67 protein-coding genes and 1 riboswitch are annotated in these 88,790 nt (G+C 61.6%); of the genes, 35 read left to right on the top strand and 32 right to left on the bottom strand.

Annotated elements, in window-relative coordinates:
* Positions 1-655: 655 nt before the first annotated feature.
* The 3 genes from ACFOTD_RS29085 to ACFOTD_RS29095 all read right to left on the bottom strand — a co-directional run bounded on the left by ACFOTD_RS29085 (position 656) and on the right by ACFOTD_RS29095 (position 2,689).
* On the bottom strand, positions 656-1,957 hold the full coding sequence (locus tag ACFOTD_RS29085; protein WP_378123463.1) for an MFS transporter: 1,302 nt from the start codon (positions 1,955-1,957) through the stop codon (positions 656-658).
* Positions 1,941-2,405, bottom strand: coding sequence for a MarR family winged helix-turn-helix transcriptional regulator (locus ACFOTD_RS29090; protein WP_378123464.1), 465 nt, complete (start codon positions 2,403-2,405; stop codon positions 1,941-1,943). Before ACFOTD_RS29090 ends, ACFOTD_RS29085 begins: the two co-directional genes overlap by 17 nt.
* Before the next feature lie 137 nt (positions 2,406-2,542).
* Complete coding sequence (locus ACFOTD_RS29095; RefSeq protein ID WP_378123465.1) at positions 2,543-2,689, bottom strand: hypothetical protein; 147 nt, start codon at positions 2,687-2,689, stop codon at positions 2,543-2,545.
* A 146-nt stretch (positions 2,690-2,835) separates the two neighbouring features.
* Between ACFOTD_RS29095 and greA the strand changes: the two genes are divergently transcribed.
* The 5 genes from greA to ACFOTD_RS29120 all read left to right on the top strand — a co-directional run bounded on the left by greA (position 2,836) and on the right by ACFOTD_RS29120 (position 5,497).
* Positions 2,836-3,306, top strand: coding sequence for a transcription elongation factor GreA (gene greA, locus ACFOTD_RS29100; RefSeq protein WP_378123466.1), 471 nt, complete (start codon positions 2,836-2,838; stop codon positions 3,304-3,306).
* 135 nt (positions 3,307-3,441) lie between these two features.
* Entirely contained in the window at positions 3,442-3,699 is a 258-nt protein-coding gene (locus ACFOTD_RS29105; RefSeq protein ID WP_378123467.1) for a hypothetical protein, read from the top strand.
* Between the two features lie 115 nt (positions 3,700-3,814).
* Entirely contained in the window at positions 3,815-4,357 is a 543-nt protein-coding gene (locus ACFOTD_RS29110) for a GNAT family N-acetyltransferase (protein ID WP_378123468.1), read from the top strand.
* Positions 4,358-4,554: 197 nt separating this feature from the next.
* A complete protein-coding gene (locus ACFOTD_RS29115; RefSeq protein WP_378123469.1) occupies positions 4,555-4,698 on the top strand; it encodes a paeninodin family lasso peptide in 144 nt (47 codons plus the stop codon).
* A 163-nt stretch (positions 4,699-4,861) separates the two neighbouring features.
* Positions 4,862-5,497, top strand: coding sequence for a hypothetical protein (locus ACFOTD_RS29120; protein ID WP_378123470.1), 636 nt, complete (start codon positions 4,862-4,864; stop codon positions 5,495-5,497).
* 28 nt (positions 5,498-5,525) lie between these two features.
* Here ACFOTD_RS29120 and ACFOTD_RS29125 read toward each other — a convergent pair whose 3' ends face one another.
* Positions 5,526-5,750 carry a hypothetical protein gene (locus ACFOTD_RS29125; RefSeq protein WP_378123471.1) on the bottom strand — a complete coding sequence of 75 codons (225 nt, stop codon included), beginning with the start codon at positions 5,748-5,750 and terminating at the stop codon, positions 5,526-5,528.
* Positions 5,751-5,881: 131 nt separating this feature from the next.
* Between ACFOTD_RS29125 and ACFOTD_RS29130 the strand changes: the two genes are divergently transcribed.
* The gene (locus tag ACFOTD_RS29130; RefSeq protein ID WP_378123472.1) at positions 5,882-6,172 is read left to right on the top strand and encodes a DUF6509 family protein; all 291 of its coding nucleotides are present in this window, start codon (positions 5,882-5,884) and stop codon (positions 6,170-6,172) included.
* Between the two features lie 99 nt (positions 6,173-6,271).
* Here ACFOTD_RS29130 and ACFOTD_RS29135 read toward each other — a convergent pair whose 3' ends face one another.
* Both ACFOTD_RS29135 and ACFOTD_RS29140 read right to left on the bottom strand, forming a co-directional pair.
* Positions 6,272-6,433 (bottom strand): hypothetical protein, encoded by a 162-nt coding sequence (locus ACFOTD_RS29135; protein ID WP_378123473.1) that lies wholly within the window; start codon positions 6,431-6,433, stop codon positions 6,272-6,274.
* 17 nt (positions 6,434-6,450) lie between these two features.
* Positions 6,451-6,627, bottom strand: coding sequence for a hypothetical protein (locus ACFOTD_RS29140; RefSeq protein WP_378123474.1), 177 nt, complete (start codon positions 6,625-6,627; stop codon positions 6,451-6,453).
* A 188-nt stretch (positions 6,628-6,815) separates the two neighbouring features.
* Between ACFOTD_RS29140 and ACFOTD_RS29145 the strand changes: the two genes are divergently transcribed.
* Positions 6,816-7,832 (top strand): HD-GYP domain-containing protein, encoded by a 1,017-nt coding sequence (locus ACFOTD_RS29145; RefSeq protein ID WP_378123475.1) that lies wholly within the window; start codon positions 6,816-6,818, stop codon positions 7,830-7,832.
* Positions 7,833-7,854: 22 nt separating this feature from the next.
* Here ACFOTD_RS29145 and ACFOTD_RS29150 read toward each other — a convergent pair whose 3' ends face one another.
* The 4 genes from ACFOTD_RS29150 to ACFOTD_RS29165 form a co-directional block, all read right to left on the bottom strand.
* On the bottom strand, positions 7,855-8,586 hold the full coding sequence (locus tag ACFOTD_RS29150; protein WP_378123476.1) for an SDR family oxidoreductase: 732 nt from the start codon (positions 8,584-8,586) through the stop codon (positions 7,855-7,857).
* 137 nt (positions 8,587-8,723) lie between these two features.
* Positions 8,724-9,677, bottom strand: a complete 954-nt coding sequence (locus tag ACFOTD_RS29155) for a nucleoside hydrolase (RefSeq protein ID WP_378123477.1) — start codon at positions 9,675-9,677, stop codon at positions 8,724-8,726.
* Positions 9,678-9,808: 131 nt separating this feature from the next.
* Complete coding sequence (locus tag ACFOTD_RS29160) at positions 9,809-10,924, bottom strand: NADH:flavin oxidoreductase (RefSeq protein WP_378123478.1); 1,116 nt, start codon at positions 10,922-10,924, stop codon at positions 9,809-9,811.
* A gap of 95 nt (positions 10,925-11,019) precedes the next feature.
* A complete protein-coding gene (locus ACFOTD_RS29165; protein WP_378123479.1) occupies positions 11,020-11,358 on the bottom strand; it encodes an ArsR/SmtB family transcription factor in 339 nt (112 codons plus the stop codon).
* A gap of 197 nt (positions 11,359-11,555) precedes the next feature.
* On the opposite strand from ACFOTD_RS29165, the gene ACFOTD_RS29170 reads away from it, so the two are divergent.
* The 3 genes from ACFOTD_RS29170 to ACFOTD_RS29180 all read left to right on the top strand — a co-directional run bounded on the left by ACFOTD_RS29170 (position 11,556) and on the right by ACFOTD_RS29180 (position 18,115).
* A complete protein-coding gene (locus tag ACFOTD_RS29170) occupies positions 11,556-13,676 on the top strand; it encodes a catalase (protein WP_378123480.1) in 2,121 nt (706 codons plus the stop codon).
* 903 nt (positions 13,677-14,579) lie between these two features.
* Positions 14,580-16,670 (top strand): carbohydrate-binding protein, encoded by a 2,091-nt coding sequence (locus ACFOTD_RS29175; protein ID WP_378123481.1) that lies wholly within the window; start codon positions 14,580-14,582, stop codon positions 16,668-16,670.
* A 176-nt stretch (positions 16,671-16,846) separates the two neighbouring features.
* The gene (locus ACFOTD_RS29180) at positions 16,847-18,115 is read left to right on the top strand and encodes a family 43 glycosylhydrolase (RefSeq protein ID WP_378123482.1); all 1,269 of its coding nucleotides are present in this window, start codon (positions 16,847-16,849) and stop codon (positions 18,113-18,115) included.
* A gap of 97 nt (positions 18,116-18,212) precedes the next feature.
* Here the strand turns inward: ACFOTD_RS29180 and ACFOTD_RS29185 are convergent, their stop codons facing one another.
* Genes ACFOTD_RS29185 through ACFOTD_RS29200 form a run of 4 tightly spaced genes read right to left on the bottom strand, consistent with a single transcriptional unit; the run spans position 18,213 to position 22,532 of the window.
* Complete coding sequence (locus tag ACFOTD_RS29185) at positions 18,213-19,370, bottom strand: NAD(P)-binding domain-containing protein (RefSeq protein ID WP_378123483.1); 1,158 nt, start codon at positions 19,368-19,370, stop codon at positions 18,213-18,215.
* Between the two features lie 20 nt (positions 19,371-19,390).
* Positions 19,391-20,671, bottom strand: coding sequence for a glycerate kinase family protein (locus tag ACFOTD_RS29190; RefSeq protein ID WP_378123484.1), 1,281 nt, complete (start codon positions 20,669-20,671; stop codon positions 19,391-19,393).
* A 40-nt stretch (positions 20,672-20,711) separates the two neighbouring features.
* Positions 20,712-21,788: a Gfo/Idh/MocA family protein gene (locus ACFOTD_RS29195; protein ID WP_378123485.1), complete on the bottom strand. Its 1,077-nt coding sequence runs from the start codon at positions 21,786-21,788 to the stop codon at positions 20,712-20,714.
* A 6-nt stretch (positions 21,789-21,794) separates the two neighbouring features.
* Positions 21,795-22,532, bottom strand: coding sequence for a ThuA domain-containing protein (locus ACFOTD_RS29200; RefSeq protein ID WP_378123486.1), 738 nt, complete (start codon positions 22,530-22,532; stop codon positions 21,795-21,797).
* Positions 22,533-22,692: 160 nt separating this feature from the next.
* On the opposite strand from ACFOTD_RS29200, the gene ACFOTD_RS29205 reads away from it, so the two are divergent.
* From ACFOTD_RS29205 to ACFOTD_RS29215, 3 genes are all read left to right on the top strand, one after another.
* Positions 22,693-23,607 carry a helix-turn-helix transcriptional regulator gene (locus ACFOTD_RS29205; RefSeq protein WP_378123487.1) on the top strand — a complete coding sequence of 305 codons (915 nt, stop codon included), beginning with the start codon at positions 22,693-22,695 and terminating at the stop codon, positions 23,605-23,607.
* A 221-nt stretch (positions 23,608-23,828) separates the two neighbouring features.
* Positions 23,829-25,397, top strand: a complete 1,569-nt coding sequence (locus ACFOTD_RS29210) for a type 2 periplasmic-binding domain-containing protein (protein WP_378123488.1) — start codon at positions 23,829-23,831, stop codon at positions 25,395-25,397.
* A gap of 102 nt (positions 25,398-25,499) precedes the next feature.
* Positions 25,500-27,830: a helix-turn-helix domain-containing protein gene (locus ACFOTD_RS29215; protein WP_378123489.1), complete on the top strand. Its 2,331-nt coding sequence runs from the start codon at positions 25,500-25,502 to the stop codon at positions 27,828-27,830.
* A gap of 489 nt (positions 27,831-28,319) precedes the next feature.
* Here the strand turns inward: ACFOTD_RS29215 and ACFOTD_RS29220 are convergent, their stop codons facing one another.
* The 5 genes from ACFOTD_RS29220 to ACFOTD_RS29240 form a co-directional block, all read right to left on the bottom strand.
* Positions 28,320-30,350, bottom strand: a complete 2,031-nt coding sequence (locus tag ACFOTD_RS29220; RefSeq protein ID WP_378123490.1) for an alpha-amylase family protein — start codon at positions 30,348-30,350, stop codon at positions 28,320-28,322.
* 29 nt (positions 30,351-30,379) lie between these two features.
* Entirely contained in the window at positions 30,380-31,255 is an 876-nt protein-coding gene (locus ACFOTD_RS29225; RefSeq protein WP_378123491.1) for a carbohydrate ABC transporter permease, read from the bottom strand.
* A gap of 21 nt (positions 31,256-31,276) precedes the next feature.
* Complete coding sequence (locus ACFOTD_RS29230) at positions 31,277-32,230, bottom strand: ABC transporter permease (RefSeq protein ID WP_378123492.1); 954 nt, start codon at positions 32,228-32,230, stop codon at positions 31,277-31,279.
* Between the two features lie 264 nt (positions 32,231-32,494).
* Positions 32,495-34,111: a response regulator gene (locus ACFOTD_RS29235; RefSeq protein ID WP_378123493.1), complete on the bottom strand. Its 1,617-nt coding sequence runs from the start codon at positions 34,109-34,111 to the stop codon at positions 32,495-32,497.
* On the bottom strand, positions 34,104-35,906 hold the full coding sequence (locus ACFOTD_RS29240; RefSeq protein ID WP_378123494.1) for a cache domain-containing sensor histidine kinase: 1,803 nt from the start codon (positions 35,904-35,906) through the stop codon (positions 34,104-34,106). The genes ACFOTD_RS29235 and ACFOTD_RS29240 overlap by 8 nt, the downstream gene beginning before the upstream one ends.
* A 158-nt stretch (positions 35,907-36,064) precedes the next feature.
* On the opposite strand from ACFOTD_RS29240, the gene ACFOTD_RS29245 reads away from it, so the two are divergent.
* From ACFOTD_RS29245 to ACFOTD_RS29275, 7 genes are all read left to right on the top strand, one after another.
* Positions 36,065-37,471 carry an ABC transporter substrate-binding protein gene (locus ACFOTD_RS29245; RefSeq protein ID WP_378123495.1) on the top strand — a complete coding sequence of 469 codons (1,407 nt, stop codon included), beginning with the start codon at positions 36,065-36,067 and terminating at the stop codon, positions 37,469-37,471.
* 66 nt (positions 37,472-37,537) lie between these two features.
* Positions 37,538-38,419: a carbohydrate ABC transporter permease gene (locus tag ACFOTD_RS29250; protein WP_378123496.1), complete on the top strand. Its 882-nt coding sequence runs from the start codon at positions 37,538-37,540 to the stop codon at positions 38,417-38,419.
* Positions 38,416-39,234, top strand: a complete 819-nt coding sequence (locus ACFOTD_RS29255) for a carbohydrate ABC transporter permease (protein ID WP_378123497.1) — start codon at positions 38,416-38,418, stop codon at positions 39,232-39,234. Before ACFOTD_RS29250 ends, ACFOTD_RS29255 begins: the two co-directional genes overlap by 4 nt.
* Before the next feature lie 15 nt (positions 39,235-39,249).
* A complete protein-coding gene (locus ACFOTD_RS29260; RefSeq protein WP_378123498.1) occupies positions 39,250-41,286 on the top strand; it encodes an alpha-galactosidase in 2,037 nt (678 codons plus the stop codon).
* A gap of 16 nt (positions 41,287-41,302) precedes the next feature.
* Positions 41,303-42,199 (top strand): glycoside hydrolase family 43 protein, encoded by an 897-nt coding sequence (locus ACFOTD_RS29265; protein WP_378123499.1) that lies wholly within the window; start codon positions 41,303-41,305, stop codon positions 42,197-42,199.
* A 164-nt stretch (positions 42,200-42,363) separates the two neighbouring features.
* Positions 42,364-44,793, top strand: coding sequence for a glycosyl hydrolase family 28 protein (locus ACFOTD_RS29270; RefSeq protein WP_378123500.1), 2,430 nt, complete (start codon positions 42,364-42,366; stop codon positions 44,791-44,793).
* 181 nt (positions 44,794-44,974) lie between these two features.
* The gene (locus tag ACFOTD_RS29275; protein WP_378123501.1) at positions 44,975-46,324 is read left to right on the top strand and encodes a hemolysin family protein; all 1,350 of its coding nucleotides are present in this window, start codon (positions 44,975-44,977) and stop codon (positions 46,322-46,324) included.
* Positions 46,325-47,717: 1,393 nt separating this feature from the next.
* On the opposite strand, the gene ACFOTD_RS29280 is transcribed toward ACFOTD_RS29275, so the two are convergent.
* From ACFOTD_RS29280 to ACFOTD_RS29305, 6 genes are all read right to left on the bottom strand, one after another.
* Positions 47,718-48,428, bottom strand: a complete 711-nt coding sequence (locus ACFOTD_RS29280; RefSeq protein ID WP_378123502.1) for an ECF transporter S component — start codon at positions 48,426-48,428, stop codon at positions 47,718-47,720.
* A complete protein-coding gene (locus ACFOTD_RS29285) occupies positions 48,401-50,200 on the bottom strand; it encodes an ABC transporter ATP-binding protein (RefSeq protein WP_378123503.1) in 1,800 nt (599 codons plus the stop codon). The genes ACFOTD_RS29280 and ACFOTD_RS29285 overlap by 28 nt, the downstream gene beginning before the upstream one ends.
* Entirely contained in the window at positions 50,173-51,063 is an 891-nt protein-coding gene (locus ACFOTD_RS29290; RefSeq protein WP_378123504.1) for an energy-coupling factor transporter transmembrane component T, read from the bottom strand. Before ACFOTD_RS29290 ends, ACFOTD_RS29285 begins: the two co-directional genes overlap by 28 nt.
* The gene (locus ACFOTD_RS29295) at positions 51,060-51,932 is read right to left on the bottom strand and encodes a DUF4430 domain-containing protein (RefSeq protein ID WP_378123505.1); all 873 of its coding nucleotides are present in this window, start codon (positions 51,930-51,932) and stop codon (positions 51,060-51,062) included. The genes ACFOTD_RS29290 and ACFOTD_RS29295 overlap by 4 nt, the downstream gene beginning before the upstream one ends.
* Positions 51,933-51,969: 37 nt before the next feature.
* Positions 51,970-53,976 (bottom strand): S-layer homology domain-containing protein, encoded by a 2,007-nt coding sequence (locus ACFOTD_RS29300; protein WP_378123506.1) that lies wholly within the window; start codon positions 53,974-53,976, stop codon positions 51,970-51,972.
* 741 nt (positions 53,977-54,717) lie between these two features.
* A riboswitch (cobalamin riboswitch) is annotated at positions 54,718-54,913 on the bottom strand.
* A 12-nt stretch (positions 54,914-54,925) separates the two neighbouring features.
* Entirely contained in the window at positions 54,926-56,071 is a 1,146-nt protein-coding gene (locus ACFOTD_RS29305) for a LysR family transcriptional regulator (RefSeq protein WP_378123507.1), read from the bottom strand.
* A 128-nt stretch (positions 56,072-56,199) separates the two neighbouring features.
* On the opposite strand from ACFOTD_RS29305, the gene ACFOTD_RS29310 reads away from it, so the two are divergent.
* The 3 genes from ACFOTD_RS29310 to ACFOTD_RS29320 all read left to right on the top strand — a co-directional run bounded on the left by ACFOTD_RS29310 (position 56,200) and on the right by ACFOTD_RS29320 (position 59,572).
* A complete protein-coding gene (locus ACFOTD_RS29310) occupies positions 56,200-57,453 on the top strand; it encodes a branched-chain amino acid aminotransferase (protein WP_378123508.1) in 1,254 nt (417 codons plus the stop codon).
* A gap of 97 nt (positions 57,454-57,550) precedes the next feature.
* Positions 57,551-58,660 carry an MBL fold metallo-hydrolase gene (locus ACFOTD_RS29315; RefSeq protein ID WP_378123509.1) on the top strand — a complete coding sequence of 370 codons (1,110 nt, stop codon included), beginning with the start codon at positions 57,551-57,553 and terminating at the stop codon, positions 58,658-58,660.
* 9 nt (positions 58,661-58,669) lie between these two features.
* Positions 58,670-59,572: a DMT family transporter gene (locus ACFOTD_RS29320; protein ID WP_378123510.1), complete on the top strand. Its 903-nt coding sequence runs from the start codon at positions 58,670-58,672 to the stop codon at positions 59,570-59,572.
* A gap of 119 nt (positions 59,573-59,691) precedes the next feature.
* On the opposite strand, the gene ACFOTD_RS29325 is transcribed toward ACFOTD_RS29320, so the two are convergent.
* Entirely contained in the window at positions 59,692-61,059 is a 1,368-nt protein-coding gene (locus ACFOTD_RS29325) for a glycosyltransferase (protein WP_378123511.1), read from the bottom strand.
* A gap of 122 nt (positions 61,060-61,181) precedes the next feature.
* On the opposite strand from ACFOTD_RS29325, the gene ACFOTD_RS29330 reads away from it, so the two are divergent.
* Entirely contained in the window at positions 61,182-63,749 is a 2,568-nt protein-coding gene (locus tag ACFOTD_RS29330; RefSeq protein WP_378123512.1) for a choice-of-anchor A family protein, read from the top strand.
* A 29-nt stretch (positions 63,750-63,778) separates the two neighbouring features.
* On the opposite strand, the gene ACFOTD_RS29335 is transcribed toward ACFOTD_RS29330, so the two are convergent.
* The 4 genes from ACFOTD_RS29335 to ACFOTD_RS29350 are packed head-to-tail and all read right to left on the bottom strand — an operon-like array spanning position 63,779 to position 69,331.
* Positions 63,779-64,660, bottom strand: coding sequence for an ATP-binding cassette domain-containing protein (locus ACFOTD_RS29335; protein ID WP_378123513.1), 882 nt, complete (start codon positions 64,658-64,660; stop codon positions 63,779-63,781).
* Between the two features lie 3 nt (positions 64,661-64,663).
* On the bottom strand, positions 64,664-67,567 hold the full coding sequence (locus tag ACFOTD_RS29340) for an ABC transporter permease (protein WP_378123514.1): 2,904 nt from the start codon (positions 67,565-67,567) through the stop codon (positions 64,664-64,666).
* Positions 67,568-67,593: 26 nt separating this feature from the next.
* Positions 67,594-68,652: an efflux RND transporter periplasmic adaptor subunit gene (locus ACFOTD_RS29345; RefSeq protein WP_378123515.1), complete on the bottom strand. Its 1,059-nt coding sequence runs from the start codon at positions 68,650-68,652 to the stop codon at positions 67,594-67,596.
* Positions 68,636-69,331 (bottom strand): ABC transporter ATP-binding protein, encoded by a 696-nt coding sequence (locus ACFOTD_RS29350; protein ID WP_378123516.1) that lies wholly within the window; start codon positions 69,329-69,331, stop codon positions 68,636-68,638. The genes ACFOTD_RS29345 and ACFOTD_RS29350 overlap by 17 nt, the downstream gene beginning before the upstream one ends.
* A gap of 392 nt (positions 69,332-69,723) precedes the next feature.
* On the opposite strand from ACFOTD_RS29350, the gene ACFOTD_RS29355 reads away from it, so the two are divergent.
* The 6 genes from ACFOTD_RS29355 (at position 69,724) to ACFOTD_RS29380 (ending at position 77,397) form a co-directional block, all read left to right on the top strand.
* Positions 69,724-70,668: an ABC transporter permease gene (locus tag ACFOTD_RS29355; protein ID WP_378123517.1), complete on the top strand. Its 945-nt coding sequence runs from the start codon at positions 69,724-69,726 to the stop codon at positions 70,666-70,668.
* Positions 70,669-70,684: 16 nt separating this feature from the next.
* Complete coding sequence (locus tag ACFOTD_RS29360) at positions 70,685-71,614, top strand: carbohydrate ABC transporter permease (protein ID WP_378123518.1); 930 nt, start codon at positions 70,685-70,687, stop codon at positions 71,612-71,614.
* Positions 71,615-71,705: 91 nt separating this feature from the next.
* Positions 71,706-73,232 (top strand): ABC transporter substrate-binding protein, encoded by a 1,527-nt coding sequence (locus tag ACFOTD_RS29365; RefSeq protein WP_378123519.1) that lies wholly within the window; start codon positions 71,706-71,708, stop codon positions 73,230-73,232.
* A 151-nt stretch (positions 73,233-73,383) separates the two neighbouring features.
* On the top strand, positions 73,384-75,114 hold the full coding sequence (locus tag ACFOTD_RS29370) for a sensor histidine kinase (protein ID WP_378123520.1): 1,731 nt from the start codon (positions 73,384-73,386) through the stop codon (positions 75,112-75,114).
* A gap of 3 nt (positions 75,115-75,117) precedes the next feature.
* Positions 75,118-75,879: a response regulator transcription factor gene (locus ACFOTD_RS29375; protein WP_378123521.1), complete on the top strand. Its 762-nt coding sequence runs from the start codon at positions 75,118-75,120 to the stop codon at positions 75,877-75,879.
* 6 nt (positions 75,880-75,885) lie between these two features.
* Positions 75,886-77,397, top strand: a complete 1,512-nt coding sequence (locus ACFOTD_RS29380) for an ABC transporter substrate-binding protein (RefSeq protein WP_378123522.1) — start codon at positions 75,886-75,888, stop codon at positions 77,395-77,397.
* Between the two features lie 85 nt (positions 77,398-77,482).
* Here ACFOTD_RS29380 and ACFOTD_RS29385 read toward each other — a convergent pair whose 3' ends face one another.
* The gene (locus ACFOTD_RS29385; protein WP_090117166.1) at positions 77,483-78,316 is read right to left on the bottom strand and encodes a carbohydrate ABC transporter permease; all 834 of its coding nucleotides are present in this window, start codon (positions 78,314-78,316) and stop codon (positions 77,483-77,485) included.
* Entirely contained in the window at positions 78,316-79,203 is an 888-nt protein-coding gene (locus ACFOTD_RS29390) for a carbohydrate ABC transporter permease (protein WP_378123523.1), read from the bottom strand. Before ACFOTD_RS29390 ends, ACFOTD_RS29385 begins: the two co-directional genes overlap by 1 nt.
* A 132-nt stretch (positions 79,204-79,335) precedes the next feature.
* Between ACFOTD_RS29390 and ACFOTD_RS29395 the strand changes: the two genes are divergently transcribed.
* The 5 genes from ACFOTD_RS29395 to ACFOTD_RS29415 all read left to right on the top strand — a co-directional run bounded on the left by ACFOTD_RS29395 (position 79,336) and on the right by ACFOTD_RS29415 (position 88,385).
* The gene (locus ACFOTD_RS29395) at positions 79,336-81,171 is read left to right on the top strand and encodes a sensor histidine kinase (RefSeq protein ID WP_378123524.1); all 1,836 of its coding nucleotides are present in this window, start codon (positions 79,336-79,338) and stop codon (positions 81,169-81,171) included.
* A complete protein-coding gene (locus ACFOTD_RS29400) occupies positions 81,164-82,852 on the top strand; it encodes a response regulator transcription factor (protein ID WP_483862640.1) in 1,689 nt (562 codons plus the stop codon). The genes ACFOTD_RS29395 and ACFOTD_RS29400 overlap by 8 nt, the downstream gene beginning before the upstream one ends.
* 1,156 nt (positions 82,853-84,008) lie before the next feature.
* A complete protein-coding gene (locus tag ACFOTD_RS29405; RefSeq protein WP_378123525.1) occupies positions 84,009-85,355 on the top strand; it encodes an extracellular solute-binding protein in 1,347 nt (448 codons plus the stop codon).
* Between the two features lie 129 nt (positions 85,356-85,484).
* Entirely contained in the window at positions 85,485-87,653 is a 2,169-nt protein-coding gene (locus ACFOTD_RS29410; RefSeq protein ID WP_378123526.1) for an alpha-galactosidase, read from the top strand.
* Positions 87,654-87,893: 240 nt separating this feature from the next.
* Entirely contained in the window at positions 87,894-88,385 is a 492-nt protein-coding gene (locus ACFOTD_RS29415; RefSeq protein ID WP_378123527.1) for a hypothetical protein, read from the top strand.
* Positions 88,386-88,790: the final 405 nt, after the last annotated feature.

The raw sequence follows: 88,790 nt of genomic DNA on the forward strand, positions 1-88,790 counted from the left end.
TGGTTTACCTTGGCCATGTTGCAACAAAATGGACCACCACTTTCAGCATAATATTATCTATTATACCAAATTAACGCGGTGACGTATTAATTGAATAATGCAGGGGACTTTCTCAACAGCCTGAAATATGCAGGCATTTCAACAGAATTGTCTTCAAAAGCCGGCTCACCGCCGGAAAGCCTGTATATATGCAGGTATTGGCGCAGCCACGGATGCTGGCCGATAAAAAGATGCATATCTGCAGGAATATCGCTTGAGTCGCGTCAAGGTAAAAGGCCTTTGCGGCACGCAACTTCCGGAAGATCCGGCATGCGGGCTGCAAAGGCCTTATGTTTTGTGCCACGGCACCGTGGAATGTCGGGACCGGGGAGGGCACGGCCGCCGTTCGGGCGCATAGCCACACAGGCTTAGCGATGCGAAGCGCCGCAGCCACTCGCTGCTTTACGCAGCTCCACGCGCGCCGCAGATAGCCGCACCGCCCGCAGTCGCCCTCCGGCCGCCGCACCACGCCCGCTCGTGCGCTGCTTCGCGCTACGCGCGCCGCACCACGCCCGCTCGTGCGCTGCTTCGCGCTACGCGCGCCGCAGCGCTCGGCCCGCAGTCGCCCTTCGGCCGCCGCACCGCCCTTCGGCCGCCGCACCGCCCGTAGCCTTCCTCAGGCTGCCGCACCGCGCACGTTCGCGCGCTGCTTCGCGATGCGCAGCGCCATCAAGGCCGCGATCAGGCAGACGAAGCCTGCCGCGAAAAACGGCACCTCATAGCTGCCGAGCCACTCCCGGACGGTGCCTGCCGCATAGGCGGCGACGGAGGCGCCGAGCTGATGGGTGACGACGACCCAGCCGAAGATCATGCCCGCCCGCTCCTTGCCGAAGGCATCCTGCGACAGCTTGACGGTCGGAGGGACGGTCGCGATCCAGTCGAGCCCGTAGAAGACGGTGAACAGCGTAAGCTGCGGTTGGCCCGCGCCCAAGGCGTAGGGCAGGAAGAGCAAGGACAAGCCGCGCAGGCCGTAGTACCAGAACAGCAGCTTGCGGCTGTCGAAGCGGTCGGACAGCCAGCCGGAGAGCGTCGTGCCGACGAGGTCGAACAGGCCCATCAGTGCGAGCATGCTCGCGGCGGTCACTTCCGGGATGCCGAAGTCGCCGCAGGCGGGAATCAGGTGTGCGCCGATCAGGCCGTTCGTCGAGAAGCCGCAAAAGAAAAACGTGCCGCTAAGCAGCCAGAACGTCTTCGTGCGCGCGCCCTCTCTCAGGGCCGCGAGCGGCGCGAGGAACAGGTTGCCGCGAAACGGCGCCGGCTTCGCGATCAGCGTCTCGCCGTACGGCGCGGCGCCCACGTCGTAAGGGTGGTTGCGCATCCAGATCGCGACGGCGGCCAGCACGACAAGCGTCGCGCCGACGGACGCGTAAACGGCGTACCGCCAGCCCGCCTCCTCCGTGATGCGCGCGAGCAGCGGCAGGAACAGCAGCTGTCCGGTCGCGGCGCTGGCCGTCAGAATGCCGACGACAAGCCCGCGGCGATGCGCGAACCACTGGCCCGCGACCGTGACGCCGAGCACGTTGGCCATCATGCCGGTCGCGAGGCCCGACACGACGCCCCACAGCAGCTCGAACTGCCACAGCGCCGTCATGTGCGGCGTGACCAGCAGACCGGCTGCGAGCACGGCCAGCGAGAGCACGGTCATGCGGCGGATGCCGAAGCGCAGGAGCAGCGCCGCGGAGAAAGGGCCCATCAGGCCGTACAGCAGGATGCCGACGGAGATCACGCTCGAGATGCCGCCGCGGCTCCAGCCGTATTCCTGCTCGAAGGGCAGCATGAAGATGCTGGGCATCGAACGGACCCCGGCCGACAAGATCAGCGTGGCAAAGGTTAAGGCAAGCACGACCCAGCCGTAGTGGAATCTCCGGCCGCTCGTTTCACCCCCGCCTGCTTCCTGCTTGTCAGGCTTCGCGCTCATCGGCGGCTACCCCCTTCTCCAGCCGCGTGCCGGCCGTCAAGATGCCGTCGGACAGCGCATCGGCTGCCGCATCGCCCAGAATCTCCTTGTACCTTGCCTTCAAGCGCTTCGAGGCAAGCCGGATCTCGCCCTCCAGCGCCTCCCCCTTGGGCGTCGGATAGAGCAGCACCGTCTTGCCCTGCACGCTGCGGCGGACGAGCTGCTTGGTCTCGAGCTTGTCGATGAACCGCGTCAGCGTGGAGGGCGCAATGCTCAGCTTTTCCGCCAGCTCCTTCTGGGTGACGCCGGGTCTTCCGTTGACGAGCCTGATCGCATAGCCGTACATCGGCGTCAAGCCGGTGGGCGCGAACTCCTCCTCGGCAATCCGCGTGATCGCCCGGCCGAGCCGGTTCGCGGTGAAAAACAAGCAGCTCTGCAAAAAGCCTTCGTCGGGCAAGACGTCCGTCATCGCGTACCCCTCACTTCATTTGTATGTACAACGAAGATAAAGCAACTCGGTCCGTTTGTCAACGGTCGGATGCGGCGGCTTCGGCTTGCACGCGGAAACGAGGATTAGGCTATGCTATAATGAGTTGTTCGAACGACTCATGGACTCCCTCTAAGCGAGGAGGAAGACACCTGCCGCTCGGGAGGGCCGTTCCAGAAGGCTTCGTTCACGAGGTGCCAGGCGACGGCTAGCGCAAGCGCGCCGCAGAGGCCGATGAGCAGCAATTTTTTGAAGGTTCGGTACATAAGGGGTTCTCCTTTGAACGGCTTCGCACTCCATTATCGCCGATGCGGGCAGGTCAATTCTGTAACCATGCTTACAAAAACCGAACTTTTTTTGCCGATCATGGCGGCGTTACGCAATTAAAATCAAAATTAATGGGGGCAGACCAATGGTATCCGATGAAGTTATCTTGACCGCGGAAGGCTTAGCGCAGCTGGAGCAGGAGCTGGAAGAACTGAAGACGGTGAAGCGCAGGGAGCTGGCGGCGCGGATCAAGACGGCGATCAGCTACGGGGACTTGAAGGAAAACAGCGAGTACCATTCCGCAAAGGAAGAGCAAGCCTTCATGGAGACGCGCATACTGACGATCGATCGCATGCTGAAAAAGGCGCGCGTCGTCAAGAGCGCAGGAGCGGACGCCGTATCCATCGGCTCGACCGTCGTGCTCAAGGACAAGGAATTCGACGAGATTATCGAATACCGCATCGTAGGGCCCGCCGAAGCCGACGTCTTGGCTTCCAAAATCTCGTATGAGAGTCCGCTCGGCAAGGCATTGATGGGCAAGGCCGTAGGCGACGCGGTCAGCGTCGAAGCGCCGGTAGGCACGATTCAGTACGAGCTGCTGGAGATTAAAGCTTAAGGACGGACATCGCACGCGGATACAGTCGTTTTTACGCAGCTTACGCGGATCTTCGGCCGGCAGGTGGTATGCGAGACGGATTTCTGGATAAATAATGAGCAGTACCGGAAATCCGATTAGCGAGGAGTGACGGCGATGAGCTGGTCATTGGAGCAAGCGTACGCCTACGTGAACCAAATCAAAAAGCGCGCGGCGGAGGACGAGGCTTTCCGGCTGCTCGCGCTGAACGATCCGGAGATGGCCTGCCGGCTGCTGACCGGCGAGCCGCTGCCGGACGGCATCCGAATGTCCGCTCAGGAGCACGGCTCGGAAGGTCTGGAGATCGTCGTGCATGGCCTTCAAGAGACTTGGCCGACCGGCGAGCTTGGGCCGGACGAAGCGACGTTGGATTAAAGCGACGGGCGGAATGCCCGCACGGCTTCGCCTTTCTTCGGAGAGGCGAAGCTTTTATTTTCGCTTTTCCGGGACATGAGAACGGATGAAAGACGGAGAGAAGGTGGGAATAGCGATGTCAAACGTATACATACGCAGGCTGAAAGCGGGGGATGCGACTGCGCTGCTTGAGCTGCGGGGCCGGAATCGCGCGTTCTTCGAGCCGTTCGAGCCGATCCGCGCCGAGCGGGATTTCACGTCGGCGGGAATCCGCGACATGCTCGACCAGGACGAGCTGCATTGGGAACGCGGGAGCGGATACGGCTTCGGGATCTTCCTCCGGGATCGGGAAAAGCTGGTCGGTCGCGTAAATCTGAGCAATGTCGTGCGAGGCGCATGGGAGAGCTGCACGGTGGGCTACTATCTGGACGAGGCGGAGGGCGGCCGCGGTCTCATGACGGAAGCGCTCGGGCAAGCAGTAGGCTTCGCGTTCGGCGAGGCGGGGCTGCATCGCGTCCAGGCGGCGGTCATGCCACGCAACCTGGCATCGATCCGCGTCATCGAAAAAAACGGATTCAAATACGAGGGACTTGCCGAATACTACTTAAAAATCAATGGCGTTTGGGAACATCATCGCATCTACAGCCTGACGCGGGAGCACCTGGTCCGATCGACGTAATCCCGCTGGGCGCGAGGACATAACACCTTCCGAACGAGCCGTCAAAATAGGAAATGAATCGCCAAGTACCGATTCGCTAGAATCGGTATTTTCTATTGACAGTCTCATAGAGCGGTGCTAATCTGAATTTGCCCATGATGATACAATTTGTATCTGAATAGGAAGACCTACAATCTAGCTTGAAGGGAGTTGTTTCTATGAAAAAGGATTGGGCGAGTCCGGTGCTTGAGGTGCTGGAAGTCAGGATGACGATGAAGTTCTTCCCGCCGGTACATCCTCCGGGCGGCGGCGGCCCTGGCGGCGGAGGCGGCGAAGATTGCCCGCCGGATCTGGACAGCTAGACGACCGACAGCGATCTGCGCCACGGCTGTCAGGGCTTATGCTCTAGCAGCCGCGGCGCGGACTCGTTAAGAACGCCGGAAAAGAATTACAGGATCGGACCAGATCGAAGCGGACCCGGATGGGCTCCGTACTCGGCGTTGCCTGACCTAAGGGGGAGTCGCGATGTACGCGCTTGTCGGAAGCAGGCGTCAGGACCGGTCGTTCCGCCGGACCTGGGCGTTTTTCTGCAGCAAATACGGATGGGGCAACGATCCTTGCGCCATCGAAGGGATACGATACGTACTGTTGCGCGGAGGGCGCATGCCCTTTGTCCGCCGGCGTACGATCGGGACGATCGAATTCATTCCCTATCGACCCGGCAACCCGCGCAGCACGGTCGAAGGGCCGTACAAGCATCCCTTCTCGTCTGAGCCGGAGATTCGGGCGTCCCCGTACCGCATCTGGGAGATCGACAAGCTGTGCATCGCCGAAGCCTATCAGCGTCAGGGACGCTTCGGCACATTCCTCGAGATTTTCTACGATCACGCGGAGCGCTTTGCTCCCCGTTATTATATCGCGCTTATCGAGCGCAGGCTGTACCGCATGCTTCGGATCGTCTTCGGACTGGGCATCGAGCAGCGGGGACCGGTCATGCAGGGGCCGACGTCCGCGCTGATCCCCGTCTTGTTCGACATTGAACGGATCATGCAGGACAAGGCCAGGGTCGCGCGCCTGCTCGACGAAGCGCAGCGCCGGCAGGCAGGGACGGTCGAACATGCGTCGCCGTCCAGCCGCTATCCGGTCAACAAGAGAGTCTGACGGTCGCCCGTCAGACTCTCTTGCCGCGTCATGCCCTTCGTCCCGGCCGCAGCCGGGCAATCGCTTCATCGTAGCGCGCATAGCTGACGCCGCTTCCGAAGCCGCTGTCGAACGCCCAGTTCGCCAGACTCTCGGCCTGCGTCGCCTGCAGGTCCGTGAAGCCGAACCGCGTCTTCATATCGGCAATATAATTGCGTTTTACTTCCTCGAAAAACCGCTCGTTCTCCTGCCGCTGATCGTTGGCATCTCCCATGGCGCCGCTCAGCCTCCCTCTGACGGTCAGTATTGACGGATCCCGCCGGTAATAGACGCCGTCGCGGCCGGTTGTATTCGCGTCCCGGCATTGTATACTGTTAACACGGTCAATTCAAGGGAGGACATCGCATGAACATTACGGCATATTCGGTCGAGCTGGTCAAAGACCCGTTCGGCATCCTGAGCGGGCGGAGATACGAGTTCAAGCTGGAGGTCGAGGTAGACGAGGAGGACGAGCTCTATTCGGAGCACGGCGTATACGCGCGTATCGTCTACAAGGTCGAGGGCGAGACGTCGGGCATCATGACGTGCGACTGGACGGAAAAGACGACGAACCGCTACCTGCCGCTGGACGCGGAGCCCGAAGAGCTCGCCGAGCTGGCCGCTTTTTGCGCGTCGCACCTGCCGGAAGACGAGTAATGCCCGAGGTACGGCAAGCAGGCAAGGCCAAGCGTCCCTGACAGTTAAGGGGCGTTCGGCCTTGCCTGCTTTTTTACGGCGCCAATCATCGATCCTAACTCAGAACTTCGGAATGATATAGCGGGCCAGGAAGTACAGAACGCCAAAGAAAATGAGGACGTACGCGGCATACTTGATGAAGGTCGAGGCGACGAGGCTCGAATCGTACTTTTTTTCTACGTTATGTTGCTCGTATTCAATGTTGCGCTGTTCGATGGACATAGTCGAACCCTCCTAGTCTAATATTGAAAACTCGGAAGCACGTATTGGGCAAGGAAGTAAAGCAAACCAAGCAGTATCGCGAAGTAAGCGGAATACTCGATGAACGAGACGGCGACGGGTTCGCTGCCGCGCGAACGCTCGTAGTCCTCCTCCAGCAGCTCCGATTGACCCAGATAACGCTCAGGCATGGACATCGATACACCCTCCTTCCGGCTCATGCATCGCTTTGATATCCTCCATTACCCGCGGTCCGTGCCGGCCAATCAACCCCCGGGCATCCGTCGTTAACTGGTATCATTTTGTTCTCTTTAAGTAAGAGGCCGAATTGTTTAAACTGGAAGAGGCGTCCAAAAAATCAAATGGGCGACAGGAGGAAAGCCCGATGAGACATGCGGAGCTCCTAGGCAAAATGGTCAAGCACGACATCGTCCACAATGGCTTGGTGCTCGTGCCGGCAGGAGTTGCACTTGAGAAGGCACATATCGATTTACTGGAAAACTACCGGGTGGATCCCGATGAGGTTCGCCTGGCCGAGCGGACGGACAGACCGTCGCAGGACGCGGATTCGGCCGCGATGATGTCGCAGGCCGTGCAGTTCACGAAGGAAATGTTCGAGCGGGTACGGGAGGCCGGCCATCTCGATCCGGAGGAGATCGAGCACACGCTGACGCCGATGGTCATGCAGATCTCGGAGAACAAGGACATGTTCAGCCTGTTCCATACGGTCAAAGCGAAGGATGAATATACGCATCAGCACAACATCGGCGTCAGCGTGCTCTCCACGCTGATCGGACGCTGGCTGGGGTGGGGGGATGAAGAAGTCTCGCTGCTGTCGCTCGCCGCGTCGCTGCACGACGTGGGGAAGGTGCGGATTCCCGACGAGATTCTGCTCAAGCCGGGCAGGCTGACGGCGGACGAGTACGCGGAGATGAAGCTGCATACCGTTTACGGCTACGAGATTTTGAAGGCGAACCGGAAAATCAACCCGCGCGTGGCGCTGGTCGCCCTGCAGCATCACGAACGCGACGACGGACGCGGCTATCCCTATGGCATCCGGAACAAGGAGATGGATCCGATGAGCCGGGTCGTTGCGGTCGCCGACATTTTCCACGCGATGTCCTCCAGACGTCCCTATCACGAGCCGATGCCCTTCTACAGGGTTGTCAGCGAGATGCGCAACGGCTCGTTCGGGGAGCTCGATCCATACATCGTGGGCGTGTTCCTCGAGCAGATTATCCGGCATTTGCTAGGCCGCCAGGTCAAGCTCAGCGACGGACGCTGGGGAGAGGTCGTCTACCTTGACCCGCAGGAGGATATGCACCCGCTCGTGAAGGTCGGCAGCAGCTTCATCGATCTGAAGCGGGAGCGGCATCTGAACATCGAGGAGATCATCATTTAAAAAGCGGGGCTGCATCCTGCGTTTACCAAGGGATCGGACCCTCGTCTCCGAAAAAACCGCCGCTCGGACCGTCGTCCGGCAGCAGTGCCAGGCGGACAGGCGCCCGCGCGCCTTCGGAAGCGAACCTGGGGGAGGCATACCCTGTCATGGCGGTGGCGCAATAGCCGGGATCCGCCGCGTTGACCTTGATGCCGGCCTCGGCGAGCTCCTTGGCCCACATGACGGTAAGCGCGTTGACCGCCGTCTTGGACGAATTGTATCCCAGCATCAGGAAGGTCCCCAGCTCGAACGACGGATCGCCGTGCAGCTGCAGCGAAGCGAGCGAGCTCGACATGTTGACGATCCGGCCGCTTTGCGACTTGCGGAGCAAAGGGAGCATGGCCTGCGTAACGCGGACCACGCCAAGTACGTTGGTCTCGTATACTTGCCGGACGAGCTCCGCGCCGGACGCGCTCGGGCGCGACTCGGGCAGGAGCACGCCGGCGTTGTTGACGAGGATGTCCAGCTTCCCGTAACGCTGCTCGACGGCTTCCGCAGCGGCCAGCGCGTGGCCCTCATCGGTGACGTCCAGCCGGATGCTCGCTGCGTCAGAGCCTTCTGCGGCCAGCATGCGGACGGCTTCAGCCCCTCGGCCAAGATCACGCGCGCCAACAAGAACGCGGACGCCCGCTTGGCCGAGCTGGCGGCAGATCTCGAATCCGATGCCTTGATTGCCGCCCGTAACCAGCGCGACTTTTTTATTATTATCATTCATGAAAACGCTCTCCTTTTCAGCTTGCGGCTCTCTCCCCCATTCTAATTGTCATCGTTATCCGCCCGTAAGTGAGACAAGTCACCGAATCTGTCATGGTACAGCCTGACAGGTTCGATGACTTGTGATTGGCGCTTATATCAGATAAAAACCGACAGCAGCTTGCCGACCGCCGTCTTGGCGTCGACGTCTACGCTGACCTGAATCGGCGTGCCGACGCTCGGGCTCGGCCGCAGATCCGCGACCGTCATGCCGGCGCACAGCGCGCTCTCGCACTCGACGGTGACGCGCATCGTGCGGTTGGTCACTAGGCCGGGTTCTTCGGCGGCGAGCACGGTGAGCGGGTCGTGCATCGGCGCCGCGTCGACGAAGTGATTGGCTTGTCGGTAGAACTCGAAGTAATAGGCCATCGAGGTCCGCAGGAACTCGACGATCTCGCGATTCTCCGGCCGGCAGCGCCGTTGCAGGAAATCCAGGTGTTCCTGGGCGAGGTTCGTCTTCATCGTGACGTCGAGTCCGATCATCACGATGTCGAGGCCGGAAGCGAAGACGATGTCGGCGGCCTCGGGGTCGCCCCAGATGTTCGCCTCGGCGACCGGCGTCACGTTGCCGGCGACCTGGACGGCGCCGCCCATCACGTAGACCTGCTTGATCTTGCGCGCCAGACCGGGATCCTTGGCCAGGGCGAGCGCGACGTTCGTCAGCCGTCCGAGCGTGATCAGGACGAGCTCGCCGTCCAGCTCGCCGGCCTTGCGGACGATGAAGTCCTCGGCGCGCTCTGCGAGCGCCCGCTGTCCGGACGGCGGCAGCTCGGCGTCGCCGATGCCGTTATGCCCGTGCACGTGCGCGGAGAAGCCGGTCGGCGGCCGCTTCAGCGGGCGGTCGGCGCCGATCGCGACGGGCACCTCGTAAGCGGGCGAAGCCAGCTTGATGATGCGCAGCGTATTCTCCGTCGCTTGCTGCACGTCTACGTTGCCGAAGACGGTGGTGATGCCCTCGACGCGGAGCGCGGGGGACTTGAGCGCGTATAAAATGGCGAGCGCATCGTCGATGCCGGTGTCGGCGTCGATGATGACTTTGCGGACTTGAGTCAAGGGGATAGGCTCCTTTATTCTTGGATGTTCCGCGGGAAGGGCCGCGCGTCTCCGAATTATAACACGACGATTGTCCCGGAAGCATGCGAGAGGCGCGCGGATCGGTCCGCGCGCCTTCGAGTTACCAAGTATTAGCTGAGCGAGCCGAGCGCTTCCCGCGCGAACGCCTTAAGCTCGTCGGTGCGGCCCTCGCGAATCTTCCTCGCCCATGTCGGATCGTTCAGCAGCGCCCGTCCCACGGCGACGAGATCGAACTCGCCGCGCTCCAGACGCTCGACGAGCGCATCCAGGCCCACGTTGTCGGCGCCTTTGCCTTCGGCAAAGAGGCTCGTGAACTCGGAGTCGAGACCGACGGATCCGACGGTGATGGTCGGCTTGCCGGTCAGCTTCTTGGTCCAGCCTGCCAGGTTCAGGTCCGAACCCTCGAACTCAGGCTCCCAGAAGCGGCGCGTGGAGCAGTGGAAGATATCGACGCCCGCCGCGGACAGCGGGGCGAGGAACCGCTCCAGCTCTTCCGCAGTCGGCGCGAGCTTGGCTGCATAATCCACCGGCTTCCACTGCGAGAAGCGGAAGACGATCGGGAATTCCGGGCCGACGGCGGCGCGAACCGCTTCGATGACTTCGACCGCGAACCGCGTGCGGCCGACCAGATCGCCGCCGTATTCGTCGTCCCGCTTATTCGTATTTTCCCAGAAAAATTGATCGATCAAATAGCCGTGCGCGCCGTGAATCTCCACGCCGTCGAAGCCGATCCGCTTCGCATCGGCCGCTGCCTGCGCGTAGCCTGCGACGAGACCGCGGATTTCCTCCTTCGTCAGCGGCTCCGACACCGGCTGGCCGGTCAGGCTCAGACCGGAAGGTCCGATCGGCGCGGCGTCCGAATCGGGGAACGTCTCGCGCTGACGCGCCGTGCCCACGTGCCAGATCTGCGGGATGATCTTGCCGCCGGCTTCGTGGACCTCGCGAACGACGTTCGCCCAGCCCTCGAGCGCCGCCTCGCCGTAGAAGTGAGGAACGTTGCGATCGGCCGCGGCGGCGGGATGGTTGATCACCGTGCCTTCCGTGATGATCAGGCCGACGTTATTTTCCGCTCTGCGACGGTAGTAACCGGCCACATCGGAACCGGGAACGCCGTTCGGCGAGAAGCCGCGGGTCATCGGCGCCATGACGATCCGGCTGTCGAGCGCCAATTTTCCTTGGGCGAACGGTTCGAACAGAGCTGCTGCGGTGCGGGATGATGCGCTCATGCGTTTCTCTCCTTAGGGGGCCATCATGGTCCTTGTTTTTATATATCTATAAAAATGAATATATAGATAAGGATTGGCGAACGCAAGCGGGAGCTTTATCGCAAGTCCGGCTTCGCCTGCATCTGCTCCGCCAATTCGTTCAGGAATGAGGCGATGCCCTGCTCGTTGCGTCTATAGTATGTCCATTGTCCGTACCGGCGCGACTCAAGCAGACCGGCTTTTTGCATGGAGGCCAGATAGGAGGAGATGACGGACTGCGTCAGCCCTGCCTTTTCCTGGATGCTGCCTACGCAGACGCCGCCTGGAAACGCCGCTTGCACGTCGGCGGGCTGAAGGTTGAACTGACGCTCGGGCTCCCGCAGCCAGCACAGGATATTGAGCCGCGTCTCGTTGGACAGCGCCTTCAGCACCGCGAGCTGATCGTCCTGGGCCATGTGGGTCACCTCCTTGAATGGATGATCTCAGTATAGCAAAATCGGTGTTCCGCGAAAACGAAGCGCCGCTAGCCTTGGATTTGAATTTTTCGGCGAGCTGCTTAATTCGTTATGAACGCGGGTAAAGAGTTCCGGTTAACTGTCGCTACATAGGAAACGCTGGTGAATACGACCATTACCGAGGAGGATGCGAGTTCATGGCGAAGAAGAAAGACGGCAAACCGGGAAAGACAGTTAAGGACGAGCAGCTGGAACAGTTCACGGCAGACGCGACCGGACAGAAGCTGACGACGAATCAGGGCCTGCGCATGGCGGAGGACGAGTTTTCCCTCAAGGCGGGCGAGCGGGGACCGACGCTGCTGGAGGACTTTCATTTTCGCGAGAAAATGACGCACTTCGACCATGAACGAATTCCTGAGCGGGTCGTGCATGCAAGAGGCTTCGGCGCGCACGGCTTCTTCCAGGTGTACGAGCCGCAGGCGGACATTACGAAGGCCGGCTTCCTGCAGGACCCTTCCGTCAAGACGCCCGTCTTCGTCCGCTTCTCCACTGTCGCCGGCTCTCGCGGCTCGGCCGACACGGTGCGCGACGTGCGGGGATTCGCCGTTAAGTTTTATACAGAGGAAGGCAACTACGACCTGGTCGGCAACAACATCCCGGTGTTCTTCATCCAGGATGCGATCAAGTTCCCCGACTTCGTCCACGCGGTGAAGCCGGAGCCGCACAACGAAGTGCCGCAGGCGCAGTCGGCGCACGACACGTTCTGGGACTTCGTCACGATAAACACGGAGGCCGCGCACATGGTCATGTGGGCGATGAGCGACCGCGCGCTGCCGCGCAGCTACCGCATGATGGAGGGCTTCGGCGTCAATACGTACCGCCTGGTCAACGCGGAGGGCGTGGCGCGGTTCGTGAAGTTCCATTGGAAGCCGGTGCTCGGCGTGCACTCGACCGTCTGGGACGAGACGCAGAAGATCGCGGGCAAGGACCCGGATTTCCACCGCCGCGACCTGTGGGACGCGATCGAGCAGGGCAATTTCCCCGAGTGGGAGCTGGGCTTTCAGCTGATCGAGGAGGACGAGGAGTTCAACTTCGACTTCGATATCCTCGATCCGACCAAGCTGTGGCCGGAGGAGCTCGTGCCGGTGCGAATCGTCGGCAAGATGACGCTGAACCGCAATACCGACAACTTTTTCGCGGAAACGGAGCAGGTCGCCTTCCACCCGGGGCATGTCGTGCCGGGCATCGACTTCTCCAACGATCCGCTGCTGCAGGGTCGCTTGTTCTCTTACACCGATACGCAGCTCAAGCGCGTCGGCGGCCCGAACTTCCACGAGCTGCCGATCAACCGTCCGGTCGCGCCGGTCCACAACAACCAGCGCGACGGCATGGCGCGCATGACGATCAATCCGGGGCAGGTTGCGTATCACAAGAACGGCATCGCGGGAAATTCGCCTGCGCCGGCGCCGGAGTCGGAGGGCGGGTACAAGCATTACGCGGAAAAGGTGGAGGGCCGCAAGGTCCGCGCGCGCAGCGACAGCTTCAAGGATCATTTTAGCCAGGCGGCCATGTTCTATCAGAGCCTGTCCGAGGTCGAACAGCTTCATATTATCAAGGCGTTCCAGTTCGAGCTGAGCAAGGTGATGAACAAGGACGTGCGCCAGCGGACGGTCGACGTATTCTCGCAGGTCGATCCGGGGCTCGCCACGCAGCTTGCCGATGCGATCGGGGCGCTGCCGCCCGCCGATACGACGCAGCCGGCAGTAACGATGAAGTCGCCTGCGCTCAGCATTATGAACAAGGCCAAGTCGGCGAAGACTCGCAAGGTCGCCGTGTTGACGGCCAAAACGTTCGCTGACGCCGAACTGCGGGAGGTGCTCGCGCCGCTCGCCGTGGCGGGCGTCACGGCGGAGCTCGTGGGCACGAAGCTCGGTTTTCTGCCGACGGACGCCGACGGGCAGGTCGAGGTCATGCACCACCTGGAGTCGGCGGACTCCGTCCTGTTCGACGCAGTCTATGTCGCGGGCGGCCGCGAGAGCGTCGACGCGCTGCTGGCGCAGCCGCTGGCGGTGGACTTCGTCCGCCAGGCTTACCGTCACTACAAGCCGATCGCCGCGATCGGCGAAGGCGCGGACCTGCTCACCGCGGCCGGCGTCGGCACGCCGACGCCCGTGGGCGCCAAGGCGACGGGCTCGGTGAACCAACCGGCTTGGAATGAGCCTGGCATCGTCGTGGCGGCTGCGCCGGATGCGTCCTTCGCCAAGTCGTTTGTCGAAGCGATCGAAGCGCACCGGCATTGGACGCGGAAGGTGCAGTAACGCGGGGACGGGAAGAGGTATCCCTTGCGGGACAGAATATAGCGGAGACTAGCCGCGTCTGTAAGCGAGGAAGGCGCGAGTGCAGAAGCAGGAGCGCGCTGCGATATGCAAAACGAAAGGACCGTCAGGGCAATCTCCCCCTGACGGTTTTCTTCGTGATTAGACAATCCGCATTTCCTGTGTCTTCTCCGATTAATCGCCCTCGCGCTGTAGCCCAGGAAGTCCCGGCTAGGAACAAACTCGTACTCCCCCATGCCGGGTAGCGGCGGGAGGTCCCGGCTAGAAACAAACTCGTACTCCCGCACGCCGGGTTGTGGCAGGAAGTCCCGGCTAGAAACAAACTCGCACTCCCCCATGCTGGGTAGCGGCAGGAAGTCCCGGCTAGAAACAAATTCGCACTCCCCCATGCCGGGTAGCGGCAGGAAGTCCCGGCTAGGAACAGACTCGCATTCTCGATTGCCTGGTTACGACAGGAAGTCCCGGCTAGAAACAAACTTGCAAACTCGAGCGGGGCGTAGCGGTTAAGTGCCGGCCTGGCGGCTTTTTGGCATGCGCTCTAATCGTCAAAGGCTTGGAATGTCCGCTTAAGTTCAATATCGCCTCCTTACCAACAATCTCTTGGGGTTGTAAGCTTTTTACAGATCGGCGCCCACAAACTTGAAAGCCCTTCGAACAGCCGAACTGCCGATCGCGAGGGAGGTGGGACGAAGCGGATTGTTGCAAGCGGAATGGCCGACGCAAGAGGTTCTGCATGCCAAGGCGGTAAATCGCCAAGTCACCAAGGAGGCAACAGGCAATGAGACAAGGCTTCCCGGCGGCAAAAGAGAGCTTCACGATACGTATACGATGCGCACAGGGCCGGCCAAGTCCGGCAATTTTCTACGAACGAGGAGGTATGCATTAATGAACGTCAACAAACGTTACCGGATGACATGGCCGCGGTTTTGCGCGGCCCTGCTGGCCGCTTCATTGCTGCTCGGCCAATGGGGCTGGTCTCCGTCGATCGCATCCGCCGCATCCGCTTTTGTTCAGACTTCGGCGTCCGGCTATAGCAGTCAGTCCGGCATTCAACTGGAGACATCGAGCGAAGGCGGACAGAACGTCGCCTTTATCGACAACGGCGACTATATCGCTTTTTCGAATGTCGATTTCGGCAGCGGCGCGAGCACGTTTCAGGTCCGCGTCGCCAGCAACGCGAGCGGCGGCGCGGTCGAAGCGAGGCTCGACAGCGTGAACGGGACGCTCATCGCCACGGCGCAAATCCCGGGCACAGGAGGATGGCAAAACTGGACGACGGTGACCTCGAACGCGTCGGGCGCGAGCGGCGTACACACGCTGTATTTGAAGTTTACCGGGGGCAGCGGCAATTTGTTCAACCTGCTATGGTTCAAGTTTGCGTCGGGACTGTCGGCGTTTAATCAGATCGAGGCGGAAGCCTACGGCAGCCAATCAGGCATTCAAACGGAGCCGACGTCCGATGCCGGCGGCGGAACCAACGTGGGCTTCATCGACAACGGCGACTATTTGGTGTTTAACGGCGTCGACTTCGGCAGCGGAGCCGCAAGCGTTCAGGCGCGCGTGGCAAGCGCAGCCGGAGGCGGCGCGATCGAATTCCGGCTGGACAGCTTGACGGGAACGCTGATCGGAACCGTTGCGGTGAGCGGCACGGGCGGCTGGCAGAATTGGACGACCGCAAACGGGCAAATATCGGGCGCGGCGGGCGTCCGCAATCTGTACGTTAAATTCACGGGCGGCGCGGGCAACCTTTTTAACCTCAACTGGTTCAAATTCGGCACGGGAGCGCCGACTTCCGGCGGCGACGTCGTCGGCAAGCTGTTCGCCGGCTACCAAGGCTGGTTCAACGCGCAGGGCGACAACTCGCCCAACGGCGGATGGGTCCACTGGTCCAAGAACAGCAGCGCGCCGACCGCCGGCTCCAACGTTAACTTCGAGCTGTACCCGGACACTCGGGAATATTCGAAGCTGTATCAGACGAACCTGGCGAACCTCGGCAACGGCACGCAGGCGAAGCTCTTCTCCTCCTACGACCAGGAGACGGTCAACAAGCACTTCGAATGGATGCAGACGTACAACATCGACGGCGCCGCGCTTCAGCGCTTCGGGGCCGACGAGAGCGATACGCCGAGCAATTGGAAGACGAACCGCGACAGCGTGGCCGTGAAGGTGAAGAACGCCGCCGAGACGTACGGCCGCAAATTTTACGTCATGTACGACATTACCGGCATGAACGCGAGCAACTGGCTGAATGCGGTCAAGCACGATTGGACGACGAACGTCGTGAACAATATGCATCTGACTTCATCGAGCGCCTACGCGAAGCAGAACGGCAAAGTTGTCGTCTGCATCTGGGGGATCGGATTCACCGACCGTCCGGGCACGGCTGCCGAGCACCAGAATCTGATCAACTGGTTCAAGGCGCAGAACGTCTATGTGATCGGGGGCGTGCCGACGTACTGGCGGTCGGGCAACAACGATTCGAAGACCGACTTCATGAGCGTATACGAGTCGCTAGACATGCTCTCACCGTGGTTCGTCGGGCGCTTCGGCGCTGCAGATGTCGACAACTACGCTACGAACCAATACGGGCCGGACTTCACGTATACGCAGCAGCGCAACATTGCCTATCAGCCCGTTATCTGGCCCGGCTTTGCCTGGTCCAACATGACCGGGGGGCCGACTAATCAAATTCCCCGGCTGCATGGCGACTTCATGTGGCAGCAAGCCTATCGCTTAAAGCAGCTCGGCATTAGCACCGGCTATATCGCCATGTTCGACGAGTACGACGAAGGAACGGCAATTGCCAAGGCTGCGGAGAACAGCGCGATGATACCGACGAACCAGTACTTCTTGACACTCAATGCGGACGGCGTAGCGGTATCGTCCGACTTCTACCTTCGTCTGGCGGGTGACATCAACCGGATGTTCAAGGGGCAGATTCCGGTCACGGCTTCGCATCCGACCACCCATCAATAAGGCTTGCGGCGGCTTTCGGGAGACGCGTCTTCCGAAAGCCGCTTTTTTGCGGCCAATTCGGGCGGCAAAAAGAAGACAAGATCGGCAGATTTCGTTTTCGATCGCCTCATGGGAGCGCCCGGACGCGTGTTTTACAATGAGGGAGAAAACGCGCCGCGCGCGAAGGAGAGTGTGCCATGAACGCTAAAAATCCGATTATCGCCTCGATCTTCACGGCCGACCCGTCGGCCCATGTATGGGAAGACGGCAGAGTCTATATTTACGCCTCGCACGACATGGATCCGCCCCGGGGCTGCGATCTGATGGACCGCTACCACGTTTTCTCGTCGGACGATCTGGTGAATTGGGTGGACGAGGGGGAGATTCTGCGCTCCGACGATGTGTCTTGGGGAAGACCCGAAGGCGGCTTCATGTGGGCGCCCGACTGCGCTCACCGGAACGGCACTTACTATTTCTATTATCCGCATCCAAGCGGCTCGGACTGGAACGGCACGTGGAAGATCGGCGTCGCCACGAGCGACAAGCCCGCAAGCGGGTTCGTCGACCGCGGCTATATCGAAGGGCTCGGCGGCTTCGCGATGATCGATCCGTGCGTCTTTCAGGACGACGACGGGCGAGCGTACATGTACTACGGCGGAGGCGGCGTCTGCCATGGCGGCGAGCTGAACGACGACATGATGTCCATCAAGGGCGAGATGGCCGACATGACCGGCTTGGCAGATTTTCACGAGGCGGCGTGGACGTTCAAGCGCGACGGCGTTTATTATCTAACCTACGCGGACAACCTGCACGACAACAACCGGATGCGCTACGCGACGAGCGAGCATCCGCTCGGCCCTTGGACGTACCGCGGCATTTTCCTCGAGCCGACGGGCTGCTCGACGACGCACGGATCGGTTGCCCGGTACAAGGGGCAATGGTATCTTTTTTACCACAACCAGGCGGTCTCCGGGCAAGGCAACTTGCGCAGCGTATGCATCGACGAGCTGCACTTTGACGAGGACGGCGCCATTCGCATGGTGCAGCAGACGGAAGAAGGGGTTCGTGCCGTCCAAGCCGATTCCGCGGAGGCGTATGCGCGGACTTTTTACGCAGTTAACGACTGCAAAATGAACGGGGATGCGTCGATCGTGGCCACGGAGCGGGGAACCTTCGCCGTCGCGGGGATGCAGGGGGCATCGTCTTCCTGCGAGTTCCGCGAAGTCGACGGAGGGAACGGGGGCCGGGCTACGCTAGCTGTGCATTATACGACACACGAGCGGCTGGCGAAGCTGCGGCTTGTCGTTAACGGCGCCGACTACTCGCTGCTAAACGCGTTGCGGGCAGAAGGCGGACAAACTTCGCTCACCGTGCGCCTTGATCCGGGGGCGGTCAATACGGTTAGTTTTACAGGAGGCTGCGGAGAAATCGTGATCGAAGGCTTGTCCGTTGCACGGATGGAGTAGAAGAGAGGAGACGGCGGCGAAGCCGAAAAAAAGAGTCCCCCTCAGGCGGAACGGTAAAAACCGCCAAGCGAGGAGAACTCCTATACAGCGGGGACGATTACGCCTCGTCCGCCAGGACGATATCCCACTCGTGGATCTCGTAGCCCCGGGCGCCCAGGACGACATACGGATCCTGTTTCACCCAAGATTCCGCTTCCTCCAGGGAACGCGCCTTATAAATGACAAGGCCGCCTGCGCCGTCGACGAACCGGCCGTTGGCATGAAGCTTGCCTTCGGCGCGGCGATCCGCCAGAAATTGCAGGTGCTCCTCGCGGTGCTTCACGCTGAGCTCGGGGTCCTTCATCGGCAGGAAGACGGCGAAGTGCTTGACCGCCGCGCTTGGTTCGTCGCGATGGAGCTGATAATTCAGCATCGCGGCCATGTCCTGCTCGGCGAAGCCTTCTCTTACGGCGCCGTCGAGCAGACCTTTGATCCGGCGTCCCGCGGACAAGCCCACGCCGGACTGCGCGGCGAGCTCGGTTGCGAGCGTCAGGTCCTTGGCGAGCAGCTTGATGGCGAAGCCGGCTTCGAAGCGGGCCGGTCCGATATGGTTATGATAATGCCGGTCGAGAATGCGGCTGCTGGCGAAGCTGGCCAGGAGCACGTTCACCAGCTGCTCCTCGTCCAACCCCGCTTTTCTGCCCAGCGCGAGCGCTTCGCTGACGGCCTGCGTGTGGATGCCGACCATGAGCTGATTGACCAGCTTGACGACGGAGCCGCTGCCGGCGGGGCCGACACGGTCGATCTGATTGCCCATCGCCGCCAGCACCGGCTGCGCAAGACGGAACGTCTCTTCGTCGCCGCCGACCATGATGCTGAGCGTGCCCGCGGCCGCGCCGGTCGTTCCGCCGCTGACCGGCGCGTCGAGGAACCGGAGGCCGCGTTCGGCCGCGGCCGCGCCGACTTTGCGGGACAAGGCAGGCCCGACCGTGCTGCAGTCGACCAGGATCAGGCCTTCTCTGCCGCTGGCGACGAGCCCGTCGGGTCCGAGGTAGACTTCCTCCACGTCGGCGGGCATCGGCAAGCAGGTGACGATCAGGTCCATCTCCGCCGCCAGCTGCGCGAGATCTAAGCCGGTGCGGCCGCCCGACGCGGCCAGACGCTCCTCGGCGGGCTTGCTGCGATTCAAGCCGTATACTTCGTAGCCAGCCTCTATGAGGTTTTTCGTCATCGGCAAGCCCATGTTCCCCAATCCGATGAATCCGATCTTTTTCAAGTCGTTCACGCTCCTCGGCGTTATGTCTTCGTCTTGATCAGTCTTGCGACATTGCGCGCGGTTCGCGCCAGGTTGTCCTCGGCCTCGGCCAGGCATTCGTCCAATGTCGATGGCCGGCCGACGATCGGGAAAACCGCGGCGAACGCCTCATAGAGCGGCTCGATGTCCGGGCCGAGACCGCCGGATACGAGAATCGCGGGGACGCCTTCGGCCGCCGCCCATTCCGCGACGCGGAAGGGCAGCTTGCCGCTCAGCGTCTGCGCGTCGGTGCGCCCCTCGCCGGTCAGCACCCAATCGGCGCCCGCGATGCGCTTCTTGAGCCCTGTCGCGCGGGCCGCGACCTCGGCGCCGGATTCGATCCGGGCGCCGAGCCGCAGCAGCGCGAAGCCGAGCCCGCCCGCGGCGCCGGCGCCGGGCCGCTCCGACAGACGCAGTCCATCCGCGCCGGCATTATCCGCATAGGCATTATCCGCATAGACACCGCTCTGCTCGTTCTCGTCTGCCTCATCCTCCGGGCTCGGCTCGATCTCCCGATCTCCGCCCACGCTCGGCTCGAATGCCCGGGCGCCGCTCATATCTATCCCGCCCGGCTGCTCCAGCAGCGCCGCATAAGCGCCCATAGCCTCGTCCAGCTCCGCCGCTTGCGCCGGCGTCGCGCCCTTTTGCGGCCCGAAGACGCGCGAGGCGCCCGCCGGCCCCGTCAGCGGACTCGTCACGTCGCTGGCCGCCGTGATCGCGCACGCCGCGAGCCGCGGGTCCAGGCCGCTCCAGTCGACAGCGGCCACGCGCAGCAGGTCGCCGCCCCGGCCCTCAAGCAGGCGGCCGTCCCGATCCGCGAAACGCACGCCGAGCGCCGCCAGCATGCCGATGCCGCCGTCGTTCACGGCGCTGCCGCCGAGCCCGACGATCAGGCGCCGGGCGCCGCGGTCGAGCGCGTGCGCGATCGCCTCGCCGAGCCCGCGCGAGGTGGCTGCGTACGGGTCGCGGCGATCCGCGGTTATCATCGGCAGACCGCATATATTCGCCGTCTCGATGACGTAGACCGGCTCGCCGTCTTGCTCGATCAGGCCGATGAGCGCCGCGGCTCCCGGCTCCAGCGGGCCGTGCACGACGACTTCCTCGCTGCGGCCGCCGCAGGCGCCGACGAGCGCCTCGACGGTGCCCTCGCCGCCGTCCGCCATCGGAAAGACGTCGATCTGGGCTTGCGGAATTTCGCGGCGGATCGCCGCCGCCATGACGGCGCCGACCTCCCGCGAGGATAGGCTGCCTTTGTATGAATCCGGGGCAATTACGAAGCGCATTGCAGGTTCTCCTCCCAAAATGGACAGCTAGTATGAGATGCTAAACTCTATCATACGCCTGTCCGGGACCGATGCGTACCTTTTCCCCGCTCCGCGCGCTCTCGATCGCGGCGAATACCATCGCCATGCTTTTCAGATTGTCCGAGCAGTCCGTCTCTGCCGGCCGGTCTTCGGCGAGCGCGGCCAGCATCTCGTCGAAGCAGCCGTCGTGTCCCTCATGCCCGGTCCAGGGCGCGGAAGGCTCGATCCGCCTGTACGCATGCATCCGGGCGCCAGGCCCCAGATCGCCTTCCGCCACGCTGCAGTACGAATCGTTCGTTCCATCCCAGATCAAGGTGCCTTCGGAGCCGACGACGCGCCAATCGCCCTGCCAGGAGGTAGGCTCGCCTTCCGCGCACCAGGAGCCGTTATACGTGAATACCGAGCCGTCGCTCATCTCGAAAATGCAGATGGCCGAAGCGTTGCCCCCATACCAGGAATGGGACGGGTTGAACTCGTGGCAGTACACCGATACGGGATCGGCCTGCAGCAGATAGCGGGCCTGATCGAACGTATGGATCGCCATGTCCAGCAGCAGCGGATGGTCCATCGTCTCCCGGAAGCCGCCGAAATGCGGGCCGAGGAAGAAGTTCGCCGTCGCATGCGCAGGCTTGCCGATCGATCCCTGCGCGATCAGGCCGCGCGCCTCCCGGATCTGTCTGGCGAAGCGCCGGTTCTGCATGACGGCGTAGCGGCGTCCGTGCCGCCGCACGATGTCTTCGATCTCGTAGGCGTCCGCCATCGTCACGGCCATCGGCTTCTCGCCGATGACGTCGCAGCCGAGCCCGACGGCCGTCGTCACGACGGTCTTGTGGACCTGCGGAATCGTCACGTCGAAGACGAGATCGGCGCCGGTCTCGCGGATGGCTGCCCCAAGATCGGTGTAACAGGGGCAGTCGAGGCCGAAGTCCCGGGCCAGCGCTTCGGCAGCCGGCAGATGAATGTCGACGAGCGCGGCCAGCTCGATGTCCGTACGGCCCGTCGCGTACTTGACCCAGCGACGCGCCATATTGCCGCAGCCGACTTGGACCAGGCGGAATTTACGGTCGGTTTTTTGATCCGTGCCCGTGGCAGTCATACGCGCTTACGCCTCCTGCCGCGATTTGAGCGGCTCCAGCGGCTGGCGGTTGCCGAACAGCGGAGCCGGACGTCCGGTCGGCGCGGCCCAATGCACGGCGTTGCGGATAACCCTGCGGATTTCTTCGTTGTAATAGGTCGGATACGTCTCGTGCCCGGGGCGGAAGTAGAAGATCTTGCCCTGTCCCCGCGTGTAGGTGCAGCCGCTGCGGAACACCTCGCCGCCCTCGAACCAGCTCACGAACACGAGCTCGTCGGGCGCGGGGATCTCGAAGCTCTCCCCGTACATCTCTTCCTGCTCCAGCTCGATATATTCGCCGATGCCCTCGGCGATCGGATGGCCCGGCGACACGACCCACAGCCGCTCCTTCTCGTCGGCTTCCCGCCATTTCAGGTTGCAGGTCGTACCCATCAGCTTCTTGAAAATTTTGGAGAAGTGGCCGGAGTGAAGCACGATGAGCCCCATGCCCGCGAGGACGCGCTTGTGCACGCGTTCGACGATCTCGTCGGACACCTCGCGATGGGCTTTGTGCCCCCACCAGACGAGGACGTCCGTGTCCTCCAGCCGCTGTTCGGAGAGGCCGTGCTCTTCTTCGTCGAGCGTCGCGTATCCGATCGCCAGATCGTGCCCGAGTCCTTCTCCGATTGCGCGGTGGATGCCGTCCGGGTAGACGGCCTTCACCTTCTCGTTATTTTTCTCGTGACGGAATTCGTTCCAGATCAACACGCGCAATTCGTCCTTCATGCCGCCATCCTCCTCGTTTTCGTTCAGCCGTGACCCCCACATTATAGGCTTCGCCGCTCAGGCAAGAATAGTTTCAAAGCTGACCGATTATTCTCCAAAAGTGACATATGTGCTATACTGGGGGCTCCAAAACTCCTGTGCCCCAAGCGAGGTGTAAGCGATGACAACGTTGGCGGACGATCTCCGCGAACCGGTCCGCGAGGAGGCCGTGGTCTACGGCCATCCCCTTCTGTACATGAAAATATGGGAGGTCGGCATGAACCCGCCGGCGCCTGCGCAGGAGGCGTACGGGCCCTGGCATCATCATAAAGAGGTCGAGCTGCTAGCGATGGTCGAAGGCGAGATGGGGATGCAGACGCAAGAAGGCTACATGCGCCTCGAACCGGGCGACGTCGCGCTGTTCGGCGCCTCCCAGCTGCACCGCACGCATCGCGCCGGCGCTGCGCCGGTCCGCTTCGTCGTGCTGCAGGTCGACCTCGGCCGGCATATGGCAAGCGCCGCGCTGCCTTATCTATACGGCCTGGGGGACGGCACCGCGCCGCTCGAGCGCCTGAACGGCCTGTTCCGCGACAAGCCCGAGGTCCGGCGCGAGACGCACGCGTTAATCGCGCATATGTACGAGGAGTACCGGGGACGCGAGCGCGGCTACGAGCTGGCGCTGGGCTCCGCGATCCAGCGGCTGCTCTGGCTGTTCGTCCGGAACGGCGACGAAGGCTTGCTTCCTGCCGCGGCGGAGCCGGACCTGCTGCGCCTGAGGCCTGCGCTGGACTATGTCGATTTGCACCTGCAGGATCGGATTACCGTCGAAGAGGTCAGCAGGCTGCTCAATTTCAGCTATCACTATTTCATACGCTACTTCCGTTCGGCGATGGGCTGCTCGTTCGTCGATTATGTCAACCGCAAGCGGATCAAGGCCGCGGAGCGGCTGCTGCTGACGCGGGATATCAGCATCGCGGAGGCCGCGCTTCAAGCTGGCGTACCGAGCATCGCCCAGTTTTACAAGCTGTTCAAGCGCTTCAACCGGTGCTCGCCCAAGGAATTCGTCACTCGGATGAGCGGCCGCGAGACCGTCTGATCGCCTGCCGCGGGACCGGACTTTTCTTACCCGCACGCTGCCGCCGTCGCTCGCAAGCCTTGCCCTGCCTGGGTTTTCGGCGGACATTTCTTTCTCCCGGCCCGATTCAAGTAATGTCCCTACCGTGCCTCGGGCGGCGGTCGTACGATGGGGTTGCAGCGACAGGCCAAGGCGGCAGCGAGCCTGCGCCGAGCATTTCAATCCGGGGAGGACATGACAGGATGAAGCCGACGATAAAGAATGCATGGCTGGCAACCGTACTATTGACAGCGATTACAGGAACCGCGGCATGCGGAGGCAACGGGAACAACAACGCTGCCCCGACCGACAAGAACAGCGCGACGCAGACAAGCGCCCAGCAGACGGACAAGACGGCGAGCAACGCCGAGCCGCTCTCCATTCAGATGTTCGCGGGACTGTACAACGAAGTGCCCGACATGAACGACGCCTTCTGGACGGCGTGGCAGAAAGAGACCAACACCAAGCTGAACGTCGAGTGGGTGCCGTCGGGCGATCTCGACACGAAGCTGGACCTGCTGCTGGCCTCGGCGCAGCTGCCGGAGGTGCTGGCTGCGCCCGACTTCAAGCGGCCGACGCTGATCAACGCGATCAAGGGCGGCGCGTTCTGGGATCTGACGCCGTTCCTCGGGGACTTCAGCAAGTACCCGAACCTGAAGAACAACGTGCCGGAGAATGCTTACAAGTACAGGACGATCGACGGCAAGATTTATTCGCTGCCCGGCTCCCGGTCGCAGATCGATCCGGGCATCAAGATCCGCAAGGATTGGCTCGATAAGCTGAACATCCCGGTGCCGACAACGCTCGACGAATACGCGGACGCGCTGGTGAAGATTACGAAAGGCGATCCGGACGGCAACGGGCGCGCGGACACGCTCGGCCTGATCGGCGGGGGCGTCATCATCAGCGACGGCGACGCGTCCTTCGCCTCGGCGTTCGGCGCGATGGAGCCGACGTACAACGATGAGGGCGGGCTCATCTACACCAACCTGAACCCGGGGTATACGGACGCGATCGCCTACTTCCGCAAGCTGTACGAGACGGGCGCGCTGTCCAAGGAATTTTCCGTCATGAAGCGCACGCAGGCGCAGGACCTGTTCACGACCGGACGCGCAGCCTCCTACACCCGCAGCATCTGGTGGGACAAGGAGTGGGAGGATCTGATCAAGAAAAACGGCCAGCCGGACGCGCAAATTCTCAATCTGACGCTTAAGGGCCCGAAGGCGTACGCGGTCAATCTGACGCTCGGCGGCACCGGCAGCTTCCTGATCTCCAAGAAGGTGCCTGAGGACAAAGTGTGGAAGCTGCTTGACTACTTCGAAAAGACGGCTTCGACGGAGATGACCGATCTGGCGTACTACGGCGTCGAAGGCGTGCACCATACGGTCGAGGGCGGTCAGAAGGTGCTGACCGAGCAGGGCGTGAAGGAAGTCAACACGACGAGCAAAAACGCGGGCGTCCTGGCCACCCAGAAATGGGGCAAGGTTATCAGCGCTTCTGGCGACAAAGCCTACAACGACGCCAAGATCGCAGAGGTGCAGAACTTCGGCGAAATCGGGAGCATCGATCCGTTCGCTTATCTGATCTCCGATACCTGGAACGACGTCTGGGCGAAGTACCAGAACGAGTGGAAGTCCATGGTGACGCAGGCGATCGTCGGACAGATCACGATGGACCAATACAAGCAATTCGTCGACAAGATCAACAATCTGCCGGAAGCCAAAAAAGCGTATAAGGAATTCGCCGAGAATTACAAAGCGATGAACCCGTAAACGCGGCAGACAAGACTCGCAGAAAAGCGGAAGGTGACCGGCCGGGAGCCGGTTGCCTTCCTTGTCTATCGCGCCCCAACCGCCGTTCCGAGGGAGGTCCTCATGAAGCCGCTGCTGAACAAAGTCCGACAAGCCGCCTACCGGGCGTTTCCGCGATCCAATTATTTCAGAAGGCTCGTCTGGTTGGGATGCGTCTCCGTGACGATTCCGATCCTGATCCTGGGTCTCGCCTATTACCGCTACTCCGTGAACAAGATCGAGGCGCAGTTCCAGGCGGACAGCCGCACCTCCTTGACGCTGCTGCAGGAGCGGACGGAGAACCTGATGACGGATATCGAATACCAGTCGATGCAGCTCGCCGCCAACGCCACGATCCGTTCCTGGCTGGGCAGACCGGGCTTTGCCGAGCAATACGTGATTCAATTGAGCCTGCTAGACCTGATGACCGTGCAAAAAAACGCGAGCAGCCTCGTGCAGGATATCGTGTTCTACGCCAGCGCGTCGGATACGGTGCTGTCCAACGCTTACGGCAAGACGACGCTGGCGGATTCGCCCGAGCGCGAGAACATAGCGGCGGTGCTGAAGGGGGCGCGCAGCGAGGGCTGGTCCTACCTGCCGGCTTACGCGAGCAACGGCTATATTTCGTACGTTCGCCAACTGCCGGTCATGCGGACGGGACAGCCGATGGGCGCGCTGATCTACGAGCTCAAGGCGGCGGATCTCGGCCGGCAGCTGTTCCAATCCGGCGGGGGGACGGGCGAAGAGTCGTATGCCGTCGTGAACGCGGACGGCACGATACTGCTGCACTCCTCCGACGCGGCTCTTCTGGGCAAGCAAGCCGACTCGGTCGAGCTGTTCCGGAGCGTGCTGTCCGGCAGCGGCGGCGAGGGACAGTTCGTCATGGGGGAAGCGGACGGCGGCAAGGTGCTGACGGCGACGTACAAGACGGCGCTCGGGCGTACTTATATCTCGATGCTGCCGGAGAGCGCGATCTCCGGCCAGCTGAACTGGATGCGGCTGTTCGTTCTCGGCTCGGTGCTCGTCATTTTGATATTCGGCATCGTGCTGACGGTCGCTTCGTCCAAGTTCGCCTACAGTCCGATCGACAAGCTTATCCTGTACGGCCGGCAGCTGCGGCACGGTCCCGGCGCGTCGGGCAGGGGCAACGAGATCGGCTATATCCGGTCGAGCCTCGCCTATCTTAACGACCAGGCGGAGTCGCTGCGCGCCTATATTGAGCGGATTCAGCCGGATCTGCGCGATCGCTTCGTGCTGAAAATTCTGACGGCGTCCGCGCCGGTCAAGCCGCAGGCGGTCGAGGCGGAGGCGCAGGCGTACGGCATGCCCGCGGCGGGAAGCTTCGCGGTGCTGGTCGTGCGGCCCGAGAACTTGTTCAAGGAAAAGCGGTTTCTGCCCAGCGAGGGGCCGATCATCGTTTTTGCGGTGAAAAACGTCATGCAGGAGCTGCTGGAAGGCGGACCGTTTGCGAGCGGCTGCGTGCTGGGCAAGGAAGATAAGGAGGCCGTCGCCGTGCTTCGCTGGGACGCGCCCGTTCGCGAGGAGGAGGCCGCGGGCATGCTTGATATCTATGCCGAGCGGGTGTGCGAAGCGCTGAAGACGCATCTGTCGTTCACGGTATCGGTAGGCATAGGGGGCGTGCGCCAGGGGCTTCATCTGCTCGCCGAGTCGTACCGTGAGGCCGAGGCCGCGCTGCAGCAGCGCCTTTTCGACGAGCATCGCCGGATCTTCCGTTACGACGCGCTGCCGGTCCCTTCGGGCAAGCTGGCGACGTTCAATTATCCGAAGGAGCTGGAGCTGGAGATTACGGAGCATCTGCTGCAAGGAGAGCTTGGTCTGGCGGAGGCGTCCCTGGGACGTTTTTACGAGCGCATCCGGCAGTCCGAATCGTACAATACGGCGATGCACTGTTATCACATTCTGCTGTCGTCCATCATTCAATCGCTCGAGGAGATGGGCTACGGCGTGCTGGACAATCTCGGGGACAATCTGTTCGAGCAGCTTAAAGCGAGGCAGACGTATCGCGAGGTGCAGGAGTGGTTCGTAGAGTTTCTGTTTCCGATGCACCGGCAGATCACGGAGGAGAGCCGGGCGAACGCGACGCGGATCGCCGTGCAGCGGGTGTGCGCCTATATCGAGACGCATCAGGGCATGCCTTCGCTGATCGAGTGCGCCGAGTACGTGAGCATGAGTCCGTCGTATCTGAGCCGGCTGTTCAAGCAGGAGGCGGGCATGACGTTTATCGAGTACCTAATGAAGTACAAGGTCGATCGCGCGAAAAAGCTGCTGGAGGAGACGAATCACAGCGTGGCGGAGATCGCCGAGCTCATCGGATATTCCGAGCGCAACCTGAACCGCGCGTTCCAGCGGCATCTGTCGATGTCGCCGAAGCAGTACCGCATGTCGCTGCGTTGAGCGCGGTGGAGTAGAAGCCTGCCCAATGGGGGCGGGCTTCTTTGCCGTGGGGGAAGGGCGGAGGAGGCTTATGGGCGGAGTTACCCGGAAAAACGGTGCAACTCGGCAACTAACCTCCGCTCGGGGGCGGAGATACCCGGAGAAACCGTGTAACTCCGCAGCAAACCTCCGCTCAGAGGCGAGTTACCCGGAAAAACCGTGCAACTCGGCAATTAACCTCCGCTTAGGGTTGAGTTATCCAGAAAAACCGTGCAACTCGGCAATTAACCTCCGCTTAGGGTTGAGTTACCCGGAAAAACCGTGCAACTCGGCAATTAACCTTCGCTCAGGAGCGAGTTCCCCGGAAAAACCGTGCAACTCCACGGTCCAACTCCGTTCGAAGGCGAGTTACCCGGAAAAACCGTGCAACTCCGCAACTAACCTCCGCTCAGAGGCGAGTTACCCGGAAAAACCGTGTAACTCCGCGACCCAACTCCGCGCTTCTTAAGCTCAATCGCTTGCCTCCGTCTGGACGAGCAGGCACTCCCACACCTCCAGCTTCGGAATATCGACTATCGCCGCGCCATCCACTCCGCTAAAAGGCAGCGCATCCTCCGCGATGAGCCTTTGCACGCCCGCGACGCGCCTGCCGGGGAGCCGCAGCTTCAGCGCGATGTCGTACAGCGGGAGGTTGGTGGCGAGCGGCCTTCTGCCCGCACCGTTGACCAGATGGACCAGCACGTAGTCGTCCCGCTCGAACAGCGTGACCTGCAGCCCCTGATAGTTCGTGACTTCTACGAGCTTATCCTCGCCCAGGGCCAGGTCGATCGCGTTGCTGAGCAGTTGATAGTGCTCGCCGAGCTTGAATTCATTGAGCATGCCGCTGAGCGAGAACGGGAAGTACAGGAAGCCGCCTTGTCCGCTCCGGCGATGCAGCGCCAGCGGCAGGTCGGTGCGGATCACGGGCAGCGAGGCCCGTTCGGGCGGCGCGCCCACGCACTCGAGCGGGGCGAACGGCGGGACGAGCGTCGCCAGCACCGCGGTGTCCGCCGCCGGCTGCGCATAGTAGACGGCACCGCGCAGCGCGATCAGCTCCGTCTCCGCGAGCCCGGCCTGGAGCGGGTTGTCCGCGCCCTCGAACCGCAGGTAGGCGGCCGACAGCAATTCGCCGGCGGCGCCCTGGTCGCGGACGCCGAGCAGGTCCCGCCATTCGGGCTTGTCGGCGGCATCGCCCTCGGCGATGACATGCCCGCCCGCAGCGGCATAGCCGGCCAGCGTGGCGGCCATGCCTTCGGTCAGCGCCAGGCCCTCCGGCGCGATCAGCGCCTTGTAGCGCGCGAGCCGCTCCGGCGTCGCTTGCTCCTCGAGCAGCACGTCGAACGGGACCTGGCGGTTGATCAGGCCGTCCGCCCAACCCTCGGCCGCCGAATTCGCCGTCCAGAGCAGCGCGACCTGCGCCAACGTCCCGGCGCCGTCCATGTACGCCTCCACCTTGGCGACGTCGCGGTTGAGCGCCGCGACCGTCTCCAGAATCCGCTTGTCGCCGATCGTCTCCGGAATGCCGGTGAGCGAATGCCAGATACTGCCCCCGTGCGCAGGGATCTGCGACAGCCAGAACCGGTATTCCGCCGGCGGCAGGCCGGTATGCCGCCACTCCATCCCCGGACTGGAGTGGACGATGCCGAGCGGAGCGGGGACGCCGGGCGCGGAGCGGCCGAGCTTGATGCTGAGCGCCGGCTTCCAGAACTCCGGAATCTTCCGATGGCCCTCGGACAGCACGTCCTGCGGCTCCGTACACAACAGATCCGTGGTCTCCAGCCTGTCGTACAGATTGTCCTTGTACAGATTGTAGTACAGAATCATCTGAACTTCCGGCCGCTTGCCCTTGATGAAGCGGTACATCTTGTCCATGTTGTCCCGAATGCACGTCGACGGCCAATCCGACGCGAAGGCGGCCGGGTCCGCCGGCAGCGGCACGCCGTACAGCCGCTCGTACTTGCGCTTGCAGATGCCGCACCAGCACGGGAGAAAGTGCGGCGCGTTAAAAAAGACGGCGTCCACGTCGTAGCGCGACAGCACTTCGTCCAGCACGGGGACGGCGACGTCTTCGTTGCGATAGCCCGCATTGAGGCAGGTGCTCACGAGAAGCGACCATGCGCCGGGGCGGTGCGCGCCGATGATCTCGGGCTGTCCGTCCTGCTTGCGCACGAACCATCCCGGCCGCTTCAGGTAGACGATATCGTCCGTCTTGCTGAAGTCGAGCCGGGCGATGAAGCGGATGCCCTCGTCGTGGCAGGCGTCTACGACGCCCTTCAGCAGATCGAAGTCCTGCGGCAAATATTCGTTGACATGGTGGCCTTCGACCTCGGAAGGGTACCAGGCATAGATGCCGCCGACGTTGAAGACGAGCGCGGTCGCCCCCAGCTCTTTCATCTGGCGCGCCAGGCGGCGTGGTTCGATCAGATGCGTGTCCTTCACCTGCAGATTCGTCTGAATAATGCGCTGGGGCTTGTGCCACCAGCCGCGTTCGTTATTTTCCAAAAGAGATCGACCTCCGGTATTCATAAAATTCATCCCTTCACCGAGCCGAGCATGACGCCCTTGGCGAAGTGCTTTTGCAGAAACGGATAGACGAGCAAGATCGGCGCCATCGCCAGCATGATGGAGGCCATGCGGATCGTCTCCTGAGGGACCGAGCGCTCGTCCCCGCCGGCGCCCGCCATGCCGGCGTTGTCCGAGTCGATGACTAGCGTTTTGACGAGCACCTGCAGCGTCCACTTCTTGGCGTCTGAGAGATAGATCAGCGCATTGAAGTACGTATTCCAGTGAGAGACGGCGAAAAACAGCGTGAAGGCGGCCACGGCGGGCATGGACAGCGGCAGCACGACGCGCAGGAAGACGCCGATGTCCGAGCAGCCGTCGATGCGCGCGGCGTCCTCCAGCTCCGAGGGCAGCGACTCCAGAAAGCTTTTGATGATGATCAGGCTCCAGGCGTTGGTCAGAACCGGCCAGATGAGCGACCAGTACGAATTGAGCAGCCCGAGATTTTGCACCAGCAGGTAGTTGGGCACGATGCCCGCGCTGAAGACGAGCGTGAAGATGACGAAGCCCATCATCGGGCCCCGTCCCGGCACGTCTTTCTTGGTCAGCGCGTAGGCGAGGGAGAAGGTGACGACCAGATTCAGAATCGTGCCGACGGCGGTGATGAATACCGTGCTTTTTAACGCATTGGCGAAGCTGTCCGTCGACAAAATGTAGGAATAGGCGGCCAGGGACCATTTTTCCGGGAACAGATAGAAACGAAGCGGCACGTACACCTCAGGGTCGGTAAAAGAAACGCTGAACACGTACAGGAACGGAAATACGCAGACGAGTGATATGAGGGCGAGCAGCGCGTAATTTATCCAATCGAACGCCGTCATTTTTTTGCGGGATACGAAGCTCATGCGAAATGCCCCTTTCTGGCCTTAGTAGATGCCTTCCTGGCCGGTTTTTTTGACGATATAGTTCGAGACCATCACCAGGACGAAGCCGACGACGCCCTTGAACATGCCGACCGTCACGCCCGTGCTGATCTGTCCGCGCAGGATGCCCTGCGTGTAGGAATACGTATCGAACACCTCGGCCACTTGCATGACGAGCGGGTTCATCATCAGGAGCATCTGTTCGAAGCCGACGTCCGCCATCTGGCCGAGGCGCAGTATGAGCAGAATGAGAATCGTAGGGCGGATGGCAGGCAGCGTGATGTGCCAGATCTGACGGAACCGGCTTGCGCCGTCCACGACAGCCGCCTCGTAGCGCTGCGGGTCGACGCCCGCCATGGCGGCCAGGAAGATGATCGTGCCCCAGCCCGCTTCCTTCCACATCGTCTGCGCCGTGATGAGGCCCCAGAAGTATTTCGACTCGGACAGAAAGCTGATGGGCTCGTGCCCGGCCTCGCCTATTAGCTTGTTGACGATGCCGACGTCGGTGGACAAAACGAAAAAGGTCATGCTCGCTACGACGACCCAGGACAGGAAATGGGGCAGGTAGACGATGGATTGGTTGAAGCGCTTGAAGGCGCCGTGCCGCACTTCGTTCAGCATGAGGGCGAGCAGGATGGGCAGCGGGAACATGAAGACGAGCCCGAAGACGTTGATGGCGAACGTGTTGCGCAGCATGACATAGAAGTTGCGGTCGGCGAACAGATCGGCAAAATGCTTGAAGCCCACCCACTCGCTGCCCGAGAAGCCCGAATAGGGATTGTAGTCCTTAAAGGCGAGCAGCAGGCCCCACAGCGGGGTGAGCTTGAACAAAATAAAAAACAGCACGCCCGGCAGCGCGAGCAAATACATCGCCCGATGCTTGACGATGCGCGCGCCGAGCCGGGACCAATAGCCTTTTTCCTTTCGGACCGGCAATGCGGCCAATGCCTTCTCCATGATCCGAAGCACCTCGTTTCCGTCCGCTGGCGGACCTAATCTGATCTGTCTCCAGTGTAGGCGCGCGGCGATCAGCGGAATACGGACATAAATTGAAAAGGACCGGCTGCGGCAGCCGGTCCTGCGTTTATGCAATTGATGTCCGCGCGCCGCAAGGGGCGGCCGGACGGAAGAAGCCCGGCATGGCGCGGGTTGATCCGAGGGGGATCGGCGGCCTGGCGGGCACTGCGAAAGAAATGTCCGGTTAGCGCAGGGCTCGCATTGTCAGGTCGAGCTGCGGCCGCGGGCGAATTCCGACGGCGTCATGCCGGTTTTCTTTTTGAACGTTTTGAAAAAATAGCTGGCACTATTGAAGCCGCACAAGGCGGCGATGTCCTTCATGTCCTCGCGTCCGTCCTCCAAATACGCCTTGGCCCGCTCGAGGCGGGCGTCGGACAAGTACTCGGCGAAGCCGATCTTGACCTCGTTTTTAAATAACGTGCTTAAGTAAGCGCCGCTGATGCCGATCCGCTCCGCTACTTCGGTGAGCGAGATGCTGTCCGCGAGGTGGCTGCGGATATAACGGATCGCCTCCGCGGTATAGCCGGAATAGTTGCCTCCCTCGTCAGCCTGCAGCAAATCGAAGTATCGCGCGAACAGCGAACGGAACCATGCCTTGACCTCCTCCAGCGTCTCGAAGGCGGCGAGCCGCTCGTGCGGCGGAACCGCGTCCGCATAGAGCGCCCCCAGCTCCAGGCCATGCTCGCGGATGGCGCGGTGCAGCAGGCTGAGCAGGTCGTTGAACAGCAGCTGGGAGCCGGCCATGCTGAGCGCCGCCGTCTTGATTCGCGCGAACAGGCCGTCCAGAATCGACAGCAGGCCGGCGGCGTCCCGCGTTTTCAGGCAGGCCAGCATGTCTTTCTCCGTCCCGATCTCCAGCCCGGCCAGCGCCTCGGTTTCTTGCACGATCGACGCATTTCGCAGCACGACGTTTTTTCCCAGGTGAAAGCGGTCCAGCATCTGCTTCTCTGCCTGCTTGTAGCTGTGCGGAATGTGCGCGGGCGTCATGCAGGTCGGCCCGATGCTGAAGCTGGCGGACAGATTCAGGAAAGTCCGCAGACAGCTCGCGATGCGGGATACCGCTTCGCCGACGGCAAGGGCCAATGCGGTCTCGCTGCGGACGTTGGGGAACGAGAACAGGATGACGAACCGGTCGCCGCCGATGTGGCCGACCGCGCCGTTGCCGAGTTCGCCCGCGATCTCTTCGACGATGTTCAGGATGGAGAAGCGTTCCAGCTCGGCCGCTTTGAGCGTCGAGCGGGACTGCCGGGACCGGTAATCGTCGATCGACAGAATGACAGGGATGAGCTGCCTGGTATCCAGCTTCAAATCCAGCGTCCGGATGTGGTGTCCGATCTCCTCCGGGCTGTAATGGAACCCGGCGATCAATTGCGTGATGAACCGGGTGCGCAGCGCCAGCCGCTGGTTCGCGTCGGTGCGTTCGCCGTCCGCGCGCCGCGGCCGGGCTTCGAGCAGCGCCTTGACCCGGGCGAGCGCCGCGGCCAGCTCCGCCGCGTTTAGCCGGTGCTTGAGCAGGTAGTCGACGGCGCCGTTTTGCAGTGTGCCCTTCACGTAGTCGAAGTCGTCGTAGTTGCTGAGCACGATCATTTTGGAACCCGGGTAGCGACGGGCGATCTCGGCCGAGAGCTGCAGGCCGTCCATGACGGGCATGCGCAGATCGGAGACGATCAGATCGGGGCGTTCGCGCTCGATCACTTCCAGCGCTTCGGCGCCGTTCGCCGCTTCGCCGCATAGCGCGAAGCCTTGCTCCCGCCATTCCGGCATCAGCTTCAGATTCGTCCGCACGAGCAATTCATCGTCGACCAGCAGCGCTTTATACATAACGCATCGCCTCCTCCTCGCTCAGAATCGGAAAGGACATCTCCACCGCCGTGAACCGCTGCGCCTCGCTCCAGACGGTTAAGCCGTACGGCTCCCCGAACAAGGTGCGAATCCGGGACCGGACGTTGGCGAGGCCGATATGATCGGCGCCCCGGGCCGAGGCTTCGGGCGCTTCGATCGCTTCAAGCTGCGCGGGGCTTATGCCCACGCCGTTGTCCTGAATGCGAATCCTGAGCTGCGCCTCGCTCGTGAACAGCTTGATCTGAATCGTCCCCTGCGTCTTGAGCGGCGCGATGCCGTGCAGCAGCGCGTTCTCCGCGATCGGCTGCAGCAGCATCTTCGGAATCATCAGCTTGCCGACGCCCTCCTCCAGGCTGAAATGAACCGCGAATTTGTCGCTGTACCGGAACTTCTGAATGCTGAAGTAGCTGCGCAGGCTATCCATCTCCTCGCCCACGCTGACGAACGGCCGCCCGTCCATTTGCGCGTGCATCAAGCCGGACAGCGATTCGGCAACCAGCTTGATGTTGTCCGCGCCCTGCAGGATCGACAGGAACTTGATCGTATTCAGCGTATTGTGCAGGAAATGCGGGTTGATCTGCGCCTGCAGCGCCCGGATCTCCGCCCGGCTGCGCTCGCGCTCGGTCGAGCGGACTTCGGCGACGAGGTGGCTCATGCGACGGGTCATGGAATTGAATTGATGGTACAGTTGTCCGATCTCGTCCTGCGACTTGGTCTCGATCGCGACGTCGAGATTGTTTTTGGCGACCTCCTTAAGGGCCCGGCCCAGCCGCAGCAGATTGCGGGTGAGGAGCGAGGACATGGACAGGATGAGCAGGACGGCAACGGCGGAGAACAGCAGCGAGACGTTCAGCATCTTGTCGCGCGTGGAGGACGAGCCCGCGAGCAGGCTAGCCTTGGGAATCAGCACCATCGTCGTCCAATTCGTGAAGGCGGAGGTGCGATACACCGCGAACGTATTTCCCATGGACAGGCGGGTGTAGAAGCTGCCCCCGGCGGCATCCGTGCGCGAGACGAGGCGTTCAAGATCGGAGGAAGCCAGGCCGAGGTCGGGCTGGTCGAGCACGGGCTGCCCCGTTCGCGTATTAAAGATGAGCATATGGCCGGAATTGCGGATGTTGGTGGCGAACAGGTCTTCGACGATCTCGTAGTCGATGTCCGCGGCGACGAAGCCAATCGTCCGCCCGCCGCTGCGGATCGGCCGCGCGATCGTGATGACCTTGCCCTTCTGCGGGTCCGCGCTGCTGCCGAGGCGCGGATTCAGGTGGGGAGGCAGCAGCAGCGCTTCGTTCTCCATGCCCGTCAGTTCGCCGAACGAAGGCTGCGAACGAAGCACGTCGAGCGGGGTCGTCACGCCGTACTCGATGGTGTGCCCTTCCAGATCCGAGAGGGTGACGCCGGTCAGGTAATGCTTGAACAGCGATACGTTGACCAGATAGTCCTGAATGTCCCGCTCGGCATGGATCAGTTCCACCTTGTCCATTGTGTCGTACTGCGCGATATACTTGCGCACGAGATCGTTCATGTATTCGCCGGTGTCGACGGAGAGCAGCGCGACGATCTTGTCGATGTCGCGCAGCGACGTCTCCAGATTGTCGCTCGAAACGTTGATCATAGCCGCCGCGGCCTGTCCCGCCTGCCGCTCGGCATCGGCCGTCGAGTTGGCGTACCACATGTATACGGTTACGGACATAAACGTGACGAACAGGAGGAGGATCGCGGCGGACAGCTTGAACTTGATGCTGTTCAGTCGGGTGCGAAGCGGCCGGTGCATCGGTGTCATCTCCCCATCGCGTCGCTTCTCTCGCGAGGTGTTGGCGCGGATATTTAATAAAAATAAAGCGTTTTTAAAAAAAATACAATCCTTCCGTCTCCGAATCTTCGCTATATTCAAAGTGCGAAAACAAACAACAGACAAGGGGCGAAACAAAAATGCAACAACGGCGGCTGCATAAAAAAGCACTGTTCCTGTCCGCGATCTCGGCGACGATGGCGTTCTCGCTGGCGGCGTGCGGAGCGAACGAAAAAAACGAAGGCGCATCCCCGGCAACCTCGACGGCGCCGGCATCCTCGGCGGCCTCGCAAACGGCGCAGGCATCGGATTCGGCGGGCAGCAAGCCGCAGGAGGTCAAGACGCTGTCGCTGCTCATGTTCGCCGACTGGTACACGCCGGGCTGGCAAGCGCTTGAGAAGTACATCGCCGATCATGCCTCCGAGCTCGGCTTTAAGCTGGACATTCAGAAGATTGCCGGCGGCAGCCAGGGCGAGCAGCTTCTGAAGACGAAGATCGCCACCAACGATCTGCCGGACCTGCTGCAAAACTACGGGCCGAAATGGATGGATCAAAACGCGGACGCGCTCGACAAGCTCGTCGATCTGACGGGGCTCGCCAGCTACGCGGATTACGACGAGAGCGCGATGGACGGCGTTTACAAGTACAAGGGCAAGTATTATTCCGTGCCGATCGACGCGACGACCTTGATGGGCGTGTTCTACAACAAGAAGGTGTTCGCCGACCTGAATCTGACGGTTCCGAAAACATGGGACGAGTTCCTGGCGGTGTGCGAGAAGATCAAGGAAGCGGGCAAGACGCCGGTCTACTACTCCGGCAAGGATACGTGGACGCTGCAGACGGTTCCGCACTTCGGCTTCTCGCAGGATATCGTGCAGAGCGGCAAGTCGTTCCCGGACTTCTGGCAGGACATGAACACGAACAAGAAGCATTACGCGGATCTGACGAACTTCATCGACACGATCAAAAAGTCCAAGGACCTGATCGACAAGGGCTACGTCAACAAGTCGTACCTGTCCGATACGTACGATTCCGCGCAGCAGGCGATCGCGGACGGCACGGCGGCCATGCACGTGAACGGCACCTGGTTCATCGGGGAGATCATCAAGAAGTTCCCGGACAAGGTGAACGACATCGGCGCGTTCCCGTTCCCGCTCACCGGCGACAACTACGTCAACATCTCGCCGCCGGGCTCCTTGTCGGTGACGACCTCCGCGAAGGACGTCGAGCTGGCCAAGCGCGCGGTCGACTTCATCGCCTCGGCGCAAGCGCAGCAAATTTTCGCCGAAGCGCAGCCGGGTATCTACCTGAACAAAAAAGTGGAAGTGGCGCTGTCGCCGGCGATCGCCGACCTGAACGCGGCGCTGAAGGACGGCAAGGGCATCCTGCACTGGCAGGGCAACGGCGAGCTGTATCCGTACGGTTCGTTCGACAAGTTCATGCAGGATTACTACGCCGGAGGCAAGACTGCGGAGCAGGTGGCGCAGGCGCTCGACCAGGAAACGGCCAAAAACGCGAAGGCCAAAGACGATCCGAACTGGAAATAAAGCCGGTCGCCCCTCTCTCCATTCCCCGGGAGGGGCGATTCCTTACACAAATAGGAGCGGAGCAAGATGAAACCAAGTAAAAACAAGCCTTACACGTATACGCTCATCCTGCCGGGCATGCTGCTGTACGCCGTATTTTTTCTCGTGCCGTCTCTGTTCGGGGGCGTGCTCTCGTTTGCGAGCATCGGCCGCTTCTCGTTCTCGGCCATCCGCTTCACGGGCTGGACCAACTACGTCAACGTGCTCACCGACGACTATCTCAGCGCGGCCATCCGCAACTCGTTCGTCTTCGCGTTCGCCACGACGCTGCTCAAGGTCGGCATCGGCACGGCGCTTGCCGTCTTCCTCAACCGCAAGCTGCGCACGACCAACTATTTGCGCACGGTGGCCTTCCTGCCGGCGGTGCTGAGCACGGTGGCGGTCGGCGTTTTCTTTACCTCGGCGATGCATCCGACGAACGGGATGATCAACCGCTTCTTGCACGCTGTCGGCCTCGGCGCGATCGCGCCGGATTGGCTGACAGATCCGCATCTGGCCATCTATTCGCTCGTCGGCATCGAGACGTGGAAGTGGTCGGGCTTCACGATGGCGATCGTGCTGGCGGGATTGCAGTCGATCTCCAAGGACTACTACGAAAGCGCCGATATCGAGGGCGCCTCCGAATGGCAGCAATTCCGATCGATTACGTTCCCGCTTGTGCTCCCCTACTTCAACAACGCGCTGATCGTCAACCTGATCGGCGGGCTTAAAGTGTTCGACCTCGTGCAGGCCGTGACGCAAGGCGGTCCCGGCTCGGCGACGGAGGTGTTCGGCACGCTGGTGTTCAAGTCGTTCGGCAGCGGCCGGTTAGGCGAAGGCGCGGCCGCGAGCATCCTGCTGTCGCTGATCGTCATCGCGATCACGCTGCCGACGTGGAAGCTGATCGCGCGCAAGGAGGTGGAGCTATGAGCCGCAAGCGGCCACGCTGGGCAGCGGAGTCGGCCGGGCTGCTCCTCAGCCTGCTTGTCGTCGTCCCGCTTTATTTTATCGTCGTCAATTCGTTCAAGGACAAAGCCGGCGCGGCGGCCATGAGCCTCTCGCTGCCGAGGAAGTGGCTGCTCCTCTCCAACTATGCGGAGATGATCGACGCCGGCGGCGTGTTGACCGGGCTGAAAAACAGCGCGATCGTCACGTTCGCCACCGTGGCGCTGCTTATCGTGCTTTGCTCGATGACCGCCTTTACCCTGCAGCGCAAAAATACGCGAATGTCCGGCTTGCTCTATTTGTTCATTTTGCTCGGCCTGATGATCCCGCTGCAGATCATTCCCGCTTATTTCATCACGTACTATCTGCATGTGAAGACGTACCTGGCGGCCGTTGTCATGCTGGCGGTAACGAATTTCTCGTTCGGCACCTTTTTGTACACCGGGTTTTACAAAAGCATTCCGCGCGAGATCGATGAATCGGCCATCGTGGACGGGGTCGGCCCCTACCGGCTGTTCTTCGGCATTATTTTCCCGCTTCTGCGGCCGGTGACCGTCACGCTGATCATCATCTCGTTTATGGGCGTCTGGAACGACTTCGGCATCACGATCTACTTCCTGAACAGTCCCCGCAACTATACGGTGACGCTGACCATCTTCAACTTCCTGGGCACGTACAGCTCGGACTGGAACCTGATCTTCGCCAACGTCGTGCTGGTCTCGGCGCCCGTCGTTATTGTCTATCTGCTGCTGCAACGCTACATCATCGACGGCATGACCGCAGGGTCCGTCAAAGGATAAAGGGGAGACGACGAAGTGTTCGAACAAGAAGGAGCAGGCTATCGAATCAGGCTCGGCGGCGCCGACATCGCGGTCGCAGGCGAAGCGATGACGCTCGCGCTGGGCGGAAAGACGTACGCGGTCTGCTTGAGGCCGGCGCTGGACGGCTTCAAGCTGCCGATCTCGGGATGGACGCAGGAAGGCGGCGCGCTGTTCGGGGAGCTGCCGGACAGCGGCTATCGCGTCAAGCTGACGGCTGGCGCGTCCTGGCTTGAATACACGATCGACGGAACCAGCTCGCTGCACGGCGAGATCCGCTATTTTGCCGGCACGGAGCTGGTCGATTCCGTCGTTCGCGGCTTCCTGCCCGACCATTACAACCGGGTATTCCAGGCGGGCGAATCGGCCGTATTCGCGTTCAGCGCGACGGCCAAGGAGTCGCAGTTCGACCGCGGGCTGGAGCGGATCTGGATGACATGCCCGGCGCCGAAGACGCTGGCGTTTCGGGATAAATGGGCGGAGGCCGGCCCGTGGTGGGGTATCGTCGTGCCTGACCCGCTTCCCGTCCGCGAGACGGTGGCGACGTTCCGGCAGGGCCGCTTCGATATCGCGTTCACCCATTTTTATGGCGCCGCGTACGAGGGGCGGTTTCCCCGCGTGCAGTTTCATTTCGGGCTCGAAACGGAAAACGCGGTGCTGGACCGCTACGTGGCTTATTACAGGGACAACGGATACCTGCGGGAAGGGAGCGAGCGGTTCGATTGGTGGAGCCGGCCGATCTTCTGCACCTGGGGGCAGCAGGAGTATCTGGAGCAGAGCTGCGACTTCGAGCGCAATCCGCTGACGGCGGACACGCTGCCGGATTGGGTCGTACGCCTGGAGGAGAAGACGGGCGGCCATCCGTTTACGTTGATCGTCGATTCGCACTGGTTCGACCATCACGGAGAATACGGCGTGCATCCGCAGCGGTTCGGCGATTCTGCCCGTTTCCGCCGGCTGATCGAATCCATCAAGGCGCGCGGCCACAAGGTCGTACTCTGGTACACGCCGCTATGGGTGTCGAAGACGTCCCGCATCGTGCGCGAGCATCCGGAATGGCTGGTGAAAACCCTCGAGGGGGAACCGGCTCGCGTCACGAACACCGAAATCTACGACTACGTCTACTTGCTCGATTGCTCGCGCCGGGACGTGCGGGCGCATATCCGCAGCACCGTGCATTACCTGCTGTCCGACGAAGCAGGCGGCCTGAATGCCGACGGCTTCAAGATTGACATGAACTACTACGGTCCGGTCGGCGGCAAGCATGCGATCGACAATTACGAGTGGGGCATCGGCGAAAAACTTTGGTACGAGCTCGTTCGTTTCATCGGCACGGAGGCGGCTACGGTCAAGGCGGATGCGTTTCTGACGCTGAGCGGGGCGGAGCCGTACTTGCAGCCGTGGGCGCCGGCGCAGCGGCTGAACGATCTGTTCCCCGTCGTGCCGGAGTCGCCAGATCCGTGGTACCGCCGGGCCGCGCTCGTGAGCAAGATGCTGCCCGGCGTGCTGATCGACGTGGACGGCTGGCCGAGCGCGCGAACCCGGTCCGCCGAGTATTGGATGGTGTCGCCGACCTTCGGCGTGCCGGTCACCTACCATCTGGACGGCTTCGATACGAAGGAGAAGCTTGGCGACGCCGACTTCGCGCGGATGCGGGCGGCCTGGAACGTCTATGCGAACGCGCCGGTCCAGACGGACATGGCGCTGCATATCGATCCGGATCGCCGGGTCTTCTACCGGACGTACGGGTCGGGACCGCTGGCGGGCTTCTACGCGGCGCTGGCGCTGCATAGCTGCTGTCTCGTCACCTACGGCGAGCGCTGTATAATGGCGGCCTCGATCGCGGACATGACGGTGGAGGTGCCGCTGCCGCCGGGCCGTACGGTTAGCGCCGCCTGCAAACGGCTGCCGGGAGGCGATGTGCCGATCGTCTGGGAAGAGGATCGCGAGGCCGGGACCGTGCGGTTCAAGATCGAGGATTGCGGCAAGGGCATCGAAGCGTTCGTGCTGGCATTCGCGCAGGTTGACGGATAAGGAGGGAGTGGCCGATATGCTGCGCAGAAGCGATATTCAAATCCGCGATCCGTTCGTCGTGACGGTGCCGGAAGAGGGCTTGTACTATTTGTACGGCACGACCGACCGCAACGCCTGGTCCGGTCCGGGCACCGGCTTCGACGTCTACCGCAGCCGCGATCTGGAGCAGTGGGAGGGACCGTTCCCTGCGTTCCGGCCAGAGGCCGGGTTCTGGGCGACAGAAAATTTCTGGGCGCCGGAGGTTCATCGACGGGCGGGCAAGTATTATATGTTCGCCAGCTTCAAGGCGCCCGGGCGGCGGCGCGCGACGCAGATTCTGGCCGCGGACGGGCCGCTCGGCCCGTTCAGGCCCTTATCCGACCGGCCGGCGACGCCGCAGGACTGGGAATGCCTGGACGGCACCTTGTACGTAGACCGGCAGGGCGATCCGTGGATCGTATTTTGCCGGGAGTGGCTGCAGGTGACGGACGGCGAGATGTACGCCCTTCGGTTGAGCGCGGACCTGGCCGAGACGGCAGGAGAGCCGATCAGGCTGTTCGCCGCAACGGAGGCGCCGTGGGTGCGGAGCACGGTGTACGAAGCTGCGGGTCGACCGGACGTTCGCGGCTACGTGACGGACGGGCCGTTCCTGTTCCGGACGGCCGAGGGGGAGCTGCGGATGCTCTGGTCGAGCCACGGTGCCGAAGGTTACGCGATGGGCATCGCCAAGTCTGTGTCCGGGGAGATTGAAGGGCCGTGGACGCAGGAGGAGCTGCCGTTCTTCCGCCGGGACGGCGGGCACGGGATGCTGTTCGAGGGCCTGGAGGGACAGCTGACGCTCGCGCTGCATTGCCCGAACCGGACGCCGGACGAGCGCCCCGTATTTTTCCGCGTGAAGACGGCGGGCGGTACGCTTGCGCTGGCGGAGGACTGACGCGCCGCCGGGAGCAAGCGCAGGTTCATGAGGGAGCGGGGCGGCGGTCGCTCCGCCAACCTGCTCCGCCTGAGGGGAGGACAGCGCGAGGCAGCATTTTTTCGAGCAAAAATGAAAGCGTTTTATATGAAGCGTTTTGATTTCATTTCGGGAGGTCAATCGGTATGAAAAACATCGGTTTGCGTTTCGTTCGTCTTCTGATCGCGGCGGCTTTATTCGTGGCGCCCCTGGCCTTCGGCGTGCCGGCCACGCACGCGGCTGGTACGGTCACCGCCTATGCTGCGCCCACCGGCGCTCCCCGCTCCTCCGACTTCACGGTCACAGCGGGCAGCAGCGCCATCGATCTGTACGGAGACAACAATGGCTGGGGCAACAAGGTATCTTACGGTTACTTCGACATGACCGGCTCGATAACCGTGTCGGTGACGGTCAACTTCTCTTTTTCCTCTTATAAACTTGCGCCTGCCTCCCTCGGCCTGGCCTCGACCCGAAGCGGGAATACGATACAGTTCACGCTGAACGGTCCGACCAACGTATCGCTTATTTTAGACGGGAACTATCAGGGACGCACGCTCCACTTGTTCGCCAGCGCGCCTGATACGAGCGTGCCGAGCCCGTCCGATCCGAACGTCATCTATATCGGACCCGGCTATTACGACTACTCCTCCACGCCGACGACGACGATCACGGTCGGTTCGGGCAAGACGCTGTATATCGCCGGCGGCGCGTTCCTGAACGGACATATCGAAGTGCGCGGTGCCTCGAATGTCGCGATCCGGGGCCGGGGCATCGTCAGCATGAACTATACGTCGACTTACCTGAATCAGCCGATCAGCATCTTGTCGAGCACGAACGTGCAGATGAGCGGCATCATCGTGGACCGGCGAATCGGTTCCTGGTCGAGCCTGATGGACAACAGCAGCCAGGTCAGCGTCACCGATTATAAAGTCGTCAGCCCGACTTATGCGAGTACGGACGGGCTCAATCTCGTCAATTCCCACGACGTGACGATCGACCGCTCCTTCTTCCGGACCGCCGACGATTGCATCGCGATCAAAGGCGTCGTCACGCCGGGCTACAACGCAAGCGATAATCCGGCGAGCGGGGCGCCCAACTACAACATCACCATCCAGAACAGTCAATTCTGGAGCGATGCCAACGACGTATGGTCGCTCGGCGCGGAGACGCAAGCCGCCTATTACGAGAACATCAAGTATTTGAACAACGACGTGCTGTACAGCTATGACGACCGCGACAATCACGGGGTCATCCAGGATCGGGCCGTTATGGATATCACCGCCTTGAACGGCACGCAGTTCCGCAACATTTTATACCAGGATATCCGGGTCGAACAGAGCGTCAGGCTCGTTAATCTCTCGTTCGCGGACAGCTTCTGGTTCGGCTCGCTGCCGGGCAACCAGTCCTTCCCGGGGCTCATCAGCGGCGTTACGTTCCGGAACATTACCGCCGTCGGCACCGGCTCGAAGGAGATTCGGCTGTGGGGCTGGGACCTGGGCAAGCCGGTCAGCGACATCCTGTTCGAGGACGTATCGATCGACGGACAATATCTGACCGATCTGGGCGACAAGCCGTTTAACGTTAACAATTACGTGAAAAACGTCGTCGTCAGGCGCTCAACCGCGCCGGTCGATACGTATGTCGGCGGGCTGGACTTTTCCTCCGTGCAGGGGGCGAACCAGTGGTATTACAAGGAATGGAACGGCAGCAACTACGCCAATATGACGTGGAGCGCGATGGATCGCAAATGGAAGGGAACGGGCTCGTACATCGGCATGTGGGGGCCGAACTTCATCCACCCGGAGAGTAACGACGCGGCCAAAGCATGGCTGGCCCCGAGTACGGGCACGGTCCTGATCAAGGGTACGGCGGCCAAGTGGGATACGGGCGGCGGCGACGGCGTGCGGATTAAAATCATGAAGAACGGCACCCAACTGTGGCCGTCCGGCGGATGGCATACGATCGGGGCGACTGATCGGCTCGGCGTGCAGTTCGGCGTCATCGCGAACGTCGCCGCCGGCGATTACGTCTATATCGTCGTCAACAAGAACGGCACCGACAGCTATGACACGACCGTACTGGACGCGATGATCACCTACAAGCCGGTTTTTAACGCATCGACCGACTTCCTGACGTACCAGGGCGGCTGGAACTGGAACTATCTGCAGGGCAATGCCGCTTCCTATACGAGCATGGCCTGGAACGGGACGGACAAGACATGGCGGGGCACAAATGCGTGGAATATCATTCACGACGGCGGCCTGATGCATCCGGACGCGGACGCCACGGTGCGGGCGTGGACCGCCCCGTCAACGGGCACAGTGCGCGTCACGGGCAACGCGCGGAAGCAGGATGCGAACGGCGGGGACGGCGTCCGGGTCAAGATCTTGAAGAACGCCGCGCAGCTATGGCCGGCGAGCGGCTGGCAGGCGATCGCCTACAATGACACGATCGGCTTCAGCCATTCTTTGACCGTCAGCGTGACGGCGGGCGACGTGCTCTACTTCGTCCTGGACAAGAACGGGAACAACAGCTACGACACGACGTACTGGAGTCCGAACATTTTGTATACGTAACTCGACCGCGACACGACCGCCATACGACCGCATCGCGACCGTATCGCGAACGTAATGCAACGACAGTGTGCTCGCAGTCCAGTTCCGGTGCCGACTCCCCTTTCTTTCGATTCGCTTCGTTCCGGGTACAATATACCATCGGAAACGTCGGGATGACGGATGGAAGGGGAGAGACGAGCGGATGATCAATACGATAATCGTGCTGGCGCTCATCGCGTGCACGGCTTTTTTCGTGGCTGCGGAATATGCCGTCATACGGGTGAGGATGAGCCGGATCGAGCAGATGGTCGCCGAGGGCAATAAGAAGGCGGCGGCGGTTAAGCAGATCGTGGCGAGATTGGACGAATACCTGTCGGCATGCCAGCTGGGCAATACGCTGACCAACCTGGCGCTCGGCTGGCTGGGCGAATCGACGGTGGAGCATTTGCTAAGCCCCGTTTTCGGGCTTTTCGCGCTGCCGGAGTCGGTGGAGACGGTCGTATCCTTCGTGATCGCGTTCCTCATCCTGACTTTCCTCGAGGTCGTGGTCGGGGAGCTGCTGCCCAAGATCGTGGCGATCCAGAAGGCTGAGTCGCTGTCGCTGACGCTCGCGCGGCCGCTCATGATTTTTTTCAAAATCACCTATCCGTTCAGTTGGCTGCTCAACCGTTCGGCGCGCCTGCTCACGGGTCTGTTCGGCATGGAGCCTCTCTCCGAGACGGACAACACCCGCACGGAGGCCGAGCTGCGCCTCATTTTGTCGGAAGGCTACAAGAGCGGCATCATCAACTCCTCGGAGTTCCGGTACGTGACGAACATATTCGAGCTGGACGACATGGTCGCCAAAGGGATCATGATCCCGCGGCGGGACGTGGCGTTCATCGACGAGAGCGAGACGGTGCAGGAGGTCGTGGCCCGCACTTCGCTGGATGCCTACGATCTGTATCCGGTCATGGCGGGCGGCGATAAGGATACGATCGTCGGACTGATCGATTACAAGGAGCTGCTGACGGCGTATATTCGCCATCCGGGGGAGCCGGACATGCCCGTCAAGCCTTATATCGAGCCTGTGCTGCAGCTGCTGGACACCGTATCGGTCCAGGAGATTCTGCTGCTCATGCAAAAAAAGGACATCCATATGGCGGTGCTGCTCGACGAGTATGGCGGAACTTCGGGCATCGTCACGATCCGAGATATCATCGCGCGCATCGTCGGAGAGCGGAGGCAGCAGCGCGACGAGGACGGCCGCCCGCTGATCCAGCAGCTGGGGGACGGGCGATACGAGCTGAGCGGCACGCTCATGATCGAGGAGACCAACCGCCTGCTGAAGACGGACATCGAGGACGACGAAGGCGTATATACACTGGGCGGATGGCTCATGTCCGAGCTGGAGGAAGCGAAGCCGGGCGCCGAGGTGTCAGCGGACGATTATACGTTCGTCGTCGCGGAGATGGAAAATCGCCAGATCAAGCGCGTTAACGTACGGCGCTCGCCCGCGGCGGCGGACGATACGCAGGAGGCCGCGGCCTCCTCAGCGGAGTATCATTCTTAAAGCGCCGTTCGGGATTATTGACAGCGCGGCAAGCTTATACGACCGGGAACCGCACAGTGATGTGCGGTTTTTTGAGCGTATTATACAGTATAAATTTGGCGGCGATTACTGGGCAGGACAGGTAGCGCGCTATCCCCGTATCGGCGTCTTCCTCGTGTGGCGTTTTCCTCGAATTGGCGTTTTCGGCGTGCGGTGCCATTCGGTCGTGCTGCGGCTCTTAATGCCTGCATTTGTACAGGTATTTTCTTCGGACCAACGACGCGCGACGGAAAAACTGCAAATATGCAGGTAAATTCAAACCGTAACCCGAAAATCGGGCTGATAGGGTAAAATACCTGCACTTTTGCATCTAACCAGTCTAAAAGGGGCGAGACCGACGAAAAAAGATGTATATTTGCAGGCATTGCGGCGCAAGAACGAAGCGGGCGGGCGAAATTGACGGCGTCGGAGCGTGCGGTAAGCGAGGACAGCGCGGTTACAGGGGAAAGGAGCGGTTCATTTTGCGGAAGCATTGTAAATTTAAATTGAGATTTGTGTAAAAATAAACGAAAAAGCGAGTATTTTAATGGATACGGGAGCATGCGTCGGGCTGGCGCCGCCTCGTGGGCGGAGAGGCTCGTTTATCAATATTCAGAAAATTTGAATAATTGAATCCGCTGTCTTATAATGAGGGCATCCCAAACGAGAGGGGATAGTCCAATGGGCCAGGTAAGCGAAGCATATCCGCAGCGTACGGAAATGTATCGAACGCAACCGCCCGGCAATTGACGTAACGAGGCGGTCCGGATATGCGGGAATCCAACGTTTACGAGCAAGGGACGACTCTTCGGCAAGCAAGGCGCGAGCCGGTCGGTTCAGACGGCAAGCGGATAAGAAAGCGCACGACGATCTAAGGTACGACGATTAAAGGTACGACGATTACAACGAACGACGATTAAACGTACGGTGAATACAACGAACGACGATTAAACGTACGGTGAATACAACGAACGACGAGTAAACGAACGACGAATAATCGAACGACGAGTAAAACGAACAAAAATAAAACGAACGGCTAATAAACGAACGACGAGTAAAGTAAGACGAATAAAAGCGAGTAAAGTAAGACGAATAAAAGAACGAAGTGAGAGGTGTCGCGGCAAACGAGCGCCAAGGGCGCCGGCAAGACCCTTTAAACGCACGAATGCGCGTACGGCCTTGGAGGTCGAAATCACTAAAATGAAGTCTAAGAAGATTACGATCAAGCGCAAGCGAATCTGGATAAATCTTCGGAAACTTAAGATGGGAGCGTACTGAGACAATTGAATAGTAAACCAGAACAGTAGAACACCCGGTTATCAGCTGTTAACCGGGTGTTCTGTTTGTGTTGCGATAAAGTTGTTCGCGGTAAAGGCTAGAGAGGACGGCGTCCGGCGTCGCGGTTTTCGAGCAGCCCGTATTTTTTTCGGATGCGATCGAGCAGCCTTACCCAGCTAAGCCCGAAAAAGCCGAGGAACAGCACATTGGCCGCCGCGTGCGCGAGATCGAAGTAGAAGCTCTGGGCGTAAGTGATCAGGACGAGCTTCCAGCCGAAGGCGTCGGGTAGGCTGAGCAGCGACCACACGTTCATGATCCAGCCGAAAAGGAAGCCCCAGACGAGACCGAAGGCGCACAGGCCGATCCGCGACTTCATGAAGCGCGTATGGCGCAGCCATCCGGCCGTGGCGCCGACCATGCCCCAGGCGAACATTTGCCAGGGCGTCCAGGGGCCTTGGCCGAGGAACAGGTTCGAGGCGAGCGCGGCGACCGCTCCCACGATGAAGCCGGCTTCGCTGCCGAAGACGAGCGCCGCGACGATGACGACAAAGGACGTCGGCTTGAAGCTGGGCAGCGGCGCAAAAGCGATCCTTCCCAGCGCCGCTACGGCCGCCAGCGCGGCCAGCATCGCGATCTCGCGCGGCTCGAGCCGTCGCCGTTCGAAGCGGACGAACAGCGGCGCCATCGCCAGCGTCATCGCGACGGCGGACAGGAGCAGGTAGTGGCCGTCCCAGATCGCGGAAGCGACGGCCAGGCCGGCAGCAAGGATGATGGCGGCGATCAGGATCGCGCGTCTTCGCTTGTCCATCTGCGCATGACCTCCTCCGCCGTGACGGCGTCCGGATAGCGATGCCTGACTGCCCGGTTGACGGCAGTCGTGTAGAAGTAGTTGCCGCCGAAGAAAAGCGGAGGCTCCGCTGCCGCGGCAATCTCTCCGTCGTAGAGCAGCGCGCAGCGGTCTGCGTGGCGGGCGGCGAACTCGGCGTCGTGCGTCACCATGACGATCGTCATGCCTTCCTCGCGCAGCTGCAGCAGCAGTGCCGCGAAGGCTTCCTTGGCATCGGGATCGAGACCCTTGGTCGGCTCGTCGATGCAGAGGATGTCGGGTCGCGGGAGCAGGGCGAGCGCGAGCGCCAGCTTCTGCTGCTGGCCGCCGCTGAGGTCGTGCGGATGCCGGTCCGGGAGCGCGCCGAGGTCGAACGCATCAGTCCAATAAGCGATCTCGACCTCGGCCGCGCCGCCCTTGTATCCGGCGTGCTCGGCCGCCCGAGCGAATTCCTCGCGTACGGTGTCGCTGCTGAAGTAAAGCATCGGGTTCTGCGCGAGGTAGCCGAGCTTGCGTCCCGGCGCGATCGCGATCTTGCCGCGCTGCGGCTTGCGCAGGCCTGCCATGAGCTGCAGCAGCGTGGATTTGCCGGCGCCGTTGCCGCCGAGGACGGCGAGCAGCTCGCCCTCGCGCACTTGAAGGCTCAGCCTGCGCAGGATGTCGGGCTGGTCTCGCTCGAAGCGATACGTAAGCTCGCGGCAGGACAGCACTTCTGCCGGTCCGTCGGCGCCTTGGCGGGCAGACAGGCGAAGCAGGCCGCGCAGCTGGGAGACGCCGGTTGAAGCTGGCGGTATGCGGATTTCTGCGCAGTCGGCGATGGCTCGGTCGTGCGGACCTTCTGCCTTAGCCGCATCATCCCCCCGTCCGTCCGAAGCGGCGCGTTCCCCGGCCAGCCGGTCGATTGCGGCGACAGCTTCGCGTACGGTCAGCGGCAGGGGGGCGTCCGGGGCGGCCTCCGTTTCGGATGGCTCGCACGTGCCGGCATCGTCAAGCGCGGCCAGCAATCTGGCGACGGACGGCACGTACAGCCGCTCGCGCGCATCGCCGGTCGTCCAGATCCGCCTGCAGACGTCGCCTGGCGCGCCGTCATACCGGACGCGGCCGGCCGCCATGACGACCAGCCGGTCTGCGAGCGGCAAAATGTCGTCCAGCCGGTGCTCGCTCGCGATGACCGTCACGCCGAACTCCTCGTTTAGCCGGCGCAGCAGATGCACGAACTCGCGGGCCGCGACGGGATCGAGCTGGGAAGTCGGCTCGTCGAGGAGCAGCAGACGCGGCTGGAGCAGGAGCACGGAAGCCAGATTTACGAGCTGGGTCTGTCCGCCGGACAGCTCGTGCACGGGGCGCTGCATGAGCGGCTCCAGCCCGAAAAAGCTGGACAACTCCGCCAGCCGTTGGCGCATGACGACTTGCGGATACCCCCGATTTTCCATCGCGAACGCCAGCTCGTGCCATACCGTATCCATCACGATCTGACTCTCGGGGTGCTGGAAGACGAAGCCGATCTCCTCGGCTGCGCGCCCGTCCGGCAGCTCCGCTAGCGGATTCCCGTCATAGCGCAAGCTGCCCGACAGTTCGCCGACGGGCGCAAGCTCGCGCTTGAAGTGGCGTAGCAGCGTCGTTTTGCCCGAGCCGGAAGCGCCGCACAGCACGACGAACTCGCCCTTGCATACGGACAAATCCACTGCCGTCAGCGCAGGCTGAGCCGCGTCCGGATAGCGGAAGGTCAGGCGCTTCGCCGCGACGATCTCCATCGGTATCTCTCCCTCGTTTCAAATACGATCGGCAGGCCTACGAACAGCGCGGAAATCGCGAAGTGGACCGACTCCAAGGTCCCGAGCCGAAGTGACTCCATGCGCGGGTACAGCGTCAGCAAGCCCCAGCCTTCCCGCCAACCCGCGAGTGCGAGCAGCAGCAGCAAGCAGAGCATGGAGAGCGTCGCCCGATCGCGGCGATCCATCCGGTACGGGTAATAAGCGGTCCGTTTGGCCGTGCCGTAACCGCGCGCTTTCATTGAATCGCCGGTGCGCATCGCGTCCTCGAGCGACCAGGTCATGAGGATGCGAAGCAGCAGCGCGCCGTTGCGCAGTCTGCGGATCGGACCGCCGGTCCGCATGTCGATGCCGCGCGAGCGCTGGATGAGCTCGATCTGCTTGAACCTGCGGGCGAACAGCGGGATAAACCGCAGCGTCATCCACGCATGCAGGGCGGTCTGGGGCAGAACGGCGGAAAATAAATACATGAACTTATCCGTCGTCATCACGACGCGGTAGGAGACGAACATCAGCAGCACGGCGAGGATCGTCATCATCGTCATGACGCCGTAGAGCGCGGCCTCGAGCGTGATCGGCTGGTCCATCATATAAAACAGAATATGCCGCCCGCGGTGGGACAGCAGCGGATTGACGATCGCGAACAGTCCGCCGACCAGCAAGTAGTAGGGGAGCGAGCGCGCCAGCGTCCGGCCCTGCCGCTGCAGAAGCAGGAGCGCCGTCAGCAGAACGATCGACGCCAATTGGTAGACGGGATGCGCCAGCATTAGTCCGAGCAGGATCACGCCGGCGTAATAGATGAAGCAGACGAGCGGATGGAGGCTGGCAAAACCGCCTGCGTTCACGAGCCGCTCTCCTTGCCGTCCGCGCCTTTTCCGACGTCCTTGCCCATGTCGAGCGTGTACAGCCATTCTACGACGTCGCCGGACTTCAGCTTGTAGGCGCCGGCGCTCTTGCCCGGAAATTCCCCGTTCACGCGGAACAGCCAGCCGCTCTTCGCGCCTTTGTCGAATTCGTATAGGTTATCGATGCCCTCTACATAAGCGGCTGCGCCGCTGCCTTGATACTCCATTTGCATCTTGCGGCTGCGGGTCGCGCGCTTCAGCACGTCCAGCACGCTGTCCCCGGATTTAAGCTCGACCGCGGCGGGGGACAGGATCGTGCCCGTATCGCTGTCGCCGACGATCGACAGGGTGATCTCGGCTTTTTGCGGCGCCTGGGTCGCGGTTGGGGAAGGACTGGGCGTCGCTTGGCCGGCCTGCGGAGGGGACGAAGGCTTGCCGCCGGCGGTCGCATGAGGCGTCGCTGTCGGCGCAGCGACGGGGGCGGAGCCTTCGGGCTGCGCTGAAGCCGAGCCGGTATCGGCAGTCGCCGCCGGCGCCTGGCTGCCGGAAGGCTTGGCAGCGCCGGCGGTAGACGGGGCGCCAGGCGTGGCCGAAGGGTGAGCGCCGTCAGGATCGTCGCCAGTCGTCGTTGCATCGTCCGTCGCCGTTGCGGACGCCTGCGGGCTCGCTTGCGGGCTTGATTGCGGGCTCGCTGAAGCCTCATCGTTTCCCGGCTGTGTCTGTAACGCTGGAGACGATGGGGCCGAGGCGTTCGCCTGGCTGGAAGCCGTCCCGTCATCGGTGCCTGACCCGCTGCAGCCGGATGCCGCGAGCAGCGCGGCCAGCAGAAAGAGCAATGCGGCCAGCCGGCTCTTGCGAATTTGCTTCACTTCCTGTCCCTCCCTGCGTCTGCGCATGCTGTCTATTTTATGAGGCCAAACTTAGATTTTTTAGCCGGATAGCGGTTACGGCAGCCATCTCGCGGGTCACGGTGCCCGACGGATCGAAGGCCCCGGCGGCGCCGAGCAGAATGCCCTTGTCCGCCACCGCATTCACGTAAGGCAGGGCAGCCGTGCGAATGCTGGAGGCATCCCGCCAAGCCGTGCCGCTCTGCGACCCGGAAAGTCCGAAGGCGCGGCCGATCATGACGGCCATCTGCTCGCGCGTGATCGGATCGCCGGGCTTGAAAGCAGCCGCCGATACGCCGTTTACGATGCCGGCGCGGGCTGCTTGCATGACGGCCCCGTAATACCAGGCGGACGGCTGGATGTCGGCGAACGAGACTTCGCCGGTCGCGCCGGCGGTGCCAGGGGCTTGCGCTGCGTTCAGCCTGTCGCCGGCCAGCCTGACGAGCAGGGCGGCGAACTCGGCGCGCGTGATGCCTCGCTTCGGTTCGAAGCGGAGCGGAGAGGCGCTCGTGCCGGATAGCAGCTTGGCCGTATAAGCTTGATGCACGGCATCCGAGGCCCATCCGGCGATCTGCCGTTCGTCCGCGAAACGCTCGGCGGCGATCTTGTACAGCTCGGGAGCTCCAGTTGCATAACGGTCGTACGCGACCAGGGCCAGCATCGCTTGTTCCGTTGCGATGGCGTCGGAAGCGCCGCCCGGCGTGTGCGCGAAGCCGCCATCCGTCGTCCGGTACGCCAACAGCGCGTCCAGCAGGCCTCCGCCGGACTTGACGAAGGCGGAGCCGGCAGGATCGCGTCCCACGGCGGTCAGGCCGATGACGACCTGCGCGGCCGTTTCGCTATTCTCGTCGCGCTCGAGCTTAAAGCCGCCGTCCGGCAGCTGGACGGACGAGAGAAAGGCGACTGCGCGGTCGATCGCCGCCGCTGCAGCGGAGTTTATGCCGCCGATTCCCGCAGCGTTGGCTCCGGCGCCCGCGCCTTCGGCGGCACTCGCGTAAGGCATGAGCGCGGCCAGCGCCATCGCGGTGATGTCCGCGTTGCCGGCTTCGCCGGCGGCCAGCGGGAAGCTGCCGTCGGCGTTCTGCAGCGCGAGCAGCCAATCGACGAGCTTAGCACGCGTCCATACGGCGTCCGCCGGCACGTCGTAACCGCCGCTGTCGAGGGCGAGCAGCGCGAAGATCGGGCCGTTGGCGCCCTGGAGCGTCAGCTTGGCGTGGTTATACACCGCGGCGACGAGATCGTAGCCGGCGAACGCGCGGGGATCGGCTCCGGCCGCCCGAACGGCGAGGACGATGCGCTCCAGATCCGTCGCCTTGCGATACGCGCCGCCGGCCGCCTTCACTTGCGCAGCCAGCTCCACCAAGTAGGCTTCCGGAACGCCGCCGCCAGAGCGGCCGAGCGCGAAGGCCTCCCACTCGGACAGCTCGGCAGCCGGCTTGGCGAGCAGAAGCTTGCGGAGCGAAGCAATATTGGCTTTGTAGGCGATGCCGGATGCCGCGCCATCATTCTGCCCGCCGCCAGCGTCTCCGCCGGAGCCGGAGTTCGGGGCTCCTACGTCGGCGCCCAGATCGAGCGTGTAACGCCAGACGACCGTATCGCCCGGCTTTAGCCGATAAATGCTGGCGCTCCCGGCGGGATACGCGCCGCCAACCTCATACATCCAGCCGCTTTTCGGCCCGAGGTCGAGCTCGGACAGACCGTTGATGCTGCTCACGTACAGCGTTTCGCCCGACCCGGAGGACTTGACCTTCCCCGGGAGCGTGCGGTCGAGCACGGAGTAGGCCGTATCCCCGTTCTGCAGATCCACCTGCGTCGGGGGAAGCAGGGTGCCGCGCTGGGCGTCTCCGACGACCGAGAGCGTGACGGTACCCGTCGAAGCGCCGTCGGGATCGGTGTCCGCAGCCGCGGCGGGCGCTGCCAGGCAGACGGCCATTGCGACGATCAGCATGAGCGCCAGCGGCCAGGCGCGATATTTTCTGAGCGAAAGGGATAAGGTGTGGTGAAATATCGATCGGGCGTTCGGCATGGAGCGGACCTCGTTTCCGGTAAGATGGTGGCAGCGTGGGGGACCTAGTGGCTGACAAGATGGCGAGCAGACCACAAATCCGCTGATCGGGATGGCCGGCGGACCGTGGATTCGTTGTAAAGAATGCCAAGGCGGGCTACAGGGTTGCTGCCGGATGCTCGAGCGGACCACAGATCCGCTATATGGCCGGGATGGGGCCAATAGAACGACATAACGGACCACAGATCCGCTAAAGGCACGATTGGCGGCACGAAAGCATGCGAAAATAGGAAATAAGAGATCTGAAGTCCGTTGAGAAGCAAAAAAAACGGCTGGCAACCGAAATAGCGGATGGTGGGTCCGTTCGAATAAAGCGAGACTGCGCCGGACTGCCAAACACTAACTGAGCACCTATTTAGCAGCACAGAGTAACTATAGAGCAACTACAGAGTAACTACAGAGTAACTACAGAGTAACTACAGAGTAACTACAGAGTAACTACAGAGTAACTACAGAGTAACTACAGAGTAACTACAGAGCAACTACGAGCAATCGACGGACATTTGTCTCGCACTGCCGAGCATCGACCACACGCCAACTATGCAGTTACCTGCGCCGCAGCCCGCGCCCTTCGACACTTCCAAGCGCCGTCAATCTAAAAAAGCCCCTGCCGTAAACAGGGGCTGACATTCAATGACAAGACAAAGTCGAGCCGCGCAAGCGTCGTTCGCAGCGCATTCTCTTCCTCTAGCCCCCGAAGGAAGAAAAACGACGTTCAAGGCAGGTCTCCTGGCTCTTGCCTCATCGCTGACGCGGCGCCTTCCCGTCCGTCCGGACAGTGGCAACAAGCCGCATCGCTCCGCAATTACAGTGGCGGGACCGCGCCGGATTCGCACCGGCTTCCCTATTAAGCCCGCTCGCGCAAATCGCGTCGGGGCACCTTGCCGTCACTCGGCTATTCGATTCCTTCTCATGATAGACCCCCGTCGCCGCTTTGTCCATCGGGAGCGCCGAACAAGGCGATGAAGCGCCGCGCCGCGCGCGAGAGATAGCGGTCCTTGAGCCAGACGAGCCCGACCTCCGACAGCAGATCGGCGTCCCGGATCGCGCGGCGTTCGATGCCGGCCAGCGGGAACGTAGACATAACGGACTTCGGCAGCAGCGCCGCGCCGAAGCCGTGGGCGACCAGCGTGAGCGCGATGGCGACGCTGGCGCATTCGCAGAGGACGCGTGGTCTTAGCCCTGCGTCTGCGAAGGCGCGCATGATCGTCTCGTGCATGACGACCGTACGGTCCGTCTTCAGCGAGACCAGCGGGTATGCGGCCAGCTCCGCGAGGGACAGCGGTTCCGCGTCCGCGCCATACGCCAATCCGTCATGCGCCAATCCGCCCTGGGCCAGTCCGCCTTGCACAAATCCGCCTTGCATCGCCCCGCCTTGCATCACCCCGCCTTGCATCACCCCGCCTTGCATCACCCCGCCTTGCATCACCCCGCCTTGCATCACCCCGCCTTGCGCCATTCCATCCGGGATCAGTCCATCCGGCATCAGTCCGTCATACGCCGGGGCAGCGCCGCCTGACGTTTTCCAAGCGCCTGTCGGCAGCAAGGCGACGATCGGATCGGAAGGGAGCGGCCGGATCTCGTAGCGGTCCTCGCCGCCGGGCGCCTCGAACGGCAGCCGCGCGACGGCGATCTCGATCTCGCGCCGGTCCAGCCGTTCGCCGAGCAGATGGTGGTCGCCTTCGCTCAGCTTGAAGCTCACGTCAGGATACCGTTCCCTGAATCGGCGGAGCGGGCCGGGAAGCAGCGAGGTGCAGGATACGACGGCGCCGACCGACAGCACCCCGCGCATGCCCCCGTCCAGCTCCCGCACCTCCGTCACCGTCTCCTCCAGCTGGCGGAGCAATCCGGCCGAACGCTCGCGGAGACGCTCCCCGGCCGGCGTCAGCCGCAGCCGTCTGCCCGAACGGTCGAAGAGCGCGACGCCGAGCTCCTCCTCGATCAGCCGCATCTGCCGGCTTAGCGGCGGCTGCTCCATATGAAGCTTTTTGGCCGCGGACGTGATCTGGCCTTCCTCGGCCACCGTCAAAAAATAACGTATCTGCCTGAGATCCATAGCCCGCACTCCTCTTGCCCTCTCACTTCAACATACCTCAAAGGTATGTTACATGTATAAACCAGATATTTTAAATATATTTCCGTCCGCGTTATTCTACAAGCAACACTTTGTTGGAGGGAATCGCGATGGAACGGAGCGCGCAGAAAAGCATGCCATTGGATGGAATCAGAGGGCTTCAGAGCAGGGTACCGCCGGTCAGGAAAAAGCGCAAGGGGCGGAAGCCGGCCCGGAACGCGCTAGTTGGAAGCGGAGAGATCGCAGCGAGTGCGACGTTTGACGTCGCTGCGGCCGCGCCCGCCAGCTCTGTTCCTTCGCAAGCCGCCCGCAAGCTTCGCGAGCTGCTGGAGGGGCCGGGCGGGCTCGGCTTCGGGCGTTATTTTACCGATCATATGCTGCTTATGGACTACGAGGAAGGCGCCGGCTGGAGCGAGCCGCGAATCGTGCCCTACGGACCGCTGTCGGTAGACCCGGCGGCAAAAGTGTTCCATTACGGACAGACGGTATTCGAGGGCATGAAGGCGTTCAAGTGGAAGGATGGCCGGGCGAGACTGTTCAGGGCGCTGGATCACGTCCGTCGGCTGAACCGATCCTGCGCGCGCATGTGCGTGCCGAAGGTAGACGAAGGGCGCGTGCTGCGCGCGCTGGAGCGGCTCGTGGCCGTGGACGCGGACTGGATTCCCGACGCGCCGGGCACCTCGCTGTATATCCGTCCATTCGTCATCGCGACCGAGACGCAGCTCGGCGTGGCGCCTTCCCGGTCGTACCGGTTCGTCGCGATCTGCTCGCCGGTCGGCGCCTATTACGCGGAGGGCGTGCGTCCTGTTCCGATTTATGTGGAAACCGAGTATGTGCGCGCTGTCGCCGGCGGCGTGGGAGACGCCAAAACGGCGGGGAACTATGCGGCGGGGCTCAAGGCGCAGGAGACGGCTGCGCGGATGGGCTGCTCTCAGGTGTTGTGGCTGGACGGCGTCAAGCGCGAGTACGTCGAGGAGGTGGGGAGCATGAACGTGTTTTTCCGTTTCGGCGACGAGGTCGTCACGCCGCCGCTCCGCGGCAGCATTCTGGCCGGGGTCACCCGGGATTCGGCGATAACGCTGCTCCAGGACTGGGGCATACCCGTCAGCGAGCGTCCGATCGCGATCGGAGAGGCAGGGGCGGGGTTGCGGGACGGCCTGCTGCGCGAGGCGTTCGGTACGGGCACGGCTGCGGTCGTCTCCCCGATCGGCAGCCTGCATTGGCAGGGGGAGCGGCTGACCGTCGGCGACGGGGAGCCCGGCGAGCTGTCGAAAAGGCTGTACGAGACGCTGTCCGGCATTCAGCGCGGCGAGCTGCCGGATGCGCACGGCTGGATGGCGCTCGTGCCCGCGGCGGCCGAATAGTCCTGCCGTGGCGGGCGAGGGCCGGTGATGATATCATCGGTGTACCGGCCCTCGGGCCGATCGCCCGGCCAACAGCCAGAGAGAAGGTTCTTTTTATATGATAACGCTCATCGTACTGCTCGCCGTCGTCGTTCTGCTGGTCGCGGCCGTCTACGCGGTGCTCGCCTTGGATCCGGTCTTCGGCGCGCAGGCTTACCGGAACCCGGGCCACCGCCTCCACAAGTCTCCGCAATTCAAAGCGGGCAAATTCCGCTACCCGCTGCCGACCTCGATGGCGACGTCGACGGCGGACAAGCTGTCCATGCTCCGCGACTTCGCCAAGCGCCGTCCGGACGCGCGGCCCGCGCCCGGCCGTCTCCCCGTCGTGAAGCTCGACACGGCCGCGATCGGCCGTCCGGGGCCGCTCCGCGTCACCTGGTTCGGCCATTCCGCGTCGCTGCTCGAGCTGGGCGGCCGTACGATTCTCCTCGATCCGATGCTGGGCCGCGCCCCCTCGCCGTTTCCCCGCTTCGGCGGCAGGCGCTACGCCGACGAGATGCCCTTCGCGATCGAGGAGCTGCCGCCCATCGACGCGGTTCTCTTTTCGCACGACCATTACGATCACCTGGACTATGGTACGATACGCCGGCTGCATGCCAAGGTCGGCCGATTTTTCGTACCGCTCGGCGTCGGCGCGCATTTGCGCCGTTGGGGCGTGGACGAGAGCCGCATCGAGGAGCATGACTGGCACGAGACGTTCGAATGGGAAGGGCTGCGGCTGTCTTGCCTGCCGGCCCGGCATTTTTCGGGCAGAGGGCTGACAGGGCGGGACGCGACCCTGTGGTGCGCCTGGGCGATCGAAGGCGGCGGCCAAAAGGTGTTCTTCAGCGGAGACAGCGGCTACGGTCCGCACTTCGCGGAGATCGGCGAGCGCTTCGGTCCGTTCGATCTCACGCTCATGGAATGCGGACAGTACGATCCGCGCTGGGCGGCGATCCATATGTCGCCGGAGGAGACCGTTCAAGCCCATGTCGACGTGCGGGGAGCGACGCTGCTGCCGATTCACTGGGGCGCGTTCACGCTGGCGCTGCACGACTGGAACGATCCGGTCAGGAGGGCTTCCGCCGAAGCGGCCCGCAGAGGCGTGCGGCTCATCGCGCCCCGAATCGGAGAGACCGTCGCAATCGACGGCACGGACGCAGGTCCCGCTGCGGAATGGTGGAGGTAATTCAGCCTCATGCCTAAAATCGTCTATGTCGCGCTTATCGTGCTCAGTCTCATCTGGGGCGGGTCGTTTTACTTTATCAAAGTGCTGGTGGAAGACTTCGGGTCGTGGGGCGTCTCTTTTCTCCGGTCCGCGTTCGGCCTCGTCTCCGTGACGGCGATCATGCTGGCGCTGCGCAAGCCGTTCGGGCTCCGCGGCATCCGTTGGCCCGCGCTGGCCTTCGTCGCGATCGTGAACACGGCCTTGCCGTGGTTCCTTATCGCGCACAGCGAGACCCGGCTCGACAGCAGCGTCGCCTCGATCCTCAACGCGACGACGCCGCTCTGGACGATCATCATCGGCGTAGCTGCGTTTCGCGCGTCCTCGAACCGTTACCAGTGGCTGGGCATCGGGATCGCCTTCGCAGGCGTCGTGCTCCTGCTTGGCATCACGCCGTCCGCCGTTTCCTCGATCGACGTTGCCGGCCTGCTGCTCATGCTGTCCGCGACGCTGTGCTACGGGCTGGGCTCGCAGTTGTCCAAGCGGGTGCTGGCCGGCTATTCCATGTACCAGCTGACCTTCGGCACGCTGCTCTGCAGCACGGTCGCGAGCGGCATCATGACGCTGGTCGCCGAGCCCTTCCCGATCGAGCGGCTCGCGGACGGCACGAACCTGCTGATGCTGCTGGGACTCGGCGTCTTCGGCTCCGGCGTCGGCTACATTCTGTTTTACTACATCATCCTGGCGGCGAGCGCCGAGTTTGCCACGATGGTCACTTACCTCGTGCCCTGCACGGCGCTGGTCTGGGCGTACACGCTGCTCGGCGAGCACATCGGCTGGAACATGCTTGCCGGACTGGTCGTGATCCTCGGGGGCGTCTATCTGGCGGGGAAAAAGAAAAAAACGTTGCCTGTAAGGCCGGCGGCCGGGTCATAGCGGCATACAGGTGCCGCAGCGCGAAAGGACGATCGTCTTCAGCCGTGGGACTGGGGGCGCTCGTTTTTTCGTGCTGAGGCCCGCCGCGGGTGCGGGAGCTGTCCCGGCGCGAGCTTGGTCTATTCCGTACGATGAACAGCGAAGCTGCCTTTCGCGCGGCTGGCCTCGCACTCCGCAAGCAGCGGCCGCAGCCGCTCCTCCCAGATCGCACGCGGACTGTAACGCTGCCGGACCGCGGTCTTGGCGCGCAGCACGGGATTATCCGCGAGCACCTTCGCGATCTCTGTCGCGTGCTCGCGCAGGTACGCTTCCTCCGACGGGGAGTAAGCTTCTGCGGTATCGAAGCCGAAGTTGCGCGCGTCCCAACGCATCATATACGCGCCAAGCGGCCGCCCGAGCTCGGCGAGCGCCGGAACGGCTTCGTTCAGCACCAGCAGATTGCCGCGGCTGGCTGCCTCAAGCACGACGAGGCCGAACGACTCTGAGAAAGACGGGCAGACGAACAGATTGGCGAGCCCGAACAGCTCCATGACGCTGCGATGGGGATAGCCTTCGTTCCAGCCGAGATCCGAGGTGAAAACGACTTCGGCGCTGCCTCTCTCCCGATTCATGGAAGGCTTCTCGCAGAGTGCTGAGAAAACGCGGTCAGCCGCGAGGCGAATCGTCTGTTTGTAGGCGGACGGGTCGGCATCCATCGCGGGAAAGTCGCAGCACACAAGCTTCACGCGCAGGCCCGCGACGGCCGCCGTCGCGCCGGCGAGCGCGGCGGCTTTGTCGAACCGCTTGGCCGGCGTCAGCCTGCCGGGATACACGATCAGCACGTCGGGAGAGAGCAGATCCGTGGCGGCTGCGAGCCGCTTCGTATCCGGCGAAGCATGGGCAAGCGGGTCAAGCCCGTTGGGCATCACCCTGCAGTCCGATTCGGAGACGCCGTATTGACGGGCAAGCGCCGGTATGCCGGACGCCGTCGGGTAGAGATGCAGCGTGTTCGGCATCGGCTTGTAGCGTGCGGAGAACGGCCAGGCCGATCGGAGCGGCCGAGGCGCGGGAGCGGAGTGGACCATCGACAGAAACCGGACGTGCGGCAGCGCCAGTTGGGCTCTGCGGATAGCCACGTTGTGTACGAGATGCCAGCCTTGGTACAGGATGTCGTGCATGATGCAGACGTCCGCGTCTTCCAGCTTGCGGACGAGGTCGGCGGCGATCGTCTCCGTCTCGGCGTCGAACCGGTCGTGCGTACGCCCGGCCGCCTGCGTATAATCCCGCCAGTGAATGATCTCGCCATCAAGCCGGTTGGCGACCGGGACCCAGGCGAGCCGCTCGTCCAGATAGGCGCCGTAGCGCTCGGAGCGGGGGCAATCCTCGGAAACGAGCAGCCGCACGTTCACGCCCGCGTCCAGCAGCATGCGAAGCTGCAGCTCCGCCACCTGGACGAGGGAATAGGTCTGGGACAGGCCGTTGAACATCGTGAGCAGGGCAACCTTCATCCTTCGCGGCCCCCTTATCCTCCGGATCTTTTTCTTCTCTTATGTTAACGGCTCGCTGCGTATGCATAAGGACAGGCAGAGCCGTCGTACAGATGGGAGGAGCGACGGAGTGGAGGGATGAGATGGCTTGCGGCAATCTGGGCATCGCGAACGATTTTAATTTGTTTATTTTCGGGGACCATACGCAATCCAACGTCGACGCGGAGGGAAGAGTCGCCGTTGGCGGCAATGCGACGTACGCGAACTACGGCGTCGGCGATACGCTGCCGGTTTCGACGACCCGGCCCGACCTGATCATACAGGGCAACGTGAACATTACGAACGGTACGAATTTTGCGGGAAACACGGTCGTCTATCCTGGCAGCACGGTATTGACGTATACGATGACCAACAACAACCGCGTACCCGACCAGCCGCTGCGCGGGGCGCCGATCGACTTCGCCTCGGCGGAGCGGGAGCTGACCGAGCTGTCGCTTAATCTGTCGGCGTTGACGCCGAACGGCACGGCGAGCAACAACTTCGGACAGATCGTCCTCGCGGGCACGGATCCGGCGCTGAACGTCTTCACGTTCGGCGGCAACAACGTAGACGGCAACGGCCTGCGCCTCGACACGGCAAACGGCATCAATCTGGCGATTCCGGCGGGATCCACGGCCGTAATCAACGTCGGGGACAACGACGTAGGATTCGGCAGCTACCAGATTTTCATCAACGGCGCGGCTGCCAATCGGGGCAACGTCTGTCCCATTCTCTGGAACTTTTTTCAGGCATCTGTCGCCTTCAATCAAAATATCGCGATCGCGGGCTCCGTGCTGGCGCCTAGCGCGAACTGGCAGGCGAGAGGCTTCGGCAACATCGACGGTACGATGGTGGCGGCATCGCTCGTCAACGTGGGCGGCTCGATCGAAGCGCACAACGTTCCGTTTTGCGGCTGCCTGCCCGTCCAGCCTGGTACGACGACAACCACGACAACTACAACGACCACAACGACCACAACGACAACAACAACCTCGACTGAACTGCCTACTACAACGACAACAACCTCTACTGAACCGCCCACTACAACGACAACCACGACCGCAACCGAGCTGCCGACGACAACCACGACGACCACGACTACACCGGTGCCGCCGACCACGACGACATCCGTGCCGTCGACCACGACGACGATCGTGCCGCCGACGACGGCGAGCACTTCAACGAGCGCGGGCGGCGGCTCAGCGATCGTGCCGCCGATCGCGGGACCGCTGATCACGGCGGTCAAGACGGCGAACGTCCAAGCCGCGTCGCTCGGTGACATCATTCGCTTCACGCTTACCGTGAGCAATGTGGGGACGGCGCCGGGCGAGGCAGTGCTGAACGACGATCTGCCGCAAGGATTGCTGTTCATCCCGGCCAGCGTCGTCATAAACGGCGTACCCGCTAGAGCGCAGGATCTGACGGAGTCGACGCTGCTCGGCGTTATTGTGCCCGGAGAGACGGTCATCGTCGAATTCGAAGCCATCGTGGCCACCTATCCGGCAAGCGGAAGTATCGTGAACAGGGGCTCCGTCATCGCGTTGACGCCGGGAACCGCGCCGCCGCGCTGCAGCCTGGGCGAGGCGGCGATCGACGCGCCGCCCGGCGTGCCGCCGATTCCGAATCAGATGCTCCCGGTCGTCCTCGTATTCAAGCCGGGAATTACGCCGCTGCCGGGTCAAGCGGGAATCGCGGGTCCGTTCGTAATGCCGAACGGGACGTTCGAATTCGCCGAGGCCGTGACCGCGCCGGGAATTACGCTGGCCCCCATTCGCGGCGTCACGCTCGGAGACCCGCTGGGCGTGGCGTCGCCCATCGAGCAGGCGGCGCCGATCCCGGTCGCCTTGCCCGCCTTGAAGCCCGGTTCGAGCCTCATCGTGTTCCAGCGCGCGTTCAACAATGCCTTTTTCGTCGGTCAACGTATCACTTACAGCATCTTCGTAATCAACGACGGGCGTTTGCCGGTCGTCGCGGCCATATTGCGGGATACGCTGCCCCCCGAATCGCAATTTATCGACGGGACGGTACGCGTGAACGACCGGCTTATGCTTCAGGAAGATCCGGACAGGGGCATCCAGATCGGTCCGCTGTCGCCCGCCCAGGGCGCGGTCGTGCGCTACGACCTGCTGATTACGGGCAAACCGGGCAGCGCGTCGGTCGTTAATTCGAGCCAAGTGTCCGCGACCTTCCTTCGGGCCGACAACGGGATCGAATCCGGCCGGTTCGCTTCGCAGCCGATCTCCAATCCGTTGCTGCCGATCAGCCTGGATCCGTTCTTCGGCTTCGTGAAGCAAGCGTCCAAGGCCAACGTTGCCGTCTGGGATACTTACCGTTACGATTTTGTCATTCGCAATACGTCGAGGACCCTGGTCGCGGAGAACGTCACGTTGTTCGATACGTTGGCTGCGCCGCTCCAGTTCGTCTCGGGCAGCCTCAGGCTGGACGGCATCGCCCAGCTCGATCCGCAGGTAGGCTTCGACCTCGGCGGGCTGGCGCCTGGTGCGACGCGTCGCGTCTCGTTCGAAGTGCGCGTCATGTTCCACCCGAACGGCAACAAAATCGTGAACCAGGCGGGTATGTTCTTCGAGTTCCGCTTCGAGGGAGTCTGCTATCGCGGGGGCGTTCTGTCCAACGAATCCATCGTGTTCGTAGCGGAGGACGAGGAGGAGTAGGGGATGCGATGCGCCTGGCCGCCAACCGATCAGGCGCCCTTCTCCGGCGGCGTCAAAATGATCTGCCCGTCGCTCAGCTCCAGCCTGACCTTATTCGTATCTTTAATGCCGATCGCCTGGAGATAGTCCGCAGGCACCTGAAGCCGCCCGGCTTTGTCCAATATTGCATATTCGACATGCGACTCTTCCTGCTCGAGGCCCGCCTCGAGCTCCTTTAATTCCTCGTCGTAAGACTTGCGCCGCAGCATCTCCGAGCTGATCTTGCCGTCCCGGATCGCGACGACGCGGTCGACCTTTCTCGCGAGCAGCGGGTCGTGCGTGACGATGACGATGGTCAGGTTCAGCTGCCGGTTGAGGTCGCGGAACAGATCGAGGATCTGCTCGGCCATGCGGGAGTCGACCGAGCCGGTCGGCTCGTCGGCCAGCAATAGTCTGGGCTGGTTGGCGAGCGCGATGGCGATGGCGACCCGCTGCTGCTCGCCGCCCGACAGCTGATGCAGCTTATTGCGCGCCCGGTGTCCGAGTCCGACCGCCTCCAGCAGCTCCAGCGCCCGCAGCCGCTTGCGCCGGCCGGACAGCAGAATCGGCAGCTCCACGTTTTCCAGCGCGGTCAGATACGGGATGAGGTTGCGGGCGTTGTTCTGCCAGACGAAGCCTACGCTCTCTCGCTTGTAGCGGACGAGCTCCGCTTCCTTCATCTTCAGCATGTCTTTGCCGTCGACGGTGAGGGAGCCTGCCGTCGGCCGATCCAGCCCGCCCAGCATGTTGAGCAGCGTAGATTTGCCGCTCCCGCTGTTGCCGATGATCGCCATGAGCTCCCCGCTTTCGACCGACAGATCGAGCCCTTGCAGGGCGAATACTTCAAGATTCGAGGCTTTGTATATTTTCACCAAGCCGTCGCATTGGATCATCGATTAATCCTCCCCCAGCTTGAGCGCTTGATGAATGCGAATGCGCGTGAGCATAAATCCAAGTATGCCGAGCCCGATCGCCAGCATGAGGAACACCGTCGAATAGAGCCTGATATAGTCCATGCGCGCGAAGATGACTTCGAAGGGCGGGACCAAGGTGCTCGGATTGAAGGCGATCTGGAAATGGGGCACGTAAAGACGCGCGGCCAGATTGCCGACGATGATGCCGATCGCGACAGCGACGCCCGACGTGAGCAGCTGCTCGACGGCCAGCATGCCGGCCATCTGCCGGACGGACAGGCCGAGCGCGCGCATGACGCCGTTCTGCAGCGCGCGGCTGCGGAGCGACAACACCCAGTACAGCATGAAGCCGACGAAGCTGACGAGGATCGATAAAATGAAGCCCAGCGTCAAGATGCCGTTAAGCGCAAGCAGGAACGGATCGTTTTTCGCTTCGATCAGCTCCGTCTGCGCATTGCGCACGGAAGCCGTCGCGATAGGGCTGTCCGCCAGCGCTTGATAAAACTCGGCGGATTTAAAGCCGGGCTTCATCTTCAGCCACACCTCGTAAGGCTCAAGCCCGAGCTGGAATTGGATGCGGGACAGATGGCCGACGATGAGCATCGGGGCGTTCGCCTGCGCGGCCGTTTCGCCGGCGGTCACTGAACCGGTCGGAGGCAGCGGATTAAACGTCGGGAAATAATCGATCGTGCCGTAAACGGTAAACGGCGCCTGCTGCACGTTGTCCCAACCGATCCATATCGTATCGCCCGGCTTCACCTTCATCTGCGCGGCGAGCGAGGCCGAGACGAGCACCGCCTTGGAATCGCCGGCAATTAGATTGAGGTACTCGTAGAATGGATGCGCGAGCAGGCTGTTCTTGAACCAGGCCGTGCGGCCGAAGTCGTCGGTGTCGATGCCGATCAGCGTCGCCTTGCCCGAACTGCTCGCAGCCTCGCCTTCGCCGGCTGCGCTGAAGCCGACCGATTTTCGGAACACTTTGGCGGCTTGTTCTACGCCGGGCAGCTTCGTGTAGGGATCGAAGGACGGCTCCACATAGTGGACGACGCTTGAACCCATCGTTGCCGGCGCTTGCTCGGATGCAGGGCTGCCGGGCGCAGGAGGCGCGGGCTTGTCGTTGGGCCACTGGGCCTTCACGACGATGTCCGAGCCGGCCGAGTAGCGGATGCGGTCGGCCGTGTTCTCATTGATCGTACGGGCGGCGCTGGCGCCGAACAGGCCCGTGGCGATCGTCAGGATGAGGAAGATCATCAGAAACTGATATTGGCTGTTCGAACGGCCGACCTGGATAAGCGTGTAGTAGACGGAAGGGCTCCACCATCTGCGCCCGGCCAAGTAGACGAGCCTCAAAAGATATGGATACAGCCTGAGCAGCAGAAGGCCCCCGCCAAGGATGAACAAGGCCGGAACGATGAATTGCAGCGGGTCGATGCGCAGGTCGTCCGTGTCCAGTCCGAGTCGCTGAAGGTCCTGCAGCCTCGAGCGGAAGGTGTACAGTCCGTAGATGGCCAGCCCCAGCGCGATCAGATCCAGGCACAGCTTGTGCCAGAGCGGCGTCTTGCCTTGGCGGGCCAGCTGCTGCTTGTGGCCGACGATGTTCGCTCGCGTCGCGAGACCGACGGATACCATCAGCATGAGGAAGCAGGCGGCAGCCGCGCACGCGCCGTAGCGATAGGCTTCGGCCGTCAAATGGACGGGTAAGCCGGCGCGCTGAACGAAGGACAGAAATCCGCCGGAAGCGCCGAGCACCTTCGTGAGCAGCAGCCCGAGCGGGGGGCCGGCGGCGAGCGCCAGTCCGCTCAGCAGCAAGCTCTCGGCGGCGAACGAGAGCAGAATCTGCATGCGGGACGCGCCCCGGCTGCGGAGCACGGCAATCTCGTTTTTCTGCCGTCCGGCGATCAGGTTGGACACCATGAACATATAGAAGCCAAGCATGATCAATACGGGCATGTTGAGCGACCATACGAGCTTTTGAACCTGCTTCGCGCGTTCCTGGTAACGCGCGATCGTCTTCTCCGCGGGGAAGCTGAATTCGTTGCGGAAAAGCGCGACCCTGCTGTTGGCCGTCGTCTGGATCCGCTTGGCGGCCGCTTCGAACCGGGCAAGACCGGACACTTCCAGCTTGGCGTAGTCGAGCACGACATACCAGCCGGCCGTAAATACAGGGACGACGCCCGCCTGCACGAACTCGCGATCGAACAGCTTCTCGTCGACGAGAAACGACTGCGAGAGCGATTCGAACGAAGGATCGCGATAGTACGGATCGTCCTCGCGCAGCGGTTCGATGATGCCGACGGGCTTGATCAGAATTTTGCGGTTCAGCTTGGAATCGCCGACTTCGAGCACGACGCCGAGCACGCTTCTGAAGTTGTTCAACGCCGCCTCGGTCACGAGCGCTTCATAGACCCCGTCCTTAACCTCCGACGAAGGCAGGACGCCGTCCTTTAGGCGGATATGCTGCTGCAGCCCTTCAAGGCTCGTGAACCGGCCGCTTCGGCTTGCGTTTTTGCGTTCTTTTTCCGGCAGCCCTTGCCGGTAGACGCTAAATCTCTCCGTATTTGACTCCCTGACGATATCGACGATCGGCAGGCCGAATGCGGGGGCCCCTTCTTTTTTTACGAAGGCGTCGAGCTCGGATATGATCTGGCCGCGCTGCGCGGTCGTCTGCGCGTCGAACGACACGCGCGACCAGACGGCTCCCGAATAGACGCCTGACTTCTGCTGCGCGGTCTGCAGATCCTTGACCAGCATCCGCGAGAGCGTCGCTTCCTTGTAGATCGGCATGCTGCCAACCAGCGCCACCGAGATGAGAATGCCGAGGAAAAGGCTGACCACCAGCCATATGTTCTGTGCCATCTTGCGCAATATCATGACCGACAAAGCCATGGTGCGATCCTCCCGATGCCCGATTTCTATTGCAGTACGACGCTGTCGCCTTCGGACAGACCGGTCACGATCTCGACTTCGGTCGGAGCGGAGATGCCGGGTTCGACGTCGACCTCCCGAAGCTTGCCGTCCTGCAGCACGCGCACGTAGTTGCGCCCCATGCTGGTGCGAAGGCCGCTGCGGGGAATCTTAATGACGCCGTCTTTGTGCTGAAGGATGATCCGGATATTGACGCTTTGGCCAAGCCGGGCGCCTTCGGGCAGTTTAGGGACGCTAAAATACAAGGTCGTCGCGTATTTCTCGGCAAGCTGCTTGTTTTGCGACTGCGGCGCGCTCGCCGGGGTCTGCGACACCTTCGCTTCGAATTTGATCTCCTTGTTGTCCGAATCGTTATAAGTGACTTCGGCTTTAAAGCCGATCTCGGCTTTGCCGGCTTGCTCGGCGGAGGCGCCCGTCGTCACGAGCTGCATTTTGGTCAGATTGGCGACCTTCACGATGGTCTGGTAGGCATCCACGTAATCGCCGGGCTGCAGTTCCTCCACGAAGACGACCTGGCCGTCTATCTTCGAATAGAGCAGCTTGTTATCGAGCTGTTCGCGCAGGCGGTCGTATTTCATTTGCTCGATATCTCTCTGCAGCGTCGCCACGCGAAGCGCGGACTGGCTGTCCTCGTCCTTTTTGTCCCCGTACTGCTTGTCTGCGGACTTCAGCTCCGCCTTTGCCCGCAGGAGCGAGATTTCCTGCTCCTTCACGCGCAGATCCAGGTCGTCCAGCACGAGCTCGGCGAGCAGGTCCCCCTTTTTGACCGTCTGTCCGGAGGTGACCTCGATTTTGGAGATGCGCCCGCCCGTTCCGGTAAATTGGGCGACGTCGGAGACCAGGGATTCGAACGTCCCGCCCAGCTGCAGCGCGTTTTCGATCGGCCCCTTTACCGCTTTGACCGTTTGGTAGTTTTCGGCGGCGGGCTTGACCAGCGGCGGCGCGAGCGCCTCTTCTTCGCGAGGGAGCAGCGAGCAGCCCGCCAGCGCGCCGCCAAGCAGCAAGGCCATTCCAGCGGCGGCAATGCGTCTAGACCTGTGAGACAATTTGACCATCCTCCAGTTCGTAAATGTGGTCGACGATCTCCATGATGGCCGGGTCGTGCGTCGTCATCACGATCGACAGGCCGCTTTGCTCGACGAGATCCCGGAACAGCTTGATAATATGCAGACCGGTCTTCGAATCCAGCTCGGCCGTCGGCTCGTCCGCCAGCAGCAGCCGCGGCTTGTGGGCGATCGCCCTGGCGATGGCCGTGCGCTGCTGCTCGCCGCCCGAGAGCTCGAAGGGCCGGTGGTGCATTCTCGGCTTCAGGCCGACCTGCTCGAGCGCCTGAATAGCCGCTTCTTGCCGATTCTCCTTGGGGCTCGCGCTGATCCGCAGCACGAACTCCACATTCTCGTAAGCGGACATCAGCGGAAACAGGGCGAACGATTGAAAGATAAGGCCGATCTCTTTGCGCCGCAGCGCATCCCGCTCGCCGTCGCTCATCGCCGTGAGGTCCCGGCCGGCGAACGCAATCTTGCCGTCGGTCGGTCGGTCGAGCGCGCCAAGCAGGTTGATCAGCGTCGTCTTGCCAGAGCCCGAACGGCCCTTGAGGACGACAAGCTTGGCGGCCGGGATCGCGAGATCGATTCCCTTTAATACCTCGACGGTCCCTTGTCCGCTGTTGAAGGCGCGCTTCAATCCGGAAACGCTTACAATGGTTGCTGCTTTGGCTGACTGCAAAGAACCTCCACACCTTTCATCTAAAAAAACGTCGCGTAAAAAACAGTCGCGCCGGACGGAAGGGATGGTCCGACAGTATCCGGCTCGCGTTATATCGCTTGTCATGTATGGAAGTATTATACATCCTTAAATGATCCGTCACTATAATCGATCCTCACATGATGAGGCGTTTTTTTATGTTTGTGGGGGAAAGAAGCGTTTATCGCAAAATGAGCAGTACCGGAAAGGACGAGACCGTGCAGTCCAGCCATGTTTATATTTCAAAAAAATCGTTGAAACCTAATGTTTTTTGACTATGGTCTGTTGTTTTTGGTCTAGGAAGCGGCCGGCGATTTTTTTAGAATTACAACTAATCAGGAAATGAAAGCGTTTTACGGGAAGGGATGATGTTCATGGACGCAAGGGTCGAACGCAAACGGAAGCGAACGCGCTGGCGCAAGCATGATACCGAGCTGACGCTGCTCGCGCTCCCGACGACCATCTGGTACATTCTATTTTGCTTTTTGCCGATGTTCGGCGTCATCATTGCCTTCAAAGACTTCAAGATCCACGGGAACTTTGTCAACAATGTCGTAAACAGCGCCTGGGTGGGTTTCAAAAACTTCGAATTTCTCTTCAAATCGAACGACGCCTGGATCGTCATTCGCAACACGATCGGTTATAACATCATCTTTATTATTCTGGGCATCGCGGTTCCCGTCACGCTCGCGCTTATGGTCGGCCAGCTGCACAGCCGCAAGGCGGCCAAGGTTTATCAGACGATGATGTTCCTGCCTTACTTTCTCTCCTGGGTTGTCGTATCCGCAGTCGTTTGGGCGTTTCTGAGCTATGACAAAGGCATCTTCAACCAATTCCTGTCCGACTTCAGCCAGGACCCGAAGAACTGGTACATGGAAGCGTCCTATTGGCCCTACTTTCTCGTTTTCATGAATATGTGGAAGGGCCTCGGCTATGGCATGGTCATCTATCTGGCGACGATCACGAGCATGGATTCGACTTATTACGAGGCGGCCGTCATCGACGGCGCGACCAAGTGGCAGCAGACCCGATACATTACGCTCCCTTTAATGAAGTTCGTTATCGTGCTGATGTTCATCCTGGCAGTAGGTCACATCTTTTCCACGGACTTCGGCCTGTTCTTCCAGGTGCCGCGGGATTCCAACTCTCTGTACAACGTGACCACGACGGTAGACGTGCTCGTATTCAAGCAGCTGAAAACCGCGACGGTCGGCATGGCTTCCGCCTCTTCCTTCCTGCAGTCGGTGCTGGGCTGCGCGATGATTCTTACCGCGAACTGGGTCGTTCGCAGAGTCGATCCCGATAGCGCGATGATCTAGAGAGGAGGCGTCAATCTTGTCAAAACAAGCGGGCTACGATTCCGGTCTCGAAAAATTCAATCGGATCGGCAAAGGGACGAACGTTTTCTTTCACCTCATCTTTATTGCATTGGCGCTGCTGTGCCTCATTCCCGTCGTGGTGGTGCTCTCCATCTCGCTGTCCGACGAGTCGTCCATTCGAGAAAGCGGTTACCACATCCTGCCGACGGCGCTATCCGGGGATGCCTACAACTACATCGTGAAGCAGGGCTCGATGATTACGCGGGCGCTCGGCGTCTCCGTGCTCGTCACGGCAGCGGGTACGCTGATCGGCGTGCTGCTCACCACGTCGATGGGCTATGCGCTGTCGCGTCCGAACTTCAAGCTGAAGGGATTGCTGACGTGGATCGTGTTTATCCCGATGATATTTAACGGCGGGCTTGTGTCTAGCTATTACATCAATTCGTCGCTGCTGGGACTCAAGAACACGGTCTGGGCGCTCATCCTCCCGCTGGCCGTATCCTCCTTTAACGTCATCATCTGCAGAACCTTTTTCAAATCGACGATTCCGGACGGACTGATCGAGTCGGCCGAGATCGACGGCGCCGGCCAGTTCCGCATCTACTTCACGATCGTGCTGCCGATCTCGCTGCCCGTCCTGGCGACGATCGGACTATTCCTTTGCTTCTCGTACTGGAACGACTGGTTCCAGTCGCTGCTCTACATCGACGATCAGAACCTGTATTCGCTGCAGGCGCTGCTGAACAGCCTCATGAGCAACGTCGACGCGCTGGCGAGAAACGCTTCGACGATGGGCGTCAGCTATGCGCAGCTCGTCGCCACGATGCCCAAGGAATCCGCCCGCATGGCGGTCGCGATCATTATCGTACTGCCCGTCGCGCTGGCCTATCCGTTCTTTCAGAAGTACTTCATATCGGGTCTGACGGTGGGCGCCGTCAAGGGATGAGCCTTTAACCAGAACGAAATAAGCCCGGATTTCTCGGGTTTATCATATCTGCCGTACAGGTACACGCTTAAATCATGAGGGAGGAAAAAAGATGAAAGCATTCATGAAATCCCCGCTCTTAATCGGCGCAGCCGCGCTGGCGATGACCGGCCTGGCCGGGTGTTCCAAATCGGACAATAACAACGACGCGAGCAGCGCGGCAGCCAGCTCTCCGGCAGCCTCCGCGTCAACCGCGGCATCCGCGTCCTCGAGCGCTCCCGCCACGAAGTCCGGCGATATCCCCACGCTCGTATGGTGGACGATCGGCGGACAAATCCCGGCCAACTACGATAAGGCCATCGAGAAGATGAACGAATATACGGCGGAGAAGATCGGCGTCAAAATCGATCTCCGCGTCGCTGGGTGGGGCGAATGGGATACCAAGATCAACACGATCGTCAACTCCGGGGAACCCTTCGACATCATGTTTACGAATAACGGCAAGTACAGCCAGCAGGTCAACATGGGCGCGTTCGCCGACATTACCGATCTCGTGAAGAGCGTGACGCCGGAGCTGCAGAGCACGATTCCGCAAATGGTATGGGACGGAACCAAGAACGGCGGCAAAATCTATGCGGTGCCGACGTACAAGGATTCGTCCGCGACCCAGTACTGGGTATTCGACGATGCGCTCGTCAAAAAGTACAATATCGACCTCGGCGGCATCAAGGCGATGCAGGATCTGGATAAGCCGTTCCGTGATATCAAGGCCGGCGAAGGCAAGAGCTACTACCCGCTGTCCTTGACGCAGGGCGAGGGATTCAACGGCTTTTTTAACGCCTACGACGATATGACGCTCGGCTTCGCGCCGATCGGCGTCAAGACCGACGACGGCTCGCGCAAGGTTGTCTCCGTGCTGGAGCAGGCGGATACGATGGCCAACCTGAAGCTCATGCACCAGTGGTACAAAGACGGCATTATCAACCCGGACGCCCCGACCAAGATCGAGGCGGACCCGTACCGCCCGTTCTTCAGCGCGCAGGCATTCCCGGGCGCCGAAGTGAACTGGCAGATCAATGCGGGCATCGAGAAGTACGACATGGTGCAAATATCGGGCCCGATCTATACGACCAGCACGATCCAGGGCTCGATGAACGCAATCTCCGCCAACTCCAAATATAAGGAAGAGGCGCTGAAGTATTTGCAATTGGTCAACACCGACTCCAAGCTTCGTAATATGCTGGCGTTCGGCGAAGAGGGCGTCGACTTCGATTATGTCAGCGATAAGGTTATCGATCGGAAAACCGATTCTTGGCCGTTGGCTGCCTATACGCAAGGTACGTTCTTCAACCTCGCCGTAACCAAGGGCGCGCCGGAAGATCAGTGGGACCAGGTCCGCAAGCTGAACGAAGCGGCTACCTCCTCCACAATTCTCGGATTCGCGCTCGACATCACCGATCTGGCTACGGAAGTCGCCAACGTAAAGTCCGTATGGAGCAAATACAGCTATGAGCTGGTCACCGGCGCTTCCGATCCGGAGAAGCAAGTGCCGAAGATCGCGGAAGAGCTGCGGAAGGCCGGCATGGACAAAATCATCCAAGCCGCGCAGACGCAAATCGACGCCTACTTCAAGGCCTGATCTTAAAACGATTGAGAAAGCCCGAACGCACCTTTCCGGTCGTTCGGGTTTTCAGGTCTTGTAAAAGCCTAATCGAGGATTGCTTTATCCGAAGTCTACGGTTTATGGTTAAACGATGACCGGCAAAAATCCGAATGCAGAGGAGCGCCGCATGTTTTCCTTTTTTCAAATCAAAATTTATCGCGGCAAATTCATCGCTTTTGCGGTTTTTGCCGTGCTCATGGGGCTTGGCTTGAGCGCGCTGGCCACCTATGTCCTGCTGGAGCAATGGCTCGAAAATGCGAAAAGCCAGGCCGCGGACGCCTACGCCAGGGTGGATAGCGCGCTTCAGAACGACTCCGACCGGATCGATGCCTATCTGCAGCGGGTCTACTCCAACAGCGGCCTCGTGGCCGACGTCCGCTATTTTCTAGGCAACAGCGCGGAGGGTTATCTGACGGTCAGGCTCCAGAACAGCCGTTACGACCAGACGCTCGTATCGTTTCCGGAGGACATGAAGGCTTTTCTCGGCAACGGGGGGCAGAACCGCATCGTCCAGGTGAGCCTGCATACTGCGGAACAAGGCAATGTCGTGCGCTTTGGCAGCAGCGGCGGCACGAGCTTCAAGTTTAACGTGCCGAACACGGACGATATCTTCCGGGAGACGATCCAGAGAGGCTTCGTCATCCGCAAGCAGCTGCTCGACCCCAATCAGATCTCGCGGCAGCTCGGCGAATTTCGTTTTCTCGTCAGCAGCGACGCGTTGTTCACGGACCTGCAGAACAACCGGCGGGTCGCCTCCGCCGCCGTCAGCAATGCCGGCGACGTGTATCTCGCCGGCAGTGGCGGACGCGCCGACGAGGCGTCGTTCCGCAAGGCCGCGGCGAACCCGGGCAGCCACGGCTTCATCCGGCTGGGCGAGTTCGGCCGCGCGTTTTACGTGACTTATCCGTCCAAGGAATTCGACTATCAATTCGTCAGTATCATAGACTTATCCGTGCTCATTCGGCAGAAGGCCGGCATTCTGCTTATCGTACTCTTGGTGGTGTGGACGGCCATGGGCAGCGTACTCCTGCTGACCGCGTACAATCTGCGCGAGGCCGCAGGCTTCCTGCGGCGGATCATCCATTCGATCGAACGGGTCAAATCCGCCAACTTCACGCCCGTCAGCCCCGCACGGTACCGCAAAAACGAGTACGGCATGATCGCGGCGGAGCTCGACGATATGACGCTGCAGCTCAACAAGCATATTCAGACGGAATATCTGTTGAAGCTGAAGCAGCAGGAGACAGAAATGAAGGCGCTTCAAAACCAGATCAATCCGCATTTTTTGTATAATACGCTGGAGATTATCCGTTCCTCCGCGCTGTCGGGCCGCACGGACGATACGGCCGAGGCGATCGCGACGCTGGGTGCGCTGTACCGCGAGATCGTTAAAAACGAAAATATCATTCCGCTGGGCAGCGAGCTTGCCTTGCTGCAAAAGTACCTGAAAATCATGGAATTTAAATATCCGGACCGATTTTTTTACCAGCTGAACGTGGACGAAGCGCTGCTGTCGCTGCCCACCGTGAAGTTCTGGATGCAGCCGCTCGCGGAAAACTTTTTCGTCCACGGCTTCGATCCGGACAACGCGTTTAACTTGCTCGTCGTGAACGGTACGGAGCGCGCGGACGCGTACGAGCTGGAGATGGTGGACAACGGGGCCACGATCTCCAAGGAGCGGTTGGCCGAGATCCGCCGGCATCTGTCCCGCAGCGAAGATTCTGCCGCGAAGAGCATCGGCTTGCGAAACGTGCATACGAGGCTTCACTTTTTCCACGGCAAAGGCTTTGCGATGCAAATCGACAATAACGAGGAAGCAGGCGTCAAAATTACCTTGACCTTTGCGAAGGAGGCGTAAGGCATGTATAAGCTTCTGATCGTGGACGACGAGCCGCAGATTCTGGAGGGCGTCAAGCGAACGCTGGACTGGGAGAAGCTCGGCTTCGCACGGATCGAGACCAGCGAGACTTACGAGGGCGCCATCGCCAAAGCCGTGGAATTCGGGCCGGACCTCGCCATCTTCGACGTCTGCATCGGCAAGGAGCGCGGGTATAACGCCATCCGCAAGCTGAAGGAAATTCGGCTGCCGGCTACCTACATTATGATGAGCGGCTACGAGGAATTCGAATACGCCATGCAGGCGATTCAATGCGGGGCCAAGGATTATCTGCTCAAGCCCATCGAGCGCGTCAAGCTGCAAGCGCTGGTACAGCGGATTATCGTCGAGGACTTGAACGGCACGCTTGCGGGGGAGGAGCCGGACGACCGCGACGCGGACCCTATCCTGGGCGTGCGTTACGACAGTCTGTCCAAGCTGACCAACCGCATTCTGCAGATGGTCAAGGCGGAGTACGGGCACAATCTCAACCTCAAGACGGTGGCCGAACGCTTTCGCATGAACGGGACGTATCTCGGACAGCTTTTTTTGAAGGAAACGCAGATGAAATTCTCGGAGTATCTCATGGCCTACCGGATGTTCAGGGCGCGGGAACGTATCCAGACGACGGACGAGAAAATAGCGACGATCGCCCAATCCGTCGGATACGCCAACTTGAACTACTTTTATACGCATTTTAGCGCGTACTTTCACAAGTCGCCTTCCGACCTACGGAGAAAGGAATAGTGCGGCATGCGATACCAACGATTCCGCAGCCCGATCTTCAAGGCGGCCATGCTGGCGGCGCTGCTCGCGCTGCCGCTTACCGGCTGCGTGAGCCGATCGCCCGCGGGCGATCAGGCGGCTCGCGCCGGCGGCGCCGTGAATCTAATTTACTATACCATCGGCAATCCGGACCCCGACCTGAAGCTGGTCAACGATAAAATCAATGAAGTGACGACCCGAAAAATCGGCGTTACGATTACCTACGTCAAAGTCGGCTGGCAGGAATACAGCGATCGGATCAATACGCTGATCTCGACGGGCACGCCCTTCGACATCGCCTATACGACGGATTATTCGAGCTACGTGCAGCGGGGGGCCTGGCTGAAGCTCGACGACTATCTGGCCGGTCTCGGCCGGGAGATGTACAACGCGGTCGACCCCGTGCTGTGGCAGGGCGTCCGTATGGAAGACGGGGGAATCTACGGCGTACCGACGAACAAGGAGCTGGCGGTCCGGATGCAGTGGATGTATCCGGAGGCCCTCGTCCGCAAGTACGGCATTGATATCTCGAAGTACAATACGCTGGAGTCGCTCGCGCCGCTGCTCCAGATGGTCAAGGAAAAGGAGCCCGCCTATCTGCCGATGGAGCTGGACAAGGATTCCCAGAATTTCTTCGCGCTCGACGGCTACGAGTACGTGATCGACAAGCCGCTGCCGTTGATGATTCGTTCGCTGGACCCCGAAGCGCCGGTGATCAACATCTTCGAGACGCAGGAAGCCAGGCATGTGCTGGACACGCTCCGCAGCTATTATCTCAAAGGCTATATTAATGAGGACGCGGCCTTGCGGGAGGGCCAGAATCTGAAGCGGGGAGATCTGGTCTTCTGGAAGCCGGCAGGGGGCGGTCCGCTCGCGGAGAACAGCTGGAGCAAGGATCGCGGCTACAAGGTCGTCGCCCAACCGGTAACGCGGCCGCTGATCACGACGGAATCCGTGCGCGGCGGCATTATGGCGGTCAACGCGAACTCCGCGCATCCGGCCGAGAGCGTCAAGTTTCTGAATCTGCTCAATACGGACCCCGAACTCCGCAATCTGATTAATTACGGCATCGAAGGCGTGCACTACACGCTCGACGAGAACGGGCAAGTGCTGCCGAAGTCTTCCGGCGAGGGCGGCGTTCAGAGCGCGGCGGTCGGCTATGAAGGCGTGCAGTATACGCAGGGCAACTGGTTTATTCTCAAGACGATCGGGGGCGAGTACCCGGATCCGCCGGACAAGTGGGACCAGTACCGGGCGGCCAACGCCGAGTACGTCAAATCCAAGCTGTTCGGATTCACGCCGGATCTGGCCGGCATGTCGATCCAGATCGACAACATCCGAACGGTGTGGGAAAAGTACTACCCGGGCCTGCTGACCGGCAGCGTGGACGTCGACGCCGTGCTGCCCAAGTTCAACGCGGAGCTCAGGCAGGCGGGACTGGACGAAGTGCGGGCGGAAGTGCAGAGGCAGCTGGATGCCTGGCGTGCCGTTCAGCGATAGCCGCACAGCGATAACGATAAGGAAAACAGCGAAGACCGCCGGCACGCGTCCGGCGGTCTTCGTATTGCGATTGCGCAAGTTTTCGTTAACCCTTCACCGCTCCGGCAACGACGCCCTTGACGATGTATTTTTGCAGGAACATGAACACGACGATCGACGGCAGGACGGCCATTACCATGGCGGTCATCGCGTACTGCCAATCAGACGTGTACTGGCCGACGAACGTGTAGGCCGCGAGCGTCAGCGTCTTGGTCGTCGGCGAGCCGTTGACCATGAGGAGCGGGAGCAGGAAGTCGTTCCAGATCCACATGACGTCGATGATGACGATCGTCGCCGTGACGGACTTGAGCAGCGGAAAGATGATCCTGAAGAACAGCCCGAAGCCGGAAGCCCCGTCGATCATCGCGCTCTCGTCGAGCTCCTTCGGTATCCCTTTGACAAACCCGTGATAGATAAAGACGGCCAGCGGAGCGCCGAAGCCCCAGTACAGCAGGCCGAGGCCCCACGTGCTGTCGGACAGATGCAGGAACCGCGCGGTCTTGAGCACGGTGAGCATGATCGACTGGAACGGGATGAGCATCGGCATGATGCAGATGAAGTAGACGATGCCGCTCAGTCTCGACTTCGTGCGCGCCAGCTTGTAGGCGGCGATCGAAGAGACGAGAACGATGCCCGCGAGGCCCAGCACGGTGATAATCGTGTTGTTCAGGAACAAGCGCGGGTAGTTGATGAACTTCCATACGTACGAGTAGTTGGCGAACGTCCAGTGATGCGGCAGCGCGATGACGTCCGACATGACCTCCTGAAAGCTCTTGAACGAGTTGAAGATCGCCAGGAAGAGCGGGTACAGGAACACGAGGGAGAGGAGGATCATGACGATCTCAAGGGCCCAGCGGGTCGCTTTATTCGAAGCGGACATTAGGCTTCAACCTCCCTGCGCTTGAAGATGGTGAGCTGGATGACGGTGATGATCAGGACGGCGACGAACAGAATGAGCGCCTTGGCGGTGCCGTAGCCGTACAAGTTATTCGTGAAAGTGTCGCGGTAAATGTCGTAGGCGACGCTGTACGTCGTCCCGCCGGGGCCGCCGCCGGTAAGGGAGAGAATGACGTCGAACACCTTGATCGAGTTGGTCAGCGCCATGAAGACGGCGATCGTGATCGACGGCGCGAGCAGCGGCAGCGTGACGCTGAAGAAGCGGCGGACAGGGCCGGCGCCGTCCACGACGGCGGCTTCCTTCAGATCGCCCGGCACGGATTGCAGGCCAGCGATGTAGATGACCAGGTAGAAGCCGATCGACTGCCAGATCGAGACGAACAGGACGGAGACGAAAGCCAGTCCCGGCTCCCCGAGCCAGCTCATTTTGAAAATATGCCAGCCCGTGCTGTTGCCGAGCGACTCGAAGCCCTGCATGAAAATGAACTTCCAGATGAAGCCGACGATGACGAGGCTGAGGATATACGGGATAAAGAATGCCGCCCGCAGCCAGGTCTTCGACTTCAGCTTCGCGTCGAGGACGAGCGCCAGCAGGATGGCCAGCACGTTGATGAGCACGATATAGAGCACGGCGTATTTGACCGTGAACCAGGCCGCGTTCGTAAAGTTGGCGTCGCCGGTGAAAATTTGCTTGAAGTTGTCCAGTCCGATGAACTTCGGATGCTTGGAAATGCCGTTCCACTTGGTCAGCGAGTAGCGGACGGTCATGACGAACGGAATGTAAAAGGCGACGGCCACGCAGATCAGAACCGGCAGCGTGAATAGGCCGAACTCCATCTTGGAGCGCCATTTGCGGTAAAACGAGGCCATAGCGGCACCTCTTTTCTCTTGTGGTGTGACGGGTTTAGGCTATAATGCATTATAAAACGGCGCCGAATACGTCCTAAATGGATTTAAGTAATCACTTAAGGGTAATAAGGTGAACTGGAACGGGAGGCACTTATGCAGATTTTCGCGCAATGGCTGCGGCGGACGGGGCGCCGGCTGCGAGAGGCCCCTTCCCGCAGGCTGGTGAACAAGCTGATCCTGCTGTTCACCTCCATCATCATTCTGATCGTCTCGAGCCTGTCCTTTATCGCCTACAAAATTATCGAACGGGAATCCGTCGCCGGCAGCGTCGCGAGCAACCGGAGCAACCTGAAGCTGGTGAATCAGAACTACGCCAAGTACATGAGCGAGCTCGAGCAGTTCTCGCTGCCGCAGATCGATTATGACCCGCTGATGCTTGCCATCGAGCGCGAGGGCGAAGATTATGCCTCCCGCCTCTATCTGGAGGATTATTTGCGTTCGCTTTTTTACGCGAGGACCGATCTGCAGAGCATCTATATGTATCTGGCGGACGAACACAAGTATTTGTACGTGACCCGCGAACAATACAACGTGACGGTGCGCGCGGCGCTGGACGACGATATACCAGGGCAAGCCTGGTACAAGCGGGCGATGGCGGATCCGCACAACCGGAGCGTCCAGTCGCTGGTATTGTCGCGCGAGACGGGCTACGGCACGGCGCCGGAGGGCGTGTACATGGCGTATCACCGGGTGCTGCGTTCGCTCAAGGACCGCCAGGCGCGGGCCGTGGTCAGCTTCTACGTGAACGATTCGGCCAAAAACGCGATCATGGCGGACATTCCGATGAGCGAGGGGGAGCATGCGATGCTGCTTGACGCGGACGATACGCCATTTCATGCGGACGACCCGGAATTCTACGCATCCGCTGTCGACGACGGCAATTTCGTGAGCCTGCTCCATGCCGAGGAGAGCAAAGAAAGCTTCAACTGGCAGGGTCCAAGCGGGCGGTATCTCGTCGTCGAAAACGTAGACGGGCAGGAAGGCTGGCGGCTCGTCAAACCGATTCCGTTCAGCGAGATCTACCGGACGGCGGTAGAGGCCCGGCGCATCAGCATCTGGATCGGCATAGGCTTCCTGGCCGTCGCGGTGGGGCTCGTCATCCTTACGTCCAATGCGATCACCCGTCCGCTCAAGCGGCTGTCCAAGGAGATGAGCCGCTTCGGCGCGGGCGACTTCGAGACGGTGACCGAGGTGCGCGGACGCGACGAGATCGCATATCTGTCCAGGCACTTCAACCTGATGGCGCGGCGGACGAACGAGCTGATCAACGAGCGGTACAAGATGAAGCTGACGGAGCAGAGCGCGATCTTGAAGGCGCTGGAAGCCGAGATCAATCCGCATTTTCTGTACAACGCGCTGCAGGCGATCTCGACCAAGGCGCTGAAGAGCGGCAACGACGACGTGGCGGATATGGTCGATGCGCTTGCCGGGACGCTCCGCTACTGCATCAGCGGCAAAGACATCGTCTATTTGAATGAGGAGCTGAAGCACGTGGAAAGGTACATGATGCTGCAGAAGGCGCGATTCGGCAGCCGCGTCGCCATGTCTTACGACATCGGGGAGGAGCTGCTCCAGCTGTCGATTCCGAAGCTGTCGATCCAGTCGCTCGTGGAAAACGCGATCAAGCACGGCGTGGAAAAGGTGCAGCGGCCCGTCAGGATTCTGATCTCGGCTTACCTGGAAGGGGAAGGCGCCGTCATTGCCGTGCGCGACGACGGGCCGGGCATTGCGCCGGACCGCTTGCGGGAGGTGCGGACTTCGTTCGAGACGGCGTGGGAGGACCGCAGCGGCGAGAGCATCGGCCTGCGCAATCTGGACGCGCGCCTGAAGCTGCTCTTCGGCGGGGAGGCGGGGCTCGAGATCGAGGCGCTTGAAGGCGGCACGGAGCTCCGCATGAAGATCCCTGGAGGAGGCGGACGTCTTGTATAAAGTGTTGATCATCGACGACGAGGAGCCGACCCGCGAGGCGATCCGAATCCTGGGGGACTGGCCGCGCCACGGCATTGGCGAGGTGCTGGAGGCGGCGGACGGACAGGAAGGGCTGGCGCTGCTGGAGCGGGAGCGGCCGGACCTGGTGCTGGTGGACATGAAGATGCCGGTCATGGACGGGCTGGCGTTCCTGCAGATCGTGGAACAGGATTATCCCGACCTGTTCACGATCGTCATCAGCGGCTACAACGACTTCGACTACACGCGGCAGGCGATCCGCTCCCGCGTGGTCGACTACCTGCTCAAGCCTGTCAACCGGGGCGATCTCAACCAGGCGCTCGCCAAGGCGGCAGGCGTGCTGGACGCCCGGCGGGACAGCAAGCGGGACCATATCGACCGCGATATCGCGCTCAACATGTCGCTGCCCAAGCTCAAGGAGAATATTTACCTGTCGCTGCTGGCCCGCACGTTCAGGGCCGGCAGCAGCGAAGCGTACCTGCGGCTCATCGGCGCGGACGATCCGGGGACACGGTTCGGCGTGACCGTGCTGCGCCTTCTGAATCTGGACGCGGTTGCGGCCGGACGATTCAAAGGCGAGACGGCGCTGCTCCACTATGCGGCGGCCAACGTCGTCGGCGAGTTCGCCGAGGCGGGCTTTCTAAGCTTCGGGCTGGCGAATCCGAAGCGGGACCGGGAGCTGATCGTCATCCATTCGATGACGGGCGGCTATCCCGAGGACCTCGCGTTTCGCGCCGCGCACTTCGCGCGCAAGATCGCGCAGGGGCTGAGCGATCTGTTCGGCATCCGCACGGCGGCGGGGCTAAGCGGACCCGGAGTTGCGGTCGGCGGGCTTGCGGATGCTTACGGCGCCGCGGCAGAAGCGGCGGACGGCGCCGATCTGTTCCGCCGCGACGAGCTTCAGCCGTCGCCGCCTGCTGCCGAGCGCAAGGAGACGGGCGCGCCGGCGGTTTCCTTTGCGCCGCGCATGCCGCAGCTGCGCTCGGCGGTCGAGGCGGGCAGCGCCGCGCAGGCGCGGTCCGTCGTGCAGCAGTATATGGCCGGCTTGCGGGAGCAGGGGCGGTTCAGCTTCAAGCAGGCGGACCGGCTGTTGGAGGAGCTTCTCTTTCTGCTCGGCGAGCTGGCGCTCGAGCTGGAGCTGCCGGCGCCTGACGCCGACGCGGAGACGGGCGGGGACGCCAAAGCGGCGAGTGCACGCGGGGGCGGCGCACTGGGCACGCTGGATGCGCTCGGGCTGTCCGCAGACTTTGCCGGCTTCGACGCGTTCGAGGCGCTGCTCTGCCGCGTCTGCGAGCGGTACGCCGAGCTGGCGCGGGCCGCGCTGTCGCCCGAGCGCGCCTTCGACGTGGGGGAGATCAAGCGCTACATCGAGCAGCACTACTTCGAGGACATCAAGATCTCGATGTTCACCGAGCGCTATTTTCTGAGCAGGGAGTACCTGATGAAGCTGTTCAAGCAGCAATACGGCTTCGGCATCCACGAATACGTGCAGAAGGTACGCATGGACAAGGCCAAGGCGCTGCTTGACCGCCCGGAGCTGAAGATCCAGGAGATCTCGGAGATGCTCGGCTTTAAGGATAAAAACTACTTCTCCAAGGCCTTCCGCAACTACGTCGGCCTGTCGCCGTCGGAGTATCGGGCGCAGGGAGCGGAGGCGCCTTAAGATTGGGGTTGGCGGGGGCGAGTTGGCGGGGGAGAGTTGCCAGCCGCGGGACCACGGCCATCGCGAGGGCCGCCATCGTGCACAATAAATGTGCACGAATCGGGTGCGTCGCGTCGCAGCCACCGCGAAGGCAGCCATCGTGCACAATAAATGTGCACGAAGCACCCGCGCTGCGTCGCCGCCATAACGAGGACCGCCATCGTGCACAATAAATGTGCACGAAGCACCCGCGCCGCGTCGTCGACACCGCGAGACCCGCCACCGTGCACAATAAATGTGCACGAATCAATCGCGCCCCGTCGCCGCCACCGCGAAGGCCGTCATCGTGCACAATAAATGTGCACGAATCAATCGCGCCCCGTCGCCGCCACCGCGAAGGCCGTCATCGTGCACAATAAATGTGCACGAATCAATCGCGCCCCGTCGCCGCCACCGCGAAGGCCGTCATCGTGCACAATAAATGTGCACGAAGCACCCGCGCCGCGTCGTCGCCACCGCGAGGCCCGCCCTCGTGCACAATAAATGTGCACGAAGCACCCGCGCCGCGTCGCCGCCACCGCGAGGCCCGCCCTCGTGCACAATAAATGTGCACGAGGCACCCGCGCCGCGTCGCCGTCATCGCGAGGCCCGCCCTCGTGCACAATAAATGTGCACGAGGCACCCGCGCCGCGTCGCCGTCATCGCGAGGTCCGCCCTCGTGCACAATAAATGTGCACGAAGCCACCACGCCGCGTCGCCGCCACCGCGAGGCCCGCCATAGTGCACAATAAATGTGCACGAAGCACCCGCGCCGCGTCGCCGCCACAGCGAGACCCGCCATCGTGCACAATAAATGTGCACGAAGCAACCACGCCGCGTCGCCGCCACCGCGAGACCCGCCACCGTGCACAATAAATGTGCACGAAGCACCCGCGCCGCGCCGCCGCCGCCACGAGTCTTTCCGCGATCCCGCTGCGGCCACCGCAGCGCCCTCCTGCGAGCGCGTGGCACAGGTACGCATAACTTCCCGCATTTGGGAGAAGGGTAAAAAAGCGAACCGCCGGCCAGGCCGCTTTTTTACCCTTAAGAGATTACTTAAGTGCATTGGGTTGCCGGCTGCGGTTCTTTAATATAAGCATCGTAGCGCAAAATCACTTACGAATCGGGGGCAACATACATGATCAAAAAGATTGCGGGCGTATCCGTCAGCGCAGTCATGATGGCCGGTCTGCTGGCTGCGTGCGGCGGCAACAACGACAACAATAACGCGGCATCGAGCGGGGCGGCATCGGCAAGCGCTTCGGCAGGCTCGTCGGCGAGCGCCTCGGCGGGAACCTCGGACAAGCCGGTCACCATCAACATGTTCACGGCTTCGCCGGAGTACACGGACGCGTTTAACGCCTACATCGCCGAATACAAGAAGGTCAAGCCGAACGTCACGATCAACCTCGAGATCATGCAGGCCGACTACAACACGGTGCTGAAATCGCGGATCGCATCCGGCAACACGCCGGACGTATTCCAGACGACGGCAGGCGGAGACATCGATACGTTCGCCGAATACAGCGCGGACCTGACGGGCGAACCGCTGGCTGCGGCTATGACGGACGCCGTGCGCAGCAACATGACGTCCACCGACGGAAAGGTGCTGGGCCTGCCGGTCAAGGGCAACCTTTTCACGCTGATCTACAACAAGAAGCTGTTTGAAGAAGCGGGTATCACCGAAGTGCCGAAGACGACCGCTCAGCTCGACGATGCGATCGCGAAGCTCGAAGCCAAGGGCATCACGCCGTTCGCCAACGCCTACAAGGAATGGTGGACGTGGAAGCACGTATTCCAACATTTCGTGGACGCCGCCGCGCTGGACGCGGGCACGGACGCCAAATCGCTGGTCGCCGACTTCATCGCCGGCAAGACGACGTTCAAGGATCACCCGGTGCTGGCCGACAACTTCTTCAAATTCGTCGACACGACGGTCGCGCACGGTACAGACAAGCCGCTTGAGCGCGACAGCAACGCCGAAGTCAGCGACTTCGCCGCCGGCAAGGCCGCGATCATGACCGGCAAGGGCGCATGGGACGAAGAAGCGATCGAGAAGATCGCGCCGGACATCCAGATCGGCATCATGGGCTACCCGGTGAGCGACAAGCCCGAGCAAGCGGTCATCATCACGGGCGCCGACCAAGCGCTGCGCATCAACAAGGATTCCAAGGTCGCCCGCGAGACGACCGACTTCTTCAACTGGCTGTATACGTCCGACTACGGCAAGAGCTGGTTTTCCACCGTCGCGAAGGTCATTCCGCCGATCAAGGACGCGCCGCTTCCTGATCTGCAAATGCCGAAGGCGATGGATGAGCTCCTGAAGACCGAAAAATCCGGCGATCTGTCCGTCAACTACTCGCTCGACACGTTCCACCAGAAGTTCGGCGAGATCATGCAGGGGTATATCGGCAAGAGCAAGACGAAGGACCAGGCGATTACCGAGATCCAGCAAGCGTGGGTACAACTGGGCTCCGCGCAATAATCAAAGGAACGTCAGGATATTCAGCGCCTGAACCCAATACAAGCACGCAAGACTCAGCCCTCCGGGACTGGGTTTTGCGCGTTTTAGGACCTTATTCATTCAAAATGGATCTTAGGAGCGTGCGCGTAAATGAGCAAAGCGATCGAAATTGCCGAAAACGGCCTGCATCTAAATATCGTAGTGACGGATGAGGGAGATGCGCGGCTGATGCACTTCGGGACCGAGCCGTACAGTCCGGGCGCGGTGTCGGACAAGCAAGCGCCGGGGTTTCGCCTGCTGGAGCTGCAACTGACGGGCGAAGACCGCGCCGAATATCACGGCCGCACGCATCGCGCGACCTATCCGGGCTTGCGCATGCAGTACCGGTCGCATAGCGACGCGCGCAGCGGTCCGGGCCGCAAGCTCGAAGTGACGCTCGCGGATCCCGAGACGGGACTCGAGGCCGTATCGCACTTTCAGTTTTACGACGGCATCGCGGTCGCCCGCTGCTGGACGACGCTGCGCAACGGAGGGGCGGCGCCGCTGGGCGTCGAGTACGTATCCACGTTTGCCTTGACGGGACTCGACAAAGAAGGCGCGCTGGACCGCGACGACAAGATGTCCGTCTCCATTCCGCATACCGGCTGGCAAAGCGAGCTGCAGTGGCGGACGTACTCGCTGCCGGAGCTGGGACTGTCTCATGTGACGGACCGCAGCTCGAAGCGCATCTCGTGCAGCAATACCGGATCCTGGGCCGCCGCGGAGCATATCCCGATGGCCGTATTGGATAACTTCGAAACGAATACGCAGCTGTTCTGGCAGATCGAGCACAACGGCTCCTGGCACTGGGAGATCATCGACCAGTTCGATTATTTGACGCTGCTCGTGAGCGGACCGACCGAGCACGATAATCAATGGTGGCTCAAGCTCGCGCCGGGCGAGTCGTTCGTCTCCGTGCCGGCGGCGGTCGGCGCGACGCGGGGCGGCTTTGATGCGGCGATCGGCGAGCTGACCCGATATCGGCGCGCGATCCGGCGGCCGAACGACGACAACCGGCTGCTGCGCGTCATTTTTAACGACTATATGAACTGCCTGTGGGGCCAGCCGACGACCGAGAAGCTGCTTCCGCTCATCGACGCAGCCGCCGACATTGGCAGCGAATACTTCTGCATCGACGCAGGCTGGTACGCGGACGGCGATTGGTGGGACGGGGTCGGCGAATGGCTGCCGTCGAAGGCGCGGTTTCCCGAGGGGATTAAATACGTGCTCGACTACATTCGCGGCAAAGGCATGATCCCCGGACTGTGGCTGGAGCTCGAGGTGATGGGCATCAATAGTCCGAAGCTGGCGGACGCCGACGACAGCTGGTTTTTCATGCGCCACGGCAAACGCGTCAAGGACCGCTCTCGCTACCAGCTTGACTATCGGAATCCGGCCGTCGTCGCGCACGCGGACGAAGTCATCCGTCGTCTCGTCGAAGACTACGGCGTGGGCTACATCAAGATGGACTACAACATCAATGCGGGTATCGGCACCGAGACGGACGCGGACAGCTTCGGCGACGGCCTGCTGCAGCACAACCGGGCGTATCTAGCCTGGCTGGACGGCATTTTTGCGCGGTATCCGGATCTTGTCATCGAAAACTGCTCCAGCGGCGGCATGCGCATGGACTACGCCATGCTGAGCAGGCACAGCATCCAGTCCACGAGCGACCAGGAGGACTATGTGAAGTACGCGGCGATCGCCGCCGCCTCGCCTTCCGCGCTGACGCCGGAGCAATCGGCCATCTGGTCTTATCCGCTCCGCGAGGGCGACGACGAAGAAGTCGTGTTCAACATGGTCAACGCGATGCTGCTGCGCGTTCACCAGAGCGGACACGTCGCCGAGCTCAGCCCGCGTCGCCGCGCGCTCGTCAAGGAGGCGCTCGACTACTACAAGACGATGCGGGCCGACATCGCCGCGGGCCTGCCGTTCTGGCCGCTCGGCCTGCCGACGCAGCAGGACGACTGGATCTGCTTCGGCATCCGCGCGGAGGGCCGCGCCTATGTCGCCGTCTGGCGCATCGGCGGCGAAGCGGCCGAGATCGCGCTGCCGCTGCCGTGGCTGGCGGCGGAGACTGGCGGAGGCGCCGTCGGTGCCAGCAGCAGTGCGGGCGCTGCGAATGCGGTTGGCGGCGCAGGCCCGTTGCAGGCGCGCATCGCGTACCCGGCCGCGCACGAGGGCAGCGCCGTCGCCTGGGACGGCGAGTCCGGCGCGCTGCGCGTGACGCTGCCGCGGGAGCGGACGGCGAGGCTGGTGGAGCTGCAGCTAAGCCGATAATCGGCAAGACAGAGCAGGTCGTCGCCCTTCGGGGCGGCGGCTTTTTTACATGCGTCGCTTTCTCCGCCCCAACTTTAGGCTTGCGAACATACAACGCGGAGCGAACCGAATACAATAGTGAATATCTTCCGTTCCGATCGACGGGAAGTGTGAGGGAAGCCGAGGCAACGGATCTTTTTTTTGTGAAAGCGCAGCCAAATTCTAAAAGCGTAATTTTGAGTGAGAAGGGGGCGGCCCACGATGAGTACGCGAATGTTGTCCGAATCGCTCGTCCGGGAGCGATTTCCTCAACTGCGTTACGTGAGGATCCATACCAGCGGCAAGCAGACGGCGACGATCTACGCCTGGGACGATCAGCTGGAGCTGCGCGAGGAGGATCGGGCGAACCTGCTGAAGTTTGCCGCCGCATACCTGACGCCGTTCGTCTGCTTTAAGGTGAAGCCGTACGGACTGACAAAGGAAGATCGTGTGCCGGCCGCACCCGAGGTGCCCGATGATGTCAGGGAAGCCGCGATGAACCGCGGCTCGGACCTGCACGACATCATCGACGTCGTGGACCGCATGCTGGCAGGCGGACGCATCTCGTTCGAACGCTACGACCGGGCGAACGCCATCGTGTATCTGACGATCCGCTCGACGCTGCCGATCTCCCCGATCGAGCGGGAGTTAATAGGCGTGTACCTTTACGAGCTGCTGCCGCTTGGGACGCAGTCCTCCATTCAGTATATATAGATAGCGGTACGGGGAGGCGAGTCGGATAATCTCTCTGGCCGCATGAATCGCGGATCCATGCGTATTGTCGCATGGGTCTTTTTTTATTGAAAGTATAAGATTAGCGGCGAATGGCGACAAGTAAGAGCGCTTTTGGAGGACCAGCGTTCTTGGGATGTTTTTTCTGACCAAAAAACCTGCATTTGTACATGTATTTTTTGCCGACCGACGGCACTAAATGAAATACCTGCAAATGTGGTTACTACTTAGCTCCCCCCCTCGGCGGGGGGATTTTTTGTTTTTTTTCTAACCTAGAAGGGATTTAAGCATACCCATCGAGAATTAGTAGTTAAACCCAAACGAGGATTGTGAAGAGATGGAATTTAGCAAGGAACAAGTAGACCAAATTTGTAAAGGCGATTCCGA

The organism is Cohnella sp. GCM10012308, assembly GCF_042649185.1.
Lineage (GTDB): Bacteria > Bacillota > Bacilli > Paenibacillales > Paenibacillaceae > Cohnella.

Bases quoted from the DNA above. Each gene is read 5' to 3' on its own strand.
- ACFOTD_RS29085 (WP_378123463.1), bottom strand. From the start codon at position 1,957: ATGAGCGCGAAGCCTGACAAGCAGGAAGCAGGCGGGGGTGAAACGAGC.
- ACFOTD_RS29090 (WP_378123464.1), bottom strand. From the start codon at position 2,405: ATGACGGACGTCTTGCCCGACGAAGGCTTTTTGCAGAGCTGCTTGTTT.
- ACFOTD_RS29095 (WP_378123465.1), bottom strand. From the start codon at position 2,689: ATGTACCGAACCTTCAAAAAATTGCTGCTCATCGGCCTCTGCGGCGCG.
- greA (WP_378123466.1), top strand. From the start codon at position 2,836: ATGGTATCCGATGAAGTTATCTTGACCGCGGAAGGCTTAGCGCAGCTG.
- ACFOTD_RS29105 (WP_378123467.1), top strand. From the start codon at position 3,442: ATGAGCTGGTCATTGGAGCAAGCGTACGCCTACGTGAACCAAATCAAA.
- ACFOTD_RS29110 (WP_378123468.1), top strand. From the start codon at position 3,815: ATGTCAAACGTATACATACGCAGGCTGAAAGCGGGGGATGCGACTGCG.
- ACFOTD_RS29115 (WP_378123469.1), top strand. From the start codon at position 4,555: ATGAAAAAGGATTGGGCGAGTCCGGTGCTTGAGGTGCTGGAAGTCAGG.
- ACFOTD_RS29120 (WP_378123470.1), top strand. From the start codon at position 4,862: ATGTACGCGCTTGTCGGAAGCAGGCGTCAGGACCGGTCGTTCCGCCGG.
- ACFOTD_RS29125 (WP_378123471.1), bottom strand. From the start codon at position 5,750: ATGGGAGATGCCAACGATCAGCGGCAGGAGAACGAGCGGTTTTTCGAG.
- ACFOTD_RS29130 (WP_378123472.1), top strand. From the start codon at position 5,882: ATGAACATTACGGCATATTCGGTCGAGCTGGTCAAAGACCCGTTCGGC.
- ACFOTD_RS29135 (WP_378123473.1), bottom strand. From the start codon at position 6,433: ATGTCCATCGAACAGCGCAACATTGAATACGAGCAACATAACGTAGAA.
- ACFOTD_RS29140 (WP_378123474.1), bottom strand. From the start codon at position 6,627: ATGTCCATGCCTGAGCGTTATCTGGGTCAATCGGAGCTGCTGGAGGAG.
- ACFOTD_RS29145 (WP_378123475.1), top strand. From the start codon at position 6,816: ATGAGACATGCGGAGCTCCTAGGCAAAATGGTCAAGCACGACATCGTC.
- ACFOTD_RS29150 (WP_378123476.1), bottom strand. From the start codon at position 8,586: ATGAATGATAATAATAAAAAAGTCGCGCTGGTTACGGGCGGCAATCAA.
- ACFOTD_RS29160 (WP_378123478.1), bottom strand. From the start codon at position 10,924: ATGAGCGCATCATCCCGCACCGCAGCAGCTCTGTTCGAACCGTTCGCC.
- ACFOTD_RS29165 (WP_378123479.1), bottom strand. From the start codon at position 11,358: ATGGCCCAGGACGATCAGCTCGCGGTGCTGAAGGCGCTGTCCAACGAG.
- ACFOTD_RS29170 (WP_378123480.1), top strand. From the start codon at position 11,556: ATGGCGAAGAAGAAAGACGGCAAACCGGGAAAGACAGTTAAGGACGAG.
- ACFOTD_RS29175 (WP_378123481.1), top strand. From the start codon at position 14,580: ATGAACGTCAACAAACGTTACCGGATGACATGGCCGCGGTTTTGCGCG.
- ACFOTD_RS29180 (WP_378123482.1), top strand. From the start codon at position 16,847: ATGAACGCTAAAAATCCGATTATCGCCTCGATCTTCACGGCCGACCCG.
- ACFOTD_RS29190 (WP_378123484.1), bottom strand. From the start codon at position 20,671: ATGCGCTTCGTAATTGCCCCGGATTCATACAAAGGCAGCCTATCCTCG.
- ACFOTD_RS29195 (WP_378123485.1), bottom strand. From the start codon at position 21,788: ATGACTGCCACGGGCACGGATCAAAAAACCGACCGTAAATTCCGCCTG.
- ACFOTD_RS29200 (WP_378123486.1), bottom strand. From the start codon at position 22,532: ATGAAGGACGAATTGCGCGTGTTGATCTGGAACGAATTCCGTCACGAG.
- ACFOTD_RS29205 (WP_378123487.1), top strand. From the start codon at position 22,693: ATGACAACGTTGGCGGACGATCTCCGCGAACCGGTCCGCGAGGAGGCC.
- ACFOTD_RS29210 (WP_378123488.1), top strand. From the start codon at position 23,829: ATGAAGCCGACGATAAAGAATGCATGGCTGGCAACCGTACTATTGACA.
- ACFOTD_RS29215 (WP_378123489.1), top strand. From the start codon at position 25,500: ATGAAGCCGCTGCTGAACAAAGTCCGACAAGCCGCCTACCGGGCGTTT.
- ACFOTD_RS29225 (WP_378123491.1), bottom strand. From the start codon at position 31,255: ATGAGCTTCGTATCCCGCAAAAAAATGACGGCGTTCGATTGGATAAAT.
- ACFOTD_RS29230 (WP_378123492.1), bottom strand. From the start codon at position 32,230: ATGGAGAAGGCATTGGCCGCATTGCCGGTCCGAAAGGAAAAAGGCTAT.
- ACFOTD_RS29235 (WP_378123493.1), bottom strand. From the start codon at position 34,111: ATGTATAAAGCGCTGCTGGTCGACGATGAATTGCTCGTGCGGACGAAT.
- ACFOTD_RS29240 (WP_378123494.1), bottom strand. From the start codon at position 35,906: ATGCACCGGCCGCTTCGCACCCGACTGAACAGCATCAAGTTCAAGCTG.
- ACFOTD_RS29245 (WP_378123495.1), top strand. From the start codon at position 36,065: ATGCAACAACGGCGGCTGCATAAAAAAGCACTGTTCCTGTCCGCGATC.
- ACFOTD_RS29250 (WP_378123496.1), top strand. From the start codon at position 37,538: ATGAAACCAAGTAAAAACAAGCCTTACACGTATACGCTCATCCTGCCG.
- ACFOTD_RS29255 (WP_378123497.1), top strand. From the start codon at position 38,416: ATGAGCCGCAAGCGGCCACGCTGGGCAGCGGAGTCGGCCGGGCTGCTC.
- ACFOTD_RS29265 (WP_378123499.1), top strand. From the start codon at position 41,303: ATGCTGCGCAGAAGCGATATTCAAATCCGCGATCCGTTCGTCGTGACG.
- ACFOTD_RS29270 (WP_378123500.1), top strand. From the start codon at position 42,364: ATGAAAAACATCGGTTTGCGTTTCGTTCGTCTTCTGATCGCGGCGGCT.
- ACFOTD_RS29275 (WP_378123501.1), top strand. From the start codon at position 44,975: ATGATCAATACGATAATCGTGCTGGCGCTCATCGCGTGCACGGCTTTT.
- ACFOTD_RS29280 (WP_378123502.1), bottom strand. From the start codon at position 48,428: ATGGACAAGCGAAGACGCGCGATCCTGATCGCCGCCATCATCCTTGCT.
- ACFOTD_RS29285 (WP_378123503.1), bottom strand. From the start codon at position 50,200: ATGGAGATCGTCGCGGCGAAGCGCCTGACCTTCCGCTATCCGGACGCG.
- ACFOTD_RS29300 (WP_378123506.1), bottom strand. From the start codon at position 53,976: ATGCCGAACGCCCGATCGATATTTCACCACACCTTATCCCTTTCGCTC.
- ACFOTD_RS29305 (WP_378123507.1), bottom strand. From the start codon at position 56,071: ATGGATCTCAGGCAGATACGTTATTTTTTGACGGTGGCCGAGGAAGGC.
- ACFOTD_RS29310 (WP_378123508.1), top strand. From the start codon at position 56,200: ATGGAACGGAGCGCGCAGAAAAGCATGCCATTGGATGGAATCAGAGGG.
- ACFOTD_RS29315 (WP_378123509.1), top strand. From the start codon at position 57,551: ATGATAACGCTCATCGTACTGCTCGCCGTCGTCGTTCTGCTGGTCGCG.
- ACFOTD_RS29320 (WP_378123510.1), top strand. From the start codon at position 58,670: ATGCCTAAAATCGTCTATGTCGCGCTTATCGTGCTCAGTCTCATCTGG.
- ACFOTD_RS29325 (WP_378123511.1), bottom strand. From the start codon at position 61,059: ATGAAGGTTGCCCTGCTCACGATGTTCAACGGCCTGTCCCAGACCTAT.
- ACFOTD_RS29330 (WP_378123512.1), top strand. From the start codon at position 61,182: ATGGCTTGCGGCAATCTGGGCATCGCGAACGATTTTAATTTGTTTATT.
- ACFOTD_RS29335 (WP_378123513.1), bottom strand. From the start codon at position 64,660: ATGATCCAATGCGACGGCTTGGTGAAAATATACAAAGCCTCGAATCTT.
- ACFOTD_RS29340 (WP_378123514.1), bottom strand. From the start codon at position 67,567: ATGGCTTTGTCGGTCATGATATTGCGCAAGATGGCACAGAACATATGG.
- ACFOTD_RS29355 (WP_378123517.1), top strand. From the start codon at position 69,724: ATGGACGCAAGGGTCGAACGCAAACGGAAGCGAACGCGCTGGCGCAAG.
- ACFOTD_RS29365 (WP_378123519.1), top strand. From the start codon at position 71,706: ATGAAAGCATTCATGAAATCCCCGCTCTTAATCGGCGCAGCCGCGCTG.
- ACFOTD_RS29370 (WP_378123520.1), top strand. From the start codon at position 73,384: ATGTTTTCCTTTTTTCAAATCAAAATTTATCGCGGCAAATTCATCGCT.
- ACFOTD_RS29375 (WP_378123521.1), top strand. From the start codon at position 75,118: ATGTATAAGCTTCTGATCGTGGACGACGAGCCGCAGATTCTGGAGGGC.
- ACFOTD_RS29380 (WP_378123522.1), top strand. From the start codon at position 75,886: ATGCGATACCAACGATTCCGCAGCCCGATCTTCAAGGCGGCCATGCTG.
- ACFOTD_RS29385 (WP_090117166.1), bottom strand. From the start codon at position 78,316: ATGTCCGCTTCGAATAAAGCGACCCGCTGGGCCCTTGAGATCGTCATG.
- ACFOTD_RS29390 (WP_378123523.1), bottom strand. From the start codon at position 79,203: ATGGCCTCGTTTTACCGCAAATGGCGCTCCAAGATGGAGTTCGGCCTA.
- ACFOTD_RS29395 (WP_378123524.1), top strand. From the start codon at position 79,336: ATGCAGATTTTCGCGCAATGGCTGCGGCGGACGGGGCGCCGGCTGCGA.
- ACFOTD_RS29405 (WP_378123525.1), top strand. From the start codon at position 84,009: ATGATCAAAAAGATTGCGGGCGTATCCGTCAGCGCAGTCATGATGGCC.
- ACFOTD_RS29410 (WP_378123526.1), top strand. From the start codon at position 85,485: ATGAGCAAAGCGATCGAAATTGCCGAAAACGGCCTGCATCTAAATATC.
- ACFOTD_RS29415 (WP_378123527.1), top strand. From the start codon at position 87,894: ATGAGTACGCGAATGTTGTCCGAATCGCTCGTCCGGGAGCGATTTCCT.